Raw genomic sequence first — 113,631 nt, forward strand, 5'->3', positions numbered from 1 at the left:
CAAGAAAAGAATGCATCAGATCACAGATTTCTTCCGTATTGCTGACATGAAGAAAGATGATCTTTTCATTTATTCTATTTCTTGAATTCACCATTTTGCTAATATAGCCTATTCTTTTGATGAATTCATCAAAAATGTAATGGCTTTCACGATATTTTCAAAAACTTTGGTAGCTAGAAAGCGTTTTATGGACTATACTTATTGACATTAAGAAGGGGATTAAATATGGAAAAGAAAAGTTTATTTTCAACAAAGACAATGGTAGCTACAGCATTAGGTGCTGCTCTATTCTTTGTCCTATTCGCTTATGTAAAGATTCCTAGCCCAATTCCAGAAACAAACTTCCAGTTGGCTTATGGTGTCTCTGCATTCTTTGGATGCTTGTTTGGTCCAGTTGCTTCATGCTTGATTGCTGCAATTGGTCATACACTCAACGACTTTATCTTCTATGGTTCACCATGGTGGAGCTGGGTTGTAGCATCTGCAGTATCCGGACTTGTTGCTGGTTTTGCATATTACTACACAAAGCTTGATGAAGGTGAATTCAACAAAAAGACTATCCTGGCAATTATCGTTATCAACGTGATTGGAAATGCCATTGCATGGGTGCTTGTAGCTCCATGCTTAGATATTGTTATCTATGCTGAACCTGTAAAGAAAGTATTCCTGCAGGGTTTAATGAGCTTCGCTGCGGATGGAATTTCTTCTATCGTCGTATGCCTGCTGTTAGCTGCAGCATATTCTAAAACACGTACTAAAACTGGTTCTTTGGATCAAGAATAATACGAACAGGAACCTGCTATTGATCAGCAGGTTTTTTATATTTTTGAGGACTTTTTAAATGAAAACAATGATTGAATTTAAAGATTTTTCTTTTCAATACAAATCACAAAAAAAGCCAACACTGCATCATATCAATCTTGAAATCAAAGAAGGTGAAAAGGTATTGATCGTTGGTCCAAGCGGCAGTGGGAAATCTACACTTGGTCATTGCATTAATGGACTGATTCCATTTGCCTATCCTGGAAAAAAAGAAGGCAAGCTGTTCATTGAAGAAAATGACAGTGAAAAGCTCGATATCTTTTCCTCCAGCAAGCTTGTTGGTACAGTCATGCAGGATGCAGACTCTCAATTTGTTGGACTCAATGTCGGTGAAGATATTGCTTTCTCTTTAGAAAACAATGCCGTTGAAACAGACAAGATGCATGAAATCGTTAAAAAGGTGGCTAATCTTGTCGGTATGGGTGAGTTTCTCGAACAGTCACCACTTGAATTATCAGGAGGGCAGAAGCAGGATGTCTGTATGGCTGGTGTTATGGTTGATGAAGCACCAATCTTATTGTTTGATGAACCGCTTGCCAATCTAGATCCTGCAACTGGAAAACTTGTGATTGAATTGATTGATGAAATCAATAAAACACAGAACAAAACAATTATTATTATTGAACATCGATTAGAAGATGTACTGCATCGTCCTGTGGATCGTATTGTACTTGTTAACAATGGTGAAATTCTTGCTGACTGCAAGCCAGAAGAATTATTTGCGACAACATTGCTGGAAGATAATGGAATTCGTCTGCCATTGTATGTGCAGGCAATGAAGTATGCTGATGTTGATCTAAGCAAAGTAAAAAATCTTGCAGATGATACTGATTATGATTTACAGGATCAAAAAGACAAACTCGTTCACTGGTACAACACAAATAAAACAGATGTAAAGAAAAAAGAATCTGCGCCATTACTGACCATCAAAGATCTATGCTTCTCTTATGATGGCATCAAGCCAATCCTGGACCACGTCTCTCTAGATGTTCACCAGGGTGAAATGATTTCTGTAGTCGGTAAGAACGGTGCTGGTAAATCTACACTTTGTAAATGTATCTGTGCCTTTGAAAAAGCAGATGCAGGTACATTGACATTTGAAAACACAGATATGAATGATCTATCTGTCAAAGAAAGAGCAGATCGTATTGGATTTGTATTGCAGAATCCAAACCAGATGATCTGTAATACAATGATTTTTGATGAAGCCGCAATGGGTCTTAGAAACCGTGGCATCAGTGAAGATAAAATCAAAGAAAAAGTTGAAAATACATTAAAGATCTGTGGTCTGTATCCATTTAGAAACTGGCCAATATCTGCACTCAGCTATGGTCAGAAAAAGCGTGTGACAATTGCTTCTATTCTTGCATTAGAACCAAAGATGATCATTCTTGATGAACCAACTGCTGGACAAGACTATCGCAGATATTCAGAAATCATGGAATTCTTGAAGAGTCTGAATGAAATGGGTATCGCAATTGTTATGATCACACATGATATGCACTTGATGCTGGAATATACAACGAGAAGTGTTGTATTAACAGGCGGTAAGAAGATTGCTGATGCTACGCCTAGTGAAGTCCTTGGCAATGAAGCACTCATTGAACGTGCAAATCTAAAAAAGACAAGTTTATCAACACTTGCTGCAAAAGCAGGCATTGAAGACCGTATCGCATTTATTGATACGTTTATCCAACATGAAAGGGGACATCAGATATGAAAATTAAAATGTTTTCCTATTCACAGCTAGATACATTCATTCATCGTTTATCTGGTTTGACAAAACTGATCAGTTTCCTGTTTCTATCCTTTGCGGTCATGTTGACATATGACTACCGCATTATGTTATTGACACTTGTCATTTCAATGATTGCTTTTAAAGTTGCAAAAATACAATTGAAGCAAATCAAGATCGTACTGCTTTATGTACTATTCTTCTTAGTCATGAACATTGTACTCACATATGTTCTAGAACCAGACTTTGGAACAGAAGTCTATGGAACACGTACAATTCTATTTCAGTTCAATTCCTACTTCATTATCACAAAAGAAACAATGTTCTATCTGGCAGTCAAAACATTAAAATACTTTTCTATGATTCCTCTTGGCTTGATCTTTATCTTCACAACAAATCCAAGTGAATTTGCATCCTCTTTAAACCATATTGGTGTTCCATACAAAGTATGTACAACACTTTCCTTGACACTGCGTTACTTCCCAGATATTATTCGTGACTATACAAATATCTCTTTAGCCCAGCAGGCACGTGGTATTGAATTGAGTAAAAAAGAAAAATTCTCCAAGAGATTTGTCATGACAGTCAAAATGGTCATTCCACTTATTTTCTCTACATTAGACCGTGTTGAAGTCATCTCTAATGCAATGAGTTTAAGAGGCTATGGCAAGCTGAAGAAAAGAAGCTGGTATTCTTATCGTAAATTACAGGCAAGTGACTACTGTGTATGCCTTATGAGCTTCGCAGTGCTTGTATTAAGCATGGTGATGCGTTTCTATGTCACAAAAACAATGTTTTACTATCCATTTTAATAGAAAGAAGGTTATTTAAATGATTGATTATTCTAAACCAATGCTGGTATTCCAGACAGACTTTACATATGCAGAAGGTGCCGTTGCATCTATGTATGGTGTTGTAAAATCTGTAGACCGCACACTTGAAATTATTGATGCTACACATCAGATTCCACAGTACGATACATACTCTGCATCCTACAGATTAATGCAGTATATGCGTTTCTGGCCAAAGGGAACAATCTTTGTATCTGTTGTAGATCCAGGTGTCGGTACATCTAGAAAAGCATGTGTTGCGAAAACAAAAGATGGCTACTATGTAGTCACTCCAGATAATGGTGCATTAACACATATCGCACTTACAAGTGGTATTGAAGAAGTCAGAGAAATCGATGAATCCATTAACCGTTTAAAGGGCAAGGACAATGACCGTGTTGCTATCTTCGGCGGCAGAGACGTATTTGGCTATACAGCAGCTAGACTTGCTTCTGGTGTCATTACATATGAACAGGTAGGACCAAGCTATCCAGTAGAAGATATCCAGATGTTTGATCTTCCTGAACCAGTTGTAGAAGGCAATACAGTCACAGGCTTCATGGAAATTGATGACCCTAACTTTGGTAACCTGTGGACAAACATCCATATGGATTACTTCGAAAAGCTCGATATTCATCATGGCGATACAATCCATGCATGTATTTCAAAGAATGGTGAAGTTCTATTTGATGAAGACATCACTTACTACAAGTCTTTCGGTGACAGTGAAAAGGGCAAGGCACTTCTTTACAATAACGAAGTCAACAAGATCTCTTTCGCTATGAACCAGAACAGCTTCAAAAACAATTACCATGTAGATCATGGTGCTGACTATAAAGTTGTATTTTCAAAGTGAGACAGACATATGAATAAAACATTAGTATTTCAGTCAGATTTCGGTCTTGTTGATGGTGCTGTCAGCGCAATGGAAGGTGTTGCCTTACAGGTAGATCCTGAATTAAAACTTTATCATTTAACACATGACATCACACCATATAACATCTTTGAAGGCAGCTATCGTTTATTCCAGACAGTCAACTACTGGCCAGAAGGTACAGTATTTGTATCTGTTGTAGACCCAGGTGTAGGTACAAATCGTAAATCAGTTGTTGCGAAAACAAAGACAGGTCACTATATCGTTACACCAGATAACGGTACATTAACACACTTAAACAAGTACTTAGGTATCGTTGCACTCAGAGAAATCGAAGAAAGCATCAACCGTAGAAAGAATACAGAATTATCTTATACATTCCATGGCCGTGATGTTTATGCATATACTGGTGCAAGACTAGCAGCTGGAGTCATCACATATGAAGAAGTTGGAAAAGAACTTCCACTATCTGATATTGTTGAGCTGGATGTTGTTGAAACAGAATATAACGCTGAAGAAAAAAGTGTGAAGGGATGTGTCGACATTCTTGATGTACGCTTTGGTTCTTTATGGACATCTATTTCTAGAGATGATTTCTATCAGCTGAATCCTGAATTCGGCAAGCGTTATGAAGTATCTATTTTCCATGAAAATATGCTTGTATACCAGAATCAGGTCGTTTACCAGCATTCCTTTGCGGAAGTTCCTGTTGGTTCACCTTTATTGTATATCAACTCTGTATATCGTGTTGGTATTGCAATCAACCAGGGTTCCTTCGCACGTGCCTATAACGTAGGCACTGGTACAAACTGGAAGATCCGTATTCGTGCAATTGACTAAGACCCGTACGCATGTACGAGTCTTTTTTTGTTGTGCTATAATATGCGTATGTCAAAAACGAATATTGAAAAATCATGTGGTGCTGTCATTTTTGAAAGCCGTAAGAAAGATGCTAAAGTACTGATCATTCGTCAGCTTGCTGGTCACTATTGCTTTGTCAAAGGTCATATGGAATCAAATGAAACAGAAGCAGAAACTGCTCTTAGAGAAATCAAGGAAGAAACAGGACTTGTAGTAAAACTGGATACAAAGTTTTCACAGAAGACTCATTATATGCTTCCCATTGGCAATGAAAAAGAAAATACTTATTTTATTGCATATGTGAGTGGCGGCAAAGAACATATGGAAAAGGATGAATTGACTCATATGTACTGGATGAAGCCAATCGAAGCACTGGGCTGTATTACATATGACAATGATGCTGAAGTATTGAAACAGGCAATGCAGTACAGGAAGGCACCATGGTAAAGATTGTGTTGTTAAAAAGTGATGCAGATCACATGCATCGTATGAAACTCATGCATACACCTGAGGATGCTTTTATCGTGTCGTATACATATGACCATGATATTGTATCGATTGAAATTGAAACGTCTGGAAACAGCGAAGATACATTTCATGATCTTTGTTTTATGACGGAATGGTGTATCAAGAAATTTCATCCAGAAAAGATCGTTGTAGCTTGTGATACTTCTTTACGTAAAATAATGAATGCTGCTGGGTATTATGCAAAGGGAAAATCCTTCCAGCATATCATAGAGCCATATCGGTATATACTGGATGATCATGTATTTGATGAAGAAGGATATATCATTGATCAGGGCAGTATGCAATTCATTCCATTTGGATGGTTTGATACGCAAAGAAAAGGGTGTGGGTGGATTGCAGCATATAACCTGTTAAAGGCAAACAGAAAATATACGCCAATGCATGAAGTCATACACGACTTAGAAAAGCATAATTTACTAGGAAAAGTGTCTGGTCAGGAAATATTCTGGCTTATTGTCTATCTCAGACAGAAAGGTTTGGATATTTTTGTTTCTCTTCCAGGATTTTCTGCTGCAATGCATGTGTTTCAATCATGTTCTTCAGGAATCCTTGCGTACTCGCATGCTAGAGGCGCTCATTATGCGATGTTTGATAAGATCAATGACACTGATGCACATTTCTATAATGCAGTCTATCGCAGAAGAAATCATCAAGAAAATTTTGCAAATTTCCTGCATACGTATACAATATTGCATGGCTGCATCGTTATCGGTGTAAGAAAGAAGGAAACACATGATTAATACAATCGTTGATATCAAAGATATCCACTATACATATACAGATCCAGGACATTTACTAGAGTCCATAGAAAAAAGAGGCGTAGCGATTGCGGTACAGGTCAATGTACGTGAAGGATACTATGAATGTATTGATGGAAACAAAAGACTGTCTGCGTGTCAGATATTAAGCGAAAAAAATGATAAATTCAGAAGAATTCCAGTTGTATTGATGAATGACTATTCACATGCGGGAAGTGGCTTCTGGGGAAATACAAGAAATCACCATTAGGAGGGTACATGGAAAGATTACAAAAAGTCATTGCCGCAAGTGGCATTGCTTCTAGAAGAAAAGCAGAAGAAATGATCCAGCAGGGTCGTGTGAAAGTCAATGGTCAGACAGTGAAAGAAATGGGTGTCAAAGTATCTACACAGGATAGAATTGAAGTTGATGGTCATGAAATCAACAAGGAAGAAAAAGTATATTATCTTTTAAATAAGCCAAAAAGAACGATTTGTTCTGTTTCAGATGATAAAGAAAGAGATACTGTTGTAGATATCATTGATTGCAAGGAAAGAATCTTTCCTGTTGGTCGATTGGATTATGAAACAACAGGATTGCTTCTTTTAACAAATGATGGTGAATTTGCCAATGGCTTAATGCATCCAAGAAATCATATCCGTAAGACATATGAAGTCGCTGTCAATGGTGTATTGACAGATGGCATGTGTGCTCTGTTAGAAAAAGGTATAGAGCTGGAAGATGGAAAGACACTGCCTGCAGAAGTATTTGTTCTGCAAAGAAGTGAAAAGAAAAATAAAACAGTTCTACAGATTACAATTCAGGAAGGAAGAAACCGTCAGGTAAGAAGAATGATGGAATTCTTCAATTGTGAAGTAACGCAATTGAATCGTATTCAATATGCATTCCTTGATCTAGGCAATCTAAGACAGGGACAGTATCGTAAGCTGCGTATGTTTGAGGTACGTAAGCTGATGTCCATTGTAAATAAAAACGATCAGTCATTAACTGATCGCTAGCCCAATCGATTTTAAATACTCTTCATCTGGATCAATATAGATTGTTTTATAAGATGTGAGTTGTACCATTCCAGGTTTTGCACCTGGAATTTTTTTGAGGTCTTTGATCTGACAATAGACAACAGGAACACTGGATGAATATCTTCCCTTAGAATAATATGCAGCAATCATTGCGGCAGTACGAATGGTTTCTTCATCCAGCCTGTCACTATGTACAAGCACATGAGAACCATGGAAATCTTTTGTATGGAACCAGTATTCATTCTTTCTGGCAATTTTCCATGTCAATGCATCGTTCTGAAGATTGTTCTTGCCATAAGTAACTGTAATGCCATTCAAAAGCGTAATGGAAGAAAGATGAGGACCATCATCCTTCTTCTTTTTCTTTGGCTTTTTCTGCTTGTCAGTCATGTAGTTCTGCTTTACAAGTTCTTCTTTGATTTCTAGTGCAGTTTCAAAATCAGCAAGATCCAGCTGTTCCAGTAAACCTTCAAAATAGGATATCTCATTTTCACAGATTGCAATCTGTTCTTCCAGATACTTCTGACCTTTTTTCAGCTTGTTATATTTTGTAAAGCATTTGCGTGCATTGGCTTTTCCATCCAGTTTTTCATCCAGTGGAACTTTGACCATCGCACCATCTTCATAGTTCTCCAGTTCGATGTATTTCAAACCTTTCGTATCATTTACATTGTATGTATAGAGAAGATCTCCATATACCTTCCATTTTTCACAATCCTTTGCTTCATCATAGCTCTTCAATAGACGAGGAAGCTTTGTTGACTGATGTTTCAATTCTTTCTTTACAAAGTGATAGATATCTCCAGAAATGGATTTGATTCTTTCTTTTTCTTCCTTGTGGAAGTAAAGAATATCAAAAGCTTCCATCAATGGGTATTTCCTGCATTCGCCAATACTTGTAAGAGGAATGCAATGGAATACAGGAACATCATTCACATTGGCAACATACAAAGAATCTGAACATTCAATTTCATGCATGATATCCGCAAAGCTTTCATGCATGGATAAGCGATACTCAATCTCCCTGGAAAGAAAAGGAGAGAAGCCAGCAAACTGTTTTGTTAAAGATACATTTGGATCAATTGTATGATCTGTAAATGGATTTTTTTTATCTTGTGGAGGGGTAGGTGTAAACAGCACATTTGGCTGGATGACACGCTTCTGATTTTCAAATGGAGGAATTCTCTTTAATGCATCAATGATCTTTCCATCTGCACCAACAAGAATGACATTTGCATATTTTCCCATCAGTTCAACATACAAAGGAATATATTCAACATCTCCTAATGTGTTTCTTCTACGGATCTTCATCGTACACCAGCGGTCTAGACCAGCCTGTGTAATTTCTTCAATGATACCGCCTTCCAGATACTTTCTTAAAAGCATAACAAAATTACCTGGCTCTTTTGGAGTCGGATAGCTTCTTGTTGTAAATAACAAACGATTATATTCAGAATGCGTACTGATCAACAGCTGTTTTTTGCCATTGTTTGTATGTACCTGAAATAATACTTCTGTTGTAGAAACCTGATAAATTTTCTGTATTCTCATCGGAAGACTGCCAGCGAGTTCCGGAATAATTTTGTGTAATAAAATACCATCTAATGCCATTGTTCTTTACATCCTTTAATGAGTACTATCATACCATTGACGCAACAAATGAAAAAGAGTAATCTAGTATGCAAACAAAAGAGGTGAATGATGGAAAATAAAGGTTTGTTGATTGTATTGAGTGGACCAAGTGGTGTAGGAAAAGGAACAATTTTAAAGAAATTTGTGAATGATCCATCTTTAAAACTTGCATTCTCCATTTCTATGACGACACGTGCAAAAAGAGAAGGTGAAGAAGAAGGCGTAAACTATTACTACGTTACAAAGGAAAGATTCCAGGAAGCCATCGACAATGGTGAATTGCTGGAACATGCAGAATTTGTTGGCAACTGCTATGGTACACCTTTAAAGGAAGTGGAACGTTTAAGAAATGAAGGAAAGAATGTTCTGCTTGAAATTGAAGTACAGGGTGCACAACAAGTCATGGCGAAAGCAAAAGATGCATTAACAATCTTTATCGTACCACCAAGCATGGAAGAATTAGAAAAGAGAATTCGTGGCAGAGGTACAGAAAGTAATGATGTTATCGAATCTAGACTTGCGAAGGCAAAAGGTGAGCTTGCATTAAAAGACAAGTATGAATATGTCGTATGTAATGATGATGTAGATCGTGCAGCAACTGAAATCACAAATATCATTAAAAAACATATGGCAAAATAATTTTATGCTATTATATTAATGAAGAGTTATCCTTGAGTGGTTGACTCCGTGTTTAGTAGAAAATGACCACTAAAGTTTGGGAGCTACTAGCGGTCATTTTTCTTTACCAATTTACCAATTCAATAAACTTGTAAAAAGATTCGTATGTAATCTTTTCATTTTTTGTATTTGTGCTAATATAAAGATGTAAAAAAGAGTTACCGATGAGCGGTTGACTCCAAGATTAGTTGAAAATGACCACTAAAGTTTGGAAGAGTCTAGCGGTCATTTTTCTTTTTATTTTTTGATTCCAGATAGGAATCAACTGCGATACAAAAACTAAAGATTGAGAATATCAACGATATTACACCAATCAGTGAATCCATTATCATATGCAATCCCTCAAAAGAGAGTATCTAAGAAAAGAACCCTCTCTTGTTTTCCTTTCTATCAAGCTAATAATTGAGGGAGCCAACCGCTTGACGTTCTGGTAACTCATGGCATTTCTGCCACTTATATTTTACTATAAGAGACATGAAAATACTTTTGAAACAATATGTAGAAATGTGTGAAGAATTAAAATGATATTTTTCATATGGAGAGCATACTTTGATACTGCAGAATCCTTTGGGATTGATCTTGGATTCTGGATTGCCTTGTTTCTTATCATGATCATTGTAATCTTGGTGAATCTTGTGTGCTGGACAATGACACCAAAAAGAAGAAAGTAAAAAAACACAGAGAACTTACTTCAATTTCTCTGTGTTTTTAAAATGCAGTTTTGCAACGTTTTCTAATGCATCAAAACCATATTGCTTCACAAACTGTTTCGCACATGCATCGACATTGCTTCCTGCACCTTTTGCAAAATGCATATTCCATTTTGCATCCATTTCTTCCATTTTCTTCAATAATGCATAGCGTGCAATAACAGATGCACATCCAACCGCAATATATTTATCTTCTGCTTTTGTTTCAAAGTGAATGTTTCGAATGACCATCGGTTCATTTTGAATATAACGGTAATAGCTTCTTTCTGGGGTGAACTGATCAATGACTTTAAGCTGTGGCAAACCATATTTGCGATTTAGATGGACGTATGCCTGATTATGCAGTTTTGCCTTGATGGCATTGAGGTTGTTTGTTTCATGTACAGCGTTATATTTCCTGTTATCTACGATGAGTAAAGAATGTGGAACCTTCGCAATGATTTCAGGTGCAATCTTTAAGATATCTTCATCTTTGAGCTGCTTAGAATCTCTAACACCTAAAGAATGCAGAAGAGCATCTGTATTCTTATCTACGATTGCGGCACATACAACAACAGGACCAAAATAATCTCCTGTACCAACTTCATCTGAACCAGCCTGTGGAAGGATATCCTTCACTGCAATCTTAGGCTGCATCAATTCTTCTTCCATAAATGGAGAAGCATAGACATTTGCTTCCTTTCCCTGAAAGACTGTCTTTCCAGATGTATAGCAGGTAATGACGCAATTCTCACATTTCAGCTGCCATTTGGCATATTGTGGTGGTGTTTTTGCATTTTCACTCCATGCTTCGTATAATTTTGTTTCTTGCGCGTTTGTTAACTTTAATGTTATGACGTTTGACATGCATTCAATTGTACCATTGAATACAATGATGGTAAAATAGCACATATGGTAAATTTAAATGAATCAATGATCATGCCAGTCAATGGCATTGTAATCCTGCTTGCATTCGTATGCATGTGGAATGGATATCGCAAAGGACTGTTACGTTCTTTATTGTCACTTGCTGGAACAGTTGCTTCCTTTTATCTTGCATGGATGTTTTCTGAAAACTTAAGTACTTCCATGCCTTTGATCAGGAATACAAATTTAGATCCACTTTTACAGACGCTCACAGCACAGTACTACACACTCGCAAATCGACTGCTCTATTTTGTAATTTTATTTCTAGTATTCCGCATTGTATGCATGCTTCTAGATTTCTTGCTCAAAGTATTACAGACGATGCCTGGCTATCACTTTGTATCGAGTGTATCAGGCATGATATTAGGTCTCATACAGACATGCATCTGGTGTCTGGTAATATGCGTTGTACTGGAAAGTCCAGTATTTTATCATGGCTCTATGATTGTAAATGAAACGATACTTTCACCAATCAAGGAAGCAAGCACACTTGTATTTACTTCATTTTCACTTCCACTTCAGCAGGCAGATATGCTTTCTGAAATGCTGCAGGAAGTGGAACAGAACAAAAACAGTTTAGAAGAGTTTCAAAAATTCTTCTCACAGGGAGAATAAGATATGTCTATTGAAAATGCATTAGAGTTAAACACAATCCTCCAGCAGGTAGAAAAATACAGCTGTTTTTCTTTAGGGAAAAAGCTGATTCAAAATACAAAACCAACATATGAATCACTTTTGATTCAACAGGAAAACGAAAGAATCAAAGAAGCACTGGCTTGTACTGTTCAATATGGTTCACTGCCAATCCAGGGGTTCCATGATATTCGAGAAATCTTAGACAATGCTTTAAAAGGTAGAATTCTTTCTTCCTTTGATCTCTTGAAAGAATATCAGGTCATTTTAGGCATCAAGGCAATCTTGTCATATGAAAAGTCATGCAGCGATATTGCACATCCAGCACTCAATGATCTTTATTCAACACTGATCGTACATACAAAAGTAGAAACAATGTTAAATCATTGTCTTAATGAATACGGTGAAATCAAAGATAATGCAACACCTGCATTAAAAACAATTCGCGCGCAGTTAAGAAATATTGATGCAGAAATTACATCTGTCGCAACTCACTTTTTAAAGTCTCATAAAGATACATGTGTTGATGGCATTATCACAAACCGTAACGGCAGATGTGTTGTACTTGTCAAGGCAAGTGACAAGAATACATTTGGTGGATTTGTATATGGAGATTCCCAATCTGGAAATACATCATACATCGAACCGCCAGCACTCATTTCCATCAATAACAGAAAACAGGAACTTGTATCTTCAGAACAGGAAGAAATTGCGAAAATACTGAAAGAATGTTCCAAAGCTGTTAGTAGCGTTGCTGAAGAAGAAAAGGCAAACATTGAAACAGTTGCGATTTTAGATTGTATTTTTGCAAAAGCATCCTGGGGAAAAGATCGTGATGCAACGGCAGCTTCTTTAACAAAAGAAAAAGAAATCTCTATTACAGATGCACGTCATCCACTCATTGATCCTTTGAAGGTTGTCAGCAACTCCTATCACTTAACAAAAGAAAAGAAGATATTATTGATTACAGGTCCAAATACAGGCGGCAAGACAGTTTCCATGAAAATCATTGGCTTATTTACACTTATGACATATTGTGGAATGCCTATTCCTTGTAAAGAAGCCGTGATTCCATTCTTTGATCGTGTATTCGTTGATATTGGAGATGAACAGTCTGTCGAATCTTCCTTGTCTTCTTTTTCATCGCATATGAAGAAACAGGCTGAAGTATGTCAGTATGCAACAAAAGATTCTCTTGTCTTGTTAGATGAAGTTGGTTCTGGTACAGATCCTAGAGAAGGAGAAGCACTTGCCATTTCTATTTTGAATGAATTGCGTCATCTTGGTACAATGGCCGTTTTAACAACACACTATGACCGCTTGAAGGCATATGGAAAAAGACATGCGGATATCATGATTGCTTCCGTACAGTTTGATACAAATACATTGTCTCCAACGTATCGTTATCTTGAAGGAATGAGTGGTCAATCCAATGCGTTTGAAATTGCGGAGAGATATGGCCTTCCAAAATCGATTGTAAAATATGCAAGATATTTGAAGAATCAGGCAAAAACGAAAGAAGATGAACTGATTGAACAGCTAGAAAAAGAGCTCAATGAAGCAACACTGAAGCAGGATGCGTTAAACAAGCAGCTTGCTGAGATTGAAAAGCTGAAGAAACAGTTAACAAAAGAAAAAGATGCATTGGAAAAACAGAAAGAAAACCTGCAGACAAAGGCAAAGAAAGAAGCAGATGCCTATGTTGCTACAGTGCAGAATAAAGCAAACCGTATCTTAAAAGATATTCGCAAGCGTCAGGAACAAGTCAAGTATCATGAAGCATTGCAGGCAGTCCAGGAATTGAATTCTTTCTATGATACACCACAAGAAGAGGAAGAAGAAAAACAATACGTATTCCATGTTGGAGATGCGGTTGAACTCAAAGGCAATTCACAAGTATGTGAAATCATTTCTATCAAGAAGAAAGATATTACAATTTTAATGAATGGCAGGGAAGTACGCGTGAAACCAAACCAGATTCGTCCAAGTATTCATGTACTTCCAAAGATGAAGAAGCAGGACAATGTCAGTATCAATACAGGGCGTTCTTTATTTACAACAATGCCTTTAGAAGTGAATCTGATTGGCTTGCATGTAGATGAAGCCATGGAGAAACTGGACAGCTACATGGACCAGGCTTCTCTCAATGGATTAAAGAGTTTCCGTATCATTCATGGAGATGGTACTGGTAGACTCCGTAAAGCTGTTCACGAAAGATTAAAACGTGACAGTGGTGTCAAAGAATTTCGATTGGGCATGCCACAAGAAGGCGGTACAGGTGCAACAATCGTTACAATGAAATAAATCTATGGATAGAGAATATATCAAAGCAAAACTATCACAGCTTCCACATAGTCCTGGAAGCTATCAGATGAAGGATAAGAATGGAGAAATCATTTATGTAGGCAAAGCCAAAGACCTGCATAATCGCGTGAACTCCTACTTTGTTGGTGCTCATAACTTTAAAACAACAAAGCTTGTAGAAAATATTGATGATTTTGATTTTATTGTCACAAAGACAGAAAAAGAAGCATTGGTTCTGGAAATCAATCTGATCAAAAAGAATCGCCCGAAATATAACATTCAATTTATGGATGATTCTTCTTATCCATACATCAAACTCACAAGAGAAACATATCCAAGGCTATCCGTAGCACGTGATATTAAAAAAGATAAACGTGCACGATACTTTGGACCTTTTCCTGATGCCAATGCTGCAAGGGATACATTAAAGCTTCTGCAGGGGATGTTTCCATTCCGTAGATGTAATCATATGGGAGACAAATTATGTCTTTACTATCATATGGGACAGTGTCTAGGACCTTGTGAAAAACAAATTGATCCTGCAGTCTATGAAGAATACTGTTCCAGCGTTGTATCCTTTATGAATGGTGATACAAAAGATGTCGAAAAAGATATCAAGGAAAAAATGATCCAGGCAAGTGAAAATCTGGAGTTTGAAAAAGCGCTGATGTATAAAAATATGCTGGAATCTATTTCTAAAGTTGTCAGTGACAAACAGAATATTGAAAAGGATAATCGAGGAGATCGTGATATCTTTGCCTATTATACAGATCGAGGCTATCTTGCAATTGCAGGCATGCTCGTAAGAAAAGGTACGATTTTAAACAAAGAATATAAGCTCAAACCATTATATGGCGACGCACAGGAAGAGTTTATTTCCTTCCTGTTTCAGTACTATGAAGCAAATCCTGCCGCAAGAGAACTCGTATTGCCATTAGATATGGATATTGCAACAATCCAGGAAGTACTCCCATTTCCAATCTTTCAGCCACAGAAGGGCTACCGTCAGAAACTCATAGATATGTGTATTGAAAATGCAAAGACGCAATTAGATCTGAAGTTTTCTGTGATTGAAAAACAAGACAAGAAAACAGAAGAAGCCATCCGTCAGCTGAATGCAATTGCACGCCATCCTATGAATCGTGTTGAACTGTTTGATAACTCTCATATTTCTGGTGAATTTACTGTTGCAAGCTGTGTTGTATATGAAGATGGAAAACCTAGAAAGAATGACTATCGTCTGTTTAAGCTGCATACAGGCAATTCTGATATTGATTCGATGAAAGAAGTCATCTATCGTAGATATTTTAGACTTTTGAAAGATAACGGAAGACTGCCAGATGGAATTATTGTCGATGGTGGATGGATCCAGATTGAAGCGGCAAAAGAAATTCTAGATGCTTTAGATTTATCTAATACAATTAAATTGATGGGTCTTGTAAAAAATGACAGGCATTCTACAAATGCACTGATGGATACCGATGGTAATACTGTTGAAATTGATAAGAACAGTGAATTGTTTTTCCTGTTAACAAGAATGCAGGATGAAGTGCATCGTGTTGCAATCAGCTACCATAGAAAACTTAGAAGCAAGGCACAGACAAAATCCATCCTGGATGATATTGAAGGGGTTGGACCAAAAAGAAAGAAAGAGCTGTTAAAGGCATTTGGCGGCATCACAAAATTAAAAGAAGCGTCAGTAGAAGATCTTGCAAAGGTTGTTCCAGAGGCTGTTGCGAAAAATGTTTATCTAACACTGCATGAAGAAATTGAAGATAAATAAATCGCTTTCTGATGTATAATAGGTGGGCTATGAAATTACTTGTTAAAGATTTTGCGAATGGTAAATTTAATGATTTATCCTCACAGTTAACGGATAGTACGATTGAACGTGTACGTATGTTCCAGAAGGAAAATATTGTAGAAATTACATTGCATACGTACGATGTTTTATCTTTTGAAGACTATTCTTCTTTTTGCTATGGGATTGAAGAAATGACAGGCTGTCATATTCAATTATTGATTCATAGTGATCAATGCAATACAAATATTGTCGGAATCAAAAAGTATTTAAGCTATCTGGCAAAAATTCATGGCGACTATAGTGATCTTGCACATACTGTTTTTACATATGACAGTGATTCTAAAACAATTTCTTTCCTGTTAAATTCACAGGAAGATGTTGAAAGAAGCAGTGTATATGTAAATGATATTGAAAATGACCTGGCTTCGTGTGGTTTGACAATCCATGTCAAATGCATTACCAATGCACCACATGTAGAAGATGTACGAGAAGTTGTCATGAATGTCATTCCAGAAAAGGAACAAACTTTTCAGCAAAAACCAGTAGAAAAGAAAAAAAATAATTACCGCCGCTTAAAGATGGAAGATTATACACGTATCAATCTAAAAGATATCAAAGATCCAATTTCTGACATCCAGTTTGAAGGAGAAATCTTCCAGGAAGAAAAGACAATTACAAAAAATGATCGTATGATCCAGACAATGGCCATTTATGATGGTACAGATGCAATGATCATGAAGCGTTTTGAAGGCAGAGGCATCACACGTGAAATTCTTTCCAGCTATGGAGAAGGAAACTATGTACGTGTGTATGGTTCCATTCAGTTTGATAACTTTGCGAAAGATCTTGTTGTCATGCCACAGGAAATTGAAGTCTTAGAAAAATCGGAAGAAAAAGATACGGCAGAAAAGAAGAGAATTGAATTCCATATGCATTCCAATATGAGTGAAATGGATGGTGTATGTGATCCTGTCAGTATCGTAAAATATGCATATAATATTGGTCATCGTGGTATTGTGATTACGGACCACGCAGACGTACAGTCTTTTGTCAAAGCTTATAATACAGGCGCATCTCTTGCGAAAAAAGATCCTGAAAGAGGATTCCGTGTGGGCTTTGGCTGTGAATTAAATATGGTTGATGACTGTTTAGCGATTGTTAGAAATGGTGTAGATACCAAGATCGATGATGCTGAATATATTTCTTTTGACCTGGAAACAACTGGTCTATCTGCATATTATGATCACATCATTGAATTTGGCGCGGTCAAAATCAAAAACCAGACAGTTGTAGATCGTCTGCAGATGTTTATCAAACCGCCAATTCCAATTCCACCATTCATTTCTCATAAGACAAATATCACAAATGACATGGTCAAAGATGCAAAGCCTTTTAATGAATGCATTGATGAAATTCTGGAGTGGATCGGAGATGGTGTTCTTGTTGCACATAATGCAAGTTTCGACTATCACTTTATCAATGAAGAGTTAAGAAGAATCCATCGTCCGCCATTAACAAATACAGTCATCGATACATTAGATCTTTCTCGTGCTATCTTGAGAAATCGTAGAGCATATCGTTTAGGTAATATTTCACGTTATTATCACGTGGAATATGATGAAGAAGTTGCACATAGAGCTGACTACGATGCAGAGAGTCTATCTGGTGTATTTATGTGTCTTCTAAAAGATGCAAAAGATCAGTATGACTGTGTTACGATCAATGATCTGCAGGAAAAGACACAGGATGATGAAATCTTTAAGAAAGTTAGAAGATCACATATTTGTGCGATTGTTAAAAACCAGGATGGTATGAGAGATCTGTATCGTCTTGTGACAAAGAGTAATACAAAAACACTTGCGGTCATGGGAAAAGCAAGTGGAAAAGAAGGTACAGACGTTGCGGCAGAAGCACGCGTTACGCGTAGTGATATTCAGGAACACCGTCATAATCTGTTGATTGGTTCTGCATGTTTGAATGGTGAATTATTTGAACTTGCATGTAATGGTGAAGATGCTCGATTAGAACAGGCTATGATGTTCTATGACTATATTGAACTACAGCCATTAGGCAATTACTCTACATCCATTGCATTAGGTTCTATTCCAAACATTACACGTTTAAAACAGGTACAGAAACGTATCATTGCTATGGCAAAGAAACTTGGCATTCTAGTCATTGCAGATAGTGATGCGCATTACTGTACAAAGGAGCAGAAAATCTTTAGAGATGTTTATATCATGTCACAAGGTGTAGGTGGTGCAACACATCCTCTCTATATCCGTGATGATGATTTAAGACTTCGTACAAAGAATCCGGATCAGCATATTCGTATGACAAATGAAATGTGCAGTGAATTTGACTGGCTGGAGGATAAAGATCTTGTTCAGCAGCTTGTGATAGATAATCCAAATAAACTGTTTGATTCTATTGATGAAAATATTCGTCCTGTTCCTAGTGGAACATTTCCGCCACACATTGAAGCTTCTGGTGATAAACTGCGTAACATCTGTCACAAGACAGCGAAAGAAATGTATGAGTTTGAAGGAAAGATACCTGAAGAAGTATCAGAACGTCTGGAATTTGAGCTGAACAACATCATTACAAATGGATTTGATGTGCACTATTATATTGCGCACCTGCTTGTAAAAAAGAGCAACAAGGATGGATATGTTGTAGGTTCCCGTGGATCTGTAGGATCTTCCTTTACAGCTACGATGTCAGGTATTACAGAAGTAAATCCATTAAAACCACATTATCGCTGTACATGCTGCCACTATACTGAATGGATCGATGATCCAGAAGTAAAGAGTGGATTTGACCTTGAAGAGAAGAAATGTCCAAAGTGCGGAGGCATTATGAAAGGGGATGGACAGAACATTCCTTTCCAGACATTCTTAGGATTTAATGCTGATAAGGTACCTGATATCGATTTAAACTTCTCCAATGAATATCAATGGAGAGCTCATGAATTCATTAAAGAAGTATTTGGCGCAAATCATGCGTTCAGAGCCGGTACCATTGGTACTGTCGCAGATAAAACAGCATATGGTTACGTTACAGGATATTGTGAAAAGATGCATCGTGAAGATATGCGTCGTGCAATGAAAGATTATCTGGCAAAAGGCTGTACAAACGTTAAAAGAACAACAGGACAGCATCCTGGTGGTATTATCATCATTCCTGATGAGTATGAAGCAGAAGACTTCACACCAGTACAGTATCCAGCCAACGATCCAACAGCAGCTTGGATGACAACACATTACGACTTCCATGATATTCATGATAATGTATTGAAATTTGATATTCTTGGTCATGTTGATCCAACTGCGATTCGTATGCTGCAAAGAATTGGTACAGTCAAACCTCTGGATATTCCAATGAATGATCCAGAAACACTTTCATTGTTCTATTGTGATGATGCTTTACATGCAGATCCAAGAATCTATAAGAAAGAAAATGGTGCCTTAGGTTTACCAGAATTCGGTACACGTATAACACGTCGTGTTCTTGAAGAAACAAAACCAGCATCATTCTCAGAACTTGTAATGATTTCTGGTCTGACACATGGTACTGATGTCTGGGCTGGTAATGCACAATCGCTCGTACAGGCAGGGCATCCATTAAGTGAAGTGATTGCGTGTCGTGACGATATCATGACATATCTATTAGATAAAAAACTGAAGCCATTGGATGCGTTTAAGATCATGGAATCTGTACGTAAGGGAAAAGGTCTTACGGCAGAATGGGAAGAAGACATGAAGGCACATAACGTACCTGACTGGTATATTGATTCCTGTAAAAAGATCAAGTACATGTTCCCGAAAGCACATGCGGTTGCCTATGTTATGATGGCAGTTAGAATTGCCTGGTATAAAGTACATGAACCGCAGAACTTCTATATCCAGTTCTTTACACATCGTTGTGATGCATATGAAATTGATACGATGTCAAAAGGAATTGAAGCCATTCGTGTGCGTATGAAAGATATCCAGGATCGTCAGAATTCTAGAGATACGATCAATCCAGTCACAAATAAAGAAAAATCTTTATTTGATACATTGGAGGCATGTGAAGAGTTATATGCAAGAGGCTATCGTATTTCTAATGTTGATCTGTATAAATCACTTTCTACGGAATTTAGAAGTGATCCAGATGATGTGAAAACAATCATTCCTCCATTTACTGTTATTGATGGATTGGGTGCAAACGTTGCGCGTTCTATTGAAACTGCAAGAAGTGAAGCAGAATTCCTTTCTAAAGAAGATTTGGAAAAACGTACACAGCTGTCTGGTACTTTAATTAAAAAACTGGATGCGATGGGTGTTTTAGAAGGATTGCAGGATTTGAATCAGTTATCATTGTTCTAAAAGGTGTGTAAAATCACACCTTTTTTGATGGCTGAATTAAAAAGAGCGATACCTGCTAATCAAGTATCGCTTCTATTTTATTTTACAATTTCCATGCCAATTGCTCTTTGAACCTTCTTAACTTTTTCATTGGCAATGACATTCGCTTTTTCAGCACCTTGCTGCAATGTCTTTTCAATGATATCTGAATTACAGATTTCATTATATTTTGCCTGGATACTTTCTAGTAATTCACAAACGCTGTCAGCAACTGCACGTTTGAAATCACCATATCCTTTTCCTTCAAATTCCTTTTCAATTTCATCAAAAGGACGATCATTGTTTAAGGAAGAATAAATCTGCATCAAGTTAGAAATACCAGGCTGATTTTCTGGATCATAATGAACATGTGCCAGATTATCAGTGACTGCACCCATGACTTTTTTACGTGCTGCTTTTAAATCATCTAATAAATAAACGCATCCTTTATTGATGCCATCAGATTTACTCATTTTCTTTGTAGGATCTGTTAAAGACATGATTCTAGCACCAACCTTGCCAACAAGTGGTTCAGGAACAGTAAACAAGTCACCATAACGGTTATTCATTCTTTGTGCGATATCTCTTGTTAATTCAACATGCTGCTTCTGATCTTCTCCAACAGGTACGTAGGATGGATCATATAAAAGAATATCCGCAGCCATTAAAGCAGGGTAAGTATACAAGCCACCACTCAGATTCTTTTCACCTTTCGCCTGCTTGTCTTTGAACTGTGTCATACGGTTTAATTCACCCATATATGTATGACAGCACATGATATAGCCAAGTGTAGCGTGCGCAGGAACATCAGTCTGTAAGAAGATTGTTGCCTTTTTTGGATCCAGACCACATGCTAGATATAAAGCGACACAATCATGAAGATTCTTCTGCAGAACTTCTGGTTCCTGTGGAACAGTAATGCAGTGAAGGTTTGCGATAAAGGCAAACATTTCATAATCATCCTGATACTTCACAAATTGTTTGAGTGCACCGATGTAAGAGCCTAGATGTAATTCACCAGTAGGCTTGATGCCAGATAACATTCTTTTCATAATAACCTCCAAATAAAAACGTCTCTTCAATCAAACTGAAGGGACGCAAGAGACGACTTTGCGCGGTACCACCCGTCTTATCTCAATGTATGAGATCACTTTTATGAAGGTAAACGATTCACGTATAAAAGTTTGTTATAAAGCTCCAGTACATTTCTATCTATGAACAGTTTACATCAGCCACTGTCTTTCTTTACGGGGAAATAGAAACGTTGCACTTTCTTTTATGCTGTTATTTTATTCTGTTTGACAATTACAATCAAGTGTATGTTATAGTTGTTGACAGATTTGATATAATATTTTTGATTTTACAAAGGAGGGTATTTATGATCGTTGTATATACATCACCAGGCTGTGCTTCCTGTAGAAAAGTGAAACAGTGGCTGAAAGATCGCAATCTTCCTTTCATTGAAAAGAACATCTTTAAAACATTATTGAATGATAATGAAATCAAACATTTATTGATGAGAAGTGAAAATGGCACTGATGATATCATTTCTAAAAGAAGCAAGATCATTCAAGAAAGTAATATTGATATTGATGCGATGAAAACGGATGAATTGATTCATTTTATTAAAAACAATCCAAGTGTTCTGAAACGTCCAATTATCTTGAATGAAAGTAATTTCCAGGTTGGATATGATGAAGAAGAAATTGGTGTATTTGTGCCAAGAGAATTGCGAAATCTTGCAGATCACGTATGTAATCCGGATTGTCCAAACTATAAAACATGTGGAGAGGTGCATAAAGAAGCTTAATTGCTTCTTTTTTGTTGTATAATGATACTTATGAAAAAAGTACTAGTAGGATTAAGTGGCGGTGTTGATTCCGCAATTGCCGCATATCTTTTAAAGAAAGACGGATATGATGTTACGTGTGCATTTATGCGTAACTGGGACTCTATGGCAAATGATGATTTTGAAGGAAATCCAACGATCAATGATGCTGTATGTCCACAGGAAGCAGACTATAAAGATGCACAGGATGTTGCTGATAAATTAGGTTTACCTTTACTGAGAATTGATTTTATTAAAGAGTACTGGGATGATGTATTTAAAACATTCCTGGATGAATACAAGCGTGGAAGAACTCCAAATCCAGATATTCTATGCAATCGATATATCAAATTTGATTCTTTTATGAAGTTTGCTGAAAGCAAAGGCTTTGATACAGTTGCGACAGGACACTATGCAAAACTAGGTGAAGAGAATGGGGTACATGTACTGCAGAAGGCAGATGACCGCAATAAAGATCAGTCTTACTTCTTGACAGAGATTCATCGTGAAGTACTTGATCACGTTTTATTTCCATTAGGAAAAGTAGATAAGCCAACAGTTAGAAAATTGGCTGAAGAATTAGATCTTTCCATTGCCAAAAAGAAAGATTCTACAGGAATCTGCTTTATTGGAGAAAGAAACTTCAGACAGTTCTTGTCAAACTATCTTCCAATGAAACCTGGCGATATTATTGACATCAATACAAAGAAAGTTGTTGGTCAGCATGGTGGTGTCATGTATTACACAGTTGGTCAAAGAAAAGGCCTGGATATTGGCGGCATTGGTCCTTTCTATGTCATCGGCAAGGACGTTACAAAAAATGAATTGTATGTTACGGATGAAGAACATCAAGAGTGGCTCTATTCTACATCCTGTTCTATCATTGATGTAAACTGGCTTGCGGATAGAAAGCTTCCATTAACATGCAACGCAAAGTTTCGCTATCGTCAGCAGGATAATCCTGTCACTGTTTCTTTGAGAGAAGATGGTACACTCATTGCATCTTTTCCAGAAAAGATTCGTTCTGTAACGCCTGGTCAGGAAGCTGTCATTTATGATGGTGATACACTGGTGTGTGGCGGCAAGATCGATGTTGTATATCAAAATGATAAAGATTTAATGAAAGAAATCTTAGATACAGTCAATGCGTAATACTTTATCTAACAAAAAAGCAATTGTTTTTCTTATATTGTATTTTGGTGTCTATCTTCTTGTATTTCAGGATTTTCTGAGTGTTTTGATAGGAAAGCATTTTGGAATAGAAATGTATTTTATCAGCAGTATTGTAATGGATCTATGTATGGTTCTTGCATTTGTTTTCATCGGACTAAAATACTTTACGCAAAACTTTCAGATATTTGTAGAAAACTACAAATGCAATATCAAACATATTCTTACGACAGTTGGGTCTTTATTTTTAACAAATCTGTTTTTAGCACAATTGATCTATTTCTTTCTGCCAACGGTACAGGCAGACAATCAAATCAATAACGATCTTGTATTTCAGTCTGCACCAGCTTTCTATATTTTGACTGCAGTAATATTTGCACCATTTCTAGAAGAAACGATCTTTCGTGGATGTATCTTTGCTAAAATACGAGAAAAGCATTCTTTTCTTCTATCTGCAACGATTTCAGGTTGTGCATTTGGATTTTTTCATATCGTTGCATCCTTACTTACCCAGAATTATTCTAACTGTATTTTCTTTGTAATCTATGCGATGTGCGGGTTTGTATTGTGTATTCCCTATGAAGATACAGATACCATTACTACATCGATATTTTCACATATGCTATATAACTTTATAACGATTTTAATTACACTATGGATGAGCTGATTACATTAAATGGTAAAATTACATATGTTCTGTATCGTAATGAAACGAACTTCTATACGGTAGCGAAGTTTCTTGTCAACGATGAAAAAGAACGTCATATCACAATCACAGGCATCTTACCAGAAATTGAGGAAGATGTCCTTTATGATATTCAGGGAACATACGTAGAACACCCAAAATACGGAATGCAGTTTCAGGTACAGACGATACAGCAGCCTTTGCCAAGTGAAAGGGAAGGTATCATTCGATATTTATCTTCTTCCCAGTTTCCTCACATTGGAAAAAAACTTGCGGAAAGAGTTGTAGAAGCACTGGGAGAAGATTGTCTAGCCATGATCAAGGATAATCCTGACTGCCTTTTGCGTGTACCACGCTTAAGCAAAGCGCAGTATGAAAGTATCGTTAATGGAATACAGGAAGATGACAGTGGCTTGCAGCAGCTTGTTTCTTTTATGAATATCCATGGCATTGGTATTCGTAATCTGATTCGTATCAATCAGAAATATGGAAAAGATGCATTAAAGCTGATCAAGGAAAATCCATACCGTGTCGTTGAAGAACTGGATGGGTTTGGATTTGCGACTGCAGACAAGATTGGTAAAGAACTTGGCTTTGAAAAGAATGACCCAAATCGTCTGCATGCGTATCTGATTGCTTTGTGTGAAATGCTCTGTATGAAAAATGGAGATTCTTATATTCCTGAAGCATTGTTAAAGGAATCATTCTTGAAAAAAACAAAAGAGTTTGAAGTTGACTTTGATGAAGTCTTAGACAGTTGTGTTTTATCAAGAGCTTTGATCAATGATGATGGCTGTATTTATCCAAAAGCGCAGTATGATGCAGAAACATACATTGCTTCTTTTTTAGCAGCATTTCCATATCGTACATTGGAACCTTGTGATGATGATGAAGTCAAAGATGCATTGAAAAACATACAAGATAGCATTGGTATTACATATGATGAAACACAGATTCATGCCATTCATACATTATTTGATACATCTGTATCGATTATGAGCGGTGGACCTGGAACAGGAAAAACAACTGTTGTACGCGCCATTGTTGAACTTTTAAAAAGAATGTATCCAAACTGTATCATTGAATGTTGTGCTCCAACAGGCAGAGCCGCAAAGCGACTGTCACAGCTATGTGAAACAAAGTCATCTACGATTCATTCTCTTTTACAGTGGAATCTGGAAAGCAATGAATTTAAAAAGAATGAGAAAGAACCACTCATGTGTGATGTACTCATTATTGATGAGTTTTCTATGGTAGACAGCTATTTATTTGCGAATCTTTTAAAAGCGAGTCATAACGTTAAAAAGATCTGTATCATTGGTGATGAAGATCAGCTGCCGTCTGTTTCTCCTGGATGTGTGTTAAGAGATCTGATTGCATCGAATGTGATTCCGACTGTTCGTCTTGAACATATCTACCGTCAGAAAGGTGACAGCAGTGTCATCACTTTATCTAAAGATTTATTAGAGAATCGTATTGATTTTAATACATATGAAAAAGGTGTTTTGTTCTATGAAACGGATGAAATCAATATCAAGCAAAGTATTCTTAAGATCGTACAGAATTGTTTAGAGAAGGGATATGCGTTATCAGATATTCAAGTATTATCTCCAATGTATGCGGGAAATGCAGGAATTACAGTATTAAACCAGGCACTTCAGGAAACATTTAATCCAAAGACTGTTGATAAGAATGAAGTACGATTAGGATATATTACATTTCGAGAAGGAGATAAAATTCTGCAGTTGAAGAACCAGCCTGATGATGAAGTCTCAAATGGTGATATTGGAACTTTAATAGAAATCGTAGATGCAAAAGAAACAGAAGACAAGAAGACAACCATTGTTGTGGATTTTGATGGCAGCTTTGTAGAATATAAACCTGACAGCTTTTCAAATATTACGCTTGCATATTGTATTTCTGTGCATAAATCACAAGGCAGTGAGTATCCGATTGTGATTATGCCATTTGCGAAAAATCAGTGGATCATGCTGAATAAAAAGTTAATTTATACAGCGATAACACGCTGCAAGAATACTTTGATTCTCATTGGAAACAAAGAGGTATTCTTTCAAGGATGCAATGTGGAAGAAAGACATCAGAGAAATACAAAGTTAGTACAAAAAATATTGACATTCTCAAATAATGAAATATCATTAAACATGCAAATCGATGACAAAGACAAGTAACGCTGTATAGAATGTCTAGAGAGAAGCTGTAAGGTGAAAAGCTTTCAATTATACATGTCGTGAAGCTACTTTTGAGAGTATGAAAACATACCGTTATCCACGTTACGGATGAAATTAAGGTGCACATATTACATATGTGAATCAGGATGGTACCGCGTTAATGACGTTCCTGCATATACAGGAACGTTTTATTATTGGAGGAATGTATGAAAAAGAATTTAACAGGAAATCAAATTCGTCAGATGTTCTTGGATTTCTTCAAATCCAAAGGATTCATGATTGAACCAAGTGCTAGTTTGATTCCACACAACGACCCAACATTGTTATGGATCAATGCTGGTGTATCCACTTTAAAAAAGTATTTTGATGGTACAGAAAAGCCAGCATGTCCACGTATCGCAAACGCACAGAAATGTATTCGTACAAACGATATTGAAAATGTAGGCAGAACTGCACGTCACCACACATTCTTTGAAATGTTAGGAAACTTCTCCATTGGTGATTACTTCAAGAAGGAAGCAATTCCATGGGCTTGGGAATTCTTAACAAGTGAAGAATGGATCGGTATGGATAAAGAAAGACTCTACGTTACAGTTTATCCAGATGATCAGGAAGCATATGATTTATGGGTTCAAGCAGGTATGATTGAATCCCATATTTCAAGAAACAAAGATAACTTTTGGGAAATCGGCAGAGGACCTGGTGGACCAGATTCAGAACTATACTATGACCGTGGTGAAAAATATGATCCAGAAGGTATTGGCGAAAAGCTGTTCTTTGACGATATGGAAAATGATCGTTATGTAGAATTATGGAATATCGTATTCTCTCAGTATGATTGCAGACCTGGTGAAATGCCAAGAACAGAGTACAAAGAACTTCCACAGAAGAATATTGATACAGGTATGGGGCTAGAGCGTCTTGTATGTTTCCTGCAGGAAGGTGAAACAAACTTTGATACAGACTTGTTCCTTCCAATCATTCACGCTACTGAGAAGTATGCAAAGCATTCTTATGACGAAGCTGAATACAAGATGGCTTATCGTGTTATTGCTGACCATATCCGTACAGTTACATTTGCATTGGCAGATGGTGCAATGTTCTCAAATGAAGGAAGAGGCTATGTATTAAGACGTGTTCTTCGTAGAGCTGTTCGTTATGGTATCAAACTTGGAATTGAAGGCAGCTTCATGTATAACCTTGTGCAGGTTTGTGCAGATAACATGAAAGACTACTATGGATATGTTGAAGACAAGGTTGCTCTTGTTTCTAAACTAGTAAAGAATGAAGAAGAAAGTTTCCATAAGACACTTGCTAATGGTGAAGCTTTATTGAATGATGCATTAAAAGAACATGCTGATACAAAGCAGCTGCCAGGTGAAGTTGTATTCAAGCTCTATGATACATATGGATATCCAAGAGAACTGACAGAAGAAATTGCTTCTGATCAGGGATATACAATTGATGAAGCTGGATTTGAAAGAGAAATGGAAGCACAGAAAGAACGTGCTAGAGCTGCTAGAGGTGCAGAACAGTCTATGCATGGTCAGTCCAAGGATTTAATGGATTTCACAGAAGAAAGCAAATTCACAGGCTATACAGATTCTCACTCAACAGGTAAAGTTATCGGTTTATTCAAAGATGGCGTAAAGGTTGATTCCTTGAGTGACAGTGGAGATGTCATCTTAAGTGAAACTTGCTTCTATGCTGAAAGCGGTGGTCAGTGTGCTGATACTGGTAAAGTATGGAATGATACATTCAAAGCTGATGTAACTGACGTACAGAAGGCTCCACACAAACAGCCATTGCATCATTTAGAAAACATTGAAGGTACACTGCATGTTGGTGATATTCTAGAAGGTGAATATGACTATGCTGCTAGACAGCGTACACGTGCAAATCACTCTTCCTTGCATTTACTGCAGGCTGCATTAAAAAAAGTTCTTGGAGATCATATTGCACAGGCTGGTTCTTATAACTGTCCTGAATATGGCAGATTTGACTTCACACACTTTGAAAAGCCAACAGATGAACAGTTGAGTGAAGTTGAAAGAATCGTCAATGAAAAGATCAATGCATCTCTTCCAGTAACTACAGAAGTACTGGCAATTGAAGATGCAAAGAAGACTGGCGCAACAGCCCTATTTGATGAAAAGTATGGTGATGAAGTCAGAGTCGTATCCATGGGAGATTTCTCTAAGGAATTCTGTGGTGGTACACACGTAGATAATACAAACAACCTTGGCTCATTCAGAATCGTTTCTGAAGAATCTATCGGCAGTGGTGTCAGACGTATTACTTGTGAAACAAAGATGGAAGCTTATAACTCTTTCAAGAGCGAAGAAGAATATCTGAAGCAGACTGCTGCCTTATTAAAGATGAAGAGTTTTGATGGCTTACATGAAAGAATTCAGAAGCTATTGGAAGAAAATGCATCCTTAAAGAAACAGATCAATGAAGCTGAAAGTAAAGCAATGGCTTCTGAAGCTGATTCTGTACTAAGCAAGGCTGAAGAATACAATGGTATTCAGGCATTATTCCTGAAACTGCAGGGTAAAGATACAAAGGGATTGAAAGAATATGCTGAAACTTTAAGAAATAAATTAACAAACGGATTTGTATTTATTTCTAATGAAATTGATGGCAAGACAACTTTCGTATGTGCTTCCAGCAAGGAAGCAATCCAGAAGGGCATCAAAGCAGGTGATATCGTGAAGATGGCTGCTACAATGTGTGGCGGTAATGGTGGCGGTAGACCTGATATGGCACAGGCTGGTGCAAAGGATGCTTCCAAGATTGATGAAGCAATCCAAGCCATTAAAGAAAAACTGCAATAAGTGATAAAAGAGAGCGCACTGCTCTCTTTTATTGTTTCTTAAGATTTCCTTTATTTCTCATAATTTTTGCTTTTGGCTTTCTATACAATTTGTATATTTTAGAGTAGAATAGAAGCAATAAGGAGGATTCTATTATGACTCAAAAAAGTGTTACAGAAACAATTAGCTTTTCAGCAGAAGAATTAAGACGTGAGAATATCCGTGAAGTATTAAAACATGTTGAAAAAGCATTAAATGAAAGAGGGTATAATGCAATCAATCAGCTTGCTGGATACCTGATCAGTAATGATCCTGCTTATATTTCCTCTCATAACAATGCTAGAAGTGTCATTCAATCAATTGAACGGCATGAAATCATTGAGGAACTCGTTCGTTTCTATTTAGAGGAGCATGATAAATGAGTAAATACCTTGGATTAGACCTAGGTAGTGTTACTTGTGGAGTTAGTTTTTCTGAGACTGGTTTTATCGCATCTACTGTAAAAACAATACGCTTTAAACCAGATGACTATGATACAGCGATGGATCGTGTATTAGAAGTGGTTGAAGAAATGAAACCGGATGTCATCGTACTTGGACTACCATTGCTTGAAAATGGAGATGTTGCGGAAAGAGCTCAAATCTGCCTGGAATTTGGAAAAGTTTTAGAAGTTGAAAGTGGAATTCCTGTAAAAATGCAAGATGAAAGAAATACAACACAGGAATCTGAATCAATTCTACTGATGGCAGATGTTTCCAGAAAACATCGTAAAAAGAAAATTGATCAGTTAGCTGCTGTCCAGATTTTACAGCGCTATCTAGATTCACATTAAAAGGCGCAAAACGCCTTTTGCTTTGATAGGAGAATGAACATGGAAGATACAAAAATTATGACAATCACTGACGAAAACGGTCAGGAAAAAGAAGTTGAAATCATTTTAACTTTTGAAGATGACAAGAACAAAAAGAAATATGTTCTTTTTACTGATGCTAATACAGATGATGGAAATGTATATGCATACAGCTATGATGAAGATGGCAATATGATTGACATCGAAGATGAAGAAGAATGGAACATGTGTCAGGAAGTATTAGGCGCTTTTTTAGAGGAAGATGAATAATGGCTGAGAATAACACAAGAAAGGATCAAATCATCGACTATGATGAACTCGATGAATTGCCTGATGTTGTTCTTGGTGAACAGACGCTTGCCATGCGTAAATTACGTGAAAATGGCAAACCAGTTGTAGATACAAAACCAAAGCAGCAATCTAAGCAGAATAAAGCTTTAGATGAAGTAAATGTATATGATCAGACAACAGGCATTCCTAGTGTTGAAGAATTGCTGAAACAGAAGATTGAACAGTCAGAAATGGTAAAGGCTGATTCTGCACAGGAAAAGACAGTTGTTTTAGAAAAGTCTGTAGATGATGATTTTCATTTAGAAGAATTGAAAAAAGGGCAGAAATATAGAAACGGTACAAGAATTGATTATCTTGGGAATGAAGTTGAAATTGAAGACTTCAACCCAAATACTGCACGTTATAAAATCGTAGATAATGGCAGAACAAAATGGGTAACAGACAAGAACCTGAAGCTGATTGATCCTGAAATTCCTGTTTCTCTGCAAGATGAAGATCCTGGTGTGAACGATGAATTGTCTCCTGTTCTGGAAGAAGAAAATCAGGAAACAAAAGCGATTCCATTAGAAACAAAAAAGGAAAATATCAATGCGTTAGATTCTGCATATACAGGTACAGCAAGTGTTCCAAAACATGCTAGAACAACAAAACAGAGGGGCATTCCAACAAACCCAGTTCCATTTGAAGAATTATATAAAGAAGCATTTGTTTCCAGTGGTGAAACAGATGAAGAAAGGGCAATCCGCATGAAGAAAAGAAAAACAACACCTTTGATTCAGAAAATCGTTACTGTTATTATTGTTGTTCTTTTAACAATTCTTTGTGCCGGTGTCTATTTGATTTATTCTGGTTTACAGCCAGTGACTTCTACAAGTGAAGAAGTGAAGTTTATGGTAGAAGATGGCTCTACTGTAAAAGACGTTGCGAAAAAGCTGCAGGAAGAAAACATCATTAAGAATGCTGATGTTGCATATACTTATGCAAGATTGAATCAATTGACTGACGTAAAGCAAGGTCTGTTTACATTAGATAAAAGCTGGGGTATCAAGCAGATGTTTACATATCTGAATGATCAGAATGCTGCTAGAAGAGATCAGGTTTCTGTAACTGTGATCGAAGGTGACTGGGCAAAGGATGCTGCAAAAAAGTTCAGTGAAGTTACAAATGTATCCAGTGAAGATTTATTAGCATTATGGAATAATAAAGACTGGATTGTTTCACAGAAAGAAAAATATCCATTCTTGACGGATGATATGTTTAAGAGTGGGGTTCGTATCTATCTAGAAGGATATCTTGCTCCGGATACATACTATGTCAATAAAGAGACAACTGCAGAAGAAATCACAACAACACTTCTTGATCAGTCTTTGACAATCTTTAATAAGTACAAGGATCAGATTGCATCAAGTAATCATAGCATTGCGGATATCTATACAATGGCATCTATTATTCAATATGAAGCTGGTACAAATCCTGAAGATCTTGCAAAGGTTGCTTCTGTATTCTATAACCGCTTAGCACAAGGAATGAAACTGCAAAGTTCTGTAACTGTATGCTATGCAATTGACTTTGACAAGCTGGAAGATAACTGGCAGGCATGTGAAGTAAATCCTGATTTTGATTCTCCATATAACACATACAAATATGATGGCCTGACACCTGGTCCAATTGAAAATGCTGGAGAAGCAGCAATCAAAGCTGCAATTTCACCTGCAGATACTGATTATTTGTATTTTATGGCTGAAGTTTGTCCTGGTGGAGATGGTACGGTGCATTATGCAAAAACATTAGATGAACATAATGCAAATGTATCGAAATATTTGAAATGTTATTAATATGAAATACAGTTCTTGTGTTTATTTAGTAAAAGATGAACAGTGGCTGTTCTTAAAAAGAAACAAGAAGAAAAATGACGTCAATCACAACAAGTTTATTGGGGTTGGCGGAAAGTTAGAAGAAAATGAGACGATGGAACAATGTGCACGCAGAGAAGTGTTTGAAGAAACAGGATTGCATGTACATACATTAGAACATTATGGAACCATTCGTTTTCATTATCCGCATTTCGAAGATGAAATATGTGAGATTTATTTATCATATGATTTCAGTGGAACAATCCATTCTTGTGATGAAGGTGAACTAGTGTGGATTCCGCAAGATCAGATTTTTACACTTGACTTATGGGAAGGTGATATTCTTTTCTTAAAGAAAATGTTACGGAAAGAGCATTTTGATTTTGATCTTACATATGATGCATCGGATCGTTTAATACAATGCGTGGAGAATACAGTATGAAACCATTAATTATAGGAATTGCTGGTGGTTCTGCCAGCGGAAAAACATCTATTTCTAGACATATTCAGGAAAAATTTTCTGATTTGACTAGAGTACTTGTCATCCGTCAGGATGATTACTATAAAGATCAGTCTCATAAGCCTATGAGTGAAAGAATCAAGACAAACTATGATCACCCAAGTGCTTTTGACAATGATCTTCTTGTACAGCAGGTACATGATCTAATGGATGGAAAGCCTATTGAAAAACCAACCTATGATTTTGTAAATCATACAAGAAGTGATGTGAGTGAATGCTGTTATCCATGTGATGTTTTGATTCTTGAAGGATTATTCATCTTAGAAGACGAAAATCTTAGAAATCTATTGGATATCAAAGTGTTTGTTGATACGGATGCAGATATTCGTTTTATTCGAAGATTGAATCGAGATGTACAGGAGCGTGGCAGAACAATGGAAAGTGTTGTGAATCAATACATGTCTACGGTTCGACCAATGCATGAATCATTTATTGAACCATCAAAACGATTTGCGGATATTATCATCCCTGAAGGTGGTGCAAATACTGTTGCAATTGATTTGTTAAACACAAAAATTTCTAGCATACTGACAAGTGAAATGCTATAATACGAAAGCATGTAAAAAGGAGTAGAACAATGGCTGAAGAAAATAAAATCTATGTCACTGAAGAAGGTCTGAAAAAATTACAAGATGAATATGATAATCTGGTTCATGTAGTCCGTGAAGAAGTTAAGGCAGAACTTGCTGAAGCTCGTTCACAGGGTGACTTGAGTGAAAACGCTGACTATGATGCTGCTAGAGAAAAGCAGGCTGAAGTTGAACATCGTATCCAGGAATTGGAAAACATGTTACAGGTTGGACATTATGAAATCATTTCTACACAGAAGAAGGGTAAGAAAAATGTTCAGATTGGTAGCACAGTTACATTGAAGTTCATGGATACTGAAGAAGAAGCTCAGTATCATATTGTTGGTTCAACAGAAGCTGATCCATTAAATGGTAAAGTATCAAATGAAACACCTTTAGCACAGGCTATCTTAGGAAGCAAAACTGGAGATGTTGTTACTGTTGAAGTTGCTAAGCCTTACAAGGTTACAATTCTAAACATTAAGTAAGTTGGAAATTTTCCAACTTTTTTTTGGAACTTTAGAAAAACACGTGAATAACTATATTGTAGGAGGTTATGTTATGAACCAGAATAGCATTCACAATATAGAGCATTCTTATCAGTTTCATCCTGTTTTCTTGAATTCTATAAATGATAAAAGAATCATTCAATGGATTGAATCCATCACTCATCTTAAAATTCAATCCATAAAAAAACACCATTCAACTGATGCTGAAGATGATTCTGTTGTATTTGAAGTCGTTTTTGAAGGGTCAGACGACGTATATACTGTCATCATTAAACTTGGCAAAAAGCTTCTAAAAGACAAAATCATAAATCAAAATACACAAAATGCATATGAAAAGACAGTTTTTGATTATCGTCCTTCTTCTTATAGGAATTTTAAGTGTTGATCTTAAACCAGTTTCCTTATCTGATCCTGAAAATACACGAATTCATGTTTCTATCAAAGGGGCAGTTGAAAAAGAAGAAACAATCAGTTTAAAGCAATATGCAACGGTACAGGAAGCAATTGACCAGATTCAGCTCAAAGAGAATGCTGATATTTCTTCTCTTAACCCAAACATGGTATTAAAAGATGCCGACGTATTATCGATACCATATCAGACAGATGAAGAAGAACTCCCACGCATTTCTATCAACCAGGCAACACGTGAAGAGCTGCAGCAGTTAGATGGTATTGGTCCATCAACTGCAGATGCAATTATTCAATATCGTGAGGAACATGGTCTGTATCAGACAATTGAAGATATCATGAAAGTCAAAGGAATTGGAAATGCAAAGTTTGAGAAAATCAAAGAGAAGATTACGTTATGACTTCGTGTAAGAATCATTGTGTATTTTTATCTCTTCTTATGTTTCTTTTTGCTTTGTGTTATCAAAAGATATTTGTTTTATCTCTTTGCTGCTGTATTGTTCTTTGGATACTTCGTACAAAAGATCATAGCTTTTTATTTGTATGTACTATTTTAGTGATATTTTCTATTCCACGAGGATATACAAGATATCCTGACATGAAGGAAGGAAAAGCAATCCAGGTTTCTTCTTCGTATGCAATTTTAAAAAGTGGAAATCAAAAGGTTATTGTCTATACAAAAGAGCCTTTATTTTTTGATTAGACGTTTGGTGCACACTCGTGACTTCAGTCGTGAGTAAACTAAACAATATAGTTAGCGTATAAAGAAATTTGTACGTAGTGGTATACTACAATACCCAACAAAGAGACTGAATTGCTGGAATAATTCGTAAAGGCAGTTGAGCTACAACGCAGGTTTGAAATACAGCCAAGCGTGAATGCGGCGAAAGCAGAAAAAATCAACTGTATGGTGCATGGTCAAACCCTAAACGCTTGCAAATCGAAAATCAGCAGCTAAGCTCCGAATAGGAGAAAGTTCAACGACTATCCCTCGTGAGGGGAGTACATCCAAGCGGATGGAAGTGGTCTCGCCTGAAGCAGTGGAGATAACATCAAAGCTGTCATGGATAAGATATAGTCTGTGCCTGTATGAAAGTTCAGGATGTCCCAAAAGGACTGCCATAGAAGCAGCGAGCTATGGTGAACAACAACTACTCAAAGTTCTTTTGAGTTTTTACATATGTTATTTTAAAATATTTATATTTGTTTACAAATCAAAGGATTTTGCTTATACCTATGTTATAATATTTATAGAGAGGTTTCTATGAATATTGTACATGGCAGAGGTTACGTTTACGGATTGCAATACCACATTGTGTTTTGTGTGAAATACAGAAAAACCAATACTTACTGGCGAAGCTGAAACTCGATTGAGAGACATATTCTCAATGATTGCTGAAGATAACTGCTTCACAATCGAGGAGATGAATATGGACAAGGATCATGTTCACCTGCTTATAAGCTGCTCCCCTCAAAACTATATACCTTCAATGATGAAGGCCTTGAAAGGTGTATCAGCACATAAGCTGTTCAAACAAATGCCAGAATTGAAAAAGGAATTGTATAAAGGTCATTTGTGGAATCCATCTTATTTCGTGGCTACTGTGTCAGAAAATACAGAAACCCAGATAAGAGAATACATTCGAGCACAGAAGGTGGTAAATGTATGACGATTACAAAAGCTTATAAAGTCAGACTTTACCCAACAAAAACACAGCAAGAACTGATGATCAAAACATTTGGATGTACACGGTTTGTGTACAACAAAGCATTACACATCTGCCAGGAAACATATCGTGCTTCAAAAAGACTAGTATTTTATGACGAACTCAGTAAAATGCTCACTTTTTGGAAAACTACTGAAGAGCTGTGTTTCCTGAAGGAAGTAGACAAGTTTGCTTTACAGAACAGTTTGAGAAATCTAAAAAAAGCTTTCACCAATATGAAAGGCGGATCAGGATATCCAAACTACAAATCCAAACACGATCATTATGATTCTTATACAACACAACCTACGAATAACAATATTTCAGTAGATAATACCTACATCAAACTGCCCAAACTGGGGCATGTCAGATATCGTGATAAGAAAACACCACAAGGTAAAATTCGTAATGTCACTATATCTAGAACGCCTTCTGGCAAGTATTATGCCAGCGTTTGTGTTGAGACAGAGGATGTTAGGGAATTGCCGATGACAGGTAATCAAATCGGTATTGATCTTGGAATCAAAGGATTCTGTACTATGAGCAATCACGAGAAAGTAGAAAATCCTCGCTTTCTGAATAAGACACTGCAACAGATACAGAAACTCCAAAGAGAGCTATCTCGAAAATCAAAAGGTAGTTCCAATTGGGAGAAGAACCGTATCAGACTTGCACGTTTGTATGAAAAAGCAACAAATCAGAAAAGGGATTTTCTTGAGAAACTGTCCACAAGAATAGTGAGTGAGAATGATGTCATCTGTATTGAAGATTTACATGTGTCAGGTATGGTGAAAAATCATAATCTTGCACAATCCATTCTCAGTGCATCGTGGTATGAATTTGTGGCTAAGCTAATATACAAAGCTAAGTGGTACGGTAAGACGGTAATCAAAGTCAATCGTTTCTACCCAAGCAGTCAGCTTTGTTCTGCATGCGGTCATAAAAATCCGTTGGTTAAAGATCTATCAATTAGAGAGTGGATATGTCCAGTATGTGGAATATCTCACGATAGAGATATCAACGCATGTACAAATATTTTAAACGAAGGCTTAAGGCAACTTGAAGTTGTCTAACATATGTAAGAACCGCAGGAACTGCGGGGATAGCCTGCTAATATATCTGAGAACGGGGAATGAACAATCATTCTAGGGATACAGAGTTCGCAGGAACCTCGTGACTTCAGTCATGAGTAGTTCAGGCATCATATACAGTGACTACTGAATTTAAAAGGGTTGATGAATCCTTTCATTCATATGGATTTTCGTATTCACACTGGCTGAACAGTCAGGGAATCTATTATGCAGTAGATGAATCTTTCATTACGTTAAAGAAAGAAAACATTTCGATACGAAGATGGATTCAGAAAAAAATCAATACCATAGAAGATGTATCGATACAGTCACTATTAAATAAAAGCCTGTTAAATATTAAAGATACGAAAGAAAACTCATGGATGAAAGAAGCAGGGTTTTCTTATATTTCGATACTGTTTCTGTTTCATGTAATCTGTAAATATTTCATGAGTGAAAAAAAGAAAGATGTCGTGCTTTCTGTAATTACGATTCTTCTATTAATTGTGTATCGCTTTCCTATGATTCTTGTTGAAAATCTTTTATTCCGTGTATCTCGCTATTTTCCACTGTCCAGACAGAAGTCTGCTTCACTTATCACAATGTTCATTATGTTTTTTTATCCTTCTGAGATTACTTCTGCTTCTTTTCTGATTCCTTCTCTCTACCATTATTCATTTTTATTTAATGAGCACAAAAAAGGAATCCTGTTTCTATTGATTTCAATCTTGCAAAGTATCTTATTTCAGACAATCAATCCAATGCGTTCTTTCCTGTATCCCTTGAACATGTTTCTGCATGGTTTCTTCTTTCTATTTTCTCTTGTGCGTTTCTTTACACCTGTTGATTTTGTGTCTTTGATTGCTTCAGCATTACAGTTATTCAATACATTGATGAATGCATTTTCTCTAAAAGGTTCCATTGCTGGTGCTGGATGTATTTTCTATATCCTTGTTGTCAGCATGTTTCATCATAAAGTCAAAGCTGCAATTGTATTGTTATATATATTTCAGATAACTGGATTATTTCATCCATGTATGGAAATGACAATGATCAATATAGGACAGGGAGATGCTATCTTAATTCGTGCGCCATTGAACAGTGACAATATCTTAATTGATACTGGCAAACCATCAGCATACAACGCTTTAAAAACATATCTGGATGCAAAAAGTATTTATGTCATTAATACATTGATCATTACACATAATGATAATGATCATAGTGGAAACAAGACGAACATTCAAAAAGACTTTACAGTAAAGCAATGCATTGAAACACATCAAACAACAATACAGTCTTCTATTTTCACACTCCAGGATATCAATGAAATACAAAGTGAAGATGAGAATGACAGCTCCATTGTCAATGTCGTTAACTTTAATGGAAAACAGGTGTGTCTAATGGGTGATGCATCAGACAAAACAGAAGAAGAAATCATCCATAAATATCCAACGTTATCTTGCGATATTTTAAAACTTGGTCATCATGGTTCATCAACATCATCTTCTGATCAGTTTTTAGATGTTGTACGTCCAGAAACTGCCTTGATTTCATCAGGTGCCTACCGTATCTATCATCATCCAAGTGAAGAAACAATACAGAAATTATTGAAACGACATATCCCGTATTTCGATACAAAAACAAGTGGGGATATCACAATTCTATGTTTTGGCAAGATTCGTGTTTTTATTACATCGAGATTTGAAATAGGTCTGATATAATAGATGCATGTCAGTTTATATTTATTGTGGTGAAGATATCTATCGTATTGAAGAAGGCTTGAAACTGCTTTTGAACAAAAGGCATATTGATGCAGATCATACAGTTACAATTGATGCATCAGACAAGCGTTCTTTTACGATTGAAAGTGTACTTGTTGAATGCGATTCTTTTTCCTTGTTTGATGATGAATGTAAAGCCATTATTGTGAAAAACCCTTTCTTTCTTTCATCAAGTTCCAAGGAAGCTGAAAAGCCAGCAAAAACAGATACACCTGCAGTCAAAAAAAGAAAAGAAAATGAAGCAGGTAGACGTGAGAAAAGATTAGCTTTGATGGAAAAGTATTTGTTGAATGAAAATCCAAATACAATTCTTGTTTTTGAATGCCATGGATATCAAGCCGACTCCAGAAAAAAAGATTTTAAGCTTTTAGAAAAGTACAATGCACAGATTGTATCCTTCAAAAAAATGGATGAAATGGAATTTCAGAAATATGTTGATCAGAATCTCAAGCAAAAAGGAATTTCATTAACTGCAGAAGCAAAAGCTGAACTTCTTTTACGCCTTGGCGGAGATACAATGCTGCTCCATTCTGCAATTGAAAAATTAGATCTTTACGGAGAAAAAAATCTCAATCTGAATGATATCAAGCATCTTGTATCTTTAAATTCAGATGTGAATATTTTTCAATTGACAACTGCGTTTACACAAGGAGATTTGAAGGGCTGTATGGAAGCTGTAGATGATATGCTTCTTGCCAATTACAACTATACAGTCATGATCAGTATGTTATCCAAAAGATTACGTACGATGTATAATATGATGTTGCTGCATGAAACTGGATATTCCAATGATGAAGTTGCAGCAAGGATGCATGTGAAAAGCGGGTTTGTATATTATGCATTAAAAGATGCTTCTCATTTTTCATCAAAGCAAATATTATCTTATTTAAACGAACTGGCAGGTATGGATCAAGGAATCAAGCAAGGCACATTAGATCCAAAAAACAGTTTTGAAAATTTTTTAATCAGAAACGGAAAGAGGAAACATGCAGGGTATCAAAGAACTTTTTAAAATTGGAAGAGGACCATCATCTTCACATACACTTGCGCCAGAAAGAGCGTGCAAGTTATTTCTAGAGGTCAATGGAACATATCCAGGATATCTCGTAGAACTTTATGGATCATTATCTTTAACAGGAAAAGGGCACCACACAGATAAGATCATTGAAGAAACGTTAGGTGGCAATTGTAAAGTTGTCTTTAATCTTGACTGGGATGAAAGCTTTCCAAATGGATTCTATATATATGGATTAGATGCAGATGGAAACAAGCAGGTGAAATGGACCGTCTTCTCGATTGGTGGAGGAAGCATCCAAATCAAGGAACATCCTGTCAATTACAATGATGAAGTGTATTTTGAAACTTCTTTAGAAAAAATCTATCAGGTTTGTGAAAAGAATCATGAAACTTTAATGGAGTATGCGCAAAGACATGAAAGTGATATTCGTACATATCTTTCTGATATTCTAGATGCAATGTGTGCTTGTGTGAAACGTGGATTAAGTGAAGAAGGCATGCTTCCTGGTGAATTACAGATGCGTCGTTCTGCGCATGATTTATATTTACAAGGATTGCATGCAAATATGTCTGATCAAAGAGATATTCGTCTGATGTCATATGCATATGCAGCAAGTGAAGAAAATGCTGCAGGCCATACATGTGTTACTGCACCAACGCTAGGTGCATGTGGGGTACTTGCTGCATTTATGTATTACGCATATAACGATTGTGAAATTACAAGAGAAAAATGTATTGATGCTTTGATCATTGCTGGTATTTTTGGAAATGTTGTAAAAACAAATGCTACGATTTCCGGTGCTGTTGGCGGATGCCAGGCAGAAGTTGGTACTGCCGTATCTATGACTGCTGCTGCCTGTGCATATTTAGAAGGCCTGCAGCCTTCCCAGATTGAATATGCTGCAGAAATTGGTATGGAACACAATCTTGGCTTGACTTGTGATCCAGTTCTTGGATATGTCATGATTCCGTGTATTGAAAGAAATGCCGTTGGTGTTAGAAGAGCAGTCGATTCTGCAAATCTTGCAAAGTATTTATCTAGAGTCAGAAGTCATCTTGTATCTTTTGATATGGTCGTAGAAACAATGAAAGATACAGGCTCTCAGCTGCCTCGTTCCTTACGCGAAACCGCAGAAGGAGGATTAGCAAAAGAGTGGGAGAAATAAAACATATTATTCATCCATTTGAACCAGTTTACGATGCTTCTAGTAAAGTATTGATTCTTGGTTCTTTTCCATCTGTTGTTTCTAGAGAAAAAAACTTCTATTACATGAATGCAAACAATCGTTTCTGGAAAGTCATGGAAGCTTTATTTCAAGAAGAAATACGTGATAAAAAGCAATTCTGTCTTGATCATCATATAGCATTATGGGATGTTATTTATTCTTGTACGATCAAAGGAAGCTCAGATTCTTCCATTCAGAATGTACAGGTCAATGACATTCCACTGCTATGTCAAAATTCAAATATTCAAGCAATATTTTTAACAGGCAAGAAAGCATTTCAGCTATATGAGAAATATATTGATTTAGACGTAGAACATATTTACTTACCATCTACAAGCAGTGCAAATGCAAAAATGCATTTAGATCAGCTTGTAGAATCATACAAAATTATTTTGGAGAAGTTATGAAGAAAGTTGAACTATTAGCACCTGCAGGAAATATGGAAGCTTTAAAAGCAGCAGTCAATGCAGGGTGTGATGCAGTATATCTCGGATTGAAATCTTTTTCTGCAAGAGCGTTTGCGGGAAACTTTTCTCATGAAGAATTTATAGAAGCCATTCATTATTGTCATACAAGAAATGTAAAAATCTATTGTACGATCAATACAATGCTTTATGAAACGGAAATAGAAAATGCCAAAAAAGAAGTTGACTTTCTTTATGAAAATGACTGTGATGCAATTTTAATTCAGGATCTTGGACTGTTCCATTATGTTAGAACATGTTATCCAGATATGCCTGTTCATTGTTCTACACAGATGCACATTCATAATCTCAAAGGCGTTGAATTCATGAAAAATCAAGGTGTTGAAAGAGTTGTTCTTGCTAGAGAAACACCACTCGAGATCATTCAGCAGGCATGTCAAATGGGTGTTGAAATTGAAGTATTTACGTATGGTGCAATCTGTATTTCTTACAGTGGTCAATGTATGATGAGTGCCAGTGTGAAAAACAGAAGTGCAAATCGAGGGATGTGTGCACAATGCTGCAGACTGAAATATACGCGTGTTGATGGCTCTCACTTCAAAGAAGGAGATTATATTCTTTCTCCAAAAGATCTGAATGTCATTGATCAGCTTCCTTCACTCCTTGATGCTGGTGTATCTTCATTGAAAATTGAAGGCAGAATGAAGAGAAGTGAATATGTCTATCTTGTGATTAAAACATTTAGAGAAGCAATTGATGCATACTATGCAAACAAAACATATCATGTATCCAGCGAACGCTTGAAGCAGCTGGAAGAAATGTTCTATCGTGGATTTTCTAATGGTCATTTATTCCATGATGATGTTACGCATCGAATGAGTCAGTATCGTCCAAACCATCAAGGTATTGCTATTGGTAAAGTATTAGCATATCGCAATGGTCGAGTACAGGTAAAATTAAGTGATGATCTATATCAGAATGATGGTTTACGAATTATCAATGAACCACATGATACAGGCTTATCTGCAATCAAGATCTATAAGAATGACTTGCTTGTCAATCATGCAAAAGCAAATGATATCGTATGGATTACATGTCCAAGTGATCCTGCACCAAAAAAAGGACAAATTCTACGTAAAACAACAGATACACACCTGCTAGACTGGATCCATGCACAGATGGAAGAACATCCTCGTTTGATTCCATTGCGTATGAAATATCGCGCATTGACCGGTCAGCCTTTTGAAGTCATTGTAGAAGATGAAAATGGACATGTAGCAAAGGCACAAAGTGATTCCATCATTGAAAAAGCAAAGAATGCTGCTGTTACACAAGACAAAATCGTGCGTTCTCTATCTAAAACAGGAGAATATCCATACGAAATTGTAGATATTCATGGCGAGGCAGAAGATATTTTCTTGCCTGTTTCTATCATGAATGAAACAAGAAGACGTGCGTTGCAGCTGCTTGATGAAGCAAGAAGTACCTATCGCATCAATGCTGGCAAACAGCCATATCATCTAGAATTATGTGAAAACACGGATGTATTGTCTAGAATCATCTATGAATCTTCTTCAGTTGATTTCAATAATAGCGATATCCATCACATGCATCATTTAGATGTCATTGATGAAGATAACAAAGAGAAAAATACATACAGTGATGTACTGATCAGCAGTGTATGTGATTTGAATAATACATTAGATCATTGTATTGCTTCACCAACAATGAATCTTGCCAACTCATATGCTTTAGCATATGTATTATCGCAAGGTGCAAGTGGCGTTATATTCTCTAGTGAAATGGACAATGAACAAATCAAACAGGCTCTTGATGCATTTGCAGATCGTTATGGCTTTGTACCAAAAACATATCGTCTTGTATATGGCAAGCGTACTGTCATGTATATCAAAGACCGTTTTGTTAACGAAGATATAAATGCAATTAGAGATTTGAATGATCTTGTATATGAAGTTAAAAAAGAAAATAAAATCACTACGATCCATGAACCAGCACTCTACGTTTCCAAAAATCCATATTGTTATGGATCTTACTTGATAATTGAAGGAAAGAAGAGTATGGATATCCTTGAGGAAAGCTATGAAGAAATTTCTAGAAGAATTTAAAACGTTTGCTTTAAAAGGCAATGTAATGGGCATGGCTGTTGGTGTCATTATTGGAGCTGCATTTCAGGCAATTGTTTCTTCACTTGTTTCAGACATCATCTCACCATTGCTTGGATCATTTGCGGGAATGAATTTTGATACCTTATTTGTATCAATCAATGGTGCTACATTAGCATATGGAAAGTTTATTACCGCAGTGATCAACTTTCTCATCATGGCATTTGTACTATTCATGATTGTGAAAACAATCAATAAAATATCTTCAATGCTCCATGAAGAAAAAGTAGAAGAAAATGAAAAGAAAAAGAGTGATGAACTGATTGCTTTAGAAAAAATCGTTTCCTTGCTGGAAGAAAAAAATAAAAAATGAAACTGTTTTGTTTAGGAAATACTTCTTGAATCAAACAGTTTTTTATTTGAAAAATATATCTGAAAATGCAATGGAATCTTGTGTATTTTTTAACAAATCAAACGTTCGTAAAAAGAAGTGGAAATGTTCGTTTTCCATTTATTTTATGCACCTTTTTTGGTATAATCGTCTGTGGTCTAAAAAGGAGTTATCAATGTTTTTAAAAAGAATTGAAATGCAGGGTTTTAAAAGCTTTGCGGATAAGACAATCATCTCATTTGATAATCCAATTACAGGTGTTGTTGGACCAAATGGCTGCGGTAAATCAAACATCACTGATGCAGTTCGTTGGGTCCTGGGTGAACAAAGTGCAAAAAGTATGCGTGGTGAGAAAATGAATGATGTGATCTTTGCCGGAAGTGCAGATCGCAGAAAACTCAACATGGCAGAAGTTACACTTGTTTTTGATAACAGCAATCATATTTTAAATAGTGAAAAAGAAGAAATAGAAGTGACAAGAAGATTGTTCAGAGATTCAGGAGATGCTGAATATCTGATTGATCGTAATCACGTACGTCTCAAGGATATCGTTGATTTATTTTTGGATACTGGACTTGGAAAAGATTCCTTGTCCATTATTTCTCAGGGTACAGTTGTTTCCTTTGCGGATGCAAAACCACAAGATCGTAGAGGCATCTTTGAAGAAGCAGCTGGTGTAGCAAAGTACAAAAAGAGAAAACTGGAAAGTTTATCGAAACTGGAACGCACAAAAGAAAATCTTGAAAGATCAGCGGATATTTTAAATGAGCTTGAAAAGCAGGTTTCTCCTCTGAAGCGTCAAGCGCGTAAAGCTGAGTTGTATCGTGAAAAGAAGGCACGTTTAGAAGAAATTGAAATATCTGTATTGGTAAATGAAATTGATGATGCAAATAAAGAAATTGAAGCTTTAGAAAAAGCTTTATTTGATGTAGAAACAAAGGCAACAATGTTTTCTACAGATATTCAAATATCAGAAACAAAATTACAAGATGCAAGAAAACAGATTTCTGCATTAGATAAAGAAGTACAAACATTACAGGATGAATTAATGCAGAACTTCAATGATGTATCTGCATTAGAGTCTCGTAAGACAGAACTTGATGAAAAAAGAAAATACATCGTCGAAACTGGAAGTAATGAACAAAAAGCAAAAGAATTAAAAGAGTTAGTCGATGCAGCAAAAATTGAATTTGAAGATCGAAAATCTAGACTGGATGCTTTAAATACTGAAATTCGTCTGTATTCAGAAAAACTGAATCAGGCTGCTACAAATATTGTTGATAAATCCAGCAATTATGATCAGGCATCCAATCGTTTGAGATCTTTAGAAAACAGAAAGAATGTTCTGGATTCATTGTTACGTAATCCATTCAATAACCAGCAGGGTATCAAATCCATTATGGATCATGCAAATGCATTGCATGGTATCTTAGGTGTCATTGGTCAGGTATTGAATGTGAAAGATGGCTATGAAGAAGCAATTTCTACATCTCTTGGCGGTGCAATGAATAACATTGTGACGCAGGATGAACAATCTGCAAGAGACGCCATCCGTTTCTTGACAAGAAATATGAGTGGTAGAGCTACGTTCTTACCATTAAATGTCTGCAAGCCTCGCTATGTGCGTAAAGAAGATCTGATTGTCTGTGAAAATACAGAAGGGTATTTAGGAACAGCTTCTTCCTTTGTTGAAAATGATCCTAAATTCAATCCTGTTGTAGAAAATCTTTTAAGCAACGTTCTGATCGTAGATTCCATGGAACATGGTAACCGCCTGTCAGCTTTAACGAATCGTTTATACAAAATCGTTACGCTGGATGGAGATGTTATCCATCGTGGTGGTTCTATGACGGGTGGCAAGACAAAGCACAACACAAATCTTGTCACAATGAAAAAAGAAAGTGATGAGATTGCTGAAAAGCTTGATGCTGAAAGAGCACGTGTAACGCTTGCTAGAAAAGAATATGATCAGGCGAATCGTGAACGTGAAGAAGCCGCAAGATATCTTCAAGAAAAAAGATATTCTGCAGCTGCTTTGGAACCTGTTGTTGATGCTAAGCAGGCAAAATATGAAAAGCTAAGCAATGATTTCTCTTTACTATCTCCTAATCAGGTAGATGATAGTGATGCTACACAGGCACATGCTGATGATCTGGTTGTTAGATTGAATGAAGCATATTCAAGAAGAGATGCAATCACAAATGAAATCAAAGTGAAACGTGAAAGAAGAATCTCACTGAATACTGATATTGAGCGTAAAGAAGCACAGCTTTCTCAAATGCGTAAAGATTTGAAAAATGCAGAAGATTCGATTGCCAATATCAAAATAGACCGTTCTAGATTTGAGTCCCGAATGGAAGCAAATTTACAGCGTCTTGCGAGTGAATATCAGCTGACATTTGAATTTGCAAAAACAAAAGTAGATGGCGAAATCATTGAAAATGCAAAAGAAGAAGTTGCAAAATTGAGAAGTGAAATTGAACATCTTGGCAACATCAATATGAATGCTCCAGAAGAATATTCTGAAGTGAATGAAAGATACGAAACGTTAAAGAAGAATATCGAAGAACTTACAATGAGCAGAGATAAGATCTTATCCGCAATTGATGAAATGGATACGATCATGAAGAAGCAATTCAAAGAAACATTTGATGCAATCAACAGTGCATTTGATGATATCTTCAGAAGCTTATATGGTGGGGGAAAGGCAAAATTATTTTTGCTGGATCCGTCTGATATCTTAAATACAGGCATTGACATTGATGCACAGCCTCCAGGAAAAGCAGTACAGAATAACATGTTATTCTCAGGTGGTGAAAAGAGTTTAATAGCCTTGTGTGTATTATTTGCAATATTAAAGGTTAAACCTGTACCACTTGTTATTCTAGATGAAGTTGAAGCTGCCTTAGATCCAGGCAACGTAGAACGTTTTGCTTCTTTCCTGCATAACTACACAGATCGTACACAATTCTTAGTTGTAACGCACCGTGTTGGTACAATGGAAAAAGCAGATGTTCTGTATGGTGTAACAATGCAGAAACAAGGTGTCTCTCAAATGCTCAAAGTTGAATTAAAGGAAGCTGTGAATCTCGCAGATACAGGAGAAAGTGCATGAGTTTTTTAAGCAAACTAAAAGAAGCTTTTTCTAAAAAAGAAGATAAAGCACAATATTTAGCTGGATTTCAGAAAACAAACGAAACATTCGGTGATGCTTTAAGCAAGATGGAATATGAATTCCATGGATGTGATGATGATTTTCTGGAACAGTTAACAATTATTTTACTGGAAAGTGATGTTGGTATTGAAACTGCAGATTTGATCTGTGACAAACTCAAAGAAAAATGCAAAGACTTCCCATCACTTACATTCCATTGGACAATGAACTTCTTAATGGAAATCATGAAGGAAATCTATGATGAATATGAAGATGTTCCTGTACAGTGGAATGAAAATGGAACAACAGTATTCTTTCTGGAAGGTGTTAATGGTTCTGGCAAAACGACAACTGCTGCAAAGCTTGCGTATATGTGGGTGAATCAAGGCAAAAAAGTTGCGTTTGTTGCGGCAGATACATTTAGAGCTGGTGCAATTGATCAGCTTGCTGAGTGGGGGGAAAGACTCAACTGTCCAGTCATCAAAGGCAGAGAAAATGGTGACCCTTCTGCAGCAATCGTAGATGGATGTCGTTTCGCGAAAGAAAAGGGTGCAGATATATTGATTTGTGATACTGCAGGCAGATTGCAGAACAAAGTCAATCTCATGAAAGAACTTGAAAAAATGAATCGTGTCAGTGCGCGTGAAATTGAAGGTGCACCGCATAATACATGGCTTGTATTAGATGCTACAACTGGACAGAATGGTTTATCCCAGGCTGAAGTATTTGCACAAAGTACTAAGCTGACAGGCATCATTCTGACAAAGATGGATGGTACTGCAAAGGGTGGAATTGTCCTTGCAATCAAACATAAATTACATGTACCTGTATTGTATCTAGGCCTTGGTGAACATCCAGATGATCTCAGACCATTTGATTTAGATTCATATCTATACAGTATCTCTGAAGGACTGAACCATAATGGATAAGTTCGAGATGAATGAATTATTAGATTTCTATGGTGGCTTATTAACAGAAAACCAGCAGAAGATTTCAAATGATTATTTCAGAGAAGATTATTCGTATCAGGAAATTGCTGAAAATATGAATATTTCTAGAACAGCAGTCTATGATACGATCAAACGTGTAAAACAAGAACTGGAAAATTATGAGTCCATTCTTGGCTGCAGCAAAGCGTATAAAAACAGATGCAGTATTTATAAAAAAATCGAAGAAAGTACAACAGACGAAAATGTACTTTCTTATATCAAGGAATTAGAAAGTAATGAAAATGGAGGGTATTATGAGTAAAGTTATCGCAGTGAATTCTGGTTCTTCTTCTTTAAAGTTTCAGGTATTTGATATGCCTAGTGAAACTGTATTAACAAGTGGTCAGGCAGAAAGAATTGGCCAGGAAATGGGTGCATTTACAATTAAAGTAAATGGAGAAAAGAAAACACAGGAATTACCAATTGCAGATCATCAGGTAGCTGTTGATTTAATGTTAAAGGAATTGGTTGAAAACAATATTGTTGCTTCTTTAGATGAAATCAAGGGTGCTGGACATAGAATCGTTCAGGGTGGTTCTTATTTCTCTGGCAGCGTTGAAGTAAATGAAGATGTTGTCAATAAGGTTGAAGAATTAAGTGATCTTGCTCCATTACACAATCCAGCACACTTAGTATGCTATAGAGCTTTATGCAAGGCATTGCCAAATATCAAACATGTATTTGTATTTGATACAGCTTTCCATCAGACAATGACAGAAGAATCCTACTTATTCCCAGTACCATATGAATGGTATGAAAATTATAAAGTAAGAAGCTATGGTGCACATGGTACATCTCACTGGTATGTTAACCGTAGAACCGCTGAAATCTTAAACAAGAACGTTGAAGAAATGAATATGATTACATGTCATTTAGGAAACGGTGCTTCTATTACAGCAATCCGTAACGGTAAAGTCATCAATACATCTATGGGTCTAACTCCACTTGGAGGAATCATGATGGGTACACGTTGTGGCGATATCGATCCAACAGTTGTTTTCTACATGGAAGAAAAATTACATGCTACTCCAGAAGACATGGATAACTACCTCAATAAGAAGTCTGGTATGCTAGGTGTATCTGGAATTTCCAGTGACTGCAGAGATATTGAAGCTGCATATAACAAGGGGGATGAAAGAGCAATTCGTACAATGAATCTTTACATCAACCGTATTGTCAATGTTGTTGGTGGCTACTTTGCACAGTTAGGTCATGTTGATGCAATTGCATTCACAGCTGGTATTGGTGAAAATGACTCTTTAGTTCGTGAAAAGGTATGTCAGGGTCTTGAAGAATGTATGGGACTTTCTGTTGACTATGAAGCTAACAAAAATTGTCATGGAGAAGAGCTTGTGATTTCCAAGAAAGATTCTAAAGTTGACGTTGTTGTATGTCCAACAAATGAAGAACTTGTTATCGCAAGAGATACAGTTCGTATTTTAGGCCTTTAATATGGACTTCTCTGTATTATTAGAAGAAATTAAACAGGCAGATACGATTACAATTTTTCGTCACGTATCGCCAGATTGTGATGCGGTTGGCTCACAATTTGCATTGAAAAACTGGATTGAAGATAATTTTGAAGGAAAACATGTGTATGCCTGCGGAAAAGAAGTTACACATCAGGCAGAATGGCCTGACAATGATGAAGTCAACGATGATATTATTGCTTCTTCCATTGCTATCGTACTCGATACCGCAAATAAACAACGCGTAGATGATGAACGTTTCGCTCAAGCTTTAAAAGTAATTAAAGTGGATCATCATCCTGATCGTGAACCATTTGGTGATATTTGTCTCATCAATGATTCAGCAGCCGCAACATGTGAAATACTTACATTTTTCTTTGATACATATAAAGAATATGTTTTTTCTCAAAAGACAGCAGAATATTTATATCGCGGATTATTAACAGATTCTTTGAATTACACGACAAACAATACAACACAGGAAACATTAAAAGCAGGAGGAATTCTTGCTTCTACGGGCTTAGATTTATCAAAGATTTCTCATGATGTATTTGATAACAGTATTCGTGGATTCAAGTTTACAGGATATATTATTTCTCATACAGAAGTACTCGATAATGCATTTGCCTATGTCATTATTGATGAAGAAACATATACGTCATATGGTCTAAATGCTTCTGATGCTCGTAGTTTTGTTGGTAAATTATCAAATGTCAGAGACTTTTCTGTCTATGCTGTATTTACAACAAAAAAAGATGCATCTGGCAAAACATTATATGATGGATCACTCAGATCTAAAAAGAATAGAATTAATGACATTGCTGAAAAGTTTGGTGGAGGAGGACATGCCTGCGCTGCTGGCGTGAAAAATCTGACACAGGAAAACATGACAAATATACTGAATTTATTAAGAAAAAGAATTTAAAAAAGTTTATTTGTCAAGTATTGTATAAACTCAATAGCATGATAGAATAGTTTAGTCATAAAGGAGGATATATTATGGAAGTTGTTAACAAGAAAGTACTCGCTGACAAAGTCGCAGAAGAAAATGGAATCACTAAGAAGCTTGCTTCTGAAGTAATCGATACATTATTTGCTACAATGACTGAAGCATTAAAGGATGGCAAGAAAGTAGATATCACAGGATTTGGAAAGTTTGAAGTTAAGCAGAGAGCTGCAAGAACTGGAATCAATCCTCAGACAAAAGAACAGATCCAGATTGCTGCTACAAACGTTCCTGGTTTCAAAGCTAGTAAATCTTTAAAAGATATCGTTCGTTAATAAACATATCAGAAGAGGGAAACCTCTTCTTTTTTTATGCATGAAAAAAGCTCATTTCATATGAATGAGCTTTTACATAGACTGATTCTGTTTTAATCGTTTTAATACATCTTCCAGAATTGGAGAAGGAACGAAGTCACGAATATCACCATCGTTCATTGCAATCTCCTTCACAGTAGAAGAAGAAAGGAATGTGTATTCTGGTCGAGCAATCAAGAAGAATGTTTCGATAGAAGGGTTGATCTTCATATTTGCGGTTGCAGTAGCCAATTCATATTCATAGTCAGAAACTGCTCGAATACCACGGATCATCGTTTTTGCACCAATGCCTTCAGCAATATTGACCGTTAATCCTTTTCCACTCATGACAGAGATCTTAGATGCATTTTTTAGTGTATTTATGCTCTTTTGAATCATTTCGACTCTTTCTTCAACTGTAAAAAGGTTTTGTTTTCTTGGATTCTGATTAATTAATACGACAACTTCATCAAAGATATTTGCTGCTCGTTCAATAATATCTAAATGTCCATTTGTTAATGGATCAAATGTTCCAGGATAAACTGCTTTCATAATTTCACCTCGCATGTCTACTGTAAAGTTAGAAAACTATTTTGTAAAGAATTTTTGAATGTAAGCGCTTAGAGTTGTGTACTTTGTAAAAGGCTTTCACAAAGTGTTAAAACTTTCACAAATTACTCAGAAATCTTATTGAATTTCAATTGTGAATAGTTTAACATGGTAGAGATAAAAGGAGATTTTACAAAAACTATGAGTAAAGATTTCAGTGATTTAATTGCTAAAGCTAAATCTGGTGAAAAGAAAATTTTATCAGTAGCAAATGCGCAAGATCATGCGGTACTCGAAGCTGTGGATGAAGCACACAAAGATGGTATCGTAGATGCAATTCTGGTCGGAGATGAAGCTAAGATCAAAGAAATTGCAAGTGAAATTGGAATGAATCTCGATGAATACAAAATCGTCAACGTTCCTGATGTTACGGAGGCTACACTTGTCGCTGTCAAATATGTACACGATGGTGAAGCAGATATGTACATGAAAGGAATTGTACCAACGGCTACATTCTTAAAGAGCGTTCTCAATAAGGAAGTTGGTTTAAGAACTGGCAAGACATTGTCTCATGTAGCTGTATTCAAGGTCCCTACAATTGATCGTTTATTATTTTTAACAGACGTTGCTTTCTTGCCTTATCCTGATGTAGAAGCTAAGAAGCAGATCATTAACTATACAGTAGACGTTGCCAGAGCTTGTGGTGTAGAAACACCAAAGGTTGCTCCACTTGCTGCAGTAGAAGTTGTCAATCCTAAGATGCAGAACACAGTCGATGCAGATGAACTTCGCAAGCTCAACGAAGCTGGTGAAATCAAGAACTGTATCGTTGATGGTCCATTATCATTCGATATTGCAATTGATATTGAAGCAGCAAAGGAAAAAGGTGCTGAAAATAGACCATGTGCTGGGCGTGCTGATATCTTATTATTCCCTGATATTCATGCAGGTAATATTACATATAAGGCTATCGACCATTTAGTTCCAGGTGTTCAGATTGGATGTATCTTAACAGGTACAACTGCTCCAGTTATCTTGACATCTAGAAGTGATACAAAACAGGTTAAGATCAATTCTATTGCACTTGCTGCAGTATTAAGTGATCATATGAAGAAAGTGAATGGTTAATCTATGGGTAAAAAAATTCTAGCAATCAATCCAGGTTCTACTTCAACAAAGATTGCCATCTTTGACGATGAAACTTTGGTTAACGAAACTGGTTTAAATCATCCAGTATCTGAAATGAACAAGTTTCCTACAACATTCTCTCAGCTGGATTTCAGATATGAAGTTATTATGGACTATTTAAAATCCATCAACTTTGATATCAATTCATTAGATGCATGTGTAGGTAGAGGTGGTTATCTCCATCCAATTACAGCGGGTACATATACAGTCAATGATGCAATCAAGCATGACTTGGAAATTGCATTGAATGGTGACCATGCTGCAAACCTTGGTGGTTTACTTGCTCGCAAGATTGGTGAACAGGTTGGATGTCCAAGCTATATCGTTGACCCAACAGCCGTCGATGAATTACAGGATGTAGCTCGTTTATCTGGCATGCCCGAAATCAAGCGTGTATCTAAGATTCATGCTTTGAATATGAGAGCAGTTGCTCGTGAATATGCTAAGAGCATTGGCAAGAAGATGGAAGATCTTAACCTTGTTGTTGCTCACATGGGTGGTGGATGTACAACTGGTGCATTGTCACATGGAAAAATGATTGACATGTTCAACGGTCTTGATGGTGATGGTGCTTTTGCACCAACACGTTCTGGTGCAGTTCCTGTTGGTGATCTGATCAGATTATGCTATTCAGGAAAATATGCAACAGTTGATGACATGATGAAGCGTGCTGTTGGTGATGCTGGTATTGCAGCATACCTTGGAACTGCTGATATGCGTGAAGTTAACAAGATGATTGAAAATGGTGATGAAAATGCAAAGCTTGTTAAAGAAGCATTTATTTATCAGCATGCAAAGGATATTGGTTCCTTATCTGTTGTTATGAAAGGTAAAGTTGATGCAATCTTATTAACAGGCGGCATTGCTTACGGTAAAGATATTACAGATGCAATTGCATCCTATACAGAATGGATTGCTCCTGTTGTAGTTATTCCTGGTGAAAGAGAAATGATTGCTCTTGCACAAGGAGCATTAAGAGTATTGAATGGCGAAGAAGAAGCCAAAGAATACGAAGCTTGGTAAATAACCATTTAAGGAGGATAAAGAAAATGGCTAATAAAAAAGTAGTAATTGCTAGTGCATGCAGAACAGCTATCGGTAAGATGGGCGGTGTGCTAAGTACAGTTCCTGCAGTTGATCTTGGTGCAACTGTTATTAAGGAAGCTGTAAAAAGAGCTGGTTTAAAACCAGAAGATGTTGATCATGTTTACATGGGTAATGTTATTCAGGCTGGTCTTGGACAGAACCCAGCTAGACAGGCTTCTTTAAAGGCAGGTTTACCTGTTACTACACCTGCTGTCAGCGTTAACGTTGTATGTGGTTCTGGTTTGAACTGCGTAAACATGGCTGCTGACATGATCATTGCTGGTGATGCAGATATCGTTGTTGCCGGTGGTATGGAAAATATGTCATTAGCACCATATGTATTACCACATGCTAGATTTGGTTACAGAATGAATACACCTAAGGATGGTCTTGTAGATGCAATGGTACATGATGCTCTTTGGGATGCATTCAACGACTACCACATGATGGTTACAGCAGAAAACGTAGCTAAACAGTGGAATTTAACAAGAGAAGAATTGGATGAATTCGCAGCTAACTCTCAGAACAAGGCTTGTGATGCTAGAGACAACGGACGTTTCAAGGATGAAATCGTTCCTGTAGAAGTAAACATGGGCAAGAAGAAGGGTATCGTTGTTGTTGATACTGATGAAGGTCCACGTGAAGGACAGACTCCTGAAGTATTAGCTAAGCTAAGATGCTGCTCTGGTGTTGAAGGTGGTGTTGTTACTGCTGGTAATGCTTCTGGTATCAATGATGGTGCTGCTGCTCTTGTTATCATGAGCGAAGAAAAGGCTAAGGAATTAGGTGTTAAGCCATTAGCTACATGGGTAGCTGGTGCATTAGGCGGTGTTGATCCATCTATCATGGGTGTTGGTCCTGTAGCTGCTACAAATAAGGTTATGGCTAAGACAGGTCTCAAGATTGAAGATTTCGACCTCTATGAAGCTAACGAAGCTTTCGCTGCTCAGTCTGTAGCTGTTGGTAAGGATCTGCATTTTGATCTTTCTAAATTAAATGTTAACGGTGGTGCAATTGCATTAGGTCACCCAGTTGGCGCTTCAGGTGCAAGAATCCTTGTTACATTACTATATGCTATGCAGCAAAGAGATGCTAAGAGAGGCTTAGCTACACTATGTATCGGCGGTGGCATGGGATGTGCTACTGTTGTAGAAAGAGACTAATTGAATGGGATTCGTTGATTATGAAGTAAACGGTCAGGTTGGTGTCATTACAATCAATCGACCAAAAGCATTAAATGCTTTGAATAGTGAAGTTTTAGATGATTTAAACGCTGTATTTGATGACGTTGATCAGAATGAAGTACGTTGCTTAGTATTAACTGGTGCTGGCGACAAGAGCTTTGTTGCTGGTGCTGATATCGGTGAAATGAGCACACTTACAAAGGAAGAAGGAGAAGCATTTGGCAAGAAGGGTAATGATCTTTTCAGAAAGATCGAAACATTCCCATTACCAGTTATCGCTGCAGTCAATGGATTTGCTCTTGGTGGAGGAAATGAAATTGCAATGAGTTGTGATTTCAGAATCTGCAGTGACAATGCAGTATTTGGACAGCCAGAAACTGGTTTAGGTATTACTCCTGGTTTTGGTGGAACACAAAGACTTGCTCGTCTTGTTTCCCCTGGATATGCAAAGCAGCTGATCTACACAGCTAGAAATATCAAGGCTGATGAAGCATTCCGTATTGGACTTGTAAATCAGGTTACAACACAGGAAGAGTTACTTCCTACATGTTTGAAACTTGCTAATGTCATTGCTGGCAATGCACCAATTGCAGTTAGAAACTGCAAGAAGGCTGTTAACGATGGCTTACAGGTAAATATGGATGAAGCAATCGTTGTTGAAGAAAAACTATTCGGTGATTGCTTTGAATCTTACGATCAAAAAGAAGGTATGGCTAACTTCTTACGTAAGAAGGATGATCCAGCTAAAGTAAAGCACGTTGCTTTTCAGAATAAATAAAGGAGATTTTAAAATGAAAGTAGCAATTATTGGCGCAGGCACAATGGGCCGCGGTATCGCTCAGACATTTGCACAATGTGCAGATGTTGAAAAGGTTTACCTCTGTGACATCAAGCAGGAATTTGCTGATGGTGGTAAAGCTAACATCAAGAAGGCTCTTGATAAAAGAGTTGCTAAAGGAAAAATGGATCAGGCTGCTGAAGATGCATTGCTTGACAAGATCGTTACAGGTCTAAATTCTCAGGCTGTTGATCCAGATCTTGTTGTTGAAGCTGCTCTTGAAGTAATGGACATCAAGAAGGCAACATTCAAAGATCTTCAGGAAAACATCGTTAAGAATGAAAACTGCATTTATGCAACAAACACTTCATCTCTTTCTGTAACAGAAATTGGTGCTGGTCTTAAGAAACCTGTAATTGGTATGCATTTCTTCAACCCAGCTCCAGTTATGAAGCTGATTGAAGTTATCAAGGGTGCAAATACTCCTGATGAAGATGTAGCTGCAGTTAAGGATATCGCTGTTAAGCTTGGTAAGACTCCAGTCGAAGTTAACGAAGCTCCTGGATTTGTTGTTAACAGAATCTTAATTCCATTAATCAATGAAGGTATCTTCGTATATCAGGAAGGTATTTCCGATATCGAAGGCATCGATACAGCTATGAAGCTTGGTGCTAACCACCCAATGGGACCTCTAGAATTAGGTGACTATGTTGGTCTAGATATCGTTCTTGCTATTATGGATGTAATCTATAACGAAACAAAGGATCCTAAGTACAGAGCTTGCACAACTCTTAGAAAGATGGTTCGTGCTGGTCACTTAGGATGCAAGACAGGTAGAGGTTTCTACATCTATAACGCTGATCGTACAAAGACACCAATTGATAAGAAATAAGATTGTTTGTTACTAGCTATGGCTAGGCCATAGCTAGTTTCAATATAAGGAAATTTGGAGGATAAAATAATGGATTTCCAGCTTGATAAGAAGCATACTATGGCGCAATCCTTATTTAAGGATTTTGCCGAAAAAGAAGTAAAGCCTCTTGCAATTGACACAGATGAAACAGAAGAATTCCCACGTGTTACAGTAGACAAGATGGCAAAGAATGGTTTCCTTGGAATTGCTATTCCTGAACAGTATGGAGGCCAGGGTTGTGACCCATTAACATACGTTATGTGTGTTGAAGAACTCGCTAAGGTTTGTGGTACAACATCAGTTATCGTTTCCGCACATAGTTCTCTATGTTGTGATCCTATCTTACATTTTGGTACAGAAGAACAGAAACAGAAGTATCTTGTTCCATTAGCTAAGGGTGAAAAACTTGGTGCATTTGGTTTAACAGAACCAGGTGCTGGTACAGATGCTCAGGGTGTTCAAACAAAGGCTGTATTAAATGAAGATGGAAAAGAATGGATCTTAAATGGTTCTAAGTGCTTTATCACTAACGGTAAAGAAGCTGATGTTTATATCATCATTGCTTATACAGACGTTGTAGAAACAAAGAGAGGAAAGCAGAAGAAATTCACAGCTTTCATCGTTGAAAAGGGTACTGAAGGTTTCACATTTGGTACAAAGGAACATAAGATGGGTATCAGAGGTTCTGCTACTTATGAACTTATTTTCCAGGACTGCCATATCCCAGCTGAAAACCAGTTAGGTCCTCGTGGCAAGGGTTTCCCTATTGCTATGGGTACACTTGATGGTGGACGTATTGGTATCGCAGCACAGGCATTAGGTCTTGCTGAAGGTGCATTAGATAGAACTATTGCTTACGTTAAGGAAAGAAAACAGTTCGGTCGTTCCATTTCAGCTTTCCAGAACACACAGTTCCAGTTAGCTAACCTTGCTACTGAAGTTGAAGCTGCTAAGCTACTCGTTTATAGAGCTGCTGAAGCAAAGAGAACTAAGGATCGTTTCTCTGTAGAAGCTGCACAGGCTAAGCTATTTGCTGCTGAAACAGCTATGGACGTAACAACAAAGTGCGTACAGTTACTTGGTGGTTATGGTTACATCAGAGAATATGAAGTTGAAAGAATGATGAGAGATGCTAAGATCACTGAAATCTATGAAGGTACTTCTGAAGTTCAGAGAATGGTTATCTCTGGAGATCTTCTCAAGTAATAGAAAGGGATATCAAACATGTTTAAAATCGTAGTTTGTGTAAAACAGGTTCCTGATACAGCTGGTGGAGTTAAGTTCAAGGCTGATGGAACACTGGATAGAGGTGCAATGCTCGCTATCATGAACCCTGATGACAAGGCTGGTCTAGAAGCAGCTCTTCGTATCAAGGAAAAGGATCCAGAAAATGTTAAGGTTACACTATTAACAATGGGTCTGCCAAAGGCTGAAGATGTATTGATCGAAGGTATCGCAATGGGTGCAGATGATGCATTACTTGTTACTGATCGTGTACTTGGTGGTGCTGATACTTGGGCAACATCTTCTACAATTGCTGGTGCATTAAAGAATATGGAATATGACCTCATTATTACAGGTCGTCAGGCTATCGATGGTGATACTGCTCAGGTTGGACCACAGATTGCTGAACACTTAGCTATTCCAACAATTTCTTATGCTAAGGAAATCAATTGTGATACAGAAAACAAGACAGTTGAAGTTAAGAGACTCTTCGATGATGGATATATGATGGTTAAAGCTCAGTTGCCAGCTTTAGTTACATGCTTAGCTGAATTGAATGAACCAAGATATATGACACCTGGTAGAATCTTCTATGCTTTAGATCATAAAGATGAACTAATCACTGTTTGGGGCAGAGCAAATCTTGATGTTGATGATTCTAACATTGGTTTGAAGGGTTCTCCTACAAAGATTGCTAAGGCAAGTGATAAGGTTGCTAAGGGCAAGGGAACAACAGTTACTCCTGAAAGCCCAGCAGATGCTGCTGATTACATTTTGAATGTACTTACAGATAAGCACGTTATCTAAGAAGAAGAGAGGATAAAACAATGATTGAAAAGAATCTTGAAGAATACAAGGGCATTGCAATTTATGCTCAGCAGGTAGACGGAAAGCTTTCTAACATTGCCTTAGAACTTCTTGGTAAGGCAAGAGAGCTTGCAAATGATTTAGATGACAAGACAGTTACAGCTGTATTAATTGGTGAAAACGTTGGTGGTTTAACTGATGAACTCGCTAAGTATGGTGCTGATCGTGTTGTTGTTATCGATGATCCTGAATTAAAAGACTATAGAACAGAACCATATACACAGGCATTAGCTGGCTATATTAACGAATTTAAGCCTGAAATCGTTCTTGTTGGCGCTACAGCTATTGGTCGTGACCTTGGTCCTAGAACAAGTGCTAGAGTTGAAACTGGTTTAACAGCTGACTGTACAGTACTTGAAATTGGTGATTTCCCACTCGTAGCTGCTCCTGGTACAGAACAGAAGCATAAGCAGTTATTAATGACACGTCCTGCATTTGGTGGAAACACAATCGCTACTATTGCATGTCCTGATCACCGTCCTCAGATGGCTACAGTTAGACCAGGCGTAATGCAGAAGATTGCTCCTATTGCTGATGCAAAGGCTGAAGTTATTAACTGGAAGCCAACATTAGAAAAGAACAACTGCTACGTTGAAATCGAAAAAGTAGTTAAGGAAGTATCTAATGTAGCTGATATCGCTGAAGCTAAGATCCTTGTATCTGGTGGACGTGGTGTTGGTTCTGCTGAAAACTTCAAGCTATTAGACGATCTAGCAGAAGTACTACATGGTACAGTATCATGCTCACGTGCTGTTGTAGATAACGGATGGAAACCAAAGGAATTACAGGTTGGTCAGACAGGTAAGACTGTTCGTCCACATGTATATTTCGCAATTGGTATTTCTGGTGCTATCCAGCATGTAGCTGGTATGGAAGAATCCGACATTATCATCGCTATCAACAAAGATGAAACAGCTCCTATCTTTGATGTAGCTGACTATGGTATCGTTGGTGATTTGAACAAGATTGTTCCATTACTCACAGATAAAATCAAAACTGCTTTAGCAAGCAAAAACGCTTAATTATTGTTACGTAAAGCTGTCTCCATATGAGATAGCTTTTTTTATTTTTTATGTAATAATAGAAGTGTAAAAAGAGGAATAAATTATGAGTGAATATGCAGAAATTATTAGAAAAACCTTTTCAATGGGAGATATGGAAAGAGATAAGAATAACCAAATTCCAGAAGATGTCGTTCGGTATACAGATATAAGATATGCAAATCATGATGAAAAATGGAATCTTTTAGATGTGTATCGTCCAAAGAATATTAAAGGAAAACTTCCTGTCATTATGAGTGTTCATGGTGGCGGATGGGTATATGGTGATAAAGATGTATATCAATGGTACTGCATGAATCTAGCACAGCGTGGATTTGCGGTAGTCAACTATTCTTATCGCTTAGCTCCAGAATACCAATATCCTGCATCTTTTGAAGATACATCTACTGTAGCACAATGGATTATTGATCATTGTGATGAATATGGATTTGATACAGATTATATCTATGGTGTTGGAGACAGTGCAGGTGGACATATGCTTTCTTTATTTGCATGTGCATTAACAAATCCTGATTTTCATGTGCCTTATACATTGCCAGAAGGGTTTTCTTTCAAGGCAATTGCATTAAACTGTGGTGTCTATGAAATGAAGAAAGAAACGCTTGGAGATACAGAAAAGCTAATGTACGATTATCTTCCTGAACATGGAACAGAAAATGAATATTTTAATATCAGCAGTGTAAACTTTATTACACCTGCTTTCCCACCAAGCTATATCATGACCTGTCCTGGAGACTTCTTGAAAGATGCACCAGATGTTTTAATACCTGTTTTAAAGAAGAATAGTGTTCCATTCATGTATCGTGTATTTGGTAATCAATCCAATCCATTGACACATGTATTTCACTGCAATATTAACTTGCCTGAAGCAAAAATTTGCAATGATGAAGAATGCAATTTCTTCAAAGAATTTTAAAATAGAAAAAGAGAGAATTTATTTATTATGAATCAGATGAAATTTCCAGTCATTACAATTGCTAGAGAATATGGAGCTGGCGGAAGAAGTGTTGCTTCTTTATTAGCTGGAAAATTAAATGTTCCCTGGTATGATAAGGATTTTATCATTACAACTGCAGAGAATTCTGGATTATCAATTGAACAGATTTCAAAAGACTCTGAAGAAATAGGGGATCGAGAAAAATTTATTGATACGCTCATTGGTGGCGGCAGCATGCATGATAAAGTCTTCTATGCACAAAGAGAAGTCATCATTGATCTTGCACATAAACCTTGCATTATTATTGGTCGTGCTGCAGAAGCAATCTTAAAAGAAGCTGGTCTACCATCCATTGATATATTCTTATATAGTGATATGAAGAGAAAAATTCAGCATGCCAAAGAATTAAAAGAATATGGCACAATGGATGTTGAAAAATACGTGCTTCTAAAAGATAAAAAAAGAGCAAATTTCTATAAACAATATACTGGAAAAGAATTCACAGATAAACATAATTATGATATCTGCTTAAATACATCTATTGGATTTGAACAATGTGCTACAATTCTTGAAACACTTGTACATCAACTTGTAGATCAGAAATATTTTGATTAATCAATAAACAGGTAAACTATGTCTAAAATAGAGAAAGAATTGAATTGTAACTTTGATGAACTGCTTCAGCATATTGAAAATGGTATTTTAAATGGAAGTCTATCTGCTACGTTAGAAGATAGCAGTGACTTTAGTCAAGAAAATGGAAGATGTAGCGTTCGCGTATTTGAAAGATACAGTGCATTTGGAAATAATCGTGTAAGTTTAAATGTTACGTTGTTTCAATCAGACAACAATCCAATTCAGCTTTCAGCAATTACATCCGGTGGAAGCCAGGCTGTATTCTTTAAAATCAATACATTAGGAGAAGATGCGTTTCTAGATTGTCTCATCAGTGTATTAAATCAGAAGTAGTTTTTACTTCTGATTTTTGATTATCATCTGTACAATACTGATGATATATAGTCTGCATGAAGAAATTAGTACTTATATTAAGGTAAATAGTGTAGTTAATATAGTTAACTGTTAATTGTCCGTTGACAACTTAGAAGGTAAACAGAATTCAGAAAAATTCTGTCTTTTTTTTCAACTTTTTAAAAATCATGACAACTTAGAAGGTAAATAAACACTTTTATATCATAATCCATAAAGGCAGAAAAACAAAAATCGGTCATTGACGCTTTGCAATATAGTAGCGGTCATTTATCTGTACTGCAACGGCTTCGGTCTTTTCTGTACCATGAATTTCATAAATATCTTTGTAAATCCATTGTTCCCGATGTTGTTCGGCGTTTTTCCCAGACCAGTCAATTTTTCTTAGTTCATCCTTTGACAAAGGAATTTTTGTTTTTGCATTAAATATGACATTTTCCGCAAGAATACCAATGTAACTTCCCAATTCATTATTTGATACAGTATCAGAAGTTACTTGATAAACCGTCCCATCACAAAGAAGCTGCGTTGCATTTTGAGGATTGATTTCAAACTTTCCACTCATAGATTGCTCTATATCCTTAAAGTCAAAAATTGTATCTGTGCCTTTGATATTTTCATCTATAACAGCTTTGTGATACTCTCCATTTATATCTACAATCAGATAGTCGTCAGCGTTAGAAGCTGCATACACATTTAAGAATGGAATAATATAGGCATCATTAGGGGCTTTATCCACTAAATCTGCTGAATCTGCCAACGTCTGAAAGGTAGCAGTTTTGAGATTTTCTTGAAGTTAATATTTTTCCTGATTCGTCTACAGCCGCAAGTTGTCGGATATACCCAATCCATTCCCCGAGTCCACTATTAGAGACAGTATCCGCTAAAATCGTGTAGTCATTTCCCTTATAGGAAAATTGCGTCACATTTTCCTTATTCAGATAGCATTGCTCTCTGGAATAGTCCCCAATTTTGTCCTGTAAAGAACAGACTGCAAGAGATAAACATATAATAACAGCAAACAGCAATATCATCATTTTTTTACTCATTTTCTTTTACTCCTTCCCATCTCTGAAACCACACTAAGCTTATGATAAACAGCACTACTGTAAAAACCAGCATGAGTATAAAACCTAGTTGAAATTCTGGTAAGTTAGAATGAAACTGCCCCTCATTAACATATCTTAAAACACAATAATCCATAAATCGTACACCCCAGCCCCACGGCAGGAATTTCCAGATAAAATCTCCAAGTTTTGTAACTAGCAATGCAGATAATAAACTTCCTACAATACCTACATAATTGTTCATACCCTTTCCTTATTTTTTAGTTAAAGTATAAAAAGCAAAATTAAAGATTTTATGAAGATTTCAAAATATTATATTTTAATCTAGCCGTAGCGTGTAACTTGCAATAAATGCAAAATAAAGCTACGGCATTTTTTGATTTATCCTACAATCAGGCAGCACAGGAAAAAGAAAAAATAGTGACTGGATATCATGAAGCATTTTATTCTGACATAGATGCAGAAATTCAGGAACAGGCAAAGAGGGCGGATGAAGAAGAGTATCTCAATAAGAACAATGCTCCAGACAATACCGATTATTTAGAAGCATACATAAATTATGTGCTCAAAATCATAAAGCTGCTTCCAGATTACAGTACGTATAATGAAGCAACGATAAGACACAATATTGATCTCGTTCTAAAAAAAGCTCAAAACAAAGACATTGAACTGAATCAGGATTATCTTCTGACAGCGACCTGTGAGGAACTCAAAAAGAAACATACTGATAAAAAGCCTAGACGCAAAAAAGATTCAGTTCCAGCAGTTCCACAGATACAGAATCACATGGTTTAGAAAAACAAAAGAGTCATCACAAATACGTCAGAGACATATTAATCCGACAGTTCTACTAAGGAAAATAGTTTTAACACTTTGATGACACTAGTAAATGATTCGATGGTTGGATTGAGTTTGTCAGGAACAGAAGAGGTAATTGAAAAAATTATAAGGAAGCCACAGTTTGCAAGAAGAGTAGGTTCTCGAATCTTATGTGACCAATACACAAAAGACGCATATGATTCTGTGAAAAATGGAGTAATAGACAGAGTGTCTGAAGTGTCACAGGAGAGAAAAATTAAGGATATGGCAAAAAATCCTAAAGCTACGGCCAAAGAAATTGCTAGAAGAGGTGTCGTCGCTTTTATCCAAGAAAGCTATGATGAATTTTCTGAAGACCAGATAACAAAAGTATTTGATGATATATATCGAAAAGAAAAATCACCTAGAGATCTTAAGCGAGAAACTTTAACAAGGCTAACAAGTAAAAAGCGTTCTCGCCGTAGAATGCCAAGCAAATCAAACACAGGTAAAATTGAAGATAATACGCTATTAAGTATTGAAGAGTCTGTTGGAGACGCAAACAACCCAATATAAAAAATAAGTACTAGCTGAAAGCAATCAATGCTGAACAGTTAGTACTTTTAAATAGTTAAGTAAAGGATAGAATGCAACTCATCACTTTGAAATATTACACTTAAGTAAAGGATAGTGTGCTAAGTAAAGGATAGGTTTGCAAATTAACACAAATACTATTAACTATATTTAAGATTTTATATCACTTCGCATAATGTATCTTATGCGATTTTTTTATCTTTCCTTAGAATAAATCTAACATTGTATCTAAATACATCTCTTCACGTACATGGATTTGATACTCTGGTTTTACCATATAATACAATATAAATTCCAATAACAATGCGTTGCCAAGATCTCTTCCTTCAATCTTAAAGTTGCTGAATCCCATAGGAACATATGCCTGTAGAATATCACTTTTACTGATAAATGATGGATTCTGCATTGCTTTTGAAAATCGATACCCTTCATTTGAATCTGGTGCTTTACACACATGATCAGCACAATCAATTCCTAGATTCTGTCTACTGACAGTTTCATAGCACTTCTTACGGTCTTTACATCCAATCCAGCAGCATTCATTACATAAAAATTCAACTTTATCTTTTTGTATCTGATTCAGATTCTGTAATTCAGCAAATGCTTTATTCAAACGAAAATCAATGACAACATACTTGAAATCATTTTGATTCACTTCATCTACAAATTTATTGAAATCAACAATCACTTTTGTTGTAGAAGAAACAAAATACAAATTCGAATACTTTTCTTTTAAATAATTCAATAATATATCTGAATGAACAATAACACCATTTCCGTCAACTTCAGATAATAACCTGCATAATTCATTGCATCGTAAATCACTTAAATGTTCCTGCCGAATCATTGAATTACTGAATGTCAGTCTTGCTGATATATTGAAATCTTTCATAAAAGTAAACACTTTATCAGGATCGTGATTTACATAACTGATTCTTCCTCCTGACCAGATACAATCTGCTGGTGAACCATAGATAGAACCTATTTCACACCAATCAAAAAAATAATGTCTTTTATTTCTATACAATGGCAGAAACTTTTTATAAAAATCATAGAATTCAAATAATCCTGGTAAATGATAATAAACTTTCTTAATATTCATAATGCAGTTAAAATATCTTTTTAAAATACGCAGGTAAAGCATAGAAAGGATGAGAGCATACTTCAAGACTTGCTGCATATTTATCAGCAATCGTTACGATGTAACCCTCTTTTGTTCTTGGCTTTCCTTTCACTCGCGGCCACATATGATGAATAATACAATCCACTTCGACTGGATCTAATATAAAATACTTCTGTGCATTTTTTAATGCAATCGAAGGATGAGTCTGAATATGTTTTTTAGCGTATTTAGCATCATGTGTATCATATAGATAGAAATCATGCATCATCGCACCTCGTGCGCAGCTAACCGCATTTAGATGCAGTTTCTTACACATCAAATATGAATACCAGGCAACATTTAAAGAATGCTGGTAACGCGTTGTATAGTAATGATGTGTGTAGTTTTTCAGTTGCTGATATGCATCAATCTGAACAATACTACTGACAGAGTTTAAAAATTCCATACATTCATCATCAGTAATGTCTGAAAAGATTCTTTTTGATCCTAATACTTTTGTCATATATAAGTAGTTTAGATCTTTTTATAGCCAGATTCAATCTGCACGAGAAAAAGATAAGACTGTACCAGCTTTTCCACTGTAAGTCTTATCTTTTCTAATAAAATATATTTATTCTTTTTCAAAACAAAATGCAGTACCTGACTTGAAATGTTCAAGCAGGCACATTTCATCAGCTGGAATATGACCAATATAATTCTTCTGATTATCATTTGGTGTATCTTTTAAGACAATATGCAGTTCACCATGATAATGTTTGCAGTTATCATTCACAATTACTACATCACCTCTATGAAACACAGCCTTGTTATTCTTTCTACAAGGAATACTCGTATTATGATACAGAATACGTGTCCAGCGGTCACGAATCATATAGTACAGATATTCACCTGCTGTATGAGCTTCATAATACAGAATCTCTTTTTCTAGATCCGTTACTCCCTCTGCCATTTCAATTTTAAATGGAATTCGTTTTAATTCTCCATGAGGAATATAATCCGCAAATGGACCAATCCCATCTTTCTTTGGAATATTTACATAAACTAGATTCATGACACGCTGAATTGATTCAAATTCTTCTTTGGAAGCAAATGCATTACCAAAAATAATTTCATCTACATTTCCCATTGCTAAGCAATGTCTAACTTGATCATCCACAGACATCCAGCGATGATCTTCCATTGTTGGCAAGCCTTCCTGAATTGGCCAAGGACCATGTGCGCCTTCTACATTAGATGAAATAAACTGTGCTACTTTGACTCCTTTTTCTTTCCAGTGATTATTTACATTCATTACAGATTCTAAATCTGCACCAGTATATCTTTCAGGATAGAAGTTATGACAACAAACTAAATTATCTATGTTTGCTCCACGTGCAATTGCTTCATCAATTGGTTTGATAAAAGCACCAGACATTTCAACACCAATGTTATATGTATTATTGATTAGTTTTGTATCTCTTTCATCAAAATAACAAAGATCCATACGAATGGAATCAATTCCCATTTCATTAAAAATAGATAAATTTGATTCATCCGCACCCATCTTTTCTAAGAATTTCGTATTACAGTCACCAGATACTTTCATTCCATACTGATGCGCAATTCCAGTAAAATTCTTAAAATACTGTGTAACTTCATCTTTCTCTCCTTCAATTGAAAACATACTAGTAAATACTTTTGTAAAACCATAACTGCTTGCAAGCTTTAAATACGCATCGATTTGTTCAATTGTTTCCTGTTCTGGGTATACAGATACCCCAAGTGTAATTGACATGATATTTTCCTCAATACTTTCTAACAGGATTATAACAAAAAAAGACTCGTACAATTCATACGAATCTTTCATTTCTTTATTTCGTCCATCTAGCAAATTCTTCATCTGTTGCTAATACAATATGTGTATCTGTCAATTTGTGCTGCACACCCTTAGTATAATCCACACCTTCTTTTTCCTTGTCATATGTAATCGCAACACGATTCTTTTCAACGATTGGATTTGGATGAGGAATCGCAGATAGAAGAGATTTTGTATATGGATGAATTGGATTTGTAAAAATTTCATCCGTAGTACCTGTTTCAACGATATGTCCAAGATGCATAATACCAATACGATCAGAAATATACTTTACCATGGATAAGTCATGTGCAATAAACAAATACGTTGTTCCTAATTCCTCCTGCAGATCTTTCATCAAGTTAACAACCTGTGCCTGAATGGAAACATCTAATGCAGAAATACATTCATCCGCAATGACTAATTTTGGATTCATAACAAGCGCTCTAGCTATACCAACACGTTGTCTTTGACCACCTGAAAACTGTGATGGGAAACGAGTTGCCTGTTCTTTTGAAAGGCCAACTTTTTCTAGAATTGCATATACTTTTTCATCTACTTCTTTTTGAGAAGAACATACATGATGAATCTCAAGCCCCTGTGCAATAATTTCCTTTACTTTCTTTCTAGGATTTAAACATGCCATAGGATCCTGGAAAATCATCTGCATATTTGTTCTAAGGTAGCTGGCATCTTCTTTACTCAATTTTTTAGAAATATCTCTTCCATCAAAGATTATTTTTCCATCCGTAGGATCATATAGACGAATAATACTACGACCAGTTGTAGATTTACCAGAGCCAGACTCACCAACAAGACCATAAGTTTCTCCTTCATAAATATCGAAAGAAATACCATCCACAGCTTTAGTCGTAAATGTTCTGGAAATCTTAAAATACTGCTTTAAATTTTCTACGTGAAGTAGAGGTTTCTTTGCTTCGCTCATGCTAATCCTGCCTCCTTCTTCATTTTCACTAATTTTTCCTGCAGATCCTTTGGAAGCTCAACTTTAGGAGCTCTTGGATCACATAGCCAGGATGCAACTCTATGCTGACCGCCAACATCGAACATTGGAGGTTCTAATTCAAAATCAATATTTAATGCATATGGATTTCTAGGGGCAAATGCATCACCTTTGATTCTATTTGTTAAATCAGGTGGCGAACCGGCAATTGCAAACAATCTTTCACTGCTTGTATCTGTATCAGGCATAGAAGCAAGTAACCCCCAGGTATATGGATGTCTTGGATCATAGAAGATTTCGTTGACTCTGCCCTTTTCTACAATTCTGCCTGCATACATAACAGCGACATAGTCTGCAACTTTCGCAACAACACCTAAGTCATGTGTAATATAAATAACAGAAATACCTTTTTCATCCTGAATGCTCTTGATTAATTCAATGATCTTTGCCTGAATTGTTACGTCTAATGCTGTTGTAGGTTCATCACAAATCAAGATATCAGGATCACAGGCTAATGCAATCGCAATAACAACTCTTTGTCTCATACCACCAGAAAGTTCATGAGGATACTGCTTCATTCTCTTTTCTGGATTTTCAATACCAACCTTTGTTAAAAGATCCAATGCATGTTGTCTTGCTTCTTCTTTAGTCATATGACGATGCTCAATCATTGGTTCCATGATTTGTTTAGCAATTGTCATTGTAGGATCTAATGAAGTCATTGGATCCTGGAATACCATCGCAATCTTTCTTCCACAGAACTCATAACGAATCTGCTTCTGAGACATCTTTGTAAGATCCGCTGTTTTCTCATTGCCGTTTTCATCTTTATAGAAAAGTGTAATTTCGCCTGAATCAATAATACCGTTGGAATCTAGAATACCCATAATTGTTTTACAGGTAACGGATTTACCAGAACCAGATTCACCAACGATGGCAATTGTTTCTCCTTTAAATAAATCCAGACGAACACCACGAATGGCATTTACGACACCATAGTTTGTCTTAAATGAAATATTTAAATCACGAATAGAGAGAACTCTGTCTTTTTTATCACGTTTTACTGACTGTACCATAGAATCCTCCTTACTTATTCTGCATCTTTGGATCAAATGCATCTCTTAATCCATCTGCTAAAAGGTTGAAGCTTAACATTAACAATGCAAGTACTACAACTGGAATCATTAACATATGAGGATATGTAATCATAGAGTTATATCCTGAAGAAATTAATGAACCAAGGGAAGCTGTTGGTTCAGGAACACCAACACCAACGAAAGAAAGATAAGCTTCTGTAAAAATTGCATTTGGAATAGAGAACATAGATTCAATAATGATCTGTCCAAAAATATTTGGAAGAATTTCTTTAAAGATGATATAGAAATCCTTTGCACCTAATGTTTTAGCCGCTAGAACATATTCCTGTTCTTTTACTTTCAATACCTGTGCACGCGTAATGCGCTCCATACCAATCCATCCGGTAATCATTAACGCAAAGATAATAGAAGTTACACCTGGCTTTAATACAAGTCCAAACAAGACGACAATAACAAGTGTTGGAATACCATTTAAGATTTCAGCAATTCTTTGCATGATCATATCAACTGCGCCACCAAAGAAACCAGAAATCAAACCATAGATCATACCAATACAAACATCAATCAATACTGCAACCAATGCAATCATTAATGAAATTCTTGTTCCAGACCATACACGTGTAAACAAGTCACGTCCTAAAGCGTCTGTACCAAACCAGTAATATACATCCTGAAAACCTTTTGCAACATACTGGTTTTCACCATTTCTCATACCATCAAAAATACCGAACTTTTCAAGACCAGGAATACGAGGTACAAGATTTGCATGTTCTGTAATAATTGATTTGAATGTATGTTCATTCAGACCAGGTCCAATGATTGCCATGATTGTAATTAAAACAATGATAACTGCAGCAATTAAAGCACCTTTATTTTTTTTGAAGTTTGTCCATACATCTTTTGCATAGGAAGTAGCGACAAAGTTTTTATCCATTAACTTATCATTAGAATCATGGGCTAATTTAAAATCATCTTCGCTGAATTCATAATTTAAATTCTGACTCATAATTACTTACCTCCTTCTTTAGCAACACGGATTCTAGGGTCAATCACACCATAGAGAACATCTACAACAAAGATTGCAACGATATACATCAATGAATATACAAACGCACAGGCAATAGTTACGTTATAGTCGTTACTTTGAATTGCGGTAATCAATAGTGTACCAAGACCTGGAATACCAAATACTTTTTCAACAACACTGGAACCAGTTAATAAACCAACAAGAATTGGACCCATAATTGTAACAATTGGAATCAATGAGTTTCTCATTGCGTGTTTCAAAATAACTTTATAGTCTTTCAAACCTTTTGATTTTACAAGAAGAATATAATCGGAATTCAATACATCCAGCATTTCACTTCTTGTAAATCGAGCAATATTTGCCGTTGGAGAAAAACTTAATGCAATTGCAGGAAGAACTAAAGATTTTCCTTGTTGCGCTGCATTATATAAAATTGGGAATAATCCTAACTTATATGCAATAAAGTAACAAAGAAGCAATGCAAATACATATGAAGGAACAGATACACCAACAACAGAAATTGTTGAACATAATGTATCAATCCATGTATTGTGATTCAATGCAGCTAGAATTCCTAAGATCAAGCCAAGAATTGTACCAATAATCATTGCCATAAAACCAAGTTTGACAGAAATCCATAAACGACTGGAAATCATTGAACTTACAGAGAAGTCTTTATTGATTGCATAAGATACACCAAAGTCACCCGTTAACATATTCTTAAGATAAGTGATGAATCTTGTCAAGAATGGCTGATCTAGACCATACTTTGCATATAGTAAAGCTTTTTGTGCTTCTGTAAGCTTTTCATCGTTAAATGGAGATCCTGGCATCAAGTCCATCATGACAAACAAGACAAGAAGAATAACGAGTAAAGTTGCTAATGATATCAATAATCGTTTTCCAATATATTTTTTCATGTAAATCCCCTTTCTAAAACATTATAAGGGTGAGCTTCTCACCCTTATAATTTTGTGTTATTAAGCAGCTAATTTCATATGACGATAGCTATCAACACCAGCACCATGATACTGGATACCTGTTAATTTTGTATTCTGAAGAGCAGTGTTACCAGCCTGATATAGTGGAATGATTGCTGTATCTTCATTGACAAGAACTTTTTCAGCTTCAGCAAAATCTTCCCATCTCTTTGTAGAATCAGCAGCATCTGTTGTAAGAGCCTTTTCGATTAAAGAATCATACTTTTCAGATTCATAGTGACCATAGTTGTTAGAAGCGCCTGTTACGAACAGATCCATGTATGTCTGTGGGTCAGCATAGTCAGGTCCCCATCTATGTAAAGCTACGTCATAGTTATCATTCTGCATATCCTGTAGTCTGCTCTTCTTTGGTTCACACTTAGCTTCTGTTGTGAATCCAGCCTTTTCAAGAGCATTCATAACGTATGCAGCACAGTTTTTACTTACATCAGCATCTTCATAAAGAACTTCTAGAGTTACTGAATCAACGCCTAATTCCTTGCATCCAACTTCAAATGCTTCCTTAGCCTTTGCTTCGTCGTATCCAAGAACAACTGTTCCAGAGATACTTCTGAAATCTTTACCATCAGCATTTGCTGTTGTGGACTTTGTTACGATACCTTCAAGTGGTGTAGAACCATCCTTGAGTACAGAAGTACATAATTCATCAGTATTGATTGCATATGCAATAGCCTTACGGATATTGTTGTTAGCTAAAGCTTCGTTATGGAAGTTGAGTGATAAATACCAGGAATAACCAGTTAAAGATGTAACGACATCTTCCTTGCCAGCATAGTCATCAATGACTTCACTTGTCAGCTTAACATAGTCAATGTTGCCTGCCTGGTAGTCTAAGATTGCTGATTGACCTTGTACAAGTCTCCAGTTAGCTTCATCAACATTTTCAGCATAGCTAGCTACATCCCAGTACTGATCATTCTTTACGAACTTCCATGATGTACTTGGTGTCCATTCTGTTAATGTATATGGACCACAATATAACATGTTGTCAGTTGTTAATGCATACTGATCACCTTGTTCTTCAACAAACTTTTCATTTAATGGGAAAAGAGATGGGAATGCACATAATGATAAGAAGAAATCACATGGCTTGCTTAATGTAACTTTGAAAGTCTGATCATCTTCAGCTGTCCAATCCTTAATGTTTGTTGTATTGGATTCTGCATTTTTATCAATTAAGAATGCATAGTCACTGGCAGTTTCTGGATCAATTAATCTGTTCCATGCATAGACGAAGTCATTGGCTGTTAATGCTGTACCATCAGACCACTTTGCATCTTTTCTGATATGGAATGTATATTCCAGTCCATCATCGCTGACATCCCAGTTTTCAGCTAAATCTGATACTGGAACATTCTTTTCATCCAGCTGTGTTAAACCAGCTTCACACATTGTTAATGCGATGAATGATGTACCATCAGTAGATGTTGATGAGTTCATACTCAAAATGTCTGTATCTGTTGCAATTGTTACAGATTTACCAGCTGTTCCTCCGCTAGTGTTTGCTGTAGAAGCAGCACCGCCAGAAGAACATCCAGCGAGCATTGCCAGTGCTACAGCACTTACCAATAATTTCTTCATAATTTCTCTCCTTTTTTTGTTCGTATTTAAAATACGTTTTTATTCTAAACAAAGTTGTATCTATTTGCAATACAAAAGTGAAATTATTTTCATTTAATTGTAATATTTTACTAGTATATTTACATTTTATTTTCAAATATAGTAATTAAAAAATCCGCTTATTTAGCGGACTTTTTGCCATTGAATGAAAGTTTTTCATTGAAAATATCAGAATGAAACTTTTCATATGCATCAAACATCTGTTTGTTTGTAACATGTGTATAAATTTCTGTTGTAGAGATATCAGAATGCCCAAGCATTTCCTGAATACTCCTTAAATCAGCACCGCCCTGCAGCATATGTGTTGCATAGCTATGTCTTAATTTATGTGGCGTAATGTGTTTATGAAAATCCAATTCGATGCATTTTTTCTGTAGAAGCACTTCTACATGCTTGCTTGTTACTTTTTTTCCTTTATTCGTAATAAAGAATAGATTTGTTTTGTTTTTTAAGAAATTAGTACGAATCACATCTCGATATTCTTTATAAAAAGAAATGGAATGACTTGGAATGGGAACAATTCTTTCTTTGTCCCCTTTTCCTAAAACTCTTAATTTTCTTGAATCAAGATCAACACGGTTCATTGTTAAAGTTACCGCTTCACTAACACGCAGTCCACAGTCATAAATCATCTGTAATATTGCGTGATCAAGATACTGTTCAGGAATATGGTCATCAAAAGAATCCATTAAACGATTGATTTCTTCTATTGTACAGAACACAGGAAGACGTGCACTGTTCTTATGCACTTCTATATTTTTACTAGGATCTTCTTCATCAAACATAAAAGCAAGATCTTGATGAAACGAACGGATAGAAGCACTCATACGAACCATAGAAGAAGATGCCTTCGTTTTACTTTGTTCAACAATAAAATTTTGAATATCCTGCAGTTTTATGTCTTTTGTATCATGGATATGATTCATCTGAAGATATGCAATATATTGCTTCAGATCTCTTCCATATGACTGGATCGTCCTTTCACTTTTCCCTTCATTGATTCTAAGATGCATCAAATATTGATGATATGCCTCTTCCAGTTTCATTAGTCCTTCTCCAGAAGAGAGCTAGCTCTTACAAATGCCTGTGTTCCTAATTGATGATTTAAATCATGGAGGATTTCTGAAGTAGATTCTTCTTCTGGTGCATCAAATAATGATACTTGTTTCGCAAGAAATTCTTCACTGGCAAAATCACTGACAGATACACCGATCAGACGCACAGCTTCCTCTTCTTCATAAGAAGAATCAAAAAGAATCATTGCCTGAACAAACAAGTCATCACTTGTCCAGATTGGTGCTGATAGTTTCTTACTCTTGTTTGCATTTCTAAAATCATAGTAACAGATACGCATGGATACATGATACCCAGCTTTATGTGCTTCTTTTAAACGTTTCGATAGACGCCTGCATAACGTTCTAATCAAGCCACGCAACTCATCATAATCCGTTACATCTTCCAGTAAAGTTTCTGAAATTCCCATACTTTTAGAGTCATAATCTGTCATTAGTGTACGATCATCATAGCCATTGGCACGTTTGATCATACTCTCAATATTTTTCCCCAAAACAGGCTTCAAAGCATTTAGATTCTGATATGTTGCAAGATCTTTAATTGTATGAATATTCAGATCTTCCATTAATGGAACTGTTCTTTTGCCAATTCCCTGCATTTCCTTGATTGGCAAAGGCCACATTTTTTCCGGAACATCACGAATACGCAAAACAGTAATTCCCATTGGTTTTTTCATATCACTTGCCATTTTTGCTAAAAACATGTTTGGCCCAATTCCAATGGAACAGCGTAAGCCGGTTTCCTCTAGAACTCTTCTTTGAATTTCAAAGGCAACATCTAATGGTTTTGGATATCTACAGATAACATCTGTCATATCTGCATAGCATTCATCAATTGATGCCTTTTCAACCAGATCAGTATAGGAATGAATAATCTGCATAAACTGATGAGACATGTCAGAATAAAATGCATAATGGCCATTGACTACAACCAGATCTTTGCATAATTTTTCTGCCTGCTGCATTGGCATTGCACTATGAATTCCATATTTACGTGCTTCATAGTTCGCAGTCGAAATCACACTTCTTCGCGATTTTCCACCAACAACAAGTGGTTTTCCTTTCAATGAAGGATCCAGCAGTTCTTCACAAGAAGCAAAGAATGCATTCAAATCAATATGAAAATATACTCTGCTCATTGCTGGTTCCTTTGGTATAGTTCACTAGCTGCCTTTAAAGAAGCTTTTGTGACTTCTCCAGAAGCAATCAAAGCAAGCTGTTCAATTATTTCTTTTTTATTGAGACGTTTCACGCTGGAATGTGTTACGCCATCAGTATCCATTTTAGACACAAAGTAGTTCTGATCTGCACATGAAGCAACCTGCGCAAGATGAGTTACAGAAAATACTTGCGTAGATTTTGATAAAAGCTTCATCTTCTTTCCAATACTGCTTGCTACAGGTCCAGATACGCCCGTATCGATTTCATCGAAGATGACTGTTGAAATTCCTTGTAAATGTGTAAAAATAATTTTCAAACCTAACATCAGACGGCTCAATTCACCACCAGAAGCAGTTTTTGCTAACGGTTTTGGATCTTCTCCCTGGTTCATGCTGATTAAAAATTCAACATGATCATCTCCATAAAGAGATGGTTCAGAATCTGTAAACGACGTTACAAATCTAGCATTTGGAAGCATTAAGTCATTCAGATGAGATTGAATTTCTTCATCCAGACGATGTGATTCCTTCTTTCTAAATGCAGATAGTTTACATGCATGTAAATGATACACCTCATATGCTTTCTGCATCTTCGCATTTAACGCATCTAAGTATTCCTGACGGTGTGTAATGCTTTCTAACTGATTCTGTAATTCTTCTTTTTTATCTAGAATATCTTGAATTGTTCTTCCGTATTTTCTTTTTAAACGCTGTATTTCAAAAAGTCTTTCTTCCATCGTATTGATGTCTTCTTCACTCATATCCATTCTATCCAGATAGGAATGCAGCTGCTGCATCGCATCATCGATTGCATAGTAGGAATCATTGACTGTAGTCTGAATTGCTTCTAAAGATGCGTCTGTTTTTAAAGAAGAAACCTGTCTGTTAAAATCATACAGATCACTTGATAAATGATCATCATACAACGTAAAAATAGAATTCAATTTATCTAATGAATCTTTAATCAGTTTGTACTGTTTTTCATTTTTTTCTAATTCTTCATCTTCGCCGATTTTCAGTTTTGCATCTTCAATTTCTTTGATTTGATACATGAAGAATTCAGCATCATTTTCATTATATGTTTCTTGTTCTGCCTTTTGTTTTTCTTTGCGTAAAGCATCATATGTCATATAGGCATTTTTTACGCTGTTTAAAAGATCATCATCTTTAAGATATTCATCTAATAAATGAATATGACGACCTGTATTTAAAAGATAGGCAGTATCACGCTGACCATGAATATCAATCTGATTGAGCAGAATATCTTTCATTAAACTTGACGTAACAACTCTATGATCAATTCTCGCAACACTTTTTCCATTTGCATGGATCTCACGCGTAAATGTTGTCTCATCATTTACATCAAAGCCGCTTTCTTCCATAGCTTTACATGCATGTGGATCAGAATGTAAATCAAACGTTGCTTCAATGATTGCTCTGTCTTTTCCTTTTGCAATCAAAGTGCTTGAAGCACGCGTTAAAGACAAGGTACTGATTGCATCAATTAAAATAGATTTACCAGCCCCTGTTTCACCTGTAAACGCACTAAAGCCACTTTCGAAATCAAGATTGATTTCATCAATTAAAATAAAGTTTTGAATGTAAAGATGTTTTAACATAACAATTTATTATTTCAGATACGAAAGAATACAATTCATTACAGTATTCATATCGATCCCTAGATCCTTTCTGAGCAGTCTTTCACTACCTTGCTCAATATAATCATCTGGAATTCCAAATCTCTTTAATGAGATAGATACATGATTGTCATTACACCATTCAAGTATCATACTGCCAAGACCATGTTCTAAAGCATCTGATTCATAACAGATAAAATGCATGTCTCGATTTGTGAATTCTTTTAAAACAGTTTCATCTAACGGCTTAAAGTAGCGACAGTTAATGACAGTCACTGGAAGTTCATTGACACTCACTTTATTCAAGAATTTGTCAACTGCTTCTCCATACGTAAAGATGCATACCTGATTCTCTTTTTTATCATTGAAAACTTCCCAGCTTCCTACCGGAATCATTTTATAAGCATGCGTTTCAGCAATCTTTGTATATCCCTTTGGATAACGGAAAGCAAACGGATGTTTTTGAGAGAAAGCAGTGTAAATCAGATTTTCGATTTCTTCAGCATCTTTTCCCTGTGCAATGATCATATTTGGAATACCACTCAATAATCCAATATCATAGATGCCATGGTGTGTTTCGCCATCTCCGCCAACAAGACCAACGTGATCAATTCCAATCACAACAGGCAGATCCATTCTCGCAATATCATGATTGATCTGATCATATGCTCTTTGCAGGAATGAAGAATAAACACAGAGATACGGATGCTTCCCACTGATTGCTAAACCAGCAGCAAACGTTGCGGCATGTTCTTCCGCAATGCCTGTATCAAAAGAACGTTCTGGAAATTCCGCAAAGAATTCCTGTAAAGAAGATCCATTGATCATTGCTGGTGTCAAGGCAACAATATCTTTGTTTTCTTCTGCTAATTTTCTAACTGTATTAGATGCAATATAGGAATAGGCAGCCTGCCCTTCTGGACAGTGGTGCAGTGCTTTTCCTGTTTCAACATTGAACGGACCAACACCATGCCACTTGCCTTCATAGTCATTTTCACAAGGTTCATAACCCTTGCCTTTTTTCGTCATGACATGAACAATAATTGGTCCATCATGATCTTTTACCGCTTCAAATACCTGAATCAGATCATGAAGGTTATGTCCATCAATCGGCCCAATATAGTCAATATTAAAATCCCCAAAGATTCCCTTCTTGACAATCTGCTTTTTGATTACATCTCTAATATTCTTTAAACCAATATATACCTGCTGACCAAATCCACTTGTACGAAGAGATTTCTTCATAGCTTTCTTTAAATTCATGTATCCAGTAGAAGAACGCAAATGAGAAAAAGCATGTGTTAATGCACCAACATTTTTAGAAATCGACATATTATTGTCATTAAAAACAATAATCATCTTTCTTTGTTCATAACCGATTTCATTTAATGCTTCCATGGACATGCCACTGCTCAAAGCCCCATCACCAATCACTGGAATGACTTCATATGATTCATGATTTAAATCTCTAGCAATTGCCATACCTAAAGAAGCAGAAAGAGACGTGGAACTATGACCAGCTTCCCAGCAATCGTAGATACTTTCTTTTCTTTTCTGAAATCCAGACAAGCCATGATATTGTCTTAATAGTGGAAACTGTGCTGCACGTCCTGTCAAAATCTTATGTGTATAACATTGATGTCCTACATCAAAAAATATTTTATCTTCAGGCGCATTAAAAACATAATGTAAAGCAATTGTCAGCTCTACAACACCTAGATTGCTTGCTAAATGTCCTCCTGTTTTTGAAATACTTTGAATTAGAAACTGTCTAATTTCCCCACTCAGCTGTTCTAATTCATCAATACTCATGGATTTTAGAAATTCAGGATTTTGAATACTTTTTAAATCCATATTTACTGCCCATCTACTTTCTACGTTTTTCAATACTTTCGATAAATGAAATTAATTCTTCTCCATTAAAGCCATGCATTTCAGAAATGCTTTGCTTAACTTTTTCATATTCAGAAATCATGAGTTCTTTACTCTGTTCTAAGCCAAGTAATGATACACTTGTTTTTTTATCGTTTTTCTCATCAGAATTGCTTTTTCCAAATTCTTCACTAGATAATTCTACATCTAAAATATCATCCTGGATCTGGAATGCAAGTCCTAATGAAATACCAATCTCATGCCATTGTCTAACTGTTTCATCATTCTTGCCAGCTAGAAGTGCTCCCATCATTAAAGGCGCACTCAATAGACATCCTGTCTTATATTTATGTACTTTTCTAACATAGTCCCAGTCACTTGTATTAGATTCATTCATATCAAGATCCTGCCCAAGGACCATGCCATTGCTTCCAGCACATTGTGCAAGTACTTGAATACATTTTACAACGATGGAAGGATCTGCAGTACTCGAAGAAGCTACATCAAATGCATATGTCAGCAATCCATCTCCAGCCAAGATTGCAGTTGCTTCATCAAACTGTTTGTGACAGGTTAATCTGCCACGACGCAAATCATCATTGTCCATTGCTGGAAGATCATCATGAATCAAAGAATATGTATGAATCATTTCAATGGCACATGCAAATTCATCAGCAACACTTTCAAGCAATCCATAGCCTTTAACCACTTCATACAAAAGATTTGGACGAACTCTTTTTCCTGGAGCAATCAATGAATAACGCATTGCTTCTTTTACTTTAGAATCAGCCAATTCATTGATTTTTTCTTCAAGAACCTTTTCAATTCTCATCATCTTCATCACCATTTTCTTTCAATAAAGTATCAATCTGACTTTCATACGTCTTTAATTTTTCATCACAGTTTTTTACTAGTTTTAAACCTTCTTCAAATAAAGCAATTGTCTCATCCAACGGTTTATCATTTGATTCAAGATCAGAAACAATTTTTTCTAGACGTTCCATTGATTCTTCAAATGTTTTTTCTTTACCTGCCATGTTTAATATCCTCAACTTTCGTTAAAACCATGCCTTTTGACAAGCGTATTGTCAGTTCATCATTTATATACAAATCATCTACATCTGTAATGACTTTATCATTTTTGTAAGTAACACTATACCCTCTAGATAACACTTTCAATGGTGAATAGGCATCGAGCAGCTTAACCATTCTTTCTAAATCATTATGGTAACGTGTAGAATTAAGCTGCATCGAAGATTTCAACGATTCTTCCTGTATAGAAAGAAAATGTTTATTACGATCCAGTTGACGATGCATATTCACAACAAGCTGTGCCTGCTGGTTTTGGATTTCACTGCGTATTTCATTAGAAGATGCAACCATCTTTTGGTGAAACAAGGAAGTCATACGATCCAATGCGCTTTTTCTTTCTCTTAAAGAGGAAGGATAGCGCATGAGTCTTTCCTGTGTATACTGCAGCATTACAATCTTTTCATTCAATAGCTTCTTAGGATTTTTCAATACAGAAGACGCTGCCAAACGAAGCAGTTGCTGCTGTTTTCTTTCTTCACACGCTTTTACAGCGTTTACCATGCGAATTTGAAAGGAAGAAAGCGTTGCCTTGACATCTACAATATTTGGTGTCGATACTTCAACTGCACCTGTTGGTGTATTGGCACGTTTATCACTGACATAATCAACAAGGGTTGTATCTGTTTCATGTCCAATACCAGTTACAATTGGCGTATGCATTGCATAAATTGTACGTGCCAGTGCTTCATCATTAAAACACCAAAGATCTTCTAACGATCCACCGCCACGTGCTAAAATCACAAGTTCATGATTTCCTTCATCCGCACGCTTTAAAGCATCTATGATTTTAGGAGAAGCCTGTGTGCCTTGTACAGGGCATGGATATTCATGAATCTTTGCAATTGGCCAACGTTTGCGGAAAGTAATCAGTACATCTTCTCTAGCAGCTGTATTACTTCCTGTAACTAATGCAATATCCATTGGATATTCTGGCAGCTGTTTTTTATGTGATTCTTCAAATAAGCCTTCCTGAAAAAGCTGCTTCTTCATCTGTTCCAGCTTTAAATACAATTCACCAATTCCACTTGGCTGCATTGAACTTGCAACCATCTGCATGCTTCCCATGCTTTCATAGACACTGACATCGCCAATTAAAATAACTTTATCACCGTTTTTAGGCTGAAAAGTTACTTTTTTATTCTGGTAGGCAAACATCACACATGTTAAAGAAGCTTTCTCATCTTTCAAAGAAAAATACCAGTGCTGTGAATTAGGGATGCGAAGATTGGAAATCTCACCCTCGATCATGACACCTCTAAGAACGGGATCAGATTCCATGGATTCTTTAATATAACGTACCAGCCTGCTAACTGGAACTACTCTACGACTCATATTACATCCAGAATTCGATTAATGAGTTTGTATGTATCTTCATCGCAATATTTCTTAGCGAGTTCTACAGACTCATTAATAATAACTGCAGCTTCAACTTCCTTTAAGTCAAACTCTGCACAGCCATTGATCAGAATTGCTTTTTCGATTGCACCCAGGCGATCGTAAGACCATCCTTTTTTGATTACTTCATTGATATATCCCTTATATTTTTCTTCGTTGTCAATCGCTGTATGAATGACTTTTACAAAGTATTCTGGAATATCTTTCTGTTCCATTTCGAATGCATCTTCAATGAGCTGCTTTGTATCACGTTTTACCAATAGATACTGATATACAGTAATCATTGCTTTTTCTCTTAGTTCACTTCTATTCATCATTTACCTCTTTGGTATTTATTTTATCATGAAACGCTTGTAAATGTGTATTGAGTTGATTGTATTTCAAGGTTGTTCTAAAATGGAAGGCATGCAGAAGAATACGATTGATGAACCATATTTAAAACGTTTATCTGCGCATCTGCGCACGATCAATGAACATCGCTATCAGGTAATGAAGAACTGCTTTGCCTGTGGTCTATACAGACAAGGATTAACACACGATCTTTCTAAATATTCCTTCAGTGAATTCCATGAATCTGTAAAGTATTTTCAAGGTACGCGGTCTCCCTACGCTTATGAAAAGGAACACTTTGGTTTTGCAGCTGGATGGCTGCATCATAAAGGCAGAAACAAACACCATTGGGAATACTGGTATGATGTCATAAATGGTAAATGGCAGCCTCTAGAAATGCCATTTAACTATTTCGTTGAAATGGTCTGTGATCGTGTTGCCGCATGCAGGATTTATCAGAAAGAAAAATACACAAAAGAAAGTGCATTGAAGTATTATCTGACAAGAAATGATTCTCTTTATATGCATCCTGCAACAAATGCACGTCTCAAATATGTTCTTGAACAAATTGCGTCCAGAGGTGAAGATGCAGTATTTCAAGAGCTAAAACAACAAGTGAAACAATGGAAAAAAGATGGAACTGTCCCTACACTGTAACAGTTCCTTTTTCATTTAAAAAACTGTTAGAAATTGAATTCTAACAGTTCATTTGATTATTGATTGTATGAGGAGTCGTTATGCTTAACCTGTACGTCGTGTGCACCACCTTCAACAATAGAAGTAGATGATACAAGTGTCAGCTTTGCCTTATCCTGCAATTCAGGAATCGTCAAAGCACCGCAGTTGCACATTGTAGACTTGATCTTCAATGTTGTCATTGCAACGTTTTCCTTCAATGGACCAGCATAAGGAACATAGGAGTCAACACCTTCTTCAAAAGAAAGCTTCTTGCCTTGACCAAGGTCATATCTGCCCCAGTTACGTGCTCTTGCACTTCCTTCACCCCAATATTCTTTTACTGTATTTCCATTTACAACAAGCTTCTGACCAGGAGCTTCTTCAAAACGAGAGAAATACCTGCCTAACATAACAAAGTCAGCACCCATAGCCAATGCAAGAGTAATGTGATAGTCATAAACAATACCGCCATCAGAACAGATAGGTACATATACACCTGTTTCTTCAAAATATTTATCTCTTTCCTGTGCTACGTCAATGACTGCAGTTGCCTGACCTCTGCCAATACCCTTTGTTTCTCTAGTGATACAGATAGAACCACCACCGATGCCAATCTTGATAAAGTCAGCACCAGCATCAGCTAGATATCTGAATCCTTCACCATCAACAACGTTACCAGCACCGATCTTGACAGAATCGCCATACTTTTCACGAACCCACTTGATTGTATTTGCCTGCCATACAGAATAGCCTTCACTTGAGTCAATCACTAAACAGTCAACACCAGCTTCAACCAATGCTGGAATTCTCTGTTCATAGTCTCTAGAGTTGATACCTGCACCAACCATGAGTCTCTTTTCTTCATCAAGTAATTCATTTGGGAATTCCTTATGTGCATCATAGTCCTTACGGAATACCATGTATAGTAAATGATCATTGTCATCTACAATTGGTAATGTATTGAGCTTATGATCCCAAATTAAATCATTTGCTTCTGATAATGTTGTATTCTTGTTTCCTACAACAAGCTTTTCTCTTGGTGTCATGAATGTAGATACTTTTTCATCTCCACTCATTCTTGATACACGGTAATCTCTTGATGTTACGATACCAAGTAACTTACCACAACTTGTTCCATCATCCGTAACTGCCATTGTTGAATGACCTGTTTCTTCAACAAGTTTTAATACATCGTTCAATGTAGCATCTTCTTTCAAGTTTGAATCACTTACTACAAATCCAGCCTTATAATTCTTTACACGAGCAACCATTGCTGCCTGAGATTCAATAGACTGAGATCCAAAAATAAAGGACATACCGCCTTCTTTTGCTAATGCAATTCCGAGTCTATCTCCAGATACAGACTGCATAACTGCAGAAATCATTGGAATATTTAATGTAATTGCTGGTTTTTCACCTTTCTTGTATTTTACAAGTGGTGTTTTTAAAGTGACATTGTCAGGTGTGTTTTCACTGCCTGTAAAACCAGGAATCAACAAATATTCACTAAATGTGTGTGATGGTTCGTTGTAGTACTTTGCCATGTTAAATATCAACCCTCCTAAATATTTTAAGCAATTATAGTAAATTAAAGTGATGAAGTAAAGGTGTCATGGTATAATTTTTAGCGAGAAACGGAGAATTTAGTATGAAGTTAAAAAATAGTTTCTTTTATACACTAAGAGAAAACGTAAAGGATGAAGATTCAGTATCAAGTAATATGCTTGTTAGAGCAGGTTATATTAAGAAAAGCTCTGCAGGTGTATATATGATGATGCCTCTTGGCTTAAGAGTCATGAACAAGATTGAAAACATCATCAGAGATGAAATGAATAAGGCAGACTGTCAGGAATTAATGATGCCAGCTTTGATTCCTGAAGATGTATATATTGCCAGTGGTAGAAGAAGTGGATTTGGTGCATCCATGTTCTCCCTGAAGGACCGCAAAGGACAGAATTATGTTTTAGGTCCAACGCATGAAGAATTATTTGCACAGGCTGCTAAAATGAAAATCAGATCTTATAAGGATATGCCATTTTCTATCTATCAGATGCAGACAAAGTTCAGAGATGAACCAAGACCTAGATACGGTTTGATTCGTACACGAGAATTCATTATGAAGGATGCCTATACATTTGATAAAGATGAAGCCGGATTAGATGTTGCTTACAAGAAGCAGTTCAATGCCTACAAGAATATCATGGATCGTCTGCATCTGGATTATAGAATTGTTAAAGCAGATACAGGTATCATGGGTGGTCTATTATCTGAAGAATTCCAGGCAATTACACCTCTTGGAGAAGATATTCTAGTATTGTGTGATTCTTGTGAATTCTCAAGCAATATTGAAGTTGCTGCATGTGTTCCACAAAAACCAGCTGAAGCTGAAACAGAACTTGAAATGGAACTTGTTGAAACACCTGATTCTAGAACAATTGAAGAAGTTGTTAAAACGCTCAGCAAGCCAGTAAACAAATTTGTTAAGACATTGATCTATAACGTTGATGGCAAGGCTGTCGCTGTTATGGTTCGTGGTGATCGTGAAGTTAACGAAACAAAGCTTAGAAAGCTGTTTAACGCAACAGAAGTTGAACTTGCTGATGTAACAATGGTCAAGGAAGCAACTGGCGCTGAAATCGGCTTTGCAGGACCTGTAGGCATTCACTGCACACTTGTTGCCGATGAAGAAGTGACTTATATGCAGAACTTTGTTGTTGGTGCAAACAAGACAGGCTATCATTATACAAATGTCAATCAGAAAGATTTCAAGATTGATATGGTAGCTGATGTTAGAAACATCATGGAAGGTGATACATGTCCTTGCTGCGGCGGCAAGATTGAATTTAAGCATGGCATTGAAGTTGGTAATACATTCAAGCTAGGCACAAAGTATTCTAAGGCTATGGGCTTGCAGTATCTTGATTCTAATAACCAGCTGCAGGATGTCTGGATGGGATCCTATGGTATTGGTCCTGCTAGAGCAATGGCTGCACTTTGTGAACAGAACGTTGATGAAAATGGTATTAACTGGCCTAAGGAAATTGCTCCTTACCAGGTAGCTATTGTTATTATTTCCATGAAGGATGAACAGCAGGTATTGAAAGCTAACGAAATCTATGAAGCATTAAAGGCAAAAGGCATTGATGTTATACTGGATGACCGTGATGAAAGACCTGGTGTAAAATTCAAGGATATGGAACTCATTGGTATTCCTTTCCGTATTACTGTTGGTAAAGGCATTAAAGATGGTAATGTTGAATGGAAAGCAAGAACAAGCGATAAAGAAGACGTATCTGTAGAAGAAATTGTAGAAAAAGCATTAGAAGCACTGAAATAATATATTTCTATACCACAAAAAAACTATGAAGATTTGGTTATCTATCATTCTTCATAGTTTTCTTTTTTTTCAGCATGGAATATCTATAGAAATACTAAATACATCTTTATCCAGTTCGTAATAACATGTTCCCTGGTGCAGTCTGATTACTCTTTTTACACTTTCTAAACCAATATGATTGCTTTCTGTCTGCACATCTGTTGTTCTAACAGTATTCTGCATCGAAAGCTTCAGATGGTGATTGTCATAGATACATTGAATATGAACGGGCTGTTTTTTATCTGCATATTTATATATATTAGAAATCAGATTATTTACTACCCTTTTCATCATTTCAAGATTTACAGAAATTTCAGCATCATCATTAGATACATTATATTCCACAAGAAATTCTTCCATCTGCAGATATTCAATCTGATATTTTATATATTCAATAAATGAAAGCAGTGATACTGTTTCCAGCTTAATACAATCTGTTGTATCAAATACGGTTGCGTATTCAAATGTTTTATCCGCAAGTACACGAATATGTTTTACATTCTCCAGGCAATTATCTAAATACTGTCGTTTTGTTTCTTCGTCCTTGAATTTATTCAAACGAAGAATTTCCAGATATCCCTGCAAAACAGTCAACGGTGTTCTTAAGTCATGAGACATTGTTGTAATCAATTTATGATTGGCATCTCTTGCTTCCTTTTCTTTTTGAATATTCGTATCTAATGTTTCCCGCAAATGATTTAAACCAGATGCCAAAGCTGTTAATTCATCATGACTTTGTTCTTTGACATTTGTCTGTAAATCCCCTGATTCAATTGTTTCTACGCTATTCTGCAGGTATTTGATATATTTAACTTTACGATGCATAAATAACAATGCCGGTAAAATACAGACAAGAATGGAAATCATCAAAGAAATATAAAAATAATGCGTCGAATATTTCAATCCATGCAGATCATTCACCACAAGCACTGCCTGCCCATCCTTGAAATCTATTTTTTTTGCCAATTGATTGTTATAGATAGCAGTCTCAAAATCAGATTGTACATAATACAATTTTAAAGTCAGGTATTCTGCAAAATCATATGGTTCTTCTAAAATGGACGCAAAGCTGCCTTCTATATAATCCCCAGAACGATATTCATACAGCCACATGGACGTATATTGATCATGTTGATCCATCAATTTTTTAATACCAGCAATATCATCAATGGAAATCGTTTTTGCCTTTTCTTGTATCTCTTTTGCTTTTGCTTCTGGATCAAATTTAATGATACTGATATGATGTAGAAACTGATAGTAGGATAAAGAGTTTGCACGCATCATTGCATATGTCGCAAATCCAAGCATTCCAGAAAAACATGTAATCAAAAACAATTTCGTGGATAAGGAAAAATGCTTTTTATTCACTGTAATACCCCTTTCCCCATGATGTTTTGATGACTGTTGGATAAGATGGATCATCTTCTATCTTTTTTCTTAAGTTACGAATATGAACCATTACCGTATTATTTGCGCCATAGTAATATTTTTCCTGCCAGATATTTTCATAGATTTCTGCTAAAGAATATACCGTATTTTTATGCTGCGCAAAAAACAATAAAATCTGGTATTCAATATCCGTCAACAGAATTTCTTTTCCATCTTTAAATGCTGTTTTTAAGTTCGTATCTAGTTTTAACTTGCCAATATTTAAAACAGATTCCTGTTTTGTTGAATGGTCTTTTCCCTGATAAATATGATATCTTCTTAGCAATGCTTTCACACGTGAATTTAATTCAGTATATGAAAATGGTTTTGTTAAATAATCATCTCCGCCACTTGAAAAAGCAAGTGTTTTATCAGAATCCTGTCCCTTTGCAGAAAGAAATAATACTGGTGCATTTGTCACTTCACGCAATTTCGCACATAATTGATACCCATCCATTCCTGGCATCATAATATCTAAAATAATTAAATCAATGGAGGCATCAATCTGTTCTAATGCTTCTTCTGCATTCTTTGCTTCTAGTATTGTATATCCTTCAGAAGATAGTAATACGTTTACAACTTCTCTAATTTCCGGATTGTCATCTATGACAATAATTTTTTCACTCATTTCCATAATCATCCTTTCCTGTTACACAATTGTAATATTGATTGTTGTACGTATCGTGAAAAACATTTTTTTGTATTTTAACACGATATTGAAATCATGATTCAAAAGAATCCATGAATAGAATAACGTCAACATATTCAAATAAGTCTTAATCTTTCTTAATCCAGCAATTCCAAGTATACTGAAATAGCTGAAAGAAGAAAATCAAGATGGAATTTATCAAATATACAATTGCTGGTGTAGTTACAACGCTGATGAATTATGTCATTTATAGTGCAGGCTTACATTTTCATATGAACTATCTAATCGCGAATACTATTGCCTGGTGTTTTGCGGTTCTTTTTGCATATTTCATGAATCGAAACATTGTTTTCCAGTCAAAGAACAATTCTAGAAAAGAAATGATTCTTTTTGTTACTTTACGATTTTTAACTTTACTAGTTGAAAATGTTTGTCTATGGATTTTCATTGACTATTTACATTGGAATGCTGATGACTGTCATTGGAAATTATTTCTTCTGTAAATTTTCTATCTTCAAATAAAGAAAACGATGTATCTTTCAACATCGTTATACTTTTGAATATGCTGCTTTCACTGTAAGACCGTTTAAATTCCCAAGTTTTCCACACAATGAAGAGATAATATCATTTGGTGCATCAATTGCGATAGAAATCAAAGAAATTTCTCTTTTTGGATATGGGATTCCCATTCTTCCAATAATATACTTTCCATAATCATGCAAAATTTCATTCATTGTGTTTACCTGCTCACGATCTTCAACAACGATCGCAATAACAGCAATTCTAGTTTCTTCCATAGTTACACTCCTTATATTGATTCATTTTCGGATACCGCAATCAATGAATGATACGTTTTACCATTCATTTTCTTTTCAAGTTGAATGACAGGAACATGGAATACGCGCGACAGATTTTCTTCTGTCAAGATCTCATCTGTATTTCCAAAAAGAGATGTTCCTTCTTTCGATAAGAGTAAAGTTTGATCTGCGATATCTAGTGCGTGCTGGGGATAATGGGTATTGAATATGATCATCAATCCCTTTTCTTTTGACAAACGTTTCAATAGATCTAATACAACAATTTGATTTGCCATATCTAATCCAGTTTCAGCTTCATCTAGAATCAATGCTTTTGGATTTGAACACAAAGCCCTGGCAATATATACAAGCTGTAATTCACCACCAGAAATTTCATTTATATTCTGCTCTTTTAAATGCTCAATTCCACATAATTGCATTGCTTCTAATGCATATTGCTGATCCGTTTCGTCAGGAAGTGAAAACATATTTAAATATGGACTTCTTCCAAGTAAAACCGTTTCAAATACAGAACATGGAAATGTAACGGTATGAGATTGTGGAACATAAGATACTTGCCGAAAAAACACATTTACTGGAATCGTTGATATATCTTTTCCATCAAAAATTGCTTTTCCTTCTTTCCATTTCAGAAAACCAAGCATACACTTCAATAATGTTGTTTTTCCGGCTCCATTTGGTCCAAGGATTGCGAGTATCTTCCCTTCATCGACTGAAAAAGAGATATCATTGAAAACAGGCTTTTCTTTTTTGTAGAAAAATGAGCCATGTAAAACTTCATACTTCATATCTCAATTCCTCCTGTTTTTCTTAACAGCAGCAAGAATACGGGAGCACCAATGATTGCGGTCAATATACTGACAGGAATTTCTGCCTGGTACATGCATCTGGCAATTGTATCAATTATGAGCATAAACAATGCTCCAAATACAATACATCCAGGAATGACTTTTGTATGATTGTTTCCAAACAGCATTCTTGAAATATGTGGAATCAATAATCCAACCCATCCTACAACACCGCACATGCTTACTACAGAAGCAGTAATCAATGAAGAAGCAACAATCACAATCATTCGATTCTGACGCACGTTGATCCCTAAAGAAGCAGCCTCTTCCTCTTTCAAACTCAATGCATTTATACGATATCGCATCAAATACAATACAACCATACCAAGAATAATCATCGGTACACCTGTATACAGAGAACGTACCGTACTGTTTGAAAAGCTTCCCATCAGCCAGAATGTAATAACTGGCAGTACATCATTCGGATCCGCAACATACTTAATCAGTGAAACAAGTGCGGAAAACAATGAAGAAACAACCATTCCTGCAAGAATGATCATCATGATTTGATTGGCATGCCTGTAACGTGTAAATACAAATACGAGCACTACTGCAAGGATTCCGAAAATCAGTGCTGAAATCTGAATTTCTAATGCATTCAATCCTAAAAGAATCCCAAGAGCAGCACCAAAACTTGCGCCATTAGCACACCCTAACGTATCTGGTGTAGCTAAAGGATTGGAAAATAACGCCTGAAATGATGCACCAGCTGTTGCAAGTCCGCTTCCAACAATCAAAGAAACAAGAATACGTGGAATACGTATGTTAAAAATAACAGTTTCTGCATTTACAAGATCAACTTTCTGTAATGTCAGTACCTTGATTACATCTTGTAAAGCAATCGTATATTGCCCCAAACATAAAGCAATGAGTGCTAAAAAGAGTGTAGCAATACAGCCTGTAATCATACATACACGATACTTTCTATCCACGTATTCCCTCACTTTCTATTAATTCATAGAACTGGCAGAAGCGTTTGGTGTATACATCTGATCAACCTGTTCATCTGTCAATGTTACGCCAAATAAATTCTGATAGTATTCTTTTACATCAGCCTTGACATCCATATCTTTAAACAGTTCTGGATATACAGCCTGTGCAAGCCATTCAAGTGTCATTGGTGAATCAATACTTGGTGTATATGTTCTATATGTGCCCAATGGCATTTTATAGACTCTCTTATTCTTAACAGCACTGACATTGGACCAGTCATCACTGCCAATGGCATTATTGTAGAGATCATCTGGTTTTGCCTGAGTGAAGTTTGTAATCACAATGACATCTGGATCCCATTCATACACCTGTTCCATTGTAATCACAGCATTTGTCTTTTCTGCAGGTACATCCTTTGCCACGTTCACTGCACCTACAGCATCACACCACCATTGACCAAAGAACTTGCTGGAAGAAGTAATCATTGCATTTTCATCATACTGGAACAAGAATAATACTTTCTGCTTTTCTTCAACATTCTTCACTGTATCCTGAATCTTGTTATATGTATCTGTGGAATACTTCTTGATGAGTTCTTCTCTATTTCCAGCGTGTTCTGGATAGATTTGATCTAATAGATTCATCCATTCATTGAATGTTTCTGTACAGTTGAATTTCCATTTTGTAGCAGAGAAAGCCACAGCAGTCAATCCAGCATTTTCCAGCTTTTCTAGATCCTGTGTATCACTTGCATTATAGAAAACAACATCTGGTTTTAAAGCAAGCAGACTTTCAATGTTGACATCATCTCCATCCATGATATCAGTTGTAATATTTGTGATATCTGGATAGAGCTGTGATAAGATACCATTTTTTGCAGCATTCATACTGCCTGGTTCCATAGCGACAATAGAATCACAGGAATCCAGATATACCGTTAACATGGATGGTAATGGATAGATTCCAAGTACTGCTACGCGTTTTGGATTTGTTGGAACTTCTACTTCACGATCAGCATGATCTGTAATTGTTACAGTTGATTGCTGTGCAGTTGCAGAAGCAGAAGCGGATGTGCTTGTTTTCGGTGATGAACAAGAAACAAGCAGTGTTGTCATTGTAAGTGACAAGAATAATTTGAATAGTTTCATAAAATTTCCTTTCTCACGATCGGAATAAATGAAAATAAAACACCTCTTTTAGATGCAAAGAGGTGTGAATATAAAATCACTTTCATTCACTCTCTTTGAACGCAGATTTCTCTTTGTTTTAGATCGCAGTTTTATTATACATGACAAAACAAAAAAGAAGAAGTGATTCACTTCTTCTTGTCTATTACTTTTTCGCTGCAATTTCTTCTCTTAATGCTTTATAGAAATCTTCACATGCAAATGTTGCCTGATCACGAGAACCATATCTCCTAACAGTTAACGCATTGTTTGCTACATCGTTATCACCAACAACGATTTGAATTGGTGTCTTAGATGTCTGTGCTTCTCTAATACGGTAGCCAAGCTTTTCATTACGGTCATCAAGACTTGCTCTAACGCCCATTGCCTTCAAATCAGCAACGATCTTGCTTGCATATTCGCTATGTACTTCAGGAGCAACTGGAATAACAACAACCTGCTTTGGTGACAGCCATAGAGGTAATACACCCTTTGTTTCTTCAAGCAGGAATGCAATGAAACGATCGAGGGATCCTAAGATAGCACGGTGGATAACAACTGGTCTTTTCTTCTGCTGATCAGAATCAACATATTCGAGTTCAAATCTTTCTGGAAGCTGATAGTCTAGCTGAATTGTAGACAGTGTTACGTCATGACCTAAAGCAGAACGTACCTGTACGTCGATCTTTGGACCATAGAAAGCTGCTTCGCCTTCTGCTTCATAGAAAGGAACTTCCATTTCTTTGAGAACCTTTCTTAATTCAGCCTCACTCTTTTCCCACAGTTCATCATGACCGAAGTATTTCTCCTTGTTTTCAGGATCTCTTAATGATAAACGGAAAGAATACTTTTCGAAACCAAAATCCTTATAAACATCAAGAATCAGCTTTGTTACGTCCTTGATTTCACTTGCAATCTGATCTGGTCTACAGAAGATATGAGAGTCGTTCTGTGTAAATGCACGCGCTCTTTCAATACCAGTTAAAGCGCCACTTGCTTCAAAACGGAAGTCATTGGCAATTTCAGCAATTCTTACTGGAAGGTCTCTATAAGAGTGCAGCTTGCTCTTGAACATGATCATATGTTCAGGACAGTTCATAGGTCTTAATGCATAGGCATTTTCAGGATCCTTTTCACTTGTCATAGCTGGGAACATATCATCTTTGTAGTGATCCCAGTGACCAGAAATCTTAAAGAGTTTTGTATTGACAACGTTTGGTGTGCATACATGTAAATAGCCTTGTGCAATTTCTTTATCCATGATGTAGTCAGCTAATAATCTTCTGACTGTAAAACCATTAGGAAGATACATAGGAAGTCCAGCACCGACAGTATCAGAGAACATGAACATCTGTAATTCTTTACCAAGTTTTCTATGATCTCTCTGTTTTGCTTCCTCTAAATCAGCTAAATGTGCTTCTAATTCTTCAGGTGTTGGAAAGCATACGCCATAGATTCTCTGTAAAACTTTATTATTCTTATCACCCTTCCAGTATGCACCAGAATGTTTGATGAGCTTGAAGTTCTTACAAAGTTTTTCATTATCTACATGAGGTCCTCTACATAAGTCTGTATAGTCACCTTGTGTATACATAGAAATGTTTGTACCTTCAGGCATTCTTTCAATCAAGTCAATCTTATATGGATCGTCTTTAAACTGCTGTAATGCTTCTTCCTTAGAGATTTCATGACGAACGATTTTCTTGCCATCCTTGGCAATCTTCTTCATTTCTTTTTCAATCTTTTTCAGATCGTCATCACCAAGTGTGACATCTCCTAAGTCAACATCATAGTAGAATCCTTCTTCTACAACTGGCCCTACCCAGAATTTAGCGTTTGGCCAAATGTGCTGGATTGCATGTGCCATCATGTGTGCACATGAATGGTTGAGTGTTTCTAGATCTTTGTTTTCTGTAAAATTAATCATCACTGTACTCCTTTTAGAGGACAAATAAAAAAGTCCTCTCTACAATAGAAAGGACGCTATATCAGCGCGGTACCACCTTTATTCCCTTGCGGGCTCTCAAATCCTTAACGCGGAAAACGGTAATCTTTTTCAAGTACTGTTCACAGGGAGTAACCATAACACTCTTCATTTTCTTTTCACCAGCCAGAAAACTCTCTACATCCAATGTGCTATGATCATATCCTGATCATTACATTTGCTTAAATTTTAGTGATAAATTTCTCTAAAGTCAATGACTAGATCTTTTTTATTTTGCATTACCGTATGAATAAATTGATCACATCGTTTCATTTGTGATTTTACAGTACGATAATCACATGGCACCTCATAAGAATATCCATTTCCGAAATAAATTCTTGTATGATTATTTTTTGTCTGTTGAATATTCATAACTTTATTGAAATATACAAATACATTTTCTGGATTGTCTTTCCCACGAATTGGAAAATACATATTCATTGTCTGTTCACTGATCAAAATACATGGTTTTTGATGTGCATTTGTTAAATGACAGAATGAATCCATTCTTCCCTGTAGACTTGCACCATATTGAATGACAACTTCTTCCAGCCATTGCATGCCACTAAATGGAAACTTTAACGTTTTATCTTTTGAAAATATAAATTCACTGTTGTTGTATGAAGAAACAATGAGAAGAGGTCGATATGCTTTAGTCTCTGCAGCAACAGCTTCCATCACAGCACTCTTCCTCTTGTGCACATAGAATTTCTAGTGCTCTAAAATCAATTGCAATTGCTTCAATTTCAACAAGTGCACCACCTGATAAACCATTTACACTGCATGCACTTCTAGCGGGATATGGTTCTTCAAAATATTCCTGGTACACTTCATTCATTGCTGAAAAATCATTCATGTCTTTCAGAAATACTGTTGTCTTAACAACATATTTCATTTCCATATCTGCTTCTTTTAAAAGTGCCTTCATATTTTCCAGGCATTGTCTTGTCTGTGCTTTAATATCTCCTGCAATCATTTTTCCTGTTTCAGGATCTAATGGCAATTGTCCTGAAATATACACATTTTCACATGTCTTGATGCATGGAGAATATGGTCCTTTGGCTTCTGGTCCTTTTTTACAGACGATCTTTTGTTTGATACCCATACCTATTCCTCTTCACTTAGATCATCGTCATCATCAGCATCATCCAAAAATGACAGATAAATCTGTTCTCTTTTCTTTGCTAAAGATTCGTGATTCTTGTTAGAAATCAAAAATAACAGATAAGCAAACATCATAATGATGAATATCAATACAATCAAACTTAAGTAATCATTCAAATTTTCTAACATTTCAATTTCCTCTTGAAATCATTATACAGGAATTATGCATTGGTTGAAGCATTATGCACTCTTTCAAGAAAATCTTCTCCCTTGATAGATTCGTGCTTGCATAGTTCTGGATAATCCAGTTGTCTTAAAACCTCATAAGAAACCAAAGCAACACAATTAGACAGATTCAAACTTCTTGCTTCCTTGACCATTGGAATTCTCATACATTTATCTAAGTGATCATATAGTATATCTTTTGGAATGCCTGTACTTTCTTTTCCGAACACAAGATAAATATCACCTTCATCTTTTGTATAGTCAAAAGAATCTGGTGTTTTTAATGCATAGCGGGAAACAAAGTAAAAACTGCCTTGATTTGTTTTTAAAAATGTTTTCCAGTCTGGATATGTCTTGTAGTCTAATTCTTTTACATAGTCCATACCTGCTCTTCTTAGATGCTTTTCATCGAGTGAAAAACCTAATGGCTCTATTAAATGCAAACGCATATGAAACGCCATGCATGTACGCATGATATTTCCTGTATTTGCGGGAATTTCTGGTTCATATAAAACAATATTGATCATACTTTTACCTTCTTATCTAAAACTCTTAAAACAAAATAAATCACACATACACTGATTACATAAGTTGCCATGATCAACATGACAAGATCAAAGAAAAATGTTTCTGGAAACATATTGATCATAATAGATGTATTTGGATCAAGGATGAATAAATCATTGTCAAAGAATAGATAATGAAAATTCATCCAGAAATCATAGAAATCACAAAGTGCATATATCGCAAGCATCGACACAAATAGAACAATCATAAGCAAAGCATATCGAATGCCGCTCATATATACATGCATCGCTTCCTTCTTTTCTTTAAGATAAATCAAAACATACAGAACAATACTTGCGGCAAACATTCCAATTGCTGCCATCTTTGCATGCATACAAAGATTTTTAACATCAACCATATGTAATGTTTCTCTTTCATTGAATACTTCTCTTTCTGTATCACATACTGTTGCTTCTACAACAATATCATCTCTTTTATTTTCCAGATAATCTAACAATGTATCTGTTGCTTTCGTGAGATCTTTATCACTCATTCCAATAACTTCTGCCTGATTTGATTTATTGTATTCATATTGATAAAACGAATGATTGAAACTGCATGTAAAAATAATTCCTAATAGAATAGAAATGAGAAATAAAAGTGATGCTATAGTTGATAAAATCTTAGTGCTTTTGTGCATCTAGCCATGCCTCTAACTTACGAACTGCTTTTCCTCTATGAGAAATAGAGTTCTTTTCCTCTTTACTCATTTCGGCCATTGTCTTGCCAGATGGTGCATAATAGATAATTGGATCATATCCAAAACCATTGCTTCCTTTTGCTTCTAAAGCAACTTCACATTCCACTGTATCTTCAAATACAACAGGTTCTTCATTGACACGCGTAATTGCAATCGCACATACATAACGACATGTACGATCTTTTTTGTCCTTTAACAAATCTAGCACTTTCTGATTCTTTACATCATAGCTTGTATCGTGACCAAGCCATCTCGCACTCATGACACCTGGCTTTTTATCTAAAGCATCAATTTCAAGTCCAGAATCATCTGAAATCGCAGTAATGCCATAACGATCAGTGACTGCCTGTGCCTTAATGATTGCATTATCATGGAAAGTTGTACCAGTTTCTTCTACTTCCGGCATATCTGGAAAATCAGATAATGATTTTACTGTATATCCTTCTGGTTCAAGCATTTCTTTAAATTCTTTGATTTTTCCCTGGTTGCCGCTTGCAACAACGATTACTTTATCTTCCATTTAAATTCTCCTATTAATTTCTGATTTTGTGATGCATTTAGAAATGCATTCACATCGTTTCTCATTTTATCATGATTTTCTAGAATTCGTCCTTTAGATACAACAAAAGGATCAATATATCTTTTCTTTGTATGAATGATGATTCCATCTTTACTCTCTATAACATTGCATAAAGAACAATATTGTTTCCATGCCTGTAAATGTTTGATTTTAGAAATGACAGTCCTTTCATCCTTGTATAGATCTTCATAAGAAATGATATTTGATGTCATACAGTCTTTGATCAAATGTGCGAGGATTTCCATCGCATAGCGATCTTGAGAAGAGGAATATACTTTACCACACTGTAATGCAATGGATGTAAAACGATATGCTTTTTCTTCATTTTGAAAGCACAGTTCTTCTTCTCCAGATTCATTTGTGGCTACAACGATATCATCAAATAATTCTTTCATTTCTTCTTCTGTAGAAAAGCCATAGTTGATACTATTGCCAATGGTATATTCAAGTCGATCACTGCTGAGTTTTGGCGTATCATTATCCGCAATGGAATACATATGATAATCATAGATTTCTTCAATAGAAATATGATCTTCTTGTAAAAGATTCATTAAAACAGAATCATTACACAAAATCTCTTTTGTATTTTTTTCTGTAGATTCCTGATGCATGTGATCATGATTCATAAAATCAATTGTATGTGAAAAGACTGGTGTTGAAATATCATGAAATAAGCCAGCCAGTGCCTGTTTCTTATCTTTAGTAAAATGATGAATGATACAAGCAACACGCAAGGAATGAATGAATCTAGAATATGGCTGAATATTCTTGAATAATGGAAGATTTGTTTTTTCTACCCCACAATTCATATCAATATTCTTTAATCTCTGCATCGCCGGTATCTCACTATATTTCATAATATAGTCAGGAATACTCACTAAATCTGTCATACATTTAAAAATGACCAGTTTTCTGGTCATATCTTACCTTTCTTTTCCAATTCTTTATAGGCATATACAGCACCATATTTTCTAGCATCTTCATGGAACGTTACACCACGGATCACAGGCTGGAAAATATTCTGGTATGAATCATTTGAAAAGCGCTCATCAATTGCGTCTTGAATGATTTGCATAAAAGCTGGTTCATCTGTAATATTTCCAGAAATAACAAATGTAGATGCATCCACAACACATTGGATATTGTAAATATAATTGGCAAGTCTTGCGCAATATACTTTGACGCCCTCAATAATATCTTCTTTGCCTTTGCTTAGACCAAACATAATTTTTAAAATATTCATATTTTCATGATGCGTCACTTCTTTTACAACACTGACTAAACCATTCAGCGAACAGCTTAAAGCAAACATATCGGAATTATCTACAGCTCTTTGCGTACTGTCTGTCAGGTAAGAGAATTCCCCTGCGCCAAAATGTGCACCATTAAAAATCTTTCCGTCATGAATAATTGCGCCGCCAATGCCTGTTCCAAGAAGCATTACCATGACACCTGTATGAACACCTTTCAAAGAACCATAACCAACTTCTGCCAAAGCTGCTGCTTTTGCATCATTTAAAATAATTGTTTTCATACCAGTATATTCACTGATTTCCCTTGCCAGCGGTTCATTACGGATAAAGCGATAAATACCTGCGGAATACGCCATGCCGGAATCAGTATCAATAATACCAGGCATAGTGATTGCCAAGGAATCAGTTCTTAAACAAAATGAATCTGTAATTTTCTTGATTGTCGTAAAAAGATCTTCTCTACTTGTAAAGGAATTGAGCTGTTCTTTTCCTGTTTTACATACATCAATTTCTTCACTGATCAAAGCATATCTCAACCAGTTTCTTCCAATATCAATTGTTAAATAGTTTTTCATACACATCACATTGACAGCCACTTGCTCAAGCTCTTTTTCTTCATTGCATCATAGTATTCTTGACGCATTTTATCATCTAACGCCATCCCTAGAAAACGATCTCTCATGTAGTAAACATAATCTGGATCCACATCATAATTGATCATCAAATCTGTTTTATTCTTTGCCTGAATCAATGTCTGCCATGTAATTGCACGATATGCAGGAGAAGTAATATTCTGATTTACATGCTCGATCCACGCAATCATAGCTTTGTAAAAATCAATTTGATGTTCTGTTTCAGTTTTTACTTCAATCAGAGAAATCAATCTTTCTTCTGCAGAAATCGTTGCATGTCCTCCAATGCGATTTGTAATTGGAGAACGAACGTTTTTGATATTCTGTAAAGTTTCTTCCAGTTCTAATTCACATTTATCTCGTTTCGAACGATAGTTGAAATAATTACGGCATTCTTTTTTATATAACTGCAGCCAGTGTGTTTTATCATCATTTGTCATCTTCAAATACCTCGTCAATCCACTTGTATAATGCAACCTGCAAAGCTCGACGAGTAATACCATATTGCTCAGCTACTTTCACTTGTGGTGTACCTTCCACACAAAGCAAGTAGATCATGACTTTTGCACTTGTACCACACTTTTCTTCAATCACATCAAATGTCTCTTCCACAAAATCAATATCATCCTGCAGAAACTGATAAAACATATCATCACCTTCTGCTCGCGTATGATATAAAGACATTGTTGTTTTCTCACTCAAATACACACGACAGCTTGCTTTAAAAGCTGCCCATTTTTCCTTTTTGTTCATATATTAATTATTATAGCAAAAAAACATCCATTGCAACTGCATGGATGTAATTTGGCTATTTCATAAATGATTTCAAGAATTTTTTAGCAGAGCGAACGCCAAGATTGATCAGTTCATTTTCAGCTTTATTTTGAATCTTTTTTGCAATTCTCTTTGATTGATTTGCACGCTGCTTTTCTTCGCGTGCTTCTAATCTCGCAGCTTCTTTCGCACGTGCTTCTTCAATTTTCGCAATCTTCTTTTCTTCTTCTAAGCGATTTTTTTCTTCCTCTGCTTCTTTTTTGATTTCATCCACTTTTTCAAAAGCACTTTCTGGATCAATTTCATCCCAGTATTTACTTTTGAGTGGATCATTATTGACAGTTCTAAAGATTGCGGTAACTTCACTTGCCTTCATACTGGAAGATGGTGGCAGAATCTTTGTTTCTTCAACAATTGTAGGAGCGCCATCTTCATCTAATACAGATACAAGCGCATGCCCTGTTTTCATCATTGTGATGACTTCTTCTGTATTTAGTTCTGGATTTTGTCTGAATGCCTGTGCTGCAAGCTTTACATTTTTCATTTCAGAAGGTGTATATGCACGCAGTGCATGCTGGATACGATTACTGAGCTGTGCTAAGACAGAATCAGGAATATCTGATGGAGATTGAGTACAGAAGAATACACCAACACCTTTCGAACGAATCAGTTTTACAGTCTGTTCAACTTTATCCAGTAGTGCTTTAGGTGCGTGGTCAAACAAGAGATGAGCTTCATCAAAGAAGAATACAATTTCAGGCTGATCTAAGTCACCAACTTCAGGCAAGTTCTGATACAGTGCATCTAAAAGCCATAACAAGAACGTTGCATACAGGAGTGGATGCTGGAACAGCTTTTCACATTCAAGAATATTCATGACACCATTGCCATTTTCTGTCTGTAAAAGATCTTGAATATTCAATCCCGGCATACCAAATAATTTATCACCTTCCTGCTGTTCAAGAACAAGCAGTTTTCTTTGGATCGCACCAATAGATTGTTTCGTCACCATTCCATAATTTACAGTAAATGAGGATGCATTCTCACCAACATATGCACACATTGCCTGTAAATCTTTTAAGTCAATAATGTCAAGATCTTTATCTTCTGCGATTTTAAAGATGATATTTAATACACCTTCCTGTGCATCAGAAAGATCTAAGATTCTACTCAACAGTACAGGATCCATTTCCCGCATCACTGCACGCATTGGAAGTCCATTCTTCTTATATACATCGAAGAAACGAACTGGATAGCTCTTCGTTTCAAAACCACTAATTGACATTGAATCCAGACGTTCCTGAATACAAGAAAGATTGCCAGGTGTTATCATGCCTGTCAGATCTCCCTTCACATCCGCAATAAATGTAGGTACTCCTGCATCACTCAAGCTTTCAGCAATCACTTTTAATGTGACTGTTTTTCCTGTACCACTTGCTCCTGCAATCAAACCATGACGATTCATTTGATTCAGAAGCATGTATACTTCTTTCTCTTTTGCTTTGCCAAGGAGTATTTTATGATCCTTTAACATAACATGCCCTCAATATTAAGCTAAGCGAATACCGCCTACATCACGAATACGTAAAATATAGCAGCAGCCTTTGCCAAATGTCTTTTCCATTCTTTCAATGAATACTTCTGTTGTATTCTTATTCACAAATGCCTGGATTGTTCCCGCAAATCCACCGCCATGTACACGGTATGCACCATCTTCATGAATGACAGATTCAGAAATTGCCAAACCAATAGCAACTGCCTGTGATTCAGGCATAGAACCTACAGAAATATTCTGTAAATACATCCAGCTGGATCTTCCAGATTCTCTAACAAGCTGAAAGAATGTTTTGATATCTTTTTTCTTGAGTGCTTCTGCTTCATCATGTGCACGCTGTGTTTCATTTAAGAAATGATATGCACGTAAGAATGCACGGTCTCCACACTGTTCTCTGATTTCTTTCACATGGTCAAACAATTCATCTAGTGTTGCTTCAGATAATACTTCATGTCCCATCACTTTAGCAGCAGCTTTCATTTCTAGTGGAACCTTAGAATATTCATCAGACAAGTCCGCATGAGAAGCTTTCACATCTGTGATGATCAAATCATAGCCATAGTCAGCTGGATCAAAAGGAACCTTTTCAACCACTGGATTTTCAGGATCTTTAAAATCCATTGCAGCAAAGCTGCCAACAGAACAAGCCATCTGATCAAGCAAGCCACTTGCTTTCATGAAATACACGTTTTCCGCAAACTGACCAATCTTGGCCACGTTTTCTGTAGAAACTTTTCCTTCGTTGTAAAGATCATTCTGAATTGTACCAAGCAATACTTCAAACGCTGCAGAACTAGACATGCCACCACCATTGATGACATCACTTTCTGCATAGCACTTAAAGCCGCCCGCATTGTATCCACGCTTGTTTAAACCTGATGCAACACCACGGATCAAAGCTTCTGTAGAATTCTTTTCTTCTTCATGAATTGTGATATCACTGACATCAACTGGCTTTACATTGTAACCTTTTGACGCATATGTAACGATGTTATCGTCTGTTGGGATAACACAGGCTACAACATCTAAATTCAATGATGCAGCTAAAACTTTACCTAATTGATGGTCTGTATGGTTTCCACCAACTTCTGTTCTTCCTGGTGCAGAATAGATTCTTGCTTCTTCATCTGAAAAAGCATGCAATGCATTATCTAAAATTGCAGTATATCTTTCTTTTTGTGCGTTAAGTGCTTTTTCACCATAAAGTTCAACAAGCTTGTCATCAAGTTTTCCTTCATTGATGAATGTTTTGAGTTCTGAAATTTTCATGTTCTTTTGTTCTCCTGTTATTTTGCTAATTTTTCAAAAGCATCTTTGGCAGCATTCTGTTCTGCCTGCTTTTTTGAAACACCCTTACCTGTCCCTAATACAATGTTGTCCATCACGCAATTCATTACGAATTCAGGTGCATTTGCGGGACCTTTTTCACTGACAAGCTTATATGTGACGGTACGTTTTTTATCTGCCTGTACAAATTCCTGCAGTTTGCTTTTATAGTCATGGATCGTACCTACGTCTTCTGGATGCGATAAACGTGGAATCAGGCAGTCATTTAAAATATTATCGACTGCTTTCATACCCTGATCTAAGAATAATGCACCAAGAAATGCTTCAAATGCATCCGCAATGATTGCATCTTTATTTCTTCCGCCTGTCTTTTCTTCACCAGCACCTAATAAAAGAAAATCATTTAAATGCAGTTCTCTGCCATAGATAGCCAATGCTTTTTCACAAACAAGCTGTGCACGCAAACGAGACATTTTACCTTCTGATAGATTCAATGGCCAGATTGCTCTACTAGACCACAGCTGCAGTACCGCATCTCCCATAAATTCCAGTCTTTCATTATCATGGAATTGCTGGTGTTCATGTGCATAGCTGCTATGCATAAATGCCTGTTCTACCAAAGAAGTATTTTTTACCTGAATACCTCTATTTTTCAACCAATCAATAATTGTCATTTCTTTTTCCCCTCAATCTATATACGCACTTTGTGCTCTTCTCTGCTTTACACTTTCTATGATAGAAATGTAATCTGTCTGATCACAATGTTCAACGATTGTTTTTGCATCTTTTCTACAGACGTCAATCATTTTTGTATCTTCATAAAGATTTCCAAGAATCAGATCCGGCACACCTGATTGTCTTGTTCCAAGTATATCACCCGGTCCTCTTAGACGTAAATCTTCATACGAGATTTCAAATCCATTCGTTGTTTTCACTAATACGTTCAATCTTTCTTTCACATCTTCACTTTTGTTATCTGTTAGCAGCCAGCATTTTCCAACTGCATTTCCTCTTTGGATACGACCACGCAGCTGATGCAGCTGACTAAGTCCAAAGCGATCTGCATCATAAATGATCATTCCGGTTGCATTTACAACATTCATACCGACTTCTACGACTGTTGTAGAAACAAGTATCTGAATTTCATTTTTCGCAAATGCGTCCATGACACTTTGCTTTTCATCTGAACTCATCTGTCCATGCAGCATGCCAACTTTTCTAGGATAGAACAGTTTGGATAAATTGATATACATCTTATTTACATCACGTGCCTTAAACGCTTCATTTTCACCTACTGCAGCGCATATGACATACAGCTGATGTCCTTCTTCTAACAGCGCATTCACTTCATCCAGTACAGAACGGAAACTGTTTTCCAGAATCAATTGCGTGACTGGCTGTTTTCTGCCTGCAGGCATTGTTTCGATCGTACTGACTTTCATATCTGAAAACAAGGAAGCTGCTAAGGTACGTGGAATTGGTGTTGCTGACATCAAAAGAAAATCTGTGTTTTCACCTTTTAAGCGAAGTGCTTTTCTCTGTTCTACACCAAAACGCTGCTGTTCATCTGCCACAACATAGCCAAGCTTTTTAAAGTGTACATCATCCTGAATCAATGCATGTGTTCCAATCAGAATATCAATATCTCCTTCTTCACATCGTCTTAGAATATCTTTTTTTTCTTTCGTATTCATTGCTGAATATAAGACTTCTATAGAAATAGAAGGATCCTTGATCATACTTTTAAGTGAAGCAAGATGTTGTTTGGCTAAGATTTCTGTCGGTGCTAACAAAGCAGACTGATAACCGCTTAGAAAACATGCATACATGCTGAATGCAGCTACAACAGTCTTGCCACATCCGACATCTCCCTGTACGAGGCGGTACATTGGTACATTAGAACGCATGTCATTGATGATGGCATTGAGTGTATCTACCTGATCTTTTGTCAAAGAAAAAGGAAGACAAGATATCATTGCTTTTACTTTTGTAATATCAATGTTTTTTGGCTGCTTATATGAAAGCAGTCCTTCTTCATCTTTGTTCAATTCCATCGCAATAAAGAAGCGCAGAAATTCTTCATATTTCAAAGTACGAAATGCCTGTTTCGTATCTTCTAACGACTCTGGAAAATGAATTTTTCTATAGGCTTCGCTTCTTCGAAGCAAATGATACTTTCGAATCATTTCTTCTGGAACATAGTCAATGATTTCATTCTGTAATACTTCATAGACTGTTTTTATCGAAGCACGAATCGTTCTTTGCTGGATGCCTTCTTTGGATGAATAGACAGGTGTTACTGCTTCATGATCATGAAGTGGCTTTGTATCATAATTCATAGCAGTCACTTTATGATTTCCCATATAGATTCCTGTAATCGTAATCCTAGAGTTCATTGCAAGCTTTGATGCCCATGGTCGATTGAATATCGTGATCTTTAATACGGTATCTTCATGCATGACTTCAAACTTTGTTGAAGCAAATCTTCCATTGCGGAATGTAATTGCACGAGATATAACTTCCGCTTCAAATGTGACTTTTTCTTTGATTTTCCATTCAGAAATCGGAGAAGAAGAAATTGTATCAAAACGGTATGGATAATAAGAAAGCAGATCATCTGAATCATATATATGCAGCCGTTGTAATGTTTCAATTCTTTTCGCTGAAAAATGGAATGATTTATCATGTAGATCCATGTTTCAATTATAGCATTTCTCATGAAAAAAACTTTCTAAGAATTAATATTCCTAGAAAGTTCGAAAATATTTGAATTTGATTAGAGAGCTTCTCCATTGGATTCAATAATTTCTTTATATCTGTAGTAAGAATTCTTGATTTTTCTTTCTAATGTACCATGTCCATCATTGAAACGGTCAACATATACAAAGCCATAACGCTTCTTCATTTCGCCTGTACCGGCAGAAACAACGTCAATTGGTCCCCACCACAAGTAGCCCATGACATTGCATCCATCTTCAATTGCTAATGCAACCTGCTTTAAATGCTGTTCAAGGTAGCGTACTCTGAATGGATCATCAATCTTGCCATTTTCATCAAGATTTTCATCTAGGCCAATACCATTTTCAACAATAAACTGCGGTAAATGGTAACGATCTTCGAACATGTTAATGAGCAGTCTTAATCCTTCTGGATCAACTGGCCAGCTCCATGGCTTTGGTGAGCATTCTTTCAAGTATGGATTATCTTTTCCTTTGATGCCACCAGTATTATTTGTCATTGTAGCATCGGATGCATATACTGCAGAACGATAGTAGCTGTATGAAATGAAATCAATTGTATAGTCATGAATCAGCTTTAATTCATCATCATTCATCTTTGGCGTCCATGACGGGTTCTTCTTCCAGAGTGCTTTAACATACGATGGAATTTCTCCGAATACCATTGGATCGCACATAAAGTATACAGCCCATCTTTGTGTATCATATGCACCAAATACATCAGATGGTTTGCATGTTTCTGGATAAGTACATGCACCAGAAGCAGTCATCATATTACCAACCTTGGCATCTGGATCAATTTCATGACAAAGCTTAACTGTCCATGCGTTTGCGACAAGAATATTATAATAGCCCTGCCATATATCTTCTTGTGTTATAGAACCAATTGGATCGGAAGGATCCTTTGGATTGTTAATTGTTAATATGCTTCCCGCAACAAATGGATTGCGAAGCATTGCATTTACTTCATTAAATGTCAGCCAGTATTTTACTTTCCCTTTGTATCTTGTAAATACTGTTTTTGCATAATTCTTCCAGAATTCGATGAGTTTTGGGTTAGACCATCCACCATATTCTGTTAATAAATGCAATGGTGTTTCATAATGAGACATTGTAATGCATGGTTCCATACCTAATTCTTTCATCTCATCAAATAATTCATCATAGAAAGCAAGACCCTTTTCATTTGGTTCTGTTTCATCTCCATTAGGGAAGATTCTACCCCATGCGATAGAAGTTCTAAAACAGTTAAATCCCATACCTGCCATGAGTTCTAGATCTTCTTTATGACGATGGTAGAAATCAATTGCTTCATGTGATAAATATTTTTTATCTGGATCTAAGCACATCTCATACTTTTCTCCATTCCATTTGATCCCTGGTTCTTTTGAACCGATACCTACCAATACATCAGTTACGTTAGGTTGCTTGCCATCTTCCAGCCATGCACCCTCTAACTGGTTTGCCGCTACAGCGCCGCCCCACAAAAAATTCTTAGGAAATTCCATTGTTCCATATCCTCCTGAACTCATTATACTAAGGAAACTATGAAATAATGTTCCAATCATGATAAACTAATGCAGCTGAGGTGAATGAATGAGTATACTAGTTGTTGAAAATCTTAGCCACTCCTTTGGTGGCAGAGTAATATTTGAAGATGTATCGTTCCGTTTGAATCGTGGGGAACATGTTGGTCTTGTTGGTGCAAATGGTGAAGGGAAAAGTACTTTCATGAATATCCTGACAAAAAAACTGGAACCAGAAGAAGGAAAAGTACTCTGGAACAAGCGTGTCAATGTTGGCTACCTGGATCAGCATACGGTTTTAGATCCAGCAAAAACGATTCGTGATGTATTAAAGAGTGCATATGATGAATTGTATGACATTGAACAGTCCATTACAGATGACTATATGAAAATGGCTGATATGGATGAAAAAGAAATGAATGTATTACTGGAAGATATTGGTGAAAGACAGTCTTATCTTGATCAGCATGATTTCTACCTGATTGATTCTAAAATTGATGAAATTTCACGTGCATTCAGTATTGATGCATTAGGTCTTGATACAAATGTTTCTAATTTAAGTGGCGGTCAAAGAACACGTATTCTTATGGCTAAACTTCTTCTACAAAAACCAGATATTCTTTTACTGGATGAGCCTACAAACTATTTAGATGTGGAACACATTGAATGGTTAAAGAATTATTTAATTAACTATGAAAATGCATTTATTCTAATTTCTCATGATGTTCCATTTTTAAATACCTGTATCAATGTTGTATATCACGTTGATGCTCCTTCTATTACACGTTATACAGGAAACTACGATAACTTTGTATCTGTATATGAAACAAAGAAAAAACAGCTAGAAGCTGCATATAATCGTCAACAGGCTGAAATTGAAAAGATGGAAGATTTTATTGCGAGAAATAAGGCAAGAGTCGCTACAAGAGGAATGGCCAACTCCAGAATGAAGCAGCTGAACAAAATGGAACGCATTGAGTTGAAGAAAGAAAAAATCAAACCTGAATTTGCTTTTCAATATTCTTCTACACCTTCAAAATATTTATTTATCGCAAATGATATTGTGATTGGATATGACTATCCATTAAGTAAACCAATGACATTTACATTGGAAAAGAATAAAAAAGTAGCAATTGTTGGTGCAAACGGTATTGGTAAAACAACATTACTAAAGTCATTGCTTGGTATCATTGATGTCCTTTCCGGTTCCATTGAACATGGTGAGAATATTGATGCTGGATATTTTGTACAGGAAGAAAAAGCAAGCTCTCAAACATGTATGCAGGAACTATGGGATACATTCCCTGCATTCAGTCAATATGAAGTACGCAGTGCACTTGCAAAGTGTGGTCTAACAACAGAACAGATTGAATCACAGGTATTTGTATTATCTGGTGGAGAACAGGCAAAGCTTCGTCTTTGCAAGATCATGAATACTCCATGTAATCTTCTCGTATTAGACGAACCTACAAATCATCTTGATCAAGATGCAAAGGATTCTTTAAAAGAAGCCATTCAAGCATTTAAAGGAACTGTATTACTTGTTTCTCATGAACCATATTTCTATGAAGATATCGTGGATGAAGTATGGGATATGAGTCAGTATTCTATATAACACACATAAAAAATGTCATTTGAGATTTCAAATGACATTTTATTTTACTTATTCAACACCGATAACAAATGAGTACACTGGCTGTCCACCATCTTGTACATCTACATCGACATCATAGTTTTCTTCAATGAATTCTGCCAATGCATCACATTCTTCCTGTGTAGCATCTTCACCCTTTAATAGAGTTACAATTTCTGAATCTTCGTCCATCATCTTTTCAATCAGCTGTTTAGAAGCAGTCATCTTATCCTTTTTAATGATCACGATATCTTTATCAAAGAGTCCCATGTAATCGCCAGCATGGATTTCCTTGCCGTCAATCGAAGTATCCTTGATTGCATATGTAATCTGACCAGTCTTAACATTTGCGATTGCTTCTTCCATTGCTTCCTTGTTTGTTTCTACATCATCTTCTGGATTGAAATTGATGCAGGCAGATAAGCCCTGTGGTACAGATTTTGTTGGAAGAACGATGACATCTTTATCTTCTGTAACTGTAGCTGCCTGATTTGCGGCCATAATGATATTTGAGTTATTTGGCAATACAAATACATGCTTTGCATTTACCTTTGCGATTGCAGAAGCAATATCCTCTGTGGATGGATTCATTGTCTGGCCACCACTGACAACATAGTCTGTACGATATTCAGTGAATAGCTGTTTGATACCTTCACCAGCTGCTACCGCAATGATACCGTATTCCTTTGCCTCTCCAACTTCTTCCTTCTCTTCTTCTAACAAGGATGGATTCAAATCATCTTGAATATTTTCAATCTGAACCTTTTTAAATTCACCATATCGTTCCGCAAGCATTAATACTTCACCTGGTGTCATTGTATGAAGACTTAGAGAAATACCATCTTCTTTCACAACAAGCTGCACTTTATTTCCAAGTGCTTCTAATGATTTTCTGAAACGATCTTCATTGAAGCTCTTTGCGTGCTTTGCGTCAAATGTAAGAATAAATTCACAACGATATCCGCTGGAATGTTCACTCTTTGTTTCTTTCTTTTCTTCATTAACTGTTTCTTCAGTGACTGGATTGCCGTCCAAGAATGCCTTAAAACCTTCTAAGACCTTGACTAAACCAGCACCGCCAGAGTCAACAACATGTGCTTCCTTTAAAACAGGCAATAATTCAGGTGTTCTTTCAAGAGATGCATTTGCCTCATCTAATACTGCATTCATGAATTCTTCAATCGAAGCTTCAGGATTTGCATTGATGAATTCTTCACCCTTTGCACTTGCTTCACGAATCACAGTTAAAATTGTACCTTCTGTAGGTCTCATAACTGCTTTATATGCAAGTTTGGAACCATTCAACAAAGCTTCAGAGAATTCCTTGCTGGATAATTCTGTCTTTTCGCCAATGTATTGATAAATACCTCTGAAGATCTGAGAAAGAATAACACCAGAGTTTCCTCTAGCACCCATCAATAATCCTCTAGATAGTGTCTTAGCAATTGTTGGTAAAGAATCTGAACCACTCTTTTTTACTTCACTCACACCATTTGTGAATGTTAGAGACATATTTGTACCTGTATCTCCATCAGGTACTGGGAATACGTTCAATGCATCAACTTCTTTTTTATTTCCATTTAGATTGTTGCATCCACTTTCAAGCATTCCTTTAAATATAATACCGTTAATTTTTTCCATGACACCCTCACTCAGTTCATTACACGTACACCCTGAACAAAGACATTCACTGAATGAATATCTTGTGAAAGGGTCTTTTCTAACATATATTTAACTTTCTTCTGTGCTTCTTTTACAGTTTCTGTAATCTTAATACCAAAAGAAACAATAATGTAAAGATCTACATCAATCATTCCGTCTGTATTTTTGATAACTACACCTTTAGAATAGTTTTCTTTTTTTAATAATTCAGCCCAGCCATCCTTTAGTACTTGTTTGCTGGCCATTCCTACAACACCATAGCATTCTGTGATAATGCCACCTGCAAGAGATGCAATTGCATCAGATGTAATAGAAATATTTCCATAGTTTGTTTTTGTTTCTATTGCCATAGTAAAATAGCTCCTTATCTCAATTATTATAACAAAAAACATTCACAGAATGAACAATTGTTATTCAGGCATGTTATTTTCATTCGCATTTTGTTCATTTTCTGCCTGATTATCATTCTGTTCTGGCTCATTGCTTACGCCTTCTGGAAGAACAAGACTTCCCGTTGCATAGTAGCCTGCACTATAATTCCTGTTGAAGTTTGGATCAATGACTTCACTGCCGTTTTCATCTAATGGAATAACGATTGGATTACCATTGCTGTCAACTGCCTGATTTCCATTTTCATCTGTATAGTAATGTTTTGCAACATGGTCTCCATAAATATTTGTCAATAAATTACCATCGGCATCAGTCCAGTATTCTTGTGAAGAATCTTCAATGTTCCATGGACATACAAATGTGTATGCAACGTTTGCTTTTTCATCTGCTGAAATACATTGTGATTTATCATTCATATTTGCATAGATCATATAGTAATCATTCAGTTTTGATAGATTCTGATAGTTTCCTAAATAATATGAACCATTCCTCATCTGAATCTTCATTGCTTCATCATCATAGCTTAATGCATATTGAGAGATGTCAGATATATTTTCAATCATGCTTTGATCTACATCTTTAAACGCTTTACATAACAGTCTTGTCTGTTCCTTTGTATTAAATCCATGAATCAAAGGTACAGAAGCAATGATATCTAAATACTCACTCTTTAATTTTGCCTTTGTATTATCTACAAACAGAATTTCTGCTTCATCAGAATCATAACGATAACCAATCGCTTTCTTTTCCTTGATTGTGATGGAAACAACCTGATTGCTCAGCAAAGTCACATCAGCGTCTTCAATCATTGGGTCATTCTTTAATTCCATTTCTTTTAAGAATGGAATATTTAAATAGAAAATATTATTTTGATGAATATTAGAGATTTCTTCTATATATTCTTCATCTAGATAATGTGTTCCTTTCACAACAATTCCAGAGACTCTAGAATATGACGAAAATAAATACAACGACAGTAATAAAGCAACCGCAGCGAACAATCCCCATTTCAATAAACGTGGTGCACATTCAATCAATGATTTGCTTTCTTTATCAGTCTTTTTCACACCAGTTAAATAACTCCATTTCAGTTTCTAAAGTAATATCATATTTTTCTTTTACTTTTTGTTGAATTTCACGTACGAGTGTAATGTAGTCTTTCGCTGTAGCATGGCCTTTATTCACAATAAAATTACAATGCTTATCAGAGACATATGCATCTCCAATCGACTTGCCACGATAGCCAATGCCGTCAATGCATTCCCATGCATTCTTTCCTTCTGGATTTCTAAAGACAGAACCACAGCTTGGAAATTCCAATGGCTGAGATGAAAGTCTTCTTTGCTTTCGATCTTCCATCAGCTGTTCAATCTTATTTGGATCTTCATCTTTTAAACGCATTCTGCATCCCGCAATAATCCAGTCACTATGCTTCTGGAAAATACTTGTACGATAAGAGAAATCACATTCTTCAACAGGCATCCATTCCAGTTTTCCATTGCGATATACAAATACTTCTTCTACGATATCAGCCATACTGCTTTTATATGCACCAGCATTCATAAAGATTGCGCCACCAATCGTACCAGGAATACCACTTGCCCACTCTAGACCACTTAAGCCATTTTTCATTGCCTGATATGCTAAAGCAATCGTGGAACATCCAGCCTGCACCGTAACCATATCATCTGTAAAATAGGCTTTGTTGAAATGACGATCTAAACGAATGATTACTCCATAGTAATCATCATCACTGCAAAGTAGATCACTGCCTTTTCCAATCATTTTAAATGGAATATTTCTAAGCTTTAACAGTCTTAGAACACCATCTAAAGCAATATCACTGTTTGGATAAACGACATACTTTGCGTATCCACCAATACGTAAAGTTGTCATAGAAGACAAAGGCATATTGACTTCAGTTTCACAAATATCATTTAATTCATCTATCAATTCACGCATTCACAATTTCCTCCATCCACGCAATCATTTGATCCGCAGCATCTCTTTTTCCCTGCATATAAGCATTTTTCTTTAATGCATCTCTTTTTTTCTCATTATGCATTAAAAAGTTCACTGTGTCTGCCAGCTTGGCAGCAGTCAGATTCTTTTCTTCTATCATCAAAGCAGCACCTTTTTTAACAAGTTCTTCTGCATTGTAGAACTGATGATTATTTGGAACATAGGGAGATGGAATGAGAATGGATGCACAACCAATTGCACCAATTTCACACATCGTTGTTGCCCCTGCTCTTAATACAGCAAGTGAACATCCTTTCAGCATTGTTTTTCCATCAACATAATCAACGATTTTTACATGATCATTGCTTTCAAAAGTGAATGTATAATCATTACTTTTACCACTCGCAATCACCACCTGAAAATCATCTTCAAATAGAGGACAAGCTTCATCTAATACTTTTGATACAGAAGCAGATCCTAATGAACCCATCATACATACAACAAATGGTTTAGCAGCATCCAGCCCAATATCTGACAGGCAAGATGGATCAAATGTTGTATTTGCAGCAAGTGTCGCCTGTGGATTGCCTAACAGTCTTTGTTTTTCTTCAGGCATTTGTGACAGGTTTGCTTCATAGCAGGAAACGATTGCATCAACATATTTACTTAAAAACTTGTTTGCTTTTCCAGCGTAGCTGTTCTGTTCATGAATCATTGTTTTAATACCCATTTTATGAGCAGCCATAATCAAAGGAACAGAAATATAATTTCCAAAGCCAATACAGATATCTGGACGCTCCTGTTTTAAAATTTCACGTGCCTGCTTATATGCAAACAATAAAGAAGTCATGGATTTAGCCTTATTGAGAAAACCACCATTTCCACTTTTCATATCTAAGCCATAGAACTTGTATCCAAGTTGCGGAATGACTGTAGATTCCATACGATCATTCGATCCAAAGAATAGTATTTCACTCTCTGGCTGTTTTTGTTTTAATACTTCTGCAAGTGCAGTTGCAGGATATATATGTCCGCCAGTTCCACCGGCAGCAATCATTACTTTCATATTTGTTATCTCCAAACTCTCTAACTATTTTACCATAAAACATCATGAAGTATTCCACTCCAATAGAAAAGCAGTTGTTTCCAGATTATCCAAAATTGGATGAGGTTTTGACATATTGTAAAATAACATGATGTTCATGAGGTCTTGAGGGAAAATCAACGTTCAAATATTTTGAGGTGCATTTTTATGCATCTTTTTTTATGATTGTATTAGTAATCATCATTTTACGGAAAGGATAAAAAGAAAACAGAAGACCATATGAGTTGCCGCTCAGTCTTCTGCTGTCTTTCAAACAACTACATGATATCTTTTAAATCATCAAAATGCAATATCATTTCTCAAACACAGTATGATTCTGAAATCAGAAGAATCTGTTCCTGTATTCCTTCCTTTCCTTGTCCTTTCTGTGGATCCTGCTCTCTTGTCTTTTACGGTCGCTATCCCAGAAGAATCTGTGTACCTGACTGCCCTGAATTCATCATTATCAGAGTACAGCGTGTCTTCTGCACGCACTGCCACAGAACACATGCACTTCTTCCTGATCTGTGGATACCTCGTTCTCCGGTTCCTGTTTCACTTGTTTCAGTTATTGCTTCTCTTTCTCATCATCAGTTCTCTGCTTTCCAGAACACCTTCTATCCTCTGACGGACAGATTCCTGTATTCACTTATCAAACGGTTCAGAAAGATTTCACAGGATGCTCATCCTCTCTTGCGCATTTTTTCTCTCTACCAACATGACGGAGACACTTTTTTCCTTCTGGATGCTTTTTAATGTTCACGTAAGGAGACTATCATCTTATGTTTGATGAAAAT

General features: G+C 36.2%; 112 protein-coding genes, 1 pseudogene and 1 other annotated feature. Of the genes and pseudogenes, 62 read left to right on the top strand and 51 right to left on the bottom strand.

Translation table 11 applies throughout. The features are described 5' to 3' along the window. Nucleotides 1-225 precede the first annotated feature (225 nt). The 9 genes from ACTND6_RS00555 to ACTND6_RS00595 are packed head-to-tail and all read left to right on the top strand — an operon-like array spanning nt 226 to nt 7,407. Nucleotides 226-783, top strand: coding sequence for an ECF-type riboflavin transporter substrate-binding protein (locus ACTND6_RS00555; protein ID WP_441021153.1), 558 nt, complete (start codon nt 226-228; stop codon nt 781-783). Nucleotides 784-841: 58 nt separating this feature from the next. Next, nucleotides 842-2,542, top strand: a complete 1,701-nt coding sequence (locus tag ACTND6_RS00560) for an ABC transporter ATP-binding protein (protein WP_441021151.1) — start codon at nt 842-844, stop codon at nt 2,540-2,542. After that, nucleotides 2,539-3,369: an energy-coupling factor transporter transmembrane component T family protein gene (locus ACTND6_RS00565; RefSeq protein WP_441021149.1), complete on the top strand. Its 831-nt coding sequence runs from the start codon at nt 2,539-2,541 to the stop codon at nt 3,367-3,369. Before ACTND6_RS00560 ends, ACTND6_RS00565 begins: the two co-directional genes overlap by 4 nt. A gap of 19 nt (nt 3,370-3,388) precedes the next feature. Further along, entirely contained in the window at nt 3,389-4,243 is an 855-nt protein-coding gene (locus ACTND6_RS00570; protein WP_178175867.1) for an SAM-dependent chlorinase/fluorinase, read from the top strand. 9 nt (nt 4,244-4,252) lie between these two features. Further along, a complete protein-coding gene (locus ACTND6_RS00575; RefSeq protein ID WP_441021147.1) occupies nt 4,253-5,101 on the top strand; it encodes an SAM hydrolase/SAM-dependent halogenase family protein in 849 nt (282 codons plus the stop codon). Between the two features lie 48 nt (nt 5,102-5,149). After that, nucleotides 5,150-5,569 carry a bis(5'-nucleosyl)-tetraphosphatase gene (locus ACTND6_RS00580; protein ID WP_441021145.1) on the top strand — a complete coding sequence of 140 codons (420 nt, stop codon included), beginning with the start codon at nt 5,150-5,152 and terminating at the stop codon, nt 5,567-5,569. Beyond that, nucleotides 5,563-6,390, top strand: coding sequence for a hypothetical protein (locus tag ACTND6_RS00585; protein WP_441021143.1), 828 nt, complete (start codon nt 5,563-5,565; stop codon nt 6,388-6,390). Before ACTND6_RS00580 ends, ACTND6_RS00585 begins: the two co-directional genes overlap by 7 nt. Beyond that, the gene (locus ACTND6_RS00590; RefSeq protein WP_178176734.1) at nt 6,383-6,658 is read left to right on the top strand and encodes a ParB N-terminal domain-containing protein; all 276 of its coding nucleotides are present in this window, start codon (nt 6,383-6,385) and stop codon (nt 6,656-6,658) included. Before ACTND6_RS00585 ends, ACTND6_RS00590 begins: the two co-directional genes overlap by 8 nt. Nucleotides 6,659-6,666: 8 nt before the next feature. Further along, nucleotides 6,667-7,407, top strand: a complete 741-nt coding sequence (locus ACTND6_RS00595) for a pseudouridine synthase (protein ID WP_441021140.1) — start codon at nt 6,667-6,669, stop codon at nt 7,405-7,407. Here the strand turns inward: ACTND6_RS00595 and ACTND6_RS00600 are convergent. Then, nucleotides 7,393-9,039 carry an Rqc2 family fibronectin-binding protein gene (locus tag ACTND6_RS00600; RefSeq protein ID WP_441021138.1) on the bottom strand — a complete coding sequence of 549 codons (1,647 nt, stop codon included), beginning with the start codon at nt 9,037-9,039 and terminating at the stop codon, nt 7,393-7,395. The two genes, ACTND6_RS00595 and ACTND6_RS00600, sit on opposite strands and share 15 nt — an antisense overlap. A gap of 90 nt (nt 9,040-9,129) precedes the next feature. Between ACTND6_RS00600 and gmk the strand changes: the two genes are divergently transcribed. Together gmk and ACTND6_RS00610 are read left to right on the top strand one after the other, a co-directional pair. Continuing rightward, nucleotides 9,130-9,699 carry a guanylate kinase gene (gene gmk, locus ACTND6_RS00605; protein ID WP_441021136.1) on the top strand — a complete coding sequence of 190 codons (570 nt, stop codon included), beginning with the start codon at nt 9,130-9,132 and terminating at the stop codon, nt 9,697-9,699. A 560-nt stretch (nt 9,700-10,259) separates the two neighbouring features. After that, on the top strand, nt 10,260-10,409 hold the full coding sequence (locus ACTND6_RS00610) for a hypothetical protein (protein WP_441021134.1): 150 nt from the start codon (nt 10,260-10,262) through the stop codon (nt 10,407-10,409). A gap of 15 nt (nt 10,410-10,424) precedes the next feature. Here ACTND6_RS00610 and rnhC read toward each other — a convergent pair whose 3' ends face one another. Further along, complete coding sequence (gene rnhC / locus ACTND6_RS00615; protein WP_441045027.1) at nt 10,425-11,339, bottom strand: ribonuclease HIII; 915 nt, start codon at nt 11,337-11,339, stop codon at nt 10,425-10,427. Between rnhC and ACTND6_RS00620 the strand changes: the two genes are divergently transcribed. The 4 genes from ACTND6_RS00620 to ACTND6_RS00635 are packed head-to-tail and all read left to right on the top strand — an operon-like array spanning nt 11,340 to nt 20,465. Beyond that, nucleotides 11,340-11,969: a CvpA family protein gene (locus tag ACTND6_RS00620; protein ID WP_441021130.1), complete on the top strand. Its 630-nt coding sequence runs from the start codon at nt 11,340-11,342 to the stop codon at nt 11,967-11,969. 3 nt (nt 11,970-11,972) lie between these two features. Beyond that, the gene (locus tag ACTND6_RS00625; protein WP_441021128.1) at nt 11,973-14,291 is read left to right on the top strand and encodes an endonuclease MutS2; all 2,319 of its coding nucleotides are present in this window, start codon (nt 11,973-11,975) and stop codon (nt 14,289-14,291) included. A gap of 4 nt (nt 14,292-14,295) precedes the next feature. Further along, a complete protein-coding gene (gene uvrC, locus ACTND6_RS00630) occupies nt 14,296-16,074 on the top strand; it encodes an excinuclease ABC subunit UvrC (protein WP_441021126.1) in 1,779 nt (592 codons plus the stop codon). 29 nt (nt 16,075-16,103) lie between these two features. After that, nucleotides 16,104-20,465 (top strand): PolC-type DNA polymerase III, encoded by a 4,362-nt coding sequence (locus tag ACTND6_RS00635; RefSeq protein WP_441021124.1) that lies wholly within the window; start codon nt 16,104-16,106, stop codon nt 20,463-20,465. A gap of 77 nt (nt 20,466-20,542) precedes the next feature. On the opposite strand, the gene trpS is transcribed toward ACTND6_RS00635, so the two are convergent. Continuing rightward, nucleotides 20,543-21,535, bottom strand: coding sequence for a tryptophan--tRNA ligase (gene trpS, locus ACTND6_RS00640; RefSeq protein ID WP_441021123.1), 993 nt, complete (start codon nt 21,533-21,535; stop codon nt 20,543-20,545). A 326-nt stretch (nt 21,536-21,861) separates the two neighbouring features. Between trpS and ACTND6_RS00645 the strand changes: the two genes are divergently transcribed. The 29 genes and pseudogenes from ACTND6_RS00645 (at nt 21,862) to ACTND6_RS00785 (ending at nt 50,806) form a co-directional block, all read left to right on the top strand. Further along, nucleotides 21,862-22,293 (top strand): Spx/MgsR family RNA polymerase-binding regulatory protein, encoded by a 432-nt coding sequence (locus ACTND6_RS00645; protein WP_441021121.1) that lies wholly within the window; start codon nt 21,862-21,864, stop codon nt 22,291-22,293. A gap of 30 nt (nt 22,294-22,323) precedes the next feature. Further along, the gene (mnmA, locus tag ACTND6_RS00650; RefSeq protein ID WP_441021119.1) at nt 22,324-23,463 is read left to right on the top strand and encodes a tRNA 2-thiouridine(34) synthase MnmA; all 1,140 of its coding nucleotides are present in this window, start codon (nt 22,324-22,326) and stop codon (nt 23,461-23,463) included. Further along, the gene (locus ACTND6_RS00655) at nt 23,456-24,148 is read left to right on the top strand and encodes a lysostaphin resistance A-like protein (RefSeq protein ID WP_441021117.1); all 693 of its coding nucleotides are present in this window, start codon (nt 23,456-23,458) and stop codon (nt 24,146-24,148) included. The genes mnmA and ACTND6_RS00655 overlap by 8 nt, the downstream gene beginning before the upstream one ends. Further along, nucleotides 24,136-26,355: an SF1B family DNA helicase RecD2 gene (recD2, locus tag ACTND6_RS00660; protein ID WP_441021115.1), complete on the top strand. Its 2,220-nt coding sequence runs from the start codon at nt 24,136-24,138 to the stop codon at nt 26,353-26,355. The genes ACTND6_RS00655 and recD2 overlap by 13 nt, the downstream gene beginning before the upstream one ends. Then, nucleotides 26,330-26,529 (top strand) — a binding site (T-box leader). (Overlaps the previous gene by 26 nt.) 32 nt (nt 26,530-26,561) lie before the next feature. After that, complete coding sequence (alaS, locus tag ACTND6_RS00665) at nt 26,562-29,192, top strand: alanine--tRNA ligase (protein ID WP_441021113.1); 2,631 nt, start codon at nt 26,562-26,564, stop codon at nt 29,190-29,192. Nucleotides 29,193-29,326: 134 nt separating this feature from the next. Then, the gene (locus ACTND6_RS00670) at nt 29,327-29,593 is read left to right on the top strand and encodes an IreB family regulatory phosphoprotein (protein WP_441021111.1); all 267 of its coding nucleotides are present in this window, start codon (nt 29,327-29,329) and stop codon (nt 29,591-29,593) included. Then, the gene (gene ruvX, locus ACTND6_RS00675; protein WP_178175997.1) at nt 29,590-30,003 is read left to right on the top strand and encodes a Holliday junction resolvase RuvX; all 414 of its coding nucleotides are present in this window, start codon (nt 29,590-29,592) and stop codon (nt 30,001-30,003) included. Before ACTND6_RS00670 ends, ruvX begins: the two co-directional genes overlap by 4 nt. A gap of 39 nt (nt 30,004-30,042) precedes the next feature. Further along, complete coding sequence (locus ACTND6_RS00680; protein ID WP_178175999.1) at nt 30,043-30,291, top strand: DUF1292 domain-containing protein; 249 nt, start codon at nt 30,043-30,045, stop codon at nt 30,289-30,291. Further along, nucleotides 30,291-32,147, top strand: a complete 1,857-nt coding sequence (gene mltG / locus ACTND6_RS00685; protein ID WP_441021108.1) for an endolytic transglycosylase MltG — start codon at nt 30,291-30,293, stop codon at nt 32,145-32,147. The genes ACTND6_RS00680 and mltG overlap by 1 nt, the downstream gene beginning before the upstream one ends. Before the next feature lies 1 nt (nt 32,148). Further along, entirely contained in the window at nt 32,149-32,607 is a 459-nt protein-coding gene (locus ACTND6_RS00690; RefSeq protein ID WP_441021106.1) for an NUDIX hydrolase, read from the top strand. Beyond that, nucleotides 32,604-33,233: a uridine kinase gene (gene udk / locus ACTND6_RS00695; RefSeq protein WP_441021104.1), complete on the top strand. Its 630-nt coding sequence runs from the start codon at nt 32,604-32,606 to the stop codon at nt 33,231-33,233. The genes ACTND6_RS00690 and udk overlap by 4 nt, the downstream gene beginning before the upstream one ends. 29 nt (nt 33,234-33,262) lie before the next feature. Then, entirely contained in the window at nt 33,263-33,742 is a 480-nt protein-coding gene (gene greA, locus ACTND6_RS00700) for a transcription elongation factor GreA (RefSeq protein ID WP_178176006.1), read from the top strand. Nucleotides 33,743-33,815: 73 nt separating this feature from the next. Beyond that, nucleotides 33,816-34,148 carry a hypothetical protein gene (locus ACTND6_RS00705; protein ID WP_441021102.1) on the top strand — a complete coding sequence of 111 codons (333 nt, stop codon included), beginning with the start codon at nt 33,816-33,818 and terminating at the stop codon, nt 34,146-34,148. Then, a complete protein-coding gene (locus ACTND6_RS00710; protein WP_441021100.1) occupies nt 34,093-34,572 on the top strand; it encodes a ComEA family DNA-binding protein in 480 nt (159 codons plus the stop codon). Before ACTND6_RS00705 ends, ACTND6_RS00710 begins: the two co-directional genes overlap by 56 nt. Next, nucleotides 34,569-34,874, top strand: coding sequence for a hypothetical protein (locus ACTND6_RS00715; protein WP_441021098.1), 306 nt, complete (start codon nt 34,569-34,571; stop codon nt 34,872-34,874). The genes ACTND6_RS00710 and ACTND6_RS00715 overlap by 4 nt, the downstream gene beginning before the upstream one ends. A gap of 561 nt (nt 34,875-35,435) precedes the next feature. Next, nucleotides 35,436-35,841 (top strand): annotated as a pseudogene (gene tnpA, locus ACTND6_RS00720) (IS200/IS605 family transposase). Beyond that, nucleotides 35,838-36,950: an IS200/IS605 family element RNA-guided endonuclease TnpB gene (gene tnpB / locus ACTND6_RS00725; RefSeq protein WP_441021096.1), complete on the top strand. Its 1,113-nt coding sequence runs from the start codon at nt 35,838-35,840 to the stop codon at nt 36,948-36,950. Before tnpA ends, tnpB begins: the two are co-directional and overlap by 4 nt. A 137-nt stretch (nt 36,951-37,087) precedes the next feature. Then, nucleotides 37,088-38,671 (top strand): ComEC/Rec2 family competence protein, encoded by a 1,584-nt coding sequence (locus ACTND6_RS00730; RefSeq protein ID WP_441021094.1) that lies wholly within the window; start codon nt 37,088-37,090, stop codon nt 38,669-38,671. A gap of 7 nt (nt 38,672-38,678) precedes the next feature. Next, the gene (gene holA / locus ACTND6_RS00735) at nt 38,679-39,743 is read left to right on the top strand and encodes a DNA polymerase III subunit delta (protein WP_441021092.1); all 1,065 of its coding nucleotides are present in this window, start codon (nt 38,679-38,681) and stop codon (nt 39,741-39,743) included. Next, complete coding sequence (locus tag ACTND6_RS00740; protein WP_441021090.1) at nt 39,718-40,914, top strand: L-serine ammonia-lyase, iron-sulfur-dependent, subunit alpha; 1,197 nt, start codon at nt 39,718-39,720, stop codon at nt 40,912-40,914. The genes holA and ACTND6_RS00740 overlap by 26 nt, the downstream gene beginning before the upstream one ends. Beyond that, nucleotides 40,902-41,381 carry a DNA-deoxyinosine glycosylase gene (locus ACTND6_RS00745; RefSeq protein ID WP_441021088.1) on the top strand — a complete coding sequence of 160 codons (480 nt, stop codon included), beginning with the start codon at nt 40,902-40,904 and terminating at the stop codon, nt 41,379-41,381. The genes ACTND6_RS00740 and ACTND6_RS00745 overlap by 13 nt, the downstream gene beginning before the upstream one ends. After that, the gene (locus ACTND6_RS00750; RefSeq protein WP_441021087.1) at nt 41,378-43,525 is read left to right on the top strand and encodes a peptidase U32 family protein; all 2,148 of its coding nucleotides are present in this window, start codon (nt 41,378-41,380) and stop codon (nt 43,523-43,525) included. Before ACTND6_RS00745 ends, ACTND6_RS00750 begins: the two co-directional genes overlap by 4 nt. After that, nucleotides 43,500-43,895 (top strand): large conductance mechanosensitive channel protein MscL, encoded by a 396-nt coding sequence (gene mscL / locus ACTND6_RS00755; protein WP_441021085.1) that lies wholly within the window; start codon nt 43,500-43,502, stop codon nt 43,893-43,895. Before ACTND6_RS00750 ends, mscL begins: the two co-directional genes overlap by 26 nt. Before the next feature lie 193 nt (nt 43,896-44,088). Next, nucleotides 44,089-47,028 (top strand): chromosome segregation protein SMC, encoded by a 2,940-nt coding sequence (locus ACTND6_RS00760; RefSeq protein WP_441021083.1) that lies wholly within the window; start codon nt 44,089-44,091, stop codon nt 47,026-47,028. Further along, nucleotides 47,025-47,996: a signal recognition particle-docking protein FtsY gene (ftsY, locus tag ACTND6_RS00765; protein ID WP_178176028.1), complete on the top strand. Its 972-nt coding sequence runs from the start codon at nt 47,025-47,027 to the stop codon at nt 47,994-47,996. Before ACTND6_RS00760 ends, ftsY begins: the two co-directional genes overlap by 4 nt. Continuing rightward, entirely contained in the window at nt 47,989-48,318 is a 330-nt protein-coding gene (gene ylxM / locus ACTND6_RS00770) for a YlxM family DNA-binding protein (RefSeq protein WP_441021081.1), read from the top strand. Before ftsY ends, ylxM begins: the two co-directional genes overlap by 8 nt. Then, complete coding sequence (locus tag ACTND6_RS00775; protein ID WP_441021079.1) at nt 48,311-49,507, top strand: acetate kinase; 1,197 nt, start codon at nt 48,311-48,313, stop codon at nt 49,505-49,507. Before ylxM ends, ACTND6_RS00775 begins: the two co-directional genes overlap by 8 nt. A 1-nt stretch (nt 49,508) precedes the next feature. After that, on the top strand, nt 49,509-50,450 hold the full coding sequence (locus tag ACTND6_RS00780) for a DHH family phosphoesterase (RefSeq protein ID WP_441021077.1): 942 nt from the start codon (nt 49,509-49,511) through the stop codon (nt 50,448-50,450). Between the two features lie 74 nt (nt 50,451-50,524). Next, nucleotides 50,525-50,806, top strand: coding sequence for an HU family DNA-binding protein (locus ACTND6_RS00785; RefSeq protein WP_178176036.1), 282 nt, complete (start codon nt 50,525-50,527; stop codon nt 50,804-50,806). 72 nt (nt 50,807-50,878) lie between these two features. Here the strand turns inward: ACTND6_RS00785 and coaD are convergent, their stop codons facing one another. After that, entirely contained in the window at nt 50,879-51,376 is a 498-nt protein-coding gene (gene coaD, locus ACTND6_RS00790) for a pantetheine-phosphate adenylyltransferase (protein WP_178176038.1), read from the bottom strand. Between the two features lie 198 nt (nt 51,377-51,574). Between coaD and ptb the strand changes: the two genes are divergently transcribed. From ptb to ACTND6_RS00845, 11 genes are all read left to right on the top strand, one after another. After that, nucleotides 51,575-52,501, top strand: coding sequence for a phosphate butyryltransferase (gene ptb, locus ACTND6_RS00795; RefSeq protein ID WP_441021074.1), 927 nt, complete (start codon nt 51,575-51,577; stop codon nt 52,499-52,501). Nucleotides 52,502-52,504: 3 nt separating this feature from the next. Next, a complete protein-coding gene (buk, locus tag ACTND6_RS00800; RefSeq protein WP_441021072.1) occupies nt 52,505-53,584 on the top strand; it encodes a butyrate kinase in 1,080 nt (359 codons plus the stop codon). A 26-nt stretch (nt 53,585-53,610) separates the two neighbouring features. After that, nucleotides 53,611-54,810, top strand: a complete 1,200-nt coding sequence (locus tag ACTND6_RS00805; protein WP_178176044.1) for an acetyl-CoA C-acyltransferase — start codon at nt 53,611-53,613, stop codon at nt 54,808-54,810. 4 nt (nt 54,811-54,814) lie between these two features. Further along, entirely contained in the window at nt 54,815-55,609 is a 795-nt protein-coding gene (locus tag ACTND6_RS00810) for an enoyl-CoA hydratase-related protein (RefSeq protein WP_441021070.1), read from the top strand. Between the two features lie 13 nt (nt 55,610-55,622). Next, entirely contained in the window at nt 55,623-56,501 is an 879-nt protein-coding gene (locus ACTND6_RS00815; protein ID WP_178176049.1) for a 3-hydroxyacyl-CoA dehydrogenase NAD-binding domain-containing protein, read from the top strand. A gap of 69 nt (nt 56,502-56,570) precedes the next feature. Then, entirely contained in the window at nt 56,571-57,728 is a 1,158-nt protein-coding gene (locus ACTND6_RS00820; RefSeq protein WP_441021067.1) for an acyl-CoA dehydrogenase, read from the top strand. 18 nt (nt 57,729-57,746) lie between these two features. After that, nucleotides 57,747-58,553, top strand: coding sequence for an electron transfer flavoprotein subunit beta/FixA family protein (locus ACTND6_RS00825; RefSeq protein WP_178176053.1), 807 nt, complete (start codon nt 57,747-57,749; stop codon nt 58,551-58,553). A 20-nt stretch (nt 58,554-58,573) separates the two neighbouring features. Further along, nucleotides 58,574-59,635, top strand: coding sequence for an electron transfer flavoprotein subunit alpha/FixB family protein (locus ACTND6_RS00830; protein WP_441021065.1), 1,062 nt, complete (start codon nt 58,574-58,576; stop codon nt 59,633-59,635). A gap of 85 nt (nt 59,636-59,720) precedes the next feature. Further along, on the top strand, nt 59,721-60,590 hold the full coding sequence (locus ACTND6_RS00835) for an alpha/beta hydrolase (protein ID WP_441021063.1): 870 nt from the start codon (nt 59,721-59,723) through the stop codon (nt 60,588-60,590). 27 nt (nt 60,591-60,617) lie between these two features. Continuing rightward, entirely contained in the window at nt 60,618-61,226 is a 609-nt protein-coding gene (locus tag ACTND6_RS00840; protein ID WP_441021061.1) for an AAA family ATPase, read from the top strand. 18 nt (nt 61,227-61,244) lie between these two features. Next, nucleotides 61,245-61,580 carry a DUF6054 family protein gene (locus ACTND6_RS00845; RefSeq protein WP_441021059.1) on the top strand — a complete coding sequence of 112 codons (336 nt, stop codon included), beginning with the start codon at nt 61,245-61,247 and terminating at the stop codon, nt 61,578-61,580. A 256-nt stretch (nt 61,581-61,836) separates the two neighbouring features. On the opposite strand, the gene ACTND6_RS00850 is transcribed toward ACTND6_RS00845, so the two are convergent. The 3 genes from ACTND6_RS00850 to ACTND6_RS00860 are packed head-to-tail and all read right to left on the bottom strand — an operon-like array spanning nt 61,837 to nt 62,909. Further along, nucleotides 61,837-62,358 carry a NisI/SpaI family lantibiotic immunity lipoprotein gene (locus ACTND6_RS00850; protein ID WP_441021057.1) on the bottom strand — a complete coding sequence of 174 codons (522 nt, stop codon included), beginning with the start codon at nt 62,356-62,358 and terminating at the stop codon, nt 61,837-61,839. After that, nucleotides 62,330-62,647, bottom strand: a complete 318-nt coding sequence (locus ACTND6_RS00855; protein ID WP_441021055.1) for a NisI/SpaI family lantibiotic immunity lipoprotein — start codon at nt 62,645-62,647, stop codon at nt 62,330-62,332. Before ACTND6_RS00855 ends, ACTND6_RS00850 begins: the two co-directional genes overlap by 29 nt. After that, nucleotides 62,640-62,909, bottom strand: coding sequence for a hypothetical protein (locus ACTND6_RS00860; protein WP_441021053.1), 270 nt, complete (start codon nt 62,907-62,909; stop codon nt 62,640-62,642). The genes ACTND6_RS00855 and ACTND6_RS00860 overlap by 8 nt, the downstream gene beginning before the upstream one ends. Before the next feature lie 107 nt (nt 62,910-63,016). Here ACTND6_RS00860 and ACTND6_RS00865 point away from each other — a divergent pair, with 107 nt between their 5' ends. Both ACTND6_RS00865 and ACTND6_RS00870 read left to right on the top strand, forming a co-directional pair. Beyond that, the gene (locus ACTND6_RS00865) at nt 63,017-63,460 is read left to right on the top strand and encodes a hypothetical protein (protein ID WP_441021052.1); all 444 of its coding nucleotides are present in this window, start codon (nt 63,017-63,019) and stop codon (nt 63,458-63,460) included. A gap of 102 nt (nt 63,461-63,562) precedes the next feature. Beyond that, complete coding sequence (locus ACTND6_RS00870) at nt 63,563-64,039, top strand: hypothetical protein (RefSeq protein WP_441045030.1); 477 nt, start codon at nt 63,563-63,565, stop codon at nt 64,037-64,039. 223 nt (nt 64,040-64,262) lie between these two features. Here the strand turns inward: ACTND6_RS00870 and ACTND6_RS00875 are convergent, their stop codons facing one another. From ACTND6_RS00875 to nusB, 16 genes are all read right to left on the bottom strand, one after another. Next, complete coding sequence (locus tag ACTND6_RS00875) at nt 64,263-65,159, bottom strand: hypothetical protein (RefSeq protein ID WP_441021048.1); 897 nt, start codon at nt 65,157-65,159, stop codon at nt 64,263-64,265. 7 nt (nt 65,160-65,166) lie between these two features. After that, nucleotides 65,167-65,682, bottom strand: coding sequence for an HD domain-containing protein (locus ACTND6_RS00880; protein WP_441021047.1), 516 nt, complete (start codon nt 65,680-65,682; stop codon nt 65,167-65,169). A 108-nt stretch (nt 65,683-65,790) separates the two neighbouring features. Next, a complete protein-coding gene (locus tag ACTND6_RS00885) occupies nt 65,791-66,954 on the bottom strand; it encodes a MupG family TIM beta-alpha barrel fold protein (protein ID WP_441021045.1) in 1,164 nt (387 codons plus the stop codon). Nucleotides 66,955-67,030: 76 nt separating this feature from the next. Beyond that, nucleotides 67,031-67,960 carry an ABC transporter ATP-binding protein gene (locus ACTND6_RS00890; protein ID WP_441021043.1) on the bottom strand — a complete coding sequence of 310 codons (930 nt, stop codon included), beginning with the start codon at nt 67,958-67,960 and terminating at the stop codon, nt 67,031-67,033. Then, nucleotides 67,957-69,054, bottom strand: a complete 1,098-nt coding sequence (locus ACTND6_RS00895) for an ABC transporter ATP-binding protein (protein ID WP_441021041.1) — start codon at nt 69,052-69,054, stop codon at nt 67,957-67,959. The genes ACTND6_RS00890 and ACTND6_RS00895 overlap by 4 nt, the downstream gene beginning before the upstream one ends. Before the next feature lie 10 nt (nt 69,055-69,064). Further along, nucleotides 69,065-70,081 carry an oligopeptide ABC transporter permease gene (opp3C, locus tag ACTND6_RS00900; protein WP_441021039.1) on the bottom strand — a complete coding sequence of 339 codons (1,017 nt, stop codon included), beginning with the start codon at nt 70,079-70,081 and terminating at the stop codon, nt 69,065-69,067. Nucleotides 70,082-70,083: 2 nt separating this feature from the next. After that, entirely contained in the window at nt 70,084-71,022 is a 939-nt protein-coding gene (locus tag ACTND6_RS00905; protein ID WP_441021037.1) for an ABC transporter permease, read from the bottom strand. A 60-nt stretch (nt 71,023-71,082) separates the two neighbouring features. Continuing rightward, complete coding sequence (locus ACTND6_RS00910) at nt 71,083-72,684, bottom strand: ABC transporter substrate-binding protein (RefSeq protein ID WP_441021035.1); 1,602 nt, start codon at nt 72,682-72,684, stop codon at nt 71,083-71,085. 158 nt (nt 72,685-72,842) lie between these two features. After that, entirely contained in the window at nt 72,843-73,769 is a 927-nt protein-coding gene (locus tag ACTND6_RS00915) for a tyrosine-type recombinase/integrase (protein WP_441021033.1), read from the bottom strand. Beyond that, a complete protein-coding gene (dinB, locus tag ACTND6_RS00920) occupies nt 73,769-74,935 on the bottom strand; it encodes a DNA polymerase IV (protein WP_441021031.1) in 1,167 nt (388 codons plus the stop codon). The genes ACTND6_RS00915 and dinB overlap by 1 nt, the downstream gene beginning before the upstream one ends. Then, the gene (gene recN / locus ACTND6_RS00925) at nt 74,932-76,575 is read right to left on the bottom strand and encodes a DNA repair protein RecN (RefSeq protein WP_441021029.1); all 1,644 of its coding nucleotides are present in this window, start codon (nt 76,573-76,575) and stop codon (nt 74,932-74,934) included. The genes dinB and recN overlap by 4 nt, the downstream gene beginning before the upstream one ends. A gap of 9 nt (nt 76,576-76,584) precedes the next feature. Next, nucleotides 76,585-78,447, bottom strand: a complete 1,863-nt coding sequence (gene dxs, locus ACTND6_RS00930) for a 1-deoxy-D-xylulose-5-phosphate synthase (RefSeq protein ID WP_441021027.1) — start codon at nt 78,445-78,447, stop codon at nt 76,585-76,587. 13 nt (nt 78,448-78,460) lie between these two features. After that, nucleotides 78,461-79,306 carry a polyprenyl synthetase family protein gene (locus ACTND6_RS00935; RefSeq protein WP_441021025.1) on the bottom strand — a complete coding sequence of 282 codons (846 nt, stop codon included), beginning with the start codon at nt 79,304-79,306 and terminating at the stop codon, nt 78,461-78,463. Next, nucleotides 79,287-79,502 (bottom strand): exodeoxyribonuclease VII small subunit, encoded by a 216-nt coding sequence (gene xseB / locus ACTND6_RS00940; protein WP_178176898.1) that lies wholly within the window; start codon nt 79,500-79,502, stop codon nt 79,287-79,289. The genes ACTND6_RS00935 and xseB overlap by 20 nt, the downstream gene beginning before the upstream one ends. Then, complete coding sequence (gene xseA, locus ACTND6_RS00945) at nt 79,492-80,889, bottom strand: exodeoxyribonuclease VII large subunit (RefSeq protein WP_441021023.1); 1,398 nt, start codon at nt 80,887-80,889, stop codon at nt 79,492-79,494. The genes xseB and xseA overlap by 11 nt, the downstream gene beginning before the upstream one ends. After that, entirely contained in the window at nt 80,886-81,266 is a 381-nt protein-coding gene (gene nusB, locus ACTND6_RS00950) for a transcription antitermination factor NusB (RefSeq protein ID WP_441021020.1), read from the bottom strand. The genes xseA and nusB overlap by 4 nt, the downstream gene beginning before the upstream one ends. 91 nt (nt 81,267-81,357) lie before the next feature. On the opposite strand from nusB, the gene ACTND6_RS00955 reads away from it, so the two are divergent. Continuing rightward, nucleotides 81,358-81,939, top strand: a complete 582-nt coding sequence (locus ACTND6_RS00955; protein ID WP_441021017.1) for a DUF5662 family protein — start codon at nt 81,358-81,360, stop codon at nt 81,937-81,939. Between the two features lie 56 nt (nt 81,940-81,995). Here ACTND6_RS00955 and ACTND6_RS00960 read toward each other — a convergent pair whose 3' ends face one another. Next, nucleotides 81,996-83,504, bottom strand: coding sequence for an IMP dehydrogenase (locus ACTND6_RS00960; RefSeq protein WP_441021014.1), 1,509 nt, complete (start codon nt 83,502-83,504; stop codon nt 81,996-81,998). A 104-nt stretch (nt 83,505-83,608) separates the two neighbouring features. On the opposite strand from ACTND6_RS00960, the gene ACTND6_RS00965 reads away from it, so the two are divergent. After that, a complete protein-coding gene (locus ACTND6_RS00965) occupies nt 83,609-85,297 on the top strand; it encodes a proline--tRNA ligase (RefSeq protein WP_441021012.1) in 1,689 nt (562 codons plus the stop codon). Between the two features lie 69 nt (nt 85,298-85,366). Here ACTND6_RS00965 and ACTND6_RS00970 read toward each other — a convergent pair whose 3' ends face one another. Beyond that, nucleotides 85,367-86,704 carry a histidine kinase dimerization/phospho-acceptor domain-containing protein gene (locus ACTND6_RS00970; RefSeq protein ID WP_441021009.1) on the bottom strand — a complete coding sequence of 446 codons (1,338 nt, stop codon included), beginning with the start codon at nt 86,702-86,704 and terminating at the stop codon, nt 85,367-85,369. Further along, complete coding sequence (locus ACTND6_RS00975) at nt 86,697-87,392, bottom strand: response regulator transcription factor (protein WP_441021006.1); 696 nt, start codon at nt 87,390-87,392, stop codon at nt 86,697-86,699. The genes ACTND6_RS00970 and ACTND6_RS00975 overlap by 8 nt, the downstream gene beginning before the upstream one ends. Before the next feature lie 209 nt (nt 87,393-87,601). On the opposite strand from ACTND6_RS00975, the gene ACTND6_RS00980 reads away from it, so the two are divergent. Beyond that, a complete protein-coding gene (locus tag ACTND6_RS00980; protein WP_441021003.1) occupies nt 87,602-87,916 on the top strand; it encodes a GtrA family protein in 315 nt (104 codons plus the stop codon). 45 nt (nt 87,917-87,961) lie between these two features. Here the strand turns inward: ACTND6_RS00980 and ACTND6_RS00985 are convergent, their stop codons facing one another. From ACTND6_RS00985 to ACTND6_RS01080, 20 genes are all read right to left on the bottom strand, one after another. Next, nucleotides 87,962-88,210 carry a TM1266 family iron-only hydrogenase system putative regulator gene (locus tag ACTND6_RS00985; RefSeq protein ID WP_178176907.1) on the bottom strand — a complete coding sequence of 83 codons (249 nt, stop codon included), beginning with the start codon at nt 88,208-88,210 and terminating at the stop codon, nt 87,962-87,964. Nucleotides 88,211-88,221: 11 nt separating this feature from the next. Next, a complete protein-coding gene (locus tag ACTND6_RS00990) occupies nt 88,222-89,019 on the bottom strand; it encodes an ABC transporter ATP-binding protein (RefSeq protein ID WP_441021000.1) in 798 nt (265 codons plus the stop codon). After that, the gene (locus ACTND6_RS00995) at nt 89,016-90,011 is read right to left on the bottom strand and encodes a FecCD family ABC transporter permease (RefSeq protein WP_441020997.1); all 996 of its coding nucleotides are present in this window, start codon (nt 90,009-90,011) and stop codon (nt 89,016-89,018) included. Before ACTND6_RS00995 ends, ACTND6_RS00990 begins: the two co-directional genes overlap by 4 nt. 18 nt (nt 90,012-90,029) lie before the next feature. Then, the gene (locus tag ACTND6_RS01000) at nt 90,030-91,160 is read right to left on the bottom strand and encodes an ABC transporter substrate-binding protein (RefSeq protein ID WP_441020994.1); all 1,131 of its coding nucleotides are present in this window, start codon (nt 91,158-91,160) and stop codon (nt 90,030-90,032) included. Nucleotides 91,161-91,344: 184 nt separating this feature from the next. Continuing rightward, nucleotides 91,345-93,105 (bottom strand): threonine--tRNA ligase, encoded by a 1,761-nt coding sequence (gene thrS / locus ACTND6_RS01005; protein WP_441020991.1) that lies wholly within the window; start codon nt 93,103-93,105, stop codon nt 91,345-91,347. 246 nt (nt 93,106-93,351) lie between these two features. Beyond that, entirely contained in the window at nt 93,352-93,840 is a 489-nt protein-coding gene (locus ACTND6_RS01010; RefSeq protein WP_441020989.1) for a competence protein ComK, read from the bottom strand. Beyond that, entirely contained in the window at nt 93,815-94,267 is a 453-nt protein-coding gene (locus ACTND6_RS01015; RefSeq protein ID WP_441020986.1) for a RidA family protein, read from the bottom strand. The genes ACTND6_RS01010 and ACTND6_RS01015 overlap by 26 nt, the downstream gene beginning before the upstream one ends. Nucleotides 94,268-94,269: 2 nt before the next feature. Then, entirely contained in the window at nt 94,270-94,455 is a 186-nt protein-coding gene (locus ACTND6_RS01020) for a hypothetical protein (protein WP_441020984.1), read from the bottom strand. A gap of 32 nt (nt 94,456-94,487) precedes the next feature. Then, nucleotides 94,488-95,018 carry a tRNA (cytidine(34)-2'-O)-methyltransferase gene (locus ACTND6_RS01025; protein WP_178176913.1) on the bottom strand — a complete coding sequence of 177 codons (531 nt, stop codon included), beginning with the start codon at nt 95,016-95,018 and terminating at the stop codon, nt 94,488-94,490. After that, nucleotides 95,015-95,698, bottom strand: coding sequence for a TIGR01906 family membrane protein (locus tag ACTND6_RS01030; RefSeq protein ID WP_441020982.1), 684 nt, complete (start codon nt 95,696-95,698; stop codon nt 95,015-95,017). Before ACTND6_RS01030 ends, ACTND6_RS01025 begins: the two co-directional genes overlap by 4 nt. Then, the gene (locus ACTND6_RS01035) at nt 95,682-96,278 is read right to left on the bottom strand and encodes an XTP/dITP diphosphatase (RefSeq protein WP_441020979.1); all 597 of its coding nucleotides are present in this window, start codon (nt 96,276-96,278) and stop codon (nt 95,682-95,684) included. The genes ACTND6_RS01030 and ACTND6_RS01035 overlap by 17 nt, the downstream gene beginning before the upstream one ends. Beyond that, entirely contained in the window at nt 96,263-97,258 is a 996-nt protein-coding gene (locus tag ACTND6_RS01040) for an HD domain-containing protein (RefSeq protein WP_441020977.1), read from the bottom strand. The genes ACTND6_RS01035 and ACTND6_RS01040 overlap by 16 nt, the downstream gene beginning before the upstream one ends. Then, nucleotides 97,255-98,166 carry an ROK family protein gene (locus ACTND6_RS01045; protein WP_320100471.1) on the bottom strand — a complete coding sequence of 304 codons (912 nt, stop codon included), beginning with the start codon at nt 98,164-98,166 and terminating at the stop codon, nt 97,255-97,257. The genes ACTND6_RS01040 and ACTND6_RS01045 overlap by 4 nt, the downstream gene beginning before the upstream one ends. A 5-nt stretch (nt 98,167-98,171) precedes the next feature. Beyond that, complete coding sequence (locus tag ACTND6_RS01050; RefSeq protein WP_178176918.1) at nt 98,172-98,663, bottom strand: hypothetical protein; 492 nt, start codon at nt 98,661-98,663, stop codon at nt 98,172-98,174. Beyond that, nucleotides 98,653-98,976, bottom strand: coding sequence for a hypothetical protein (locus ACTND6_RS01055; RefSeq protein WP_178176919.1), 324 nt, complete (start codon nt 98,974-98,976; stop codon nt 98,653-98,655). The genes ACTND6_RS01050 and ACTND6_RS01055 overlap by 11 nt, the downstream gene beginning before the upstream one ends. A gap of 55 nt (nt 98,977-99,031) precedes the next feature. Beyond that, nucleotides 99,032-100,531 (bottom strand): helicase HerA-like domain-containing protein, encoded by a 1,500-nt coding sequence (locus ACTND6_RS01060; protein WP_441020974.1) that lies wholly within the window; start codon nt 100,529-100,531, stop codon nt 99,032-99,034. A gap of 15 nt (nt 100,532-100,546) precedes the next feature. After that, nucleotides 100,547-101,821 (bottom strand): galactokinase family protein, encoded by a 1,275-nt coding sequence (locus ACTND6_RS01065; protein ID WP_178176921.1) that lies wholly within the window; start codon nt 101,819-101,821, stop codon nt 100,547-100,549. 17 nt (nt 101,822-101,838) lie between these two features. Further along, on the bottom strand, nt 101,839-102,513 hold the full coding sequence (gene rnc, locus ACTND6_RS01070) for a ribonuclease III (RefSeq protein ID WP_178176922.1): 675 nt from the start codon (nt 102,511-102,513) through the stop codon (nt 101,839-101,841). Between the two features lie 12 nt (nt 102,514-102,525). Then, the gene (gene recG / locus ACTND6_RS01075) at nt 102,526-104,535 is read right to left on the bottom strand and encodes an ATP-dependent DNA helicase RecG (protein WP_441020971.1); all 2,010 of its coding nucleotides are present in this window, start codon (nt 104,533-104,535) and stop codon (nt 102,526-102,528) included. Between the two features lie 80 nt (nt 104,536-104,615). Next, entirely contained in the window at nt 104,616-106,085 is a 1,470-nt protein-coding gene (locus tag ACTND6_RS01080) for a glycoside hydrolase family 1 protein (protein ID WP_441020969.1), read from the bottom strand. Nucleotides 106,086-106,173: 88 nt separating this feature from the next. Here ACTND6_RS01080 and ACTND6_RS01085 point away from each other — a divergent pair, with 88 nt between their 5' ends. Continuing rightward, nucleotides 106,174-107,718 carry an ABC-F family ATP-binding cassette domain-containing protein gene (locus ACTND6_RS01085; protein WP_441020967.1) on the top strand — a complete coding sequence of 515 codons (1,545 nt, stop codon included), beginning with the start codon at nt 106,174-106,176 and terminating at the stop codon, nt 107,716-107,718. Nucleotides 107,719-107,766: 48 nt separating this feature from the next. Here the strand turns inward: ACTND6_RS01085 and ACTND6_RS01090 are convergent, their stop codons facing one another. Genes ACTND6_RS01090 through ACTND6_RS01110 form a run of 5 tightly spaced genes read right to left on the bottom strand, consistent with a single transcriptional unit; the run spans nt 107,767 to nt 112,816 of the window. After that, nucleotides 107,767-109,377 carry a DAK2 domain-containing protein gene (locus tag ACTND6_RS01090; protein WP_441020965.1) on the bottom strand — a complete coding sequence of 537 codons (1,611 nt, stop codon included), beginning with the start codon at nt 109,375-109,377 and terminating at the stop codon, nt 107,767-107,769. Between the two features lie 11 nt (nt 109,378-109,388). Beyond that, nucleotides 109,389-109,748, bottom strand: a complete 360-nt coding sequence (locus tag ACTND6_RS01095; protein ID WP_178176927.1) for an Asp23/Gls24 family envelope stress response protein — start codon at nt 109,746-109,748, stop codon at nt 109,389-109,391. 60 nt (nt 109,749-109,808) lie between these two features. Continuing rightward, nucleotides 109,809-110,855, bottom strand: coding sequence for a cell division protein FtsQ/DivIB (locus tag ACTND6_RS01100; protein WP_441020962.1), 1,047 nt, complete (start codon nt 110,853-110,855; stop codon nt 109,809-109,811). After that, nucleotides 110,842-111,750, bottom strand: coding sequence for a UDP-N-acetylmuramate dehydrogenase (gene murB, locus ACTND6_RS01105; RefSeq protein ID WP_178176929.1), 909 nt, complete (start codon nt 111,748-111,750; stop codon nt 110,842-110,844). Before murB ends, ACTND6_RS01100 begins: the two co-directional genes overlap by 14 nt. Beyond that, a complete protein-coding gene (locus ACTND6_RS01110) occupies nt 111,743-112,816 on the bottom strand; it encodes a UDP-N-acetylglucosamine--N-acetylmuramyl-(pentapeptide) pyrophosphoryl-undecaprenol N-acetylglucosamine transferase (protein ID WP_441020960.1) in 1,074 nt (357 codons plus the stop codon). Before ACTND6_RS01110 ends, murB begins: the two co-directional genes overlap by 8 nt. A gap of 300 nt (nt 112,817-113,116) precedes the next feature. On the opposite strand from ACTND6_RS01110, the gene ACTND6_RS01115 reads away from it, so the two are divergent. Further along, entirely contained in the window at nt 113,117-113,590 is a 474-nt protein-coding gene (locus tag ACTND6_RS01115; protein ID WP_441045032.1) for a DUF6431 domain-containing protein, read from the top strand. Nucleotides 113,591-113,631: the final 41 nt, after the last annotated feature.

This window comes from Bulleidia sp. HCP3S3_C9, from assembly GCF_052064035.1.
GTDB lineage: Bacteria > Bacillota_I > Bacilli_A > Erysipelotrichales > Erysipelotrichaceae > Bulleidia.

What these genes read in the sequence shown, in the direction of transcription:
- ACTND6_RS00825 (WP_178176053.1), top strand. Translation starts at nt 57,747, where the DNA reads ATGTTTAAAATCGTAGTTTGTGTAAAACAGGTTCCTGATACAGCTGGT.
- ACTND6_RS00570 (WP_178175867.1), top strand. Translation starts at nt 3,389, where the DNA reads ATGATTGATTATTCTAAACCAATGCTGGTATTCCAGACAGACTTTACA.
- ACTND6_RS00625 (WP_441021128.1), top strand. Translation starts at nt 11,973, where the DNA reads ATGTCTATTGAAAATGCATTAGAGTTAAACACAATCCTCCAGCAGGTA.
- rnhC (WP_441045027.1), bottom strand. Translation starts at nt 11,339, where the DNA reads ATGTGCTATTTTACCATCATTGTATTCAATGGTACAATTGAATGCATG.
- ACTND6_RS01015 (WP_441020986.1), bottom strand. Translation starts at nt 94,267, where the DNA reads ATGGGTATCAAACAAAAGATCGTCTGTAAAAAAGGACCAGAAGCCAAA.
- xseB (WP_178176898.1), bottom strand. Translation starts at nt 79,502, where the DNA reads ATGGCAGGTAAAGAAAAAACATTTGAAGAATCAATGGAACGTCTAGAA.
- ACTND6_RS00865 (WP_441021052.1), top strand. Translation starts at nt 63,017, where the DNA reads ATGCAAAATAAAGCTACGGCATTTTTTGATTTATCCTACAATCAGGCA.
- ACTND6_RS00780 (WP_441021077.1), top strand. Translation starts at nt 49,509, where the DNA reads ATGGACTTCTCTGTATTATTAGAAGAAATTAAACAGGCAGATACGATT.
- ACTND6_RS00980 (WP_441021003.1), top strand. Translation starts at nt 87,602, where the DNA reads ATGGAATTTATCAAATATACAATTGCTGGTGTAGTTACAACGCTGATG.
- buk (WP_441021072.1), top strand. Translation starts at nt 52,505, where the DNA reads ATGGGTAAAAAAATTCTAGCAATCAATCCAGGTTCTACTTCAACAAAG.
- recD2 (WP_441021115.1), top strand. Translation starts at nt 24,136, where the DNA reads ATGGATGAGCTGATTACATTAAATGGTAAAATTACATATGTTCTGTAT.
- murB (WP_178176929.1), bottom strand. Translation starts at nt 111,750, where the DNA reads ATGCGTGAATTGATAGATGAATTAAATGATATTTGTGAAACTGAAGTC.
- ACTND6_RS00805 (WP_178176044.1), top strand. Translation starts at nt 53,611, where the DNA reads ATGGCTAATAAAAAAGTAGTAATTGCTAGTGCATGCAGAACAGCTATC.
- ACTND6_RS00860 (WP_441021053.1), bottom strand. Translation starts at nt 62,909, where the DNA reads ATGAACAATTATGTAGGTATTGTAGGAAGTTTATTATCTGCATTGCTA.
- ACTND6_RS00875 (WP_441021048.1), bottom strand. Translation starts at nt 65,159, where the DNA reads ATGAATATTAAGAAAGTTTATTATCATTTACCAGGATTATTTGAATTC.
- ACTND6_RS00965 (WP_441021012.1), top strand. Translation starts at nt 83,609, where the DNA reads ATGAAGTTAAAAAATAGTTTCTTTTATACACTAAGAGAAAACGTAAAG.
- ACTND6_RS00885 (WP_441021045.1), bottom strand. Translation starts at nt 66,954, where the DNA reads ATGTCAATTACACTTGGGGTATCTGTATACCCAGAACAGGAAACAATT.
- rnc (WP_178176922.1), bottom strand. Translation starts at nt 102,513, where the DNA reads ATGACAATTATTGATTGGTTGAAAAATAGAGGTATTCAGGTAAAAAAT.
- ACTND6_RS00555 (WP_441021153.1), top strand. Translation starts at nt 226, where the DNA reads ATGGAAAAGAAAAGTTTATTTTCAACAAAGACAATGGTAGCTACAGCA.
- ACTND6_RS00855 (WP_441021055.1), bottom strand. Translation starts at nt 62,647, where the DNA reads ATGAGTAAAAAAATGATGATATTGCTGTTTGCTGTTATTATATGTTTA.
- ACTND6_RS00610 (WP_441021134.1), top strand. Translation starts at nt 10,260, where the DNA reads ATGATATTTTTCATATGGAGAGCATACTTTGATACTGCAGAATCCTTT.
- ACTND6_RS01110 (WP_441020960.1), bottom strand. Translation starts at nt 112,816, where the DNA reads ATGAAAGTAATGATTGCTGCCGGTGGAACTGGCGGACATATATATCCT.
- ACTND6_RS01055 (WP_178176919.1), bottom strand. Translation starts at nt 98,976, where the DNA reads ATGAACAAAAAGGAAAAATGGGCAGCTTTTAAAGCAAGCTGTCGTGTG.
- ACTND6_RS01035 (WP_441020979.1), bottom strand. Translation starts at nt 96,278, where the DNA reads ATGGAAGATAAAGTAATCGTTGTTGCAAGCGGCAACCAGGGAAAAATC.
- ACTND6_RS00810 (WP_441021070.1), top strand. Translation starts at nt 54,815, where the DNA reads ATGGGATTCGTTGATTATGAAGTAAACGGTCAGGTTGGTGTCATTACA.
- ACTND6_RS00585 (WP_441021143.1), top strand. Translation starts at nt 5,563, where the DNA reads ATGGTAAAGATTGTGTTGTTAAAAAGTGATGCAGATCACATGCATCGT.
- uvrC (WP_441021126.1), top strand. Translation starts at nt 14,296, where the DNA reads ATGGATAGAGAATATATCAAAGCAAAACTATCACAGCTTCCACATAGT.
- ACTND6_RS00975 (WP_441021006.1), bottom strand. Translation starts at nt 87,392, where the DNA reads ATGAGTGAAAAAATTATTGTCATAGATGACAATCCGGAAATTAGAGAA.
- ACTND6_RS00910 (WP_441021035.1), bottom strand. Translation starts at nt 72,684, where the DNA reads ATGAAGAAATTATTGGTAAGTGCTGTAGCACTGGCAATGCTCGCTGGA.
- ACTND6_RS00960 (WP_441021014.1), bottom strand. Translation starts at nt 83,504, where the DNA reads ATGGCAAAGTACTACAACGAACCATCACACACATTTAGTGAATATTTG.
- ACTND6_RS00820 (WP_441021067.1), top strand. Translation starts at nt 56,571, where the DNA reads ATGGATTTCCAGCTTGATAAGAAGCATACTATGGCGCAATCCTTATTT.
- ACTND6_RS00870 (WP_441045030.1), top strand. Translation starts at nt 63,563, where the DNA reads ATGGTTGGATTGAGTTTGTCAGGAACAGAAGAGGTAATTGAAAAAATT.
- ACTND6_RS00760 (WP_441021083.1), top strand. Translation starts at nt 44,089, where the DNA reads ATGTTTTTAAAAAGAATTGAAATGCAGGGTTTTAAAAGCTTTGCGGAT.
- alaS (WP_441021113.1), top strand. Translation starts at nt 26,562, where the DNA reads ATGAAAAAGAATTTAACAGGAAATCAAATTCGTCAGATGTTCTTGGAT.
- ACTND6_RS00815 (WP_178176049.1), top strand. Translation starts at nt 55,623, where the DNA reads ATGAAAGTAGCAATTATTGGCGCAGGCACAATGGGCCGCGGTATCGCT.
- nusB (WP_441021020.1), bottom strand. Translation starts at nt 81,266, where the DNA reads ATGAATAGAAGTGAACTAAGAGAAAAAGCAATGATTACTGTATATCAG.
- ACTND6_RS00785 (WP_178176036.1), top strand. Translation starts at nt 50,525, where the DNA reads ATGGAAGTTGTTAACAAGAAAGTACTCGCTGACAAAGTCGCAGAAGAA.
- opp3C (WP_441021039.1), bottom strand. Translation starts at nt 70,081, where the DNA reads ATGAGTCAGAATTTAAATTATGAATTCAGCGAAGATGATTTTAAATTA.
- tnpB (WP_441021096.1), top strand. Translation starts at nt 35,838, where the DNA reads ATGACGATTACAAAAGCTTATAAAGTCAGACTTTACCCAACAAAAACA.
- ACTND6_RS01085 (WP_441020967.1), top strand. Translation starts at nt 106,174, where the DNA reads ATGAGTATACTAGTTGTTGAAAATCTTAGCCACTCCTTTGGTGGCAGA.
- ACTND6_RS00835 (WP_441021063.1), top strand. Translation starts at nt 59,721, where the DNA reads ATGAGTGAATATGCAGAAATTATTAGAAAAACCTTTTCAATGGGAGAT.
- recN (WP_441021029.1), bottom strand. Translation starts at nt 76,575, where the DNA reads ATGTTAAAACATCTTTACATTCAAAACTTTATTTTAATTGATGAAATC.
- ACTND6_RS00845 (WP_441021059.1), top strand. Translation starts at nt 61,245, where the DNA reads ATGTCTAAAATAGAGAAAGAATTGAATTGTAACTTTGATGAACTGCTT.
- ACTND6_RS00905 (WP_441021037.1), bottom strand. Translation starts at nt 71,022, where the DNA reads ATGAAAAAATATATTGGAAAACGATTATTGATATCATTAGCAACTTTA.
- ACTND6_RS01010 (WP_441020989.1), bottom strand. Translation starts at nt 93,840, where the DNA reads ATGGAAGCTGTTGCTGCAGAGACTAAAGCATATCGACCTCTTCTCATT.
- ACTND6_RS00775 (WP_441021079.1), top strand. Translation starts at nt 48,311, where the DNA reads ATGAGTAAAGTTATCGCAGTGAATTCTGGTTCTTCTTCTTTAAAGTTT.
- ACTND6_RS00680 (WP_178175999.1), top strand. Translation starts at nt 30,043, where the DNA reads ATGGAAGATACAAAAATTATGACAATCACTGACGAAAACGGTCAGGAA.
- ACTND6_RS00715 (WP_441021098.1), top strand. Translation starts at nt 34,569, where the DNA reads ATGACTTCGTGTAAGAATCATTGTGTATTTTTATCTCTTCTTATGTTT.
- ACTND6_RS00645 (WP_441021121.1), top strand. Translation starts at nt 21,862, where the DNA reads ATGATCGTTGTATATACATCACCAGGCTGTGCTTCCTGTAGAAAAGTG.
- ACTND6_RS00635 (WP_441021124.1), top strand. Translation starts at nt 16,104, where the DNA reads ATGAAATTACTTGTTAAAGATTTTGCGAATGGTAAATTTAATGATTTA.
- trpS (WP_441021123.1), bottom strand. Translation starts at nt 21,535, where the DNA reads ATGAAAAGAATGTTATCTGGCATCAAGCCTACTGGTGAATTACATCTA.
- ACTND6_RS00580 (WP_441021145.1), top strand. Translation starts at nt 5,150, where the DNA reads ATGTCAAAAACGAATATTGAAAAATCATGTGGTGCTGTCATTTTTGAA.
- ACTND6_RS01090 (WP_441020965.1), bottom strand. Translation starts at nt 109,377, where the DNA reads ATGGAAAAAATTAACGGTATTATATTTAAAGGAATGCTTGAAAGTGGA.
- holA (WP_441021092.1), top strand. Translation starts at nt 38,679, where the DNA reads ATGTCAGTTTATATTTATTGTGGTGAAGATATCTATCGTATTGAAGAA.
- mnmA (WP_441021119.1), top strand. Translation starts at nt 22,324, where the DNA reads ATGAAAAAAGTACTAGTAGGATTAAGTGGCGGTGTTGATTCCGCAATT.
- ACTND6_RS00935 (WP_441021025.1), bottom strand. Translation starts at nt 79,306, where the DNA reads ATGAAGATGATGAGAATTGAAAAGGTTCTTGAAGAAAAAATCAATGAA.
- ACTND6_RS01060 (WP_441020974.1), bottom strand. Translation starts at nt 100,531, where the DNA reads ATGTTAAAGGATCATAAAATACTCCTTGGCAAAGCAAAAGAGAAAGAA.
- ACTND6_RS00955 (WP_441021017.1), top strand. Translation starts at nt 81,358, where the DNA reads ATGCAGAAGAATACGATTGATGAACCATATTTAAAACGTTTATCTGCG.
- ACTND6_RS01040 (WP_441020977.1), bottom strand. Translation starts at nt 97,258, where the DNA reads ATGACCAGAAAACTGGTCATTTTTAAATGTATGACAGATTTAGTGAGT.
- ACTND6_RS00890 (WP_441021043.1), bottom strand. Translation starts at nt 67,960, where the DNA reads ATGAGCGAAGCAAAGAAACCTCTACTTCACGTAGAAAATTTAAAGCAG.
- ACTND6_RS00705 (WP_441021102.1), top strand. Translation starts at nt 33,816, where the DNA reads ATGAACCAGAATAGCATTCACAATATAGAGCATTCTTATCAGTTTCAT.
- ACTND6_RS00690 (WP_441021106.1), top strand. Translation starts at nt 32,149, where the DNA reads ATGAAATACAGTTCTTGTGTTTATTTAGTAAAAGATGAACAGTGGCTG.
- ptb (WP_441021074.1), top strand. Translation starts at nt 51,575, where the DNA reads ATGAGTAAAGATTTCAGTGATTTAATTGCTAAAGCTAAATCTGGTGAA.
- thrS (WP_441020991.1), bottom strand. Translation starts at nt 93,105, where the DNA reads ATGATTAATTTTACAGAAAACAAAGATCTAGAAACACTCAACCATTCA.
- ACTND6_RS00565 (WP_441021149.1), top strand. Translation starts at nt 2,539, where the DNA reads ATGAAAATTAAAATGTTTTCCTATTCACAGCTAGATACATTCATTCAT.
- ACTND6_RS00840 (WP_441021061.1), top strand. Translation starts at nt 60,618, where the DNA reads ATGAATCAGATGAAATTTCCAGTCATTACAATTGCTAGAGAATATGGA.
- ACTND6_RS00560 (WP_441021151.1), top strand. Translation starts at nt 842, where the DNA reads ATGAAAACAATGATTGAATTTAAAGATTTTTCTTTTCAATACAAATCA.
- ACTND6_RS00895 (WP_441021041.1), bottom strand. Translation starts at nt 69,054, where the DNA reads ATGGTACAGTCAGTAAAACGTGATAAAAAAGACAGAGTTCTCTCTATT.
- ACTND6_RS00670 (WP_441021111.1), top strand. Translation starts at nt 29,327, where the DNA reads ATGACTCAAAAAAGTGTTACAGAAACAATTAGCTTTTCAGCAGAAGAA.
- ftsY (WP_178176028.1), top strand. Translation starts at nt 47,025, where the DNA reads ATGAGTTTTTTAAGCAAACTAAAAGAAGCTTTTTCTAAAAAAGAAGAT.
- ACTND6_RS01050 (WP_178176918.1), bottom strand. Translation starts at nt 98,663, where the DNA reads ATGACAAATGATGATAAAACACACTGGCTGCAGTTATATAAAAAAGAA.
- coaD (WP_178176038.1), bottom strand. Translation starts at nt 51,376, where the DNA reads ATGAAAGCAGTTTATCCTGGAACATTTGATCCATTAACAAATGGACAT.
- xseA (WP_441021023.1), bottom strand. Translation starts at nt 80,889, where the DNA reads ATGAGTCGTAGAGTAGTTCCAGTTAGCAGGCTGGTACGTTATATTAAA.
- mltG (WP_441021108.1), top strand. Translation starts at nt 30,291, where the DNA reads ATGGCTGAGAATAACACAAGAAAGGATCAAATCATCGACTATGATGAA.
- ruvX (WP_178175997.1), top strand. Translation starts at nt 29,590, where the DNA reads ATGAGTAAATACCTTGGATTAGACCTAGGTAGTGTTACTTGTGGAGTT.
- ACTND6_RS01025 (WP_178176913.1), bottom strand. Translation starts at nt 95,018, where the DNA reads ATGATCAATATTGTTTTATATGAACCAGAAATTCCCGCAAATACAGGA.
- ACTND6_RS00620 (WP_441021130.1), top strand. Translation starts at nt 11,340, where the DNA reads ATGGTAAATTTAAATGAATCAATGATCATGCCAGTCAATGGCATTGTA.
- mscL (WP_441021085.1), top strand. Translation starts at nt 43,500, where the DNA reads ATGAAGAAATTTCTAGAAGAATTTAAAACGTTTGCTTTAAAAGGCAAT.
- ACTND6_RS00830 (WP_441021065.1), top strand. Translation starts at nt 58,574, where the DNA reads ATGATTGAAAAGAATCTTGAAGAATACAAGGGCATTGCAATTTATGCT.
- udk (WP_441021104.1), top strand. Translation starts at nt 32,604, where the DNA reads ATGAAACCATTAATTATAGGAATTGCTGGTGGTTCTGCCAGCGGAAAA.
- ACTND6_RS00590 (WP_178176734.1), top strand. Translation starts at nt 6,383, where the DNA reads ATGATTAATACAATCGTTGATATCAAAGATATCCACTATACATATACA.
- ACTND6_RS00750 (WP_441021087.1), top strand. Translation starts at nt 41,378, where the DNA reads ATGAAGAAAGTTGAACTATTAGCACCTGCAGGAAATATGGAAGCTTTA.
- recG (WP_441020971.1), bottom strand. Translation starts at nt 104,535, where the DNA reads ATGGATCTACATGATAAATCATTCCATTTTTCAGCGAAAAGAATTGAA.
- ACTND6_RS00915 (WP_441021033.1), bottom strand. Translation starts at nt 73,769, where the DNA reads ATGAAACTGGAAGAGGCATATCATCAATATTTGATGCATCTTAGAATC.
- ACTND6_RS00595 (WP_441021140.1), top strand. Translation starts at nt 6,667, where the DNA reads ATGGAAAGATTACAAAAAGTCATTGCCGCAAGTGGCATTGCTTCTAGA.
- dxs (WP_441021027.1), bottom strand. Translation starts at nt 78,447, where the DNA reads ATGGATTTAAAAAGTATTCAAAATCCTGAATTTCTAAAATCCATGAGT.
- dinB (WP_441021031.1), bottom strand. Translation starts at nt 74,935, where the DNA reads ATGAGCAGAGTATATTTTCATATTGATTTGAATGCATTCTTTGCTTCT.
- gmk (WP_441021136.1), top strand. Translation starts at nt 9,130, where the DNA reads ATGGAAAATAAAGGTTTGTTGATTGTATTGAGTGGACCAAGTGGTGTA.
- ACTND6_RS01095 (WP_178176927.1), bottom strand. Translation starts at nt 109,748, where the DNA reads ATGGCAATAGAAACAAAAACAAACTATGGAAATATTTCTATTACATCT.
- ACTND6_RS01080 (WP_441020969.1), bottom strand. Translation starts at nt 106,085, where the DNA reads ATGGAATTTCCTAAGAATTTTTTGTGGGGCGGCGCTGTAGCGGCAAAC.
- ACTND6_RS01020 (WP_441020984.1), bottom strand. Translation starts at nt 94,455, where the DNA reads ATGTTAGAAAATTTGAATGATTACTTAAGTTTGATTGTATTGATATTC.
- ACTND6_RS00710 (WP_441021100.1), top strand. Translation starts at nt 34,093, where the DNA reads ATGAAAAGACAGTTTTTGATTATCGTCCTTCTTCTTATAGGAATTTTA.
- ACTND6_RS00600 (WP_441021138.1), bottom strand. Translation starts at nt 9,039, where the DNA reads ATGGCATTAGATGGTATTTTATTACACAAAATTATTCCGGAACTCGCT.
- ylxM (WP_441021081.1), top strand. Translation starts at nt 47,989, where the DNA reads ATGGATAAGTTCGAGATGAATGAATTATTAGATTTCTATGGTGGCTTA.
- ACTND6_RS01045 (WP_320100471.1), bottom strand. Translation starts at nt 98,166, where the DNA reads ATGAAAAACTATTTAACAATTGATATTGGAAGAAACTGGTTGAGATAT.
- ACTND6_RS00740 (WP_441021090.1), top strand. Translation starts at nt 39,718, where the DNA reads ATGCAGGGTATCAAAGAACTTTTTAAAATTGGAAGAGGACCATCATCT.
- ACTND6_RS01065 (WP_178176921.1), bottom strand. Translation starts at nt 101,821, where the DNA reads ATGAAAATTTCAGAACTCAAAACATTCATCAATGAAGGAAAACTTGAT.
- ACTND6_RS00985 (WP_178176907.1), bottom strand. Translation starts at nt 88,210, where the DNA reads ATGGAAGAAACTAGAATTGCTGTTATTGCGATCGTTGTTGAAGATCGT.
- ACTND6_RS00575 (WP_441021147.1), top strand. Translation starts at nt 4,253, where the DNA reads ATGAATAAAACATTAGTATTTCAGTCAGATTTCGGTCTTGTTGATGGT.
- ACTND6_RS00655 (WP_441021117.1), top strand. Translation starts at nt 23,456, where the DNA reads ATGCGTAATACTTTATCTAACAAAAAAGCAATTGTTTTTCTTATATTG.
- ACTND6_RS01030 (WP_441020982.1), bottom strand. Translation starts at nt 95,698, where the DNA reads ATGCACAAAAGCACTAAGATTTTATCAACTATAGCATCACTTTTATTT.
- ACTND6_RS00990 (WP_441021000.1), bottom strand. Translation starts at nt 89,019, where the DNA reads ATGAAGTATGAAGTTTTACATGGCTCATTTTTCTACAAAAAAGAAAAG.
- ACTND6_RS01115 (WP_441045032.1), top strand. Translation starts at nt 113,117, where the DNA reads ATGATATCTTTTAAATCATCAAAATGCAATATCATTTCTCAAACACAG.
- ACTND6_RS00880 (WP_441021047.1), bottom strand. Translation starts at nt 65,682, where the DNA reads ATGACAAAAGTATTAGGATCAAAAAGAATCTTTTCAGACATTACTGAT.
- greA (WP_178176006.1), top strand. Translation starts at nt 33,263, where the DNA reads ATGGCTGAAGAAAATAAAATCTATGTCACTGAAGAAGGTCTGAAAAAA.
- ACTND6_RS01000 (WP_441020994.1), bottom strand. Translation starts at nt 91,160, where the DNA reads ATGAAACTATTCAAATTATTCTTGTCACTTACAATGACAACACTGCTT.